General features: G+C 54.0%; 76 protein-coding genes, 6 tRNA genes and 1 rRNA gene. 21 read left to right on the forward strand and 62 right to left on the reverse strand.

Translation table 11 applies throughout. The annotated features are described in order from the left end of the window. Positions 1 to 163: 163 nt before the first annotated feature. Genes hemG through pepQ form a run of 4 tightly spaced genes read right to left on the reverse strand, consistent with a single transcriptional unit; the run spans position 164 to position 4,154 of the window. Entirely contained in the window at positions 164 to 706 is a 543-nt protein-coding gene (gene hemG / locus ABGA49_RS14850) for a menaquinone-dependent protoporphyrinogen IX dehydrogenase (protein WP_134319211.1), read from the reverse strand. A 10-nt stretch (positions 707 to 716) separates the two neighbouring features. Further along, a complete protein-coding gene (gene trkH / locus ABGA49_RS14855) occupies positions 717 to 2,168 on the reverse strand; it encodes a Trk system potassium transporter TrkH (RefSeq protein WP_061499037.1) in 1,452 nt (483 codons plus the stop codon). A gap of 40 nt (positions 2,169 to 2,208) precedes the next feature. Further along, positions 2,209 to 2,823 (reverse strand): IMPACT family protein, encoded by a 615-nt coding sequence (locus ABGA49_RS14860; protein WP_347665748.1) that lies wholly within the window; start codon positions 2,821 to 2,823, stop codon positions 2,209 to 2,211. Further along, positions 2,823 to 4,154 carry a Xaa-Pro dipeptidase gene (gene pepQ, locus ABGA49_RS14865; protein ID WP_061499043.1) on the reverse strand — a complete coding sequence of 444 codons (1,332 nt, stop codon included), beginning with the start codon at positions 4,152 to 4,154 and terminating at the stop codon, positions 2,823 to 2,825. The genes ABGA49_RS14860 and pepQ overlap by 1 nt, the downstream gene beginning before the upstream one ends. 190 nt (positions 4,155 to 4,344) lie before the next feature. On the opposite strand from pepQ, the gene fadB reads away from it, so the two are divergent. Next, complete coding sequence (gene fadB, locus ABGA49_RS14870; protein WP_088237738.1) at positions 4,345 to 6,534, forward strand: fatty acid oxidation complex subunit alpha FadB; 2,190 nt, start codon at positions 4,345 to 4,347, stop codon at positions 6,532 to 6,534. A gap of 9 nt (positions 6,535 to 6,543) precedes the next feature. Beyond that, positions 6,544 to 7,707 carry an acetyl-CoA C-acyltransferase FadA gene (gene fadA, locus ABGA49_RS14875; RefSeq protein WP_088237737.1) on the forward strand — a complete coding sequence of 388 codons (1,164 nt, stop codon included), beginning with the start codon at positions 6,544 to 6,546 and terminating at the stop codon, positions 7,705 to 7,707. Positions 7,708 to 7,884: 177 nt separating this feature from the next. Here fadA and fre read toward each other — a convergent pair whose 3' ends face one another. Further along, a complete protein-coding gene (gene fre, locus ABGA49_RS14880; RefSeq protein ID WP_061499051.1) occupies positions 7,885 to 8,586 on the reverse strand; it encodes an NAD(P)H-flavin reductase in 702 nt (233 codons plus the stop codon). 18 nt (positions 8,587 to 8,604) lie between these two features. Beyond that, on the reverse strand, positions 8,605 to 10,095 hold the full coding sequence (ubiD, locus tag ABGA49_RS14885; RefSeq protein WP_061499055.1) for a 4-hydroxy-3-polyprenylbenzoate decarboxylase: 1,491 nt from the start codon (positions 10,093 to 10,095) through the stop codon (positions 8,605 to 8,607). 167 nt (positions 10,096 to 10,262) lie between these two features. Between ubiD and rfaH the strand changes: the two genes are divergently transcribed. Beyond that, positions 10,263 to 10,751, forward strand: coding sequence for a transcription/translation regulatory transformer protein RfaH (gene rfaH / locus ABGA49_RS14890; RefSeq protein WP_061499058.1), 489 nt, complete (start codon positions 10,263 to 10,265; stop codon positions 10,749 to 10,751). Positions 10,752 to 10,758: 7 nt separating this feature from the next. On the opposite strand, the gene tatD is transcribed toward rfaH, so the two are convergent. The 9 genes from tatD to udp all read right to left on the reverse strand — a co-directional run bounded on the left by tatD (position 10,759) and on the right by udp (position 18,669). After that, positions 10,759 to 11,541, reverse strand: coding sequence for a 3'-5' ssDNA/RNA exonuclease TatD (tatD, locus tag ABGA49_RS14895; RefSeq protein ID WP_170933841.1), 783 nt, complete (start codon positions 11,539 to 11,541; stop codon positions 10,759 to 10,761). A gap of 42 nt (positions 11,542 to 11,583) precedes the next feature. Next, complete coding sequence (gene tatC, locus ABGA49_RS14900; protein WP_061499066.1) at positions 11,584 to 12,348, reverse strand: Sec-independent protein translocase subunit TatC; 765 nt, start codon at positions 12,346 to 12,348, stop codon at positions 11,584 to 11,586. A 2-nt stretch (positions 12,349 to 12,350) separates the two neighbouring features. After that, positions 12,351 to 12,875, reverse strand: coding sequence for a Sec-independent protein translocase protein TatB (tatB, locus tag ABGA49_RS14905; protein ID WP_347665749.1), 525 nt, complete (start codon positions 12,873 to 12,875; stop codon positions 12,351 to 12,353). A gap of 3 nt (positions 12,876 to 12,878) precedes the next feature. Next, complete coding sequence (tatA, locus tag ABGA49_RS14910) at positions 12,879 to 13,136, reverse strand: Sec-independent protein translocase subunit TatA (RefSeq protein ID WP_061499075.1); 258 nt, start codon at positions 13,134 to 13,136, stop codon at positions 12,879 to 12,881. A 102-nt stretch (positions 13,137 to 13,238) separates the two neighbouring features. Next, a complete protein-coding gene (gene ubiB / locus ABGA49_RS14915) occupies positions 13,239 to 14,879 on the reverse strand; it encodes a ubiquinone biosynthesis regulatory protein kinase UbiB (protein ID WP_134319218.1) in 1,641 nt (546 codons plus the stop codon). Beyond that, positions 14,876 to 15,481, reverse strand: a complete 606-nt coding sequence (locus tag ABGA49_RS14920; protein ID WP_347665750.1) for an SCP2 domain-containing protein — start codon at positions 15,479 to 15,481, stop codon at positions 14,876 to 14,878. Before ABGA49_RS14920 ends, ubiB begins: the two co-directional genes overlap by 4 nt. A gap of 11 nt (positions 15,482 to 15,492) precedes the next feature. Beyond that, on the reverse strand, positions 15,493 to 16,248 hold the full coding sequence (gene ubiE / locus ABGA49_RS14925; protein WP_061499084.1) for a bifunctional demethylmenaquinone methyltransferase/2-methoxy-6-polyprenyl-1,4-benzoquinol methylase UbiE: 756 nt from the start codon (positions 16,246 to 16,248) through the stop codon (positions 15,493 to 15,495). Between the two features lie 66 nt (positions 16,249 to 16,314). Beyond that, positions 16,315 to 17,772, reverse strand: coding sequence for a DNA recombination protein RmuC (rmuC, locus tag ABGA49_RS14930; RefSeq protein WP_347665751.1), 1,458 nt, complete (start codon positions 17,770 to 17,772; stop codon positions 16,315 to 16,317). Between the two features lie 135 nt (positions 17,773 to 17,907). Beyond that, positions 17,908 to 18,669, reverse strand: coding sequence for a uridine phosphorylase (gene udp / locus ABGA49_RS14935; RefSeq protein ID WP_088237734.1), 762 nt, complete (start codon positions 18,667 to 18,669; stop codon positions 17,908 to 17,910). Between the two features lie 260 nt (positions 18,670 to 18,929). Here udp and ABGA49_RS14940 point away from each other — a divergent pair, with 260 nt between their 5' ends. After that, positions 18,930 to 19,736 carry a dienelactone hydrolase family protein gene (locus ABGA49_RS14940; protein ID WP_088237733.1) on the forward strand — a complete coding sequence of 269 codons (807 nt, stop codon included), beginning with the start codon at positions 18,930 to 18,932 and terminating at the stop codon, positions 19,734 to 19,736. A 24-nt stretch (positions 19,737 to 19,760) separates the two neighbouring features. Here the strand turns inward: ABGA49_RS14940 and ABGA49_RS14945 are convergent, their stop codons facing one another. The 4 genes from ABGA49_RS14945 to metE form a co-directional block, all read right to left on the reverse strand. Continuing rightward, a complete protein-coding gene (locus ABGA49_RS14945; RefSeq protein WP_061499096.1) occupies positions 19,761 to 20,780 on the reverse strand; it encodes an ABC transporter ATP-binding protein in 1,020 nt (339 codons plus the stop codon). Further along, entirely contained in the window at positions 20,768 to 22,471 is a 1,704-nt protein-coding gene (locus tag ABGA49_RS14950; RefSeq protein WP_347665752.1) for an iron ABC transporter permease, read from the reverse strand. The genes ABGA49_RS14945 and ABGA49_RS14950 overlap by 13 nt, the downstream gene beginning before the upstream one ends. Before the next feature lie 12 nt (positions 22,472 to 22,483). After that, on the reverse strand, positions 22,484 to 23,461 hold the full coding sequence (locus ABGA49_RS14955) for an ABC transporter substrate-binding protein (protein WP_347665753.1): 978 nt from the start codon (positions 23,459 to 23,461) through the stop codon (positions 22,484 to 22,486). A gap of 128 nt (positions 23,462 to 23,589) precedes the next feature. Beyond that, the gene (gene metE / locus ABGA49_RS14960; RefSeq protein WP_347665754.1) at positions 23,590 to 25,851 is read right to left on the reverse strand and encodes a 5-methyltetrahydropteroyltriglutamate--homocysteine S-methyltransferase; all 2,262 of its coding nucleotides are present in this window, start codon (positions 25,849 to 25,851) and stop codon (positions 23,590 to 23,592) included. Positions 25,852 to 26,084: 233 nt separating this feature from the next. Between metE and metR the strand changes: the two genes are divergently transcribed. Next, the gene (gene metR / locus ABGA49_RS14965; RefSeq protein WP_071890644.1) at positions 26,085 to 27,038 is read left to right on the forward strand and encodes an HTH-type transcriptional regulator MetR; all 954 of its coding nucleotides are present in this window, start codon (positions 26,085 to 26,087) and stop codon (positions 27,036 to 27,038) included. Here metR and ABGA49_RS14970 read toward each other — a convergent pair. From ABGA49_RS14970 to pldB, 3 genes are all read right to left on the reverse strand, one after another. Further along, entirely contained in the window at positions 26,926 to 27,825 is a 900-nt protein-coding gene (locus ABGA49_RS14970; protein ID WP_061499111.1) for a carboxylate/amino acid/amine transporter, read from the reverse strand. The two genes, metR and ABGA49_RS14970, sit on opposite strands and share 113 nt — an antisense overlap. 108 nt (positions 27,826 to 27,933) lie before the next feature. Further along, positions 27,934 to 28,734 carry a sugar/pyridoxal phosphate phosphatase YigL gene (gene yigL, locus ABGA49_RS14975; protein WP_061499114.1) on the reverse strand — a complete coding sequence of 267 codons (801 nt, stop codon included), beginning with the start codon at positions 28,732 to 28,734 and terminating at the stop codon, positions 27,934 to 27,936. A gap of 25 nt (positions 28,735 to 28,759) precedes the next feature. Continuing rightward, positions 28,760 to 29,752 carry a lysophospholipase L2 gene (pldB, locus tag ABGA49_RS14980; protein ID WP_061499118.1) on the reverse strand — a complete coding sequence of 331 codons (993 nt, stop codon included), beginning with the start codon at positions 29,750 to 29,752 and terminating at the stop codon, positions 28,760 to 28,762. A 109-nt stretch (positions 29,753 to 29,861) separates the two neighbouring features. Between pldB and rhtB the strand changes: the two genes are divergently transcribed. After that, positions 29,862 to 30,482 carry a homoserine/homoserine lactone efflux protein gene (gene rhtB / locus ABGA49_RS14985; protein WP_061499120.1) on the forward strand — a complete coding sequence of 207 codons (621 nt, stop codon included), beginning with the start codon at positions 29,862 to 29,864 and terminating at the stop codon, positions 30,480 to 30,482. Positions 30,483 to 30,524: 42 nt separating this feature from the next. On the opposite strand, the gene rhtC is transcribed toward rhtB, so the two are convergent. The 3 genes from rhtC to pldA form a co-directional block, all read right to left on the reverse strand. Next, positions 30,525 to 31,145: a threonine export protein RhtC gene (gene rhtC, locus ABGA49_RS14990; RefSeq protein ID WP_088237727.1), complete on the reverse strand. Its 621-nt coding sequence runs from the start codon at positions 31,143 to 31,145 to the stop codon at positions 30,525 to 30,527. 61 nt (positions 31,146 to 31,206) lie between these two features. Beyond that, the gene (gene recQ / locus ABGA49_RS14995; protein WP_347665755.1) at positions 31,207 to 33,033 is read right to left on the reverse strand and encodes an ATP-dependent DNA helicase RecQ; all 1,827 of its coding nucleotides are present in this window, start codon (positions 33,031 to 33,033) and stop codon (positions 31,207 to 31,209) included. A 68-nt stretch (positions 33,034 to 33,101) separates the two neighbouring features. Then, the gene (gene pldA / locus ABGA49_RS15000) at positions 33,102 to 33,971 is read right to left on the reverse strand and encodes a phospholipase A (RefSeq protein WP_088237725.1); all 870 of its coding nucleotides are present in this window, start codon (positions 33,969 to 33,971) and stop codon (positions 33,102 to 33,104) included. A 160-nt stretch (positions 33,972 to 34,131) separates the two neighbouring features. On the opposite strand from pldA, the gene yigI reads away from it, so the two are divergent. The 4 genes from yigI (at position 34,132) to ABGA49_RS15020 (ending at position 36,503) form a co-directional block, all read left to right on the forward strand. After that, complete coding sequence (yigI, locus tag ABGA49_RS15005) at positions 34,132 to 34,599, forward strand: acyl-CoA thioesterase YigI (RefSeq protein ID WP_061499135.1); 468 nt, start codon at positions 34,132 to 34,134, stop codon at positions 34,597 to 34,599. 51 nt (positions 34,600 to 34,650) lie between these two features. Then, positions 34,651 to 35,547, forward strand: a complete 897-nt coding sequence (gene rarD / locus ABGA49_RS15010; protein ID WP_061499139.1) for an EamA family transporter RarD — start codon at positions 34,651 to 34,653, stop codon at positions 35,545 to 35,547. Between the two features lie 143 nt (positions 35,548 to 35,690). Continuing rightward, positions 35,691 to 36,101: a hypothetical protein gene (locus tag ABGA49_RS15015; protein WP_061499142.1), complete on the forward strand. Its 411-nt coding sequence runs from the start codon at positions 35,691 to 35,693 to the stop codon at positions 36,099 to 36,101. A 9-nt stretch (positions 36,102 to 36,110) separates the two neighbouring features. Beyond that, complete coding sequence (locus tag ABGA49_RS15020) at positions 36,111 to 36,503, forward strand: DUF2628 domain-containing protein (RefSeq protein WP_061499145.1); 393 nt, start codon at positions 36,111 to 36,113, stop codon at positions 36,501 to 36,503. Between the two features lie 39 nt (positions 36,504 to 36,542). Here ABGA49_RS15020 and corA read toward each other — a convergent pair whose 3' ends face one another. From corA to ABGA49_RS15055, 7 genes are all read right to left on the reverse strand, one after another. Continuing rightward, complete coding sequence (gene corA / locus ABGA49_RS15025; RefSeq protein WP_039055048.1) at positions 36,543 to 37,493, reverse strand: magnesium/cobalt transporter CorA; 951 nt, start codon at positions 37,491 to 37,493, stop codon at positions 36,543 to 36,545. Between the two features lie 356 nt (positions 37,494 to 37,849). Further along, on the reverse strand, positions 37,850 to 40,012 hold the full coding sequence (gene uvrD, locus ABGA49_RS15030; RefSeq protein WP_134319223.1) for a DNA helicase II: 2,163 nt from the start codon (positions 40,010 to 40,012) through the stop codon (positions 37,850 to 37,852). A 48-nt stretch (positions 40,013 to 40,060) separates the two neighbouring features. Continuing rightward, positions 40,061 to 40,777: a 5-amino-6-(5-phospho-D-ribitylamino)uracil phosphatase YigB gene (yigB, locus tag ABGA49_RS15035; RefSeq protein ID WP_347665756.1), complete on the reverse strand. Its 717-nt coding sequence runs from the start codon at positions 40,775 to 40,777 to the stop codon at positions 40,061 to 40,063. Further along, on the reverse strand, positions 40,777 to 41,679 hold the full coding sequence (gene xerC, locus ABGA49_RS15040) for a tyrosine recombinase XerC (RefSeq protein WP_061499152.1): 903 nt from the start codon (positions 41,677 to 41,679) through the stop codon (positions 40,777 to 40,779). Before xerC ends, yigB begins: the two co-directional genes overlap by 1 nt. Next, complete coding sequence (locus ABGA49_RS15045; protein WP_088237718.1) at positions 41,676 to 42,383, reverse strand: DUF484 domain-containing protein; 708 nt, start codon at positions 42,381 to 42,383, stop codon at positions 41,676 to 41,678. Before ABGA49_RS15045 ends, xerC begins: the two co-directional genes overlap by 4 nt. Continuing rightward, positions 42,380 to 43,204 carry a diaminopimelate epimerase gene (gene dapF / locus ABGA49_RS15050; protein WP_088237717.1) on the reverse strand — a complete coding sequence of 275 codons (825 nt, stop codon included), beginning with the start codon at positions 43,202 to 43,204 and terminating at the stop codon, positions 42,380 to 42,382. The genes ABGA49_RS15045 and dapF overlap by 4 nt, the downstream gene beginning before the upstream one ends. A 36-nt stretch (positions 43,205 to 43,240) precedes the next feature. Continuing rightward, a complete protein-coding gene (locus ABGA49_RS15055) occupies positions 43,241 to 43,444 on the reverse strand; it encodes a lipoprotein (protein ID WP_061499162.1) in 204 nt (67 codons plus the stop codon). A 137-nt stretch (positions 43,445 to 43,581) separates the two neighbouring features. On the opposite strand from ABGA49_RS15055, the gene cyaY reads away from it, so the two are divergent. Beyond that, on the forward strand, positions 43,582 to 43,902 hold the full coding sequence (gene cyaY / locus ABGA49_RS15060) for an iron donor protein CyaY (protein WP_017459730.1): 321 nt from the start codon (positions 43,582 to 43,584) through the stop codon (positions 43,900 to 43,902). 32 nt (positions 43,903 to 43,934) lie between these two features. Here the strand turns inward: cyaY and cyaA are convergent, their stop codons facing one another. Continuing rightward, positions 43,935 to 46,478, reverse strand: coding sequence for a class I adenylate cyclase (cyaA, locus tag ABGA49_RS15065; RefSeq protein WP_061499165.1), 2,544 nt, complete (start codon positions 46,476 to 46,478; stop codon positions 43,935 to 43,937). 311 nt (positions 46,479 to 46,789) lie between these two features. Between cyaA and hemC the strand changes: the two genes are divergently transcribed. Genes hemC through hemY form a run of 4 tightly spaced genes read left to right on the forward strand, consistent with a single transcriptional unit; the run spans position 46,790 to position 50,846 of the window. Beyond that, on the forward strand, positions 46,790 to 47,731 hold the full coding sequence (hemC, locus tag ABGA49_RS15070; RefSeq protein WP_061499168.1) for a hydroxymethylbilane synthase: 942 nt from the start codon (positions 46,790 to 46,792) through the stop codon (positions 47,729 to 47,731). Then, the gene (gene hemD, locus ABGA49_RS15075) at positions 47,728 to 48,468 is read left to right on the forward strand and encodes a uroporphyrinogen-III synthase (RefSeq protein ID WP_347665757.1); all 741 of its coding nucleotides are present in this window, start codon (positions 47,728 to 47,730) and stop codon (positions 48,466 to 48,468) included. The genes hemC and hemD overlap by 4 nt, the downstream gene beginning before the upstream one ends. A 21-nt stretch (positions 48,469 to 48,489) precedes the next feature. Next, positions 48,490 to 49,644, forward strand: coding sequence for a uroporphyrinogen-III C-methyltransferase (gene hemX / locus ABGA49_RS15080; RefSeq protein ID WP_061500253.1), 1,155 nt, complete (start codon positions 48,490 to 48,492; stop codon positions 49,642 to 49,644). A 2-nt stretch (positions 49,645 to 49,646) separates the two neighbouring features. Next, positions 49,647 to 50,846 carry a protoheme IX biogenesis protein HemY gene (hemY, locus tag ABGA49_RS15085; protein WP_347665758.1) on the forward strand — a complete coding sequence of 400 codons (1,200 nt, stop codon included), beginning with the start codon at positions 49,647 to 49,649 and terminating at the stop codon, positions 50,844 to 50,846. Between the two features lie 601 nt (positions 50,847 to 51,447). On the opposite strand, the gene ABGA49_RS15090 is transcribed toward hemY, so the two are convergent. The 17 genes from ABGA49_RS15090 to trxA form a co-directional block, all read right to left on the reverse strand. Further along, a tRNA-Pro gene (locus tag ABGA49_RS15090) sits at positions 51,448 to 51,524 on the reverse strand. A 38-nt stretch (positions 51,525 to 51,562) separates the two neighbouring features. After that, positions 51,563 to 51,649: transfer RNA gene (locus ABGA49_RS15095), tRNA-Leu, on the reverse strand. Positions 51,650 to 51,677: 28 nt separating this feature from the next. Further along, positions 51,678 to 51,753, reverse strand: a tRNA-His gene (locus tag ABGA49_RS15100). Positions 51,754 to 51,822: 69 nt separating this feature from the next. Continuing rightward, positions 51,823 to 51,899, reverse strand: a tRNA-Arg gene (locus ABGA49_RS15105). 102 nt (positions 51,900 to 52,001) lie between these two features. Then, the gene (locus ABGA49_RS15110) at positions 52,002 to 53,387 is read right to left on the reverse strand and encodes an amino acid permease (protein WP_061499178.1); all 1,386 of its coding nucleotides are present in this window, start codon (positions 53,385 to 53,387) and stop codon (positions 52,002 to 52,004) included. A gap of 256 nt (positions 53,388 to 53,643) precedes the next feature. Then, positions 53,644 to 54,384, reverse strand: coding sequence for a lipopolysaccharide N-acetylmannosaminouronosyltransferase (gene wecG / locus ABGA49_RS15115; RefSeq protein ID WP_061499182.1), 741 nt, complete (start codon positions 54,382 to 54,384; stop codon positions 53,644 to 53,646). Between the two features lie 9 nt (positions 54,385 to 54,393). Next, positions 54,394 to 55,746, reverse strand: a complete 1,353-nt coding sequence (gene wzyE, locus ABGA49_RS15120; protein ID WP_347665759.1) for an ECA oligosaccharide polymerase — start codon at positions 55,744 to 55,746, stop codon at positions 54,394 to 54,396. Next, positions 55,743 to 56,822 (reverse strand): TDP-N-acetylfucosamine:lipid II N-acetylfucosaminyltransferase, encoded by a 1,080-nt coding sequence (locus ABGA49_RS15125; RefSeq protein ID WP_347665760.1) that lies wholly within the window; start codon positions 56,820 to 56,822, stop codon positions 55,743 to 55,745. Before ABGA49_RS15125 ends, wzyE begins: the two co-directional genes overlap by 4 nt. Continuing rightward, positions 56,819 to 58,069, reverse strand: coding sequence for a lipid III flippase WzxE (gene wzxE / locus ABGA49_RS15130; protein WP_061499189.1), 1,251 nt, complete (start codon positions 58,067 to 58,069; stop codon positions 56,819 to 56,821). Before wzxE ends, ABGA49_RS15125 begins: the two co-directional genes overlap by 4 nt. A 1-nt stretch (position 58,070) precedes the next feature. Then, entirely contained in the window at positions 58,071 to 59,201 is a 1,131-nt protein-coding gene (rffA, locus tag ABGA49_RS15135; RefSeq protein ID WP_061499192.1) for a dTDP-4-amino-4,6-dideoxygalactose transaminase, read from the reverse strand. A gap of 4 nt (positions 59,202 to 59,205) precedes the next feature. Then, positions 59,206 to 59,883 carry a dTDP-4-amino-4,6-dideoxy-D-galactose acyltransferase gene (gene rffC / locus ABGA49_RS15140; protein WP_061499194.1) on the reverse strand — a complete coding sequence of 226 codons (678 nt, stop codon included), beginning with the start codon at positions 59,881 to 59,883 and terminating at the stop codon, positions 59,206 to 59,208. Positions 59,884 to 59,900: 17 nt separating this feature from the next. After that, positions 59,901 to 61,163 (reverse strand): UDP-N-acetyl-D-mannosamine dehydrogenase, encoded by a 1,263-nt coding sequence (gene wecC / locus ABGA49_RS15145; protein ID WP_134319229.1) that lies wholly within the window; start codon positions 61,161 to 61,163, stop codon positions 59,901 to 59,903. Further along, positions 61,160 to 62,290 (reverse strand): UDP-N-acetylglucosamine 2-epimerase (non-hydrolyzing), encoded by a 1,131-nt coding sequence (wecB, locus tag ABGA49_RS15150; RefSeq protein ID WP_061499201.1) that lies wholly within the window; start codon positions 62,288 to 62,290, stop codon positions 61,160 to 61,162. The genes wecC and wecB overlap by 4 nt, the downstream gene beginning before the upstream one ends. Positions 62,291 to 62,347: 57 nt before the next feature. Then, on the reverse strand, positions 62,348 to 63,394 hold the full coding sequence (gene wzzE / locus ABGA49_RS15155) for an ECA polysaccharide chain length modulation protein (protein WP_088237711.1): 1,047 nt from the start codon (positions 63,392 to 63,394) through the stop codon (positions 62,348 to 62,350). Between the two features lie 13 nt (positions 63,395 to 63,407). After that, a complete protein-coding gene (wecA, locus tag ABGA49_RS15160) occupies positions 63,408 to 64,511 on the reverse strand; it encodes a UDP-N-acetylglucosamine--undecaprenyl-phosphate N-acetylglucosaminephosphotransferase (protein ID WP_061499206.1) in 1,104 nt (367 codons plus the stop codon). A 244-nt stretch (positions 64,512 to 64,755) separates the two neighbouring features. Next, a complete protein-coding gene (rho, locus tag ABGA49_RS15165; RefSeq protein WP_004386383.1) occupies positions 64,756 to 66,015 on the reverse strand; it encodes a transcription termination factor Rho in 1,260 nt (419 codons plus the stop codon). A gap of 342 nt (positions 66,016 to 66,357) precedes the next feature. After that, positions 66,358 to 66,687, reverse strand: a complete 330-nt coding sequence (trxA, locus tag ABGA49_RS15170; RefSeq protein ID WP_061499209.1) for a thioredoxin TrxA — start codon at positions 66,685 to 66,687, stop codon at positions 66,358 to 66,360. A 144-nt stretch (positions 66,688 to 66,831) separates the two neighbouring features. On the opposite strand from trxA, the gene rhlB reads away from it, so the two are divergent. Further along, positions 66,832 to 68,100 carry an ATP-dependent RNA helicase RhlB gene (gene rhlB / locus ABGA49_RS15175; protein WP_061499212.1) on the forward strand — a complete coding sequence of 423 codons (1,269 nt, stop codon included), beginning with the start codon at positions 66,832 to 66,834 and terminating at the stop codon, positions 68,098 to 68,100. Between the two features lie 6 nt (positions 68,101 to 68,106). Continuing rightward, a complete protein-coding gene (gppA, locus tag ABGA49_RS15180; RefSeq protein ID WP_134319232.1) occupies positions 68,107 to 69,591 on the forward strand; it encodes a guanosine-5'-triphosphate,3'-diphosphate diphosphatase in 1,485 nt (494 codons plus the stop codon). 39 nt (positions 69,592 to 69,630) lie between these two features. On the opposite strand, the gene rep is transcribed toward gppA, so the two are convergent. Next, positions 69,631 to 71,652 (reverse strand): DNA helicase Rep, encoded by a 2,022-nt coding sequence (gene rep, locus ABGA49_RS15185; RefSeq protein WP_347665761.1) that lies wholly within the window; start codon positions 71,650 to 71,652, stop codon positions 69,631 to 69,633. Between the two features lie 86 nt (positions 71,653 to 71,738). On the opposite strand from rep, the gene ppiC reads away from it, so the two are divergent. Then, on the forward strand, positions 71,739 to 72,020 hold the full coding sequence (ppiC, locus tag ABGA49_RS15190) for a peptidylprolyl isomerase PpiC (protein ID WP_001140255.1): 282 nt from the start codon (positions 71,739 to 71,741) through the stop codon (positions 72,018 to 72,020). An 81-nt stretch (positions 72,021 to 72,101) separates the two neighbouring features. On the opposite strand, the gene ilvC is transcribed toward ppiC, so the two are convergent. Further along, complete coding sequence (gene ilvC / locus ABGA49_RS15195; protein ID WP_061499223.1) at positions 72,102 to 73,577, reverse strand: ketol-acid reductoisomerase; 1,476 nt, start codon at positions 73,575 to 73,577, stop codon at positions 72,102 to 72,104. 156 nt (positions 73,578 to 73,733) lie between these two features. On the opposite strand from ilvC, the gene ilvY reads away from it, so the two are divergent. Continuing rightward, positions 73,734 to 74,624 carry an HTH-type transcriptional activator IlvY gene (gene ilvY, locus ABGA49_RS15200; protein WP_061499226.1) on the forward strand — a complete coding sequence of 297 codons (891 nt, stop codon included), beginning with the start codon at positions 73,734 to 73,736 and terminating at the stop codon, positions 74,622 to 74,624. Positions 74,625 to 74,628: 4 nt separating this feature from the next. On the opposite strand, the gene ilvA is transcribed toward ilvY, so the two are convergent. The 6 genes from ilvA to ilvL form a co-directional block, all read right to left on the reverse strand. Further along, the gene (ilvA, locus tag ABGA49_RS15205; protein ID WP_088237739.1) at positions 74,629 to 76,173 is read right to left on the reverse strand and encodes a threonine ammonia-lyase, biosynthetic; all 1,545 of its coding nucleotides are present in this window, start codon (positions 76,171 to 76,173) and stop codon (positions 74,629 to 74,631) included. A 2-nt stretch (positions 76,174 to 76,175) separates the two neighbouring features. Continuing rightward, positions 76,176 to 78,026, reverse strand: a complete 1,851-nt coding sequence (ilvD, locus tag ABGA49_RS15210) for a dihydroxy-acid dehydratase (RefSeq protein ID WP_061499234.1) — start codon at positions 78,024 to 78,026, stop codon at positions 76,176 to 76,178. A gap of 185 nt (positions 78,027 to 78,211) precedes the next feature. Then, positions 78,212 to 79,141, reverse strand: a complete 930-nt coding sequence (ilvE, locus tag ABGA49_RS15215) for a branched-chain-amino-acid transaminase (RefSeq protein WP_061499237.1) — start codon at positions 79,139 to 79,141, stop codon at positions 78,212 to 78,214. A 17-nt stretch (positions 79,142 to 79,158) separates the two neighbouring features. Further along, the gene (gene ilvM, locus ABGA49_RS15220; protein WP_017459702.1) at positions 79,159 to 79,428 is read right to left on the reverse strand and encodes an acetolactate synthase 2 small subunit; all 270 of its coding nucleotides are present in this window, start codon (positions 79,426 to 79,428) and stop codon (positions 79,159 to 79,161) included. Then, the gene (gene ilvG / locus ABGA49_RS15225; protein WP_061499240.1) at positions 79,425 to 81,071 is read right to left on the reverse strand and encodes an acetolactate synthase 2 catalytic subunit; all 1,647 of its coding nucleotides are present in this window, start codon (positions 81,069 to 81,071) and stop codon (positions 79,425 to 79,427) included. Before ilvG ends, ilvM begins: the two co-directional genes overlap by 4 nt. A gap of 139 nt (positions 81,072 to 81,210) precedes the next feature. Then, entirely contained in the window at positions 81,211 to 81,309 is a 99-nt protein-coding gene (gene ilvL, locus ABGA49_RS15230) for an ilv operon leader peptide (protein WP_001311244.1), read from the reverse strand. A 341-nt stretch (positions 81,310 to 81,650) separates the two neighbouring features. Here ilvL and ABGA49_RS15235 point away from each other — a divergent pair, with 341 nt between their 5' ends. After that, positions 81,651 to 83,171, forward strand: coding sequence for a YifB family Mg chelatase-like AAA ATPase (locus ABGA49_RS15235; protein ID WP_347665762.1), 1,521 nt, complete (start codon positions 81,651 to 81,653; stop codon positions 83,169 to 83,171). A 25-nt stretch (positions 83,172 to 83,196) separates the two neighbouring features. On the opposite strand, the gene ABGA49_RS15240 is transcribed toward ABGA49_RS15235, so the two are convergent. Continuing rightward, entirely contained in the window at positions 83,197 to 83,535 is a 339-nt protein-coding gene (locus ABGA49_RS15240) for a DUF413 domain-containing protein (RefSeq protein WP_061499247.1), read from the reverse strand. Positions 83,536 to 83,641: 106 nt separating this feature from the next. Here ABGA49_RS15240 and hdfR point away from each other — a divergent pair, with 106 nt between their 5' ends. After that, the gene (gene hdfR, locus ABGA49_RS15245) at positions 83,642 to 84,475 is read left to right on the forward strand and encodes an HTH-type transcriptional regulator HdfR (protein ID WP_088237706.1); all 834 of its coding nucleotides are present in this window, start codon (positions 83,642 to 83,644) and stop codon (positions 84,473 to 84,475) included. A 94-nt stretch (positions 84,476 to 84,569) separates the two neighbouring features. On the opposite strand, the gene ABGA49_RS15250 is transcribed toward hdfR, so the two are convergent. From ABGA49_RS15250 to rrf, 3 genes are all read right to left on the reverse strand, one after another. Continuing rightward, positions 84,570 to 84,645: transfer RNA gene (locus ABGA49_RS15250), tRNA-Trp, on the reverse strand. 8 nt (positions 84,646 to 84,653) lie between these two features. Continuing rightward, positions 84,654 to 84,730 (reverse strand) — tRNA-Asp (locus ABGA49_RS15255). Positions 84,731 to 84,782: 52 nt separating this feature from the next. Then, positions 84,783 to 84,879 (reverse strand): 5S ribosomal RNA (gene rrf, locus ABGA49_RS15260); the annotation flags it as partial.

Genomic DNA, 84,879 nt, shown 5'->3' on the forward strand with positions numbered 1-84,879 from the left:
GCTGCGAAGTCAACTGAATATTTTCAGAATTCTTCACCTGACAGGCCGGTGTGTTTGCCGTTGTGCCGTGTCAGTGGTGGCGCATTATAGGGAGTTAATTCCGGCTGACAAGCATAAATTTCAAAAAAGTTTTCGTTCGCTTATTTTTCCGCCGCAACGCCGGTTAAACAGACGATTTGCGGCTTAAGTGAGCGATTTCGCGGGCAAAACTCGCGACTTGCTGCCAGTCCGTATACACCACTTCTTTCGTTGGATTAGTTTCGCCGCCTGTCATCTTCATAATTAACTGAATCATCAGACGGTCATACCAACGATAACGTGGATAACGTAGCGCACCGGCAAACACGGCGCACTCATCCGGTTGCCATGGCGACGCGAGTAAAAACTTGCGGGCGTAGCTATTGGTCTGCGGCGAGCTCTTTTCGGGTTTGCGGGCGACCAGGTTAACGGAATAGAACGCGCTCGGCAGTGAGTTCAGTCTCTGCAGGTGTTTTTTCACGAAACGTTCCAGCGCCGGATGATAACGTCCATAGCGAATCGATGCGCCAATCACTACCCGCTCATACTGGTCCCAGTCTATCTCTTCCGCGCGATTCAAATTCACTACATCGGTATCGGTACCAATCTCTTGCAACTCAGAAGCAATATAAGAGGCGATTTCCCGGGTTTGCCCATCCCGGGTGGAAAAGAGAATCAATGTTTTCACGTAAGGCTCCTTACTCACGCCAGAAAGTGGGGGTAAACAGCACTAACAGCGTGAAGACCTCCAGACGACCAAATAGCATATTCGCAATCAGGATCCACTTCGCCACCGGATTCATACTGGCAAAGTTATCCGCGACAACCCCCAGCCCTGGCCCAAGGTTATTCAGTGTTGCGACGACCGAAGCGAAAGCAGAGAAATCATCCACCCCGGTGGCAATGATCGCCAGCATGCTGACAATAAACACCAGCGCATAGGCAGAGAAAAACCCCCACACGGCTTCCAGAATACGCTCCGGCAACGCGCGATTGCCGAGCTTAATGCTGTAAACCGCATTCGGGTGCACCAGACGCTTCAACTCACGGTTCCCCTGTTTAAACAGCAACAGGATACGGATCACCTTCAACCCGCCCCCCGTCGAACCGGCACAACCGCCGATAAATGCCGAGCACAGCAATAACACCGGCAAAAATAATGGCCAACGCGCAATGCTGTCGGTGGTAAATCCTGCGGTGGTCGCCATTGAAACGACCTGGAAAAAGGCCTGATTAAGGGTGGTCACCGCCGAGTTATAAACATCGTGGAACCACAGCACTACCGTGCAAATCACCACCAACGTCAACTGTACGCCGATAAACATCCTGAATTCGGGATCGCGCCAGTAAACTTTCAGGCTGCGCCCACTGAGCAAAGAGAAATGCAGGCCGTAGTTACAACCAGAGATCAGTAAGAAAATGGCAATGATGGTGTTGATGGTGGGACTGTTAAAATAGCCAACGCTGGCATCGTGTGTGGAGAAACCGCCAATGGCAATCGTTGCAAAGCTATGCCCGATAGCATCGAAGGCCGGCATCCCGGCAAACCACAGCGCCACTGCGCAGGCGATCGTTAGCAAGACATAGATAAGCCACAGGGTCTTAGCCGTTTCGGCAATACGCGGGCGCATTTTATTGTCTTTCAATGGCCCGGGCATTTCCGCGCGATAGAGCTGCATTCCGCCAACGCCAAGGATCGGCAGTATCGCAACGGCTAACACGATGATCCCCATCCCACCAAACCACTGCAACATCTGGCGATAAAAGAGGATGGCATGCGGCAGCGAATCCAGCCCGATCAGCGTTGTTGCTCCTGTGGTCGTCAGGCCAGAGAAGGACTCAAAAAACGCATCTGTTACCGTCAAACTGGGGCTTTCTGAAAAGATAAACGGCAACGCCCCCACGCTGCCCAACACCGTCCAGAACAGCACGACGATAAGGAAGCCTTCACGGGATTTCAGTTCCCCTTTCTGGCGACGATTGGGCCACCACAGTATGGAACCAATCATCAACGCGACAAAAAAGGTCTGGGTAAATGCTCGCCCCGCACCGTCGCGGTAAATAAGGGCTACCAGTCCAGGTAAGATCATCGTTCCGGAAAAGAGGATGACCAGCAGTCCAACGATTCGGGTTATGGCGCGAAAATGCATCTCTGCCGCTTCCTTAGGTGTTCAGAAAATCAGGAGGGGATTATTCTTCAGTTTTTAACAATTGCAATGCGCCACGGCTAAAATCAGCAAGCCTTGCCGAAAACGCCTCCAGTCTGCTGTGAGGAAGCGCCACCCGCAGATGCACGGAAGCCTGATACTCGCTTGCGACAATTTTCCCCTCAAATTGCCCAAGCAGCGTTTCGACGCCGGCCAGCTGTGCGTAATCACACCACAAAGTATATTCGGTTAACGGCATCTTGCGGAGAGTCGTAAGCTGGTTCAGTGCCTGTTGCACACCACCACCATACGCTTTTACCAGACCACCGGTCCCCAGCAAAACACCGCCATAATAACGTACCACCACCGCAGTGATTTCACCGACGCCGCTCCCCATTAACTGGGCGAGCATCGGTTTACCAGCCGTACCCGCCGGTTCACCATCGTCAGAAAAACCTAACTGCTGTGAATCATCCGGCGGCCCCGCAACCCATGCCACACAGTGGTGACGCGCGTCCGGGTGCTGCGCCCGGACAGCATCGACAAACGCCTTCGCCGCCTCAACACCATCGGTATGCGCCAACAGCGTAATAAAACGGCTTTTTTTGATCTCCTCGCTAAAGGTGACCGGCGCAGCCGGTATCAGCCAGCTATCCATTACGCCAGCTTCAGATCCCGCGTCATGTTTTCGATGTTATTTTCGTGGATAACCACATTATCTTCGATACGAATACCGCCAAACGGCTTCAGCGCATCGATTTTTTGCCAGTTAAAGTGTTTGCTAAGCGGGCCTTCACGCCATGGCGCCAGCAGAGATTCAATAAAGTAGAGACCCGGTTCAATCGTCACCACCATACGTGGCTGCATCACGCGGGTGCAGCGCAGATAGGGATACTTCGACGGCGCAGCCAAATGCGTGCCGGTGTCATCCTGCATAAAGCCTGCGACATCATGCACCTGTAAACCAAGCGGATGGCCGATACCATGAGGCATAAACGGCCCGGTGATGTCCTGCTCCACCATCGCTTCTTCGCTGATATCCACGATAATTTGATGACGGCGCAGCAATTTGGCGATGCGCTGATGGAACTGAACATGGTAGTCGGCGTAATTAACGCCCGCTTTCATGGTGGCAATCAGTGCCAGTTGCTCGTCGTTAACGTCTTTGACCAGTTGTGCATACTCCGTGTCGCTGTTCGCCGCCCAGGTACGCGTTAAATCAGCAGCATAGCCGTTGTACTCTGCGCCGGCATCCAGCAGGAAGCTGCGCATTTCCGCCGGCGCGCGGTGGTCGAGCCTTGTGTAATGCAGCACGGCGGCGTGTTCGTTCAGCGCCACAATATTGCTGTACGGCACATCAGTGTCGCGATGACCGGTAGCGGTCAGATACGCGAGGTTGATATCGAACTCGCTCATCCCGGACTGGAAGGCTTCATGCGCAGCACGGTGACCAATAACAGCCGTCTTCTGCGCTTCACGCATACATGCCAGCTCATAATCGGTTTTGTAGGCGCGGTAATAATGCAGGTAATCAATCACCCCTTTCGGGTTGATGTTGCTGGCTGCGATATCCAGACCCAGTGCACGCTCCGCCACAGGCCCGATGTAAGCAATGTTGCCGCGGGCCGCAGGCAGCAAGCTACCGATGCCATCGGCTTTCGGCAGCGCAATCACATCGACTTCTTCGGTCCAGAAGGAGGTCGGCAAGGGTTCCACGTTATGCCAGTAATCCACCGGCAGATAGAACCACAGCTTCGGTTTATTCACGCCATCGACCAATAGCCAGCAGTTCGGCACCTGTGTTACCGGCACCCAGGCCTTGAACTGGGGATTCACTTTAAACGGATAAGGATGGTCGTCGAGAAAGACGTTAAACAGCTCGCCGGAGTGAATAAGCAACGCATCAAGCTTGAAGCGCGCCAGTACATCACGGGTGCGTTCCTGTAGCGTAACAATATGATTTTTATAAAGTGCCGCCAGTGAGTCCATCGTTATTCCTTCTGTTTTTTATGACCTCAAGTGTTCGCATCTTAGCACACCTGCTTCCGGCTGGGTGATTTCCACCGAGCGTGATCACGCCAGCAATTATTTAATGAGTCATTTGCATTTCATTAACATAAAAACCACACTCCGTTTCATCTGGTATGACCAGATCCCTTGCTGGATTCAGGAGACTGACATGCTCTACAAAGGCAATAACCTGTACCTCAACTGGCTGGAAGATGGCATCGCCGAACTGGTGTTCGATGCTCCCGGTTCAGTGAATAAGCTTGATACTGCTACCGTCGCCAGCCTCGGTGAGGCGCTGGACGTACTGGAAAAGCAATCAGATTTAAAAGGGCTGCTGCTGCGTTCCGAAAAAGCGGCCTTTATCGTTGGCGCGGATATCACCGAATTCCTTTCGCTGTTTCTGGTGCCGGCAGAGCAATTGAGCCAGTGGCTACATTTTGCAAACAGCGTCTTTAACCGACTGGAAGATTTGCCGGTACCCACGCTTTCTGCCGTCAATGGCTATGCGTTGGGCGGCGGCTGCGAATGCGTGCTGGCGACTGACTATCGCCTGGCGACGCCGGACCTGCGCATCGGGCTGCCGGAAACCAAACTGGGTATCATGCCGGGCTTTGGCGGTTCCGTGCGTATGCCGCGCCTGCTTGGTGCAGATAGCGCATTAGAAATTATTGCTGCCGGGAAAGATGTCGGTGCCGAAGAGGCACTGAAAATTGGCCTGGTAGATGGCATTGTGAAGCCGGAAAAACTGCGTGATGGTGCAGTAGCCATCCTGCGCCAGGCGATGAAGGGCGATCTCGACTGGCGAGCCAAACGTCAGCCGAAGCTGGAACCGCTGAAACTCAGCAAAATTGAAGCCGCCATGAGCTTTACCATTGCCAAAGGCATGGTGATGCAAACCGCTGGCAAACACTATCCGGCACCCATTACGGCGGTAAAAACCATTGAAGCCGCTGCAAAATTCGGTCGTGATGAGGCTCTGAAGCTGGAAAATCAGAGCTTCGTTCCGCTGGCCCATACCAACGAAGCCCGTGCACTGGTCGGTATTTTCCTTAATGACCAATACGTTAAAGGGCAGGCGAAGAAACTGACCAAAAATGTAGAAACGCCCAAACAGGCTGCGGTACTTGGTGCAGGCATCATGGGCGGCGGCATTGCCTATCAGTCCGCGTGGAAAGGCGTGCCGGTGTTGATGAAAGATATCAATGAGAAGTCGCTCGCGCTCGGCATGAGCGAGGCGGGTAAATTGCTGAATAAACAGCTTGAGCGCGGCAAGATCGACGGTCTGAAGCTGGCCGGTGTGATTTCCACCATCCAGCCCACGCTGGCCTATGCTGGTTTTGAGCGTGCCGATGTGGTGGTGGAAGCGGTTGTTGAAAACCCGAAAGTGAAAAAAGCGGTATTAGCAGAAACTGAAGACCAGGTGCGCCCGGATACCGTGCTGGCGTCAAACACCTCCACTATTCCCATCAGTGAACTGGCAAGTGTGCTAAAACGCCCGGAAAACTTCTGCGGTATGCACTTCTTTAACCCGGTGCACCGCATGCCGCTGGTCGAGGTGATCCGCGGTGAAAAAACCTCCGATGAGACCATCGCAAAAGTGGTGGCATGGGCCAGTAAAATGGGCAAAACCCCGATTGTGGTCAATGACTGCCCCGGTTTCTTTGTTAACCGTGTGCTGTTCCCCTATTTCGCCGGTTTTAGCCAGTTGCTGCGCGACGGCGCGGACTTCCGCAAAGTCGACAAAGTGATGGAAAAACAGTTCGGCTGGCCGATGGGCCCGGCCTATCTGCTGGACGTTGTGGGTATTGATACCGCGCATCACGCCCAGGCGGTGATGGCGGCCGGTTTCCCGCAGCGTATGCAGAAAGATTACCGCGATGCGATCGATGCGCTGTTTGACGCCAACCGCTACGGGCAGAAAAACGGCATCGGCTTCTGGCGCTATAAAGAAGACAGCAAAGGCAAGCCGAAGAAAGAAGAAGATGCCGCAGTGGATAACCTGCTGGCGGAGATCAGCAAAGGCCGACAGGATTTCAGCGACGACGACATTATCGCCCGCATGATGATCCCGATGGTGAATGAAGTGGTGCGCTGCCTCGAAGAGGGCATTATCGCCAGCCCTGCCGAAGCCGACATGGCGCTGGTGTATGGGCTTGGTTTCCCGCCGTTCCATGGTGGCGCGTTCCGCTGGCTGGATACGATCGGCAGCGCAAAATATCTCGACATGGCGCAGCAGTATCAGCACCTCGGGCCGTTGTATGAGGTCCCGGCAGGGCTGCGTGAAAAAGCACGCCATAACGAGCCTTATTACCCCGAAGTTGAACCTGCGCGCCCGGTGGGCGAGCTGAAGACGGCTTAAGGAGTCACAATGGAACAGGTTGTCATTGTCGATGCGATTCGTACCCCAATGGGCCGTTCAAAAGGCGGCGCATTCCGCAATGTACGCGCAGAAGATCTCTCCGCCCACTTGATGCGTAGCCTGCTGGCGCGTAACCCGGCGCTGGATGCCACAGCTATTGACGATATTTACTGGGGCTGCGTGCAACAAACGTTGGAGCAGGGTTTCAATATTGCCCGTAATGCCGCGCTGCTGGCGGAAATCCCGCATTCGGTTCCGGCCGTCACCGTTAACCGGCTCTGTGGATCATCGATGCAGGCGTTACATGATGCCGCACGCATGATCATGACGGGCGATGCGCAGGTGTGCCTGGTTGGCGGTGTCGAACATATGGGTCACGTCCCGATGAGCCACGGTGTGGATTTCCATCCGGGCATGAGCCGTAACGTGGCGAAAGCCGCAGGCATGATGGGGCTGACCGCCGAAATGCTGTCTCGTATGCACGGTATCAGCCGTGAAATGCAGGATGCGTTCGCCGCCCGTTCCCATGCCCGCGCCTGGGCTGCCACGCAATCCGGGGCGTTCAAAACGGAGATCATCCCGACCGGAGGCCATGATGCAGATGGCGTGCTGAAGCAGTTTAACTATGACGAAGTGATCCGACCGGAAACCACCGTTGAAGCCCTTTCTACATTACGCCCGGCCTTTGATCCGGTGAGCGGTACGGTAACCGCCGGTACCTCTTCTGCGCTATCGGATGGGGCCTCGGCGATGCTGGTAATGAGCGAAAGCCGCGCCCGTGAACTGGGGCTGGCTCCACGCGCCCGCATACGCTCAATGGCGGTGGTTGGCTGCGATCCATCGATTATGGGTTATGGCCCGGTTCCGGCTTCAAAACTGGCGTTGAAAAAGGCAGGGCTGGCAACCAGCGATATCGACCTGTTTGAAATGAACGAAGCCTTTGCTGCGCAGATCCTGCCGTGCATTAAAGATCTGGGACTCATGGAACAGATCGACGAGAAGATTAACCTCAACGGCGGTGCTATCGCACTCGGACACCCGCTGGGCTGCTCGGGTACACGCATCAGCACAACATTGCTGAACCTGATGGAACGCAAAGACGCCCAATTTGGTCTGGCAACGATGTGCATCGGTCTGGGTCAGGGGATCGCGACTGTGTTTGAACGCGTATAACAGCAGATTGTCGTCATCGCGACCATGCCGGAAGGCGGCGCAAGCCTCTTATCCGGCATGGTGAATGCAAAGAAAGAAAATTTAGTTGCCGTTCTTCCCGCCTGTCAGGGGCGGGTTTTTTATTACCGTTACCCGCAAAACAGCCAACGCCGTTCCGGCGACAACGACGAATACAGATCAGATAAAGGCAAATGCATCGCCAAACAGGCGATCTTCACGCGCACCGCGCTCATTGCAGAACAGATCACGGGCGATTTTCGCCATCTCAAAACGTCCGGCAATGTAGATATCGTGCTCTGCAAGCGAGCCAAAATCCTGCAGTACTGCCGCCAGTACCGTTCCGGAACGGCCGCGCCATGCCTCAGGCGGTTGTTCAACGACCGGCACCACGCGCAGATTCGGATGTGTCACGGTTAACGCTTCCAGCTCAGCCAAATCGTAGAGGTGTTTTTCTTCGCGGCCCCCCCAGTAAATGGTGATGTCGCGGTTCGGGTTTTTCGCCAGTGACGTCAGTAAAATAGAACGGACATAAGAGAACCCGGTGCCGCCTGCGATCAGAACCATCGGACGATCTTCGTCATCACGCAGCCAGGCATCGCCGTGCGGAATATCGATCACGATTTGGCGGTCCTTCAGGATGCGATCCATTACCGCCATGGCATAAAGATTTAACTCAGACGCGCCAATATGCAGTTCGATAAAATCATGCTGATCCGGTGTGGAGGCCATCGAGAAGGGGCGCTTATCTCGCTCATCCATCACTACCATCAAGTACTGGCCAGCGCGGAAAGAAAACGCCGCTTCCGGCACTAAACGGACGCGATATACGGTATCAGTGATGGCATCTACCGAGGTCACTTTACAGCTTAAGGTTGTCATGCGCTCTCTCTGTCGGGTCTATTTTTCGGCATTTAGTATGGCTAGTTCATCCCAAATGGCGTCGATTCTCGCCGTCACGTCGGGGTCCTTCTTGATAGGATGTCCCCATTCGCGTTGGGTTTCTCCGGGCCATTTATTGGTGGCATCCAGTCCCATTTTTGAGCCAAGGCCGGAAACCGGCGAGGCAAAATCCAGGTAGTCGATTGGCGTGTTTTCAACCAGCACAGTATCCCGTGCGGGATCCATACGGGTGGTAATCGCCCAGATAACATCATTCCAGTCGCGCGCGTTAACATCGTCATCGCACACAATCACAAACTTGGTGTACATAAACTGGCGCAAGAATGACCAGACACCCATCATGACGCGTTTCGCATGGCCCGCGTACTGCTTCTTCATGGTGACCACCGCCAGGCGGTATGAACACCCTTCCGGCGGCAGATAAAAATCAACGATTTCCGGGAACTGTTTTTGCAGGATCGGCACGAACACTTCGTTCAGCGCCACGCCCAGTACGGCAGGCTCATCCGGTGGCCGCCCGGTATAAGTAGAGTGATAAATCGCATCTTCGCGGCGGGTAATATGCGTAACCGTAAATACCGGGAAGTTATCCACTTCATTGTAATAACCGGTGTGATCGCCATAGGGGCCTTCCGCCGCCATCTCACCAGGCTCAATATACCCTTCCAGCACAATTTCCGCACTGGCGGGCACTTCAAGCTCGTTCGAGATGCATTTTACAACTTCGGTCTTTGTACCGCGCAACAACCCGGCAAAAGCATATTCAGACAGCGTATCCGGCACGGGCGTTACCGCGCCGAGAATGGTTGCCGGATCGGCGCCCAGCGCCACAGCAACCGGGAAACGCTCACCCGGGTGCGCAGCTTGCCACTCCTGAAAATCAAGCGCGCCACCGCGGTGGGAGAGCCAGCGCATGATCAGTTTGTTTTTACCGATTAACTGCTGACGATAAATGCCCAGGTTTTGCCGATCTTTGTGCGGCCCGCGCGTCACCGTCAGCCCCCAGGTAATCAGCGGTGCGGCATCTTCCGGCCAGCACTGCATAATCGGGATTTTTGTCAGGTCGACTTCGTCACCCTGCAATACTTTTTGCTGACAGGGCGCGCCACGCAGGCGCTTAGTGGGCATATTCAGGACTTGTTTGAACTGGGGAAGCTTATCGAAGAGATCGCGGAAACCTTTTGGCGGCTCAGGCTCTTTCAGAAACGCCAGCAGTTTGCCAACTTCCCGCAGCGCGCTGACCTCCTCCTGTCCCATACCCAACGCAACACGACGCGGTGTACCAAACAGGTTGCATAACACCGGCATCGTATAACCTTTCGGGTTTTCGAACAGCAATGCAGGCCCACCGGCACGCAGCGTGCGATCGGCAATTTCGGTCATTTCAAGGTAAGGATCAACCGGAAGCGTAATGCGCTTCAGTTCGCCCTGCTGTTCGAGCAGTGTCAGAAAGTCGCGTAGGTCGTGGTATTTCATGCGGTGTATTATCGCCTCCAGATCAGCGCTCCATTATACGGTGTTCGCCAGGTGGTTGCTGTATTTTTGTTAAATCGGCGTGAATTATAACGACGTTTTATGCCACACGTTATAATCACCTTAGCCATCAGGCCGCTGTTTTGGTATTCTTGCGCCCGAACTTAAGGAAAAGAATCATTATGCGATCCTGGTATTTACTGTATTGCAAACGAGGCCAGCTTCAGCGCGCCCAGGAACATCTTGAACGTCAGGCGGTGGGTTGCCTGACGCCAATGATCGCGCTGGAAAAAATCGTTCGCGGCAAGCGGACGATGGTCAATGAACCCCTGTTCCCCAACTATTTGTTTGTGGAATTTGATCCAGAAGTGATCCATACCACAACCATCAACGCCACACGCGGCGTCAGCCACTTTGTCCGCTTCGGTATGAACCCGGCAAAAGTGCCTTCGTCGGTGATCCATCAGCTTTCCGTCTATCAGCCTGAAGGGGTAACTGACCCGGATACGCCGTACCCCGGCGATGATGTGGTCATCACCGAAGGCGCACTCGAAGGTTTACAGGCAATCTTTAAAGAGCCGGACGGCGAGGCCCGTTCGATGCTGCTACTGCATCTGCTCAACAAGCAGGTGCTGCAAAGCGTTAAAAACACAGACTTTCGCAAAGCCTGACACCGGCCTAAAAATCAACGCCAAAAAGCCGCTTCACATTGTTATCCGTCACCGCCTCCAGCCAGTGAATATCTTCACCGCGCAGCCCGGCCACGGTGGAAAGAATATGCCCCAGCATAGCGGGTTCATTACGCCGTGACGCCGGTTTCGGTTTGAGGTCCCGCGGCAGCAAATACGGTGCATCGGTTTCAATAAACAGTCGATCGGCGGGGATCAACGGCAATACATCGCGCAACTCAAGCCCACGACGCTCATCACACACCCAGCCGGTAATGCCCAGGTACATCCCACGCGCCAGACAATCCTGCGCTTCCAGTGCCGTACCAGTAAAACAGTGCAACACCGCGCCAGGCAGCTTGTCGAGCCACGGTTCCAGCAGCGTCAGGAAGCGTTGATGTGCATCGCGACAATGCAAAAACACCGGCATCGCCAGTTCGGCGGCCAGTGCAAGCTGCGCAGTAAAAGCGAGTTCCTGCTCCTGCTGCGTGGAAAAATTGCGGTTAAAATCCAGCCCACATTCGCCAATAGCAACCACCTCAGGTAATGCCGCAAGCTGACGAATGGCATCGGCCGTTTCCGCTGTCCAGCCACTGCTGTCATGCGGATGCACTCCGGCAGTGGACCAGCAGTGACGGTAACGCTGCGCCAGTTGTTGCGCCTGCTGACTTTCATGCAGGTTGGTGCCGGTGATCAGCATTCCCGCCAGCCCAGCCGCCTGCGCGCGCGCTACGGTCTCATCCCGGTCTTTGGCAAATTGTGAACTGGTCAGGTTCACTCCAATGTCGAACATGCATTTCCCCATACAACAACCGCCCTGATGGGCGGCTGGTAATTACTCTTCACTGGTTTCTGTTTCGCTTTCTTCATCAGGTATGCGTCGCTTACCGACATAGAAGCGAGCAAAAAAGACCCCCACTTCAAACAGACAGTACATCGGTATCGCCAGCAGTGTTTGCGAGAAAACGTCCGGTGGAGTCAGCAGCATCCCCACGACAAACGCGCCGACCAGCACGTACGGGCGTTTTTGCCGTAGATCGGCCGGGGTCGTGACTCCCATCCAGCACAGCAACACAATGGCAACCGGCACTTCAAACGACACGCCGAACGCCATAAACAGCGCCATGACGAAATTGAGGTAACTTGCAATGTCAGTCGAAACTAATACGCCTTCCGGTGCCGTGTGCGTGAGGAAGCCAAACGCCAGTGGAAAAACCACGAAATAGGCGAATGCCATGCCAATGTAAAACAGCAGCGAGCTGGAGATCAGCAACGGCACGATCAGCCGGCGTTCATGCTTATACAGTGCAGGCGCAACAAACGCCCAGACCTGATACAGAATCACCGGTGCAGAAAGGATCAAAGAGACCATAAACGTCAGTTTGATCGGCGTAAAAAAAGGCGATGCCACATCGGTGGCGATCATGGTCGCGCCCATCGGCATCTGTTTGATCAGCGGCGCAGAAACCAGTTGATAGATATCATTCGCGAAGTAAACCAGCGCGAGAAAAATCACAATAACGGCAATAATGCAGTTCAACAGGCGCTTACGCAGCTCAATAAGATGGGCGATCAGCGGTTGGGTATCATCTACAGCCATGTTCAGGTTTTATCACTTGAAGAAGAAGGAGAGTCAGAAACCGGCGCAACCTCTTTCACCGCCGTTTTCGCCACCGGCGTTTTTTGCACGTCCTGCTCGTCGGGCGCTTGCTGCGGAGAACTGGCCTGATGTTCAGCGACGGCAGGCGTTACGCCTTCATGCTGCGCAGCATTATCTTTCACAACCGGATTATGAATAGTATGCGCTTCGTCACTTGCTTTTTCAGGATCGTTGACGCTATAAGAGCGCTTCATCGATTCTGCCGCCTGACGCAGTTCATCCATGGATTCTTTTAACTCAGGCGTCAGGTTTTCCAGGCTCGCTTTCTCCACCTTTTTCAGGCTTTCCTGGAATTCCTGCAGCTTCAGTTCTTGCGTCAGTTCGTTCTGCACGGTAGTCGCCAACGAGCGTAATGTGCGGATCCAGCTTGCTACCGTACGCACCGCCACAGGCAATCTCTGCGGTCCCAGCACCACCAGGCCGACTATAAATACGAGTAACAGTTCGCCAAAACCTATATCGAACACGGGTTACACCTGCTCTTTGTCGTGACGTTTTTCGTCTTTTTTGGCGTCCTCTGGCTTTTCAGAGAGGGACTTCGCCGTGAAATCAGCATCCTGTGCGGATGGATCCTGCTTATCGTCTTTGTCATCGTCGCTCATGGCTTTTTTAAAGCCTTTAATCGATTTGCCAAGATCAGAACCGATGGAACCGAGCTTTTTCGTACCAAACAGCAGTACAACGATGACTGCAATAATCAATAACTGCCCAATACTGATACCACCCATACACAGTCCTCTGTAAGAGATGATGTTAAAAACAGGCCCCAGTATACACATTATCCCCTGGGCTGCATGTGTATACCCTGCCTCTCGCGAGCGCCGTCACCGTCAGCGCGTTTTGCGCCAGCCCAACAGCCAGGCGGCTACACCGCCCGCCATTAACCATAAAGGATGAAGTCCCCAGTCTGGTCGATTAATCAGCAACAGCGTTCCACTTAACAGCAGTGTCGCGCCAATCGCGAACAGATAGCGTGACTGCCCCTGCCTGATATGGTTTGTTTGCAGTTCGCTGGCGATCTTATCAACGCTGCGCTGCAAATGCTTACCATGCTGCAAACCGTTGTAGATCAGTTCAGGCAGTTCCGGCATTTTCTCGATCCAGAACGGTCCTTTTTCTTTAAAGGCTCTGATCAACGCAGGAATGCCTACCTGATCTTTGATCCATGATTCGAGGAAAGGTTTCGCTGTCTTCCACAGATCCAGCTGCGGGTAGAGTTGACGCCCTACACCTTCCACATAAAGCAGCGTCTTCTGCAGCAGCACCAGTTGCGGCTGCACTTCCATATTAAAACGCCGGGCAGTATTAAACAGATTAAGCAACACGTGACCGAACGAGATTTCCGCCAGCGGCTTTTCGAAGATAGGTTCACAAACAGTACGAATCGCAAACTCGAACTCTTCAACGTTGGTTTCTGGCGGCACCCAACCGGAATCCACATGCAATTCGGCGACTTTGCGGTAATCACGATTGAAGAAGGCGATAAAGTTCTCCGCCAGATAGCGCTTATCTTCTTTATTCAGCGAACCCACAATACCGCAGTCAATACCAATGTATTGCGGATCTTCCGGGTGCGCGTAGCTGACGAAAATATTGCCGGGGTGCATGTCTGCATGGAAGAAGCTGTCACGGAACACCTGGGTGAAAAACACCTGAACACCACGCTCCGCCAGCAATTTGAGATTAGTGCCATTCTTTTCCAGCGCCGCAATATCGGACACCGGTATACCGTAGATGCGCTCCATCACCAGCATATTCTGGCTGCAATAATCAGAATAAATTTCCGGCACATAGAGCATCGGGCTGTTTTCAAAATTACGCCGCAACTGGATAGTGTTCGCCGCTTCACGCAGCAGATCCAGCTCATCGATCAACGTCTTTTCGTACTCACGCACCACTTCGCGCGGGCGCAGACGACGACCATCCGGCAATAAACGAGGAACCCAACCCGCCAGGCGATAGATCAGTTTCAGATCGGCTTTGATCACCGGCAGGATATCCGGGCGGATAACTTTGATCACCACCTCTTTACCGCTCGCTTTCAGGCGCGCGGTGTGCACTTGCGCAATCGACGCAGATGCCAGCGGCGTGATCTCAAAATCGTCAAACCAGGTTTCAATCGGCACACCGCCCATTGACTGCTCTATCTGGCGTTTTGCGAGATGACCATCAAAAGGCGCAACGCGATCCTGCAACATCGCCAGTTGGTCGGCAATCAGCGGAGGAAATAAATCGCGGCGGGTAGATAACATTTGCCCGAATTTAATCCATACCGGACCCAACTCCTGCAAAGCCAGACGCAGGCGTTCCCCAAGGGCTTTCTCTTTGTGCCGGTTCGGCATCCAGAACAGCATTCGTCGCCAGAGTCGCAGCGGCAGGGTAATGCGCATTTTGGGGATAAGCTCATCAAGCCCGTAACTTAAAAAGGTCTGGATGATGAAATAGAGGCGCCGTAGTTCTCCTGGCGTCATTTGCCCTCCAGTTTATCCAGGCGTTTCGTCAACGCATCCACCGCACGTTCGGTGGCCGACGTCTCTTCCGCAAACCAGGCGACTTCCAGCGCACCTGGCGCGACACGCCACTCTTCCGTAAGCACTTCTGAGACATAGCGCTGCTGGCGCTGAAAACCCTGACGAAGGAAACGCGCAGCGCCGCGCAGAATTTTACCGATACCCTCTGCGGCAATATCACCTGTCCACGGTGCCAGCACTTCAGCAGGATCAAATTCGGCAAGATCCAGCAGCGACACCAGGTTTTGCACGACCTGGATATCGCCCTGCACTTCCAGCTCGCCGCTGCGGATAAGCGCAGTCAGTTGCTGGCGGTTACGCAACTTTGGCAGAACACGCAGTTGCGTGATAACAGCGCAGTCAGCTTCGCCTTCCCACTCGCCCAGGACATCCACCTGCCGTTCGCTGAACACCAGCACAAACGGCGAGGAGAACTCCTGCACCACAATACGCAATACTTTGCCGTGCAAACGCTGACGCGCTGGTTTCAGCGCGCCTTCACGGTAGAGAAACGTATTCAGCGCACGCTCAATGCCTGCGTTCACCATGGGCTTAAAGGGCATACGCGCTCCTGTCAGAATTTGTAGCCACGGTGCAAAGCAACGATACCGGCGGTCATATTGTAATAATCAACGTTCTCGAACCCTGCATCCTGCATCATCGCTTTCAGGGTCTCCTGATCGGGATGCATACGGATAGATTCAGCAAGGTAGCGGTAACTATCAGCGTCGCTGGCAACAAGCTGGCCAATACGCGGCAGCACATGGAAGGAGTAGGCATCGTAGGCTTTGCTCAGCGGCTCAATAATCGGTTTGGAAAACTCCAGCACCAGCAGACGCCCGCCTGGCTTAAGCACGCGAAACATAGAGCGCAGCGCTTTTTCTTTTTCGGTCACGTTACGCAGACCGAAAGAGATGGTGATGCAGTCAAAGGTGTTATCCGGGAACGGCAGCGCTTCGGCATTCGCCTGCACATAGTCAACGTTACCGATCACACCGATGTTGCGCAGTTTTTCGCGCCCCATTTTCAGCATTGAGTCGTTGATATCCGCCAGGATAACCTGCCCCGTTTCCCCCACCAGACGGGAGAATTTAGCAGTCAGGTCGCCCGTACCACCAGCCAGGTCGAGGACTTTTTGCCCACGGCGAACGCCGCTGCAATCAATCGTGAAACGCTTCCATAAACGGTGAATGCCCATCGACATCAAATCGTTCATTACGTCATATTTTGACGCCACCGAATGGAAAACATGCGCCACCATCTCGGCTTTATTCTCTTTGGCGACGGTCTGAAAACCAAAGTGCGTCGTCTCTTTTGAATCTTCCACCATCTCAGTGCCTGCTATTAAAGAATTTGTTCGTGAAGTGTAACAGATTGGGCGCGATTGCCCTACGATTCAACCACCCGACGATGCGCTGCTGGCTGGTGCGTCGCCCGCTATCGCCGCCTCTAATGTGTTGTCTTCATTATGATCGTTTAACACGTCCTGGCCCGCTCGCAGCCGGGATTCCTCATCCTGCGCTTGCGCTTCTGCCGCTAATTCCGGATTAATCTCGCGTTTGATCTCCACCCCCAGGCCACGAAAAGCTTCAGCCTGAGCCAACAGATTGCCGCGCCCACCGCTGAGTTTTTTCATCGCCTGACGGTAGTTATCCTGCGCTTTATCCAGGCTCTGACCAATCGAGGACATGTCATCAACGAACAGACGCATTTTGTCATACAGACGGCTCGCCCGCTCGGCAATCTGTTGCGCATTGCGGCTCTGATGCTCATAACGCCACAGATTGGCGACAGTGCGCAGCGCCACCAGCAGCGTGGTCGGGCTAACCAGCATAATGTTATTTTTCAACGCCTCGGTAATCAGTTCGGGCTGTCTGTCGAGCGCAATCAGAAATGCGGGCTCAACCGGAATAAACATCAGCACATAGTCAAGGCTGCGCAGGCCGGGTAGCTGCTGATAATCTTTACGCCCCAGCAAGCGAATATGATTACGCACCGACGCAATATGCTCCTGCAGTGCGCCTTCGCGGGTAAATTCATCGTCAGCATTGAAATAACGCTCATAGGCCACCAGCGTCATTTTGGCGTCTATCACCACATCTTTACCCTGCGGTAAACGGACAATCACATCCGGTTGCATACGCGCCCGGCTGTCATTTTCAATGCTGACCTGCGTTTGGTATTCATAACCCTCCCGCAGACCGGAAGCCTCCAGCACCCGCGTCAACACCACTTCGCCCCAGTTTCCCTGCGTTTTGTTATCGCCTTTTAAGGCCCGGGTCAGGTTGATGGCTTCCTGCGCCATTTGCGCGTTGAGTTGCTGAAGATTGCGAATTTCGTGGGCCAGCGTGTGGCGTTCCCGCGCTTCCTGGCCAAAGCTCTCCTGCACCTGGCGACGAAAACCGTCAAGCTGCTCCCGCAGCGGTGTCAGCAGGCCGTTGAGACTCTGCCGGTTCTGTTCATCCACGCGGCGGTTGCTCTGCTCAAAAATACGGTTGGCGAGGTTTTCAAACTGTTCAGTCAGGCGCTGCTCGCTGCTGTGCATCTGACGCAGTTTCTCTTCCGCATGCAGTTGGGTCGATTCCAATCGGGTGGTGACTTCGCGCAGGTCAGCCTCCAGCGAACTGTTGATGTGTTGCAGGCTACGTAGCTCGTTATTCAGCAGTTCACACTCGTTGCGCCAGTGCTCGCTTTGAGCGACCTGCTGCCGCGCGGCGCTGAGTTCGCCAAAGAGATCGCGCTGCCCGGCGAGGAGCTCCGCCTGCTGTTGCGCTCCGCGCCAGCTCGCCGCCAGCCAGCCGACCACCAGGCCCACCAGCGCCAACGCCACCATCACGATGATTGAAGTCTCCACCACGCCCCCTGATTACGCATCAATACAATCGGGGATTGTGCTGTATAAACGTCCAGTTTGGAAGGTCTTTTCCTGCGAGGAGGTACACAAAAAGAAAAGGCCGAACGCGTCGGCCTGTCAAATCACAAGGGAGAGTTACAGAAGACGGCGTGCCGCTTCGACAACGATTTTCACCGCGTGGCTTTCCGTTTGCTTCATGGTTTCAGCATTCGGGATCTCCTGCTGGGTGCGGTTAACGATCACCCCGGCAACCATCCCGGCGCGCAGTCCCTGGCTGGAGCACATGGTCAGCAGCGTGGCGGATTCCATTTCATAGTTCATCACGCCCATTGACTGCCACTCTTCCATCGAACCTTTAAAACGGCTCACTACGCGACCAGAGAACGTGTCATAACGCTCCTGGCCGGGGTAGAACGTGTCGGAAGAGGCGGTCACACCGATGTGTTTGGTCGCGCCAATAGCCTCTGCCGCAGCTACCAGTGCGGTAGTACAGGCGAAGTCAGCAACTGCCGGGTACTCCATTGGCGCAAAGTGCAGGCTGGCGCCATCAAGACGCACGGAAGCGGTGGTAATCAGCACATCGCCCACGTTGATATGCGGCTGAATAGCGCCCGTTGTGCCCACACGTAAGAAAGTACGGATACCAAGCTGCGCCAGTTCTTCCACGGCGATAGAGGTTGACGGACCGCCAATACCGGTAGAGCACACGATAACCGGCTTGCCGTCGAGCTCAGCGCGCCAGCTGGTAAATTCGCGATGCGATGCCAGTTTGACCGGCTTTTCCATCAGCGCGGCGATCTTTTCCACACGCTCCGGATCGCCAGGGACGATAGCCAGCGTAGCCCCTTGTAAATCGTTTTTGGTGAGGCCGAGATGAAAAACATCAGACTTGGACATAACAGACTCCTCTGTGGTCGGTTTTATCGGAAGAGGTAAAAAGATACTTTACAGAAGGCATACGCCTGATTTCGTGACTGGCATCACCGTGAATGAAAATGTTTGCACATGTTTTCCATGAAAAAGTGATGTTAATCACATTAACATGTTACATCTGACAACTCAGCAGCAAAGATAGTCTATAGCGGGGTGATTTGCGCGCGCGACAGGCCTTCCCGACTATAGTTATTGAAGCGCTAATAAAGGGTATGGAGAATGCCATGACAACGGATAAACAGCCGGGCTTTGCACCTGCAGCTTCACCTCACGCTTCAACTATTGTACATACGCCGGAAGATGCCTTAATCGCAGGCGAAACGTCAATTCCGTCCCAGGGCGAAAATATGCCCGCTTTTCACGCACGTCCAAAACATGCCGACGCGCCCTTGCCCATCGTGATTGTGGTGCAGGAGATCTTTGGCGTGCATGAACATATTCGTGATATCTGCCGCCGGCTCGCGCTGGAAGGCTACCTCGCCATTGCGCCGGAACTCTATTTCCGCCAGGGTGACGCCAATGATTTTCCCGATGTGCCGACGCTGCTCAGCGGTCTGGTCAGTAAAGTGCCGGATGCGCAGGTACTGGCCGATCTCGATCATGTCGCCAGTTGGGCCGCGCGCAACGGCGGGAATGCTCACCAGTTGATGGTCACTGGCTTTTGCTGGGGCGGGCGCATTGCCTGGCTGTACGCGGCGCATAACCCGCAACTGAAAGCGGCTGTCGCCTGGTATGGCAAACTGGTGGGGGAGAAATCGCTGAACTCGCCGAACCATCCGGTGGATATCGCGACCGAGCTCAGCGCACCCGTACTGGGTCTGTATGGTGCGCAGGATACCGGGATCCCTGTCGACACCGTGGAAACCATGCGCCAGGCCCTGCGCGCTGCCAACGCCAATGCGGAAATCGTGGTTTACCCCGAGGCGGGGCATGCCTTTAATGCCGATTACCGCCCGAGTTATCACGAAGAGTCAGCAAAAGATGGCTGGCAGCGGATGCTGGCGTGGTTCGCGCAATACGGAAAAAAATAAGGTTATCGCGCTGGAGGTGACACATTACGCCGCCTCCAGACGCCAGCCTTGGGTCAGACGAACGGATACCGTCTGTTGCAACGGCAGTGGCGAATGATGAAACGCACTCAGTGTTTGCCCATCGTGCAAGCGCAAATCCAGCATGTACCGCTCTCCCTGGTAGACACAACTCTCCACCTCCGCGCGCAACCCGTTATCAGCCACCTGCACATGCTCCGGACGGATCAGGACTTGCTGCCGCTCGCCCACGCCAAAGCCCTCATGTAACAGTGCGCTATCCAGTTGCCTGACGCCCGCAGGCGTGGCGAGTGAGAGTACACTGCCCTTGCCGATAAAGCGGGCAACCCAGGCATTGTGAGGATGCTGATACAGCGCCTGCGGCGCGCCCCACTGCTTAAGTTCACCCTGATGCATCACCGCGATATGGCTGGCTAACGCCATGGCTTCTGCCTGATCGTGCGTGACATAGACAAAGGTCGCGCCGGTACGACGATGAAACTCACGGAACGTCTGTTCCATGGTGGCTCGCAAATGGCGATCGAGGTTAGCCAATGGCTCATCCAGCAACACTATCTGTGGTTCAGAAACGAGGCAACGCGCCAGCGCCACCCGTTGCCGTTGGCCGCCGCTCAGTTCCTGCGGCGAACGCGCGGCATACGCGCCAAGCTCAACCACCTCCAGCGCCGCCATGACCTGTTTCTGCCGCGCAGCGCCTTGTACTTTACGCAGCTTCAACGGATAGCCAACATTCTCCGCCACTGTCATATGAGGCCACAGGGCATAGGACTGAAACACCATCGCCATGTCGCGCTGCTCCGGGGGCACATGGGTACGGGTATCCGCTAACAAGCGCTCCCCTAACAGCAAACGCCCTGCACTGAGTTGCTCCAGCCCGGCGAGAATGCGCAACGTAGTGGTTTTGCCGCAACCGCTCGGTCCCAGTAGCGCAGTAAACGCCCCTTGAGGAAGGGTAAGCGTTAATTCCCGCACCACGGTTTGCCCGCCGAAGACTTTACTTAAGCGCTCCAGTCTCAGTTCTGCCATGGGATCACTCCTTTGGGGAAGTAGCGACCAAGCGCGCTCAACAACAGCATCACTATGGCGATCAGCGCCACGACCAATACAGAAATCGCGGAGGCCAGCACCTTATTGCCGCTTTCATCAAGGTTAAAAATCACCACGCCGAGCGTCTCTTTCCCGGCACTCCATAACAACGCCGACACGGTCAGTTCATTTACGGCGGTCAAAAAGACCAGCAACGCCCCGGCAAACGCCGCAGGTGCCAGCAACGGCAGCACAATATGGCGTAGCCGTTGAGAGAAGTTCGCCCCCGCCAGACTGGCGGCCTCTTCCATGGCCGGATCCAGTTGCAACATACTGCTGTGCACAGGTTTCAGGCATACCGTCAGAAAACGTGCAAGATACGCAAACAGGATAATCGTCAGCGTCCCGCTCAGGCTGATATCCAGCAGCGGTAATGGGCGGGTGAACAGTAAAATGCAGGCAATCGCCAGTACCACACCAGGAAGCGTATAGGGAATGTCGATCAGACTGTGCAGCCAGCGCAGCGCACGGTTGGGATAGCGCACCAGCAGCCATGCCAGCGGCAAGCTCAGCAGCATCAACATAACGGCGGCGGAAACAGACAAAAAAAGACTGTTGGTCAGTGCCCGCCAGGTGGCACTCTGCACATCGAAAATACCGCGCCAGGCCGCGAAGGTGATCGTATCGCTATTCAGCGGCACGCCCAGCGTGGGGACCAACGACGTGACGATCAACGCCAACAGCGGCGCGAGCAGAATGGCGCACAATACTCCCGCCAGCAGAGCTTCCGTGGCCAGCCGCCATTTACCCAGCGTAAAACCGAGCGCCCGTCCGGCCATGCCGATCAGCGGCAAGGCATAACGCCGCTGCATATGCCCTTGCAGGGTGACAATCCCTATTGCTACACCCCCCATTAGCACCGACAGCGCGGCGACATCATTGAGCATGGAGGGGCCAAAACTGGAAAGCGTCTGGTAGATATGCACAGGCAGCACAAAATACGAGATGGGGATCCCCAGCATCGCCGGAATGCCAAAATTCCCAAGCGCAGAGACAAATGCAATCGCCGCACCGGCCCACAGCGCAGTGCGGCACAAGGGCAATACCATATCGAAAAAGACCCGCCACAGCGACGCGCCGTGTAAGCGTGCAGCTTCAATATGCTCTTTCGGCAGCGACTGTAACTGCGTGCGCAGCGCCAGAAATACCAGCGGCGCGTGCTGAATACCAAGCAGGAGCGCAATCCCTTCAGCCGAGTAGAGCGGATTGGCACTGCCAAAACCAGGCGCCAGCCCGAGGCTATTGAGCAAAATGCTCCCCGGCCCAAACAGTTGTAGCCAGCTCAGGGCGGTGACCTGCGGGGGGATCATCATCGGCAGCATAAACAGAAATACCCACAACTGTTTAATACGGATGTCGGTCAACGCCAGGCAAAAGGCGAACAGGCCGCCCAGCAGCAGAGAAAGCAGCGTACCCAGCCCGCTGGTATAGACGCTGTGCCAGAGCGCAACCCAGGTTGCCGGGTTGCTTAGCACGCGCCATAAACTGCTGTCGCTGCCCTGTCGCCAGTCAAGCAGCGCAGAGAGCAACAAGCGCAGACTCGGCAATACGCTGAGCAAGGCGACAAGGCATAATAATAGCCATATCAGCCCCTTACCCGGGCCGCTACCCGCGTTCTGGCGCAGCGTCATACTGGTCATCCGTTAGCGATTTCCAAACAAGTCGGCAAAGCGTTTTTTGTTGGCTTCTGTATTCGCCAGCGCTTTTGCCGCATCGAAAGGCATTAATTTGATGCTGTCTCGTGGCGGGAAACCGGCGGGTACCGGCAGTGCGGCATCAGCAGGTAGATATCCCTGTTGCAGCACCAGTTTTTGCCCCTCGTCAGAGAGCACAAAGTCGATAAACGCTTTTGCTCCCTCCGGGTTTTTCGCGCCTTTCAGCATCGCTACTGGCTCAGTGACGATACTGACGCCCTCTTTCGGGAACACAAACTCAATTGGCGCACCTTTGGCTTTTTCGCGGATTGCCATGTAATCCACCAGTACGCCATACGCTTTGCTGCCGGAAGTGATGGCGCTCATCACTGCGCCGTTACCGTTCTGCGGCATAGCGCCATTTTCTTTCAGCTTTTCGTAGTAGCCCCAACCCAACGCAGGATCCGTCATCAGCGTCGCCTGATGAATTTGCGCCGCGCCGGAGTAAAGCGGGCTGGGCAAGGTGGTCATGTTTTTTAGTTCAGGTTTGAGCAAATCCTGCCAGGAGGTCGGTTTGACCGGGGCTTTACTGTGATACGCAATGCCGGTGGTGATCAGTTTTGTGCCGTAGTAATAACCTTCTTTATCATAGAGTTGCGCAGCGAATCGCGCAGCCTGCGGCGAAGAATAAGGGGCCAGCAAGTGTTGTTGTTTCAGGGACTCCATGGTGACGCTGTCGGCAATCAACAGCACATCCGGCGCAGCGCCTCCGGCAGCGAATTCTGCTTGCAGGCGGGCAATGAGTTTGCTGGTTCCATCGCGGATCCATTTCACTTCCATGTCCGGGTGCGCTTTTTCGAAAGCGCTGACGGTAACCTGCGCATCTTCCGTCGGTTGGCTGGTGTAGAGGGTCAACGTGGATTTCGCAAAAGCCGATGTGCTCATGATCGCCAACAACAGTGCCGTTAACGCCTTTTTTTTACTCATGGTTCATCCCCTTTGTTTTCGTTGCGACGATTAAAACAAGGGAATTTGACAGAAATGTTACTGACGGGATGTTAATGCACGACGGAAATAACGCGTCGCCGGTTTTACAACAGGCGACGCGGGAAGGCTTAGGCCTGGCGCAGGTTCTGCGCCGCTTTCACCATGTTTGCCAGCGCACTGCGCGTTTCCGGCCAGCCACGGGTTTTCAGACCGCAATCCGGGTTCACCCACAGACGCTCCGCCGGAATGCGCTGCGCCGCTTTCTGCAACAGCGCTTCAATCCACTCTACACTTGGCACATTTGGCGAGTGAATGTCATACACGCCCGGTCCGATTTCGTTCGGGTATTCGAACTCTTCGAACGACTCCAGCAACTCCATATCAGAACGCGAGGTTTCAATGGTGATTACATCCGCATCCAGCGCCGCGATAGAATCCATGATGTCATTAAACTCGCAGTAACACATGTGGGTGTGGATCTGCGTGTCATCTTTCGCCACTGCGGCGTTGATACGAAACGCTTCTACGCCCCATGCCAGATACGCATCCCAGTCGCTGCGGCGCAACGGCAAACCTTCACGCAGTGCCGGTTCGTCGATTTGAATGATGCCGATGCCCGCCGCTTCCAGATCCGCCACTTCATCACGTAACGCCAGGGCAATCTGTTTGGCGATGGTTTCGCGGCTCACATCTTCACGCGGGAACGACCAGCAGAGGATGGTAACCGGACCGGTCAGCATGCCTTTTACCGGTTTGTCAGTCAGTGACTGCGCATACTTCGCCCACTCCACCGTGATCGCTTCCGGGCGGCTCACATCGCCGATCACGACAGGGGGTTTGACGCAGCGGGAGCCGTAGCTCTGTACCCAGCCGTTTTGTGTGAAGACAAAACCGTCCAGATGCTCGCCAAAGTACTCCACCATGTCATTACGCTCGGCTTCACCGTGTACCAGTACATCCAGACCAAGACGCTCCTGTTCCACAATGGCCTGTTTGATATGTTCGGCAATGCCGGTGCGGTAGTTGCCCGCATCCAAACGTCCCTGTTTGAAATCCAGACGCAGACCGCGGATCTCGGTCGTCTGCGGGAATGACCCGATAGTCGTGGTCGGCCATGCGGGCAGGTTAAAGCGCTGGCGCTGCGCCTGCGCACGCCTGGCGTACGGGTTGCCGCGCTGGCTGTCCTGCGCGGTGATCGCCGCCAGACGCCTGGCCACCGCCGGGTTATGCACACGGGTGGAGTGGCGACGCGCCTGGATCGGGGCGCTCCATTCATCCAATTGTTCTGTGTTGCCGCTGTTCAGCGCATCACGCAGCAGCGCCAGCTCCTGGCATTTTTGCAGCGCAAAGGCAAACCAGCTCTTCACTTCCGCATCAAGTCGCGTCTCTACGCTCAGATCGATCGGGCTGTGCAGCAACGAGCAAGAGGACGCTACCCACAGCGCACGCTGGCCGACAATGTCTTTAATTTGCGCGTATTTTTCCGTCAGATCGGCGCGCCAGACGTTACGACCATTCACCAAACCGGCGGAGAGCAACCAGTCGGTCGGCAAACGTGTGTGCAGTTCAGCAACATTGTCGTTGCCGTGCACCAGATCGACATGCAGCCCCTGCACCGGCAGCGCGGTGATGACGTCAAGGTTCGGGGTCACGCCTTCAAAGTAGGTAGTCAGCAGCAATTTCACCTGACCTGCCAGCACGTCGTAAGCCGGTTTGAAGGCGTCCAGCCACGCCTGTGGCAACTCCAGCACCAGTGCGGGCTCATCAATCTGTACCCACTCAATACCGCGTTTCGCCAGTTCCGCGAGTACCTGTTTGTAAACCGGCAGAATGTCTGCCAGCAGGCTCAGACGGTCAAACTGTTCACCTTTGACTTTGCCCAGCCACAGATACGTGACCGGCCCCAGTAGTACAGGTTTGATCTTGTGGCCCAGCGCCAGCGCTTCATCGACTTCATCCAGTAACTGAGTCCAGGTCAGTTTAAACTGCTGGCCTTTACTGAATTCCGGCACCATGTAGTGGTAGTTGGTGTTAAACCATTTGGTCATTTCGGCGGCCGCAGCTGGCTCGCCAGTGGGTGCGCGACCGCGGCCAATGCGGAACAGGGTGTCGATATCAACAGAGCCGTCGTTGTTCTGATGACGAGCCGGCACGTTGCCTAACAGCAGGCTGGTGGTCAGAACATGGTCGTACCAGGCAAAGTCGCCTACCGGCAGCAGATCGATGCCTGTGGCTTTTTGCTGCTCCCAGTGACGGGCGCGCAGTTCGCGACCTACCGCCAGCAGTTCTTCACGGGTGGCGTTACCCGCCCAGTAGCTTTCTTGCGCTTTTTTCAACTCGCGACGCAGGCCAACGCGAGGGAAACCGAGGGTGTGATTAAGAATTGTCATTTTTAGCCTCTTCAATAGGTTAATCCAAAGGATTTCGGATTAAGGGAAGGCGGCAAACTCAGGGAGCCCCAGGAGCTTACTCAAGTAAGTGACTGGGGGACGTGAGTGAAGCCAACGCACCATTAATTCGAAAGACGAAGGATTTTGGACGTCCAGATGTTTACACATCTATAATTCGCAAGTACTGTATATTCCTCAAGCGCAAATTGTTCATGCCGGAGTGAAGGACTTTCATGATCGAGATTAAACACCTGAAAACGCTACAGGCGTTACGGAACAGCGGGTCGCTTGCGGCGGCGGCGGCGACGCTGCACCAGACGCAATCCGCCCTTTCCCACCAGTTCAGCGATCTGGAACAACGCCTTGGCTTCCGGCTCTTTGTCCGTAAAAGCCAGCCATTACGCTTTACGCCGCAGGGCGAGATCCTGCTGCAACTGGCCAATCAGGTGCTGCCGCAAATCAGTCGCGCGCTGCAATCCTGCAATGAACCGCAGCAAACCACGCTGCGTATCGCGATTGAATGCCATAGCTGTATCCAGTGGCTTACGCCAGCGCTTGAGAACTTCCGCCAGCACTGGCCGCAGGTTGAGATGGATTTCAAATCCGGTGTGACGTTTGATCCGCAGCCTGCGCTGCAACAGGGCGAATTGGATCTGGTGATGACGTCAGACATCCTGCCGCGCAGCGGTCTACACTATTCGCCGATGTTTGATTTTGAGGTGCGATTGGTAGTGGCACCGGATCATCCACTGGCGGCGAAAGCGCGCATCACGCCGGATGATATCGCTGGCGAAACGCTGTTGATCTACCCGGTGCAGCGCAGCCGCCTTGATATCTGGCGTCATTTTCTGCAACCGGCTGGCATCAGTCCGTCGCTCAAAAGCGTGGATAACACATTACTGCTGATTCAGATGGTGGCCGCCCGCATGGGGATAGCAGCGTTGCCGCACTGGGTCGTGGAGAGTTTTGAACGCCAGGGTCTGGTGGTGACCAAAACCCTGGGTGAAGGATTGTGGAGCCGGTTGTACGCTGCCGTACGCGATGGCGAGCAGCGTCAGCCGATTACGGAAGCATTTATTCGCTCAGCGCGGAACCACGCTTGCGATCATCTGCCGTTTGTGCGGAGCGCGGAGCGACCCAACGCCGATGCACCCACAGCGAGGCCATTATCACCGCACCACCCATAATAAAACTCGGCCAGTGCGGTTGTTCCTGCCAGATAGCCAGATTCACTAATAACCCGGCGGGAACGTGCACATTGTTCATAATGCCGAGCGTACCGGCGTCTACCTGGGTGGCGCCGTAGTTCCACATAAAGTAACCCAGCCCGGACGCCACAACGCCCAGCCAGACCAGTACGCTCCACTGCAACGTCGTCGTCGGTAATTTCTGCGGGTTGCCCAGCACAAACCACGCGATAATCGCCACCACAAACGCACCGAGATAGAACCAGGCAAAGGCGTTATGCTGCGGCATCGGGCGTGTCTCCATCAGGCGTTTATAACCTACCATGCCGATGGCGAAGCTGATGTTCGCCAGTTGCACCAGAATCAGTCCCACCCAGAAGTGATCGCTCACTTTGTCGTAGCGGATGATCGCCGCACCAATCACCGCCAGCCCGGCGCTCAGTGCGTAGCTCCAGCGCAGCCCGCGCTTGCTCAACAGATCGTAAATCAGGGTGATATACAGCGGCGTAAAGACCGTAAACAGCAGGAATTCAGACACGGTCAGATAGAGATACGCCTGGAAGCTGAACAGATACATAATGCCCAGTTGCAACGCCCCCACCAGCATATACAGCCCGAGGGTTTTCAGGCTGTGCCCACGCGCGCGCAGGAACGGTAAAAATACCAGTGCCGCCAGTCCCACACGCATCAGCACGGAGAAGTAGCTGTCGACATGGCCGGCCAGGTATTCGCCAATCAGGCTAAAGGAAAAGGCCCACAGGATCGTGGTGATAATCAGTAACGCCACAATGAATATCTCGCAGAAGAGTGAACACACATTGTAGCGAACTCAGTTGTGCAAAGTTTGAGTTTTTAGTTGACGTGTGGTTAATAAGCAACCACACGTCAATATTAATCAATCAAGGAACAACTTGCGCAGATAATTCGGGACGGCGTTGTCGGCATTGGTGCCGATCACTTCAAGCTCCGGATGCAACTCTTTCAGGCGCTGATGAGCATTGCCCATAATGCAGCCTTTGCCCGCCATGGACAGCATCTCGGCATCGTTCATGCCGTCGCCAAACGCGATGCACTCTTTCAGGCTGTAACCCAGCGCACCAGCCACCGCTTCCAGGGCATGCCCCTTCGAAACGCCGCCCGCCATCACTTCCAGACAGGTCAGGGTAGAGAAACTGACGTTCACGCGATCGCCCCAGCGTGCGTTAATCGCCTGCTCCAGCGGCAGCAATTTTTCATGGCTTTCGCAGGTGAAAAAGACTTTGCTGATACCGTCTGTCTCCAGCATTCCGGGTTCATACAGGGAGTACTGGAACACCGCCTCTTTGAAAAAGCGCATCTCGTCAGGGCGGTGACGGTTCATAAACCACTCATCATCGCGATAGACGTTAGTCACAATATCCGGTTCGTTATGCACCACACCAAACAGATCGGCGGCAATATCGCGATCCAGATTGTGGGTAAAGACCAGATGGCCGTCGGTATCGTGCACGCGCGCGCCGTTAGAGGTAATCATATAGGCTTTGATGCCCAGATTATCGCGGATTTGCCCGACATCCACATGATGGCGGCCGGTAGCAAAAACAAAATTGACGCCACGCGCGGTCAGCAGTTTTAACGTTTCTTTGGCGAAAGGCGACAGTGTGTGGTCGGGGGAGAGCAAGGTACCATCTAAATCAGACGCAACAACCTGGTACATAAGAAAATTTAACCTCAATAAGTCATCAGTTATGCCGGTCGAAAAATTCGACGATGGCGTTGAGCGCGACCGAGCGCATAGCGTCCTTTTCAAAAAGGATCTCATGGTACGCGCCTTGAATGACAAGCGGTTTGCCTCCTTCACAGGGGTGGCCTGCCGCGGCGCGAATGTCGCAGAAGCGTTGCAACATGCGGTTATCCACCACATGCTCCTCTTCTGCCTGAACGATCAGTGTTGGGGTGGTATCTTTTTCCGCACCCGCCAGCGCCTGTTCACCCGCCTGAATGCCTTCCCGCACCCAGTGCCAGGTCGGCCCGCCCACGCGGAGCTTCGGCTCATCGGCATAAAAACGCAGGTTACGCCGGTAGCGCTCACGACTGTGCGTCAGCACGTTAATGGCGAAGGGCAACGCGCGCCAGCTCCCGGTACCGATGGCATAGCCCTCGCGGATACTGCGGTAACTCTCCGCCCAGTCGAGCAAGGGGCGCACCATCCAGTCAGGAAGATGAATGATAATGCCGAACATGGGCGCACACAGCGCAATGGCGTCACACGCCTGTGGATAGCGCTGTAAAAAGAGTTCAGCAATCGCGCCGCCCATGGAGTGCGCCAGAATATAGCGTTTACGCCACGACCCGCTGGCGACTTCCTGATCCCAGAAGGCCGCCAAATCATCGACATAATCGCTAAAATTAACCACATGGCCACGGTGCGTATCCGCCAGCATTCGCCCGGAACGCCCCTGACCGCGATGATCGAGAATCAGCACATCAAAACCGAGGTGGAACAGGTCGTACGCCAGTTCCGCATACTTCACATAACTTTCTATACGGCCAGGGCAAACGACAATCAAACGATCGTTGCCCTGCGCGCGAAACCGGACAAAACGCACCGGCACATCATCCACACCGGTAAACTCCGCCTCTTCACGCGAGCGCCAGAAGTCCATCAGTGGCCCCATGGTAAAAGCCGCGAACGCTTTTTCTCTGGTTTCCCATGCTGTTTTTTGCCGAAACATTGGGATTTCGCCCCTGTTAGCCATGTAAAATCGTTTTTTTGTGACCAATAGCAAATTCCGCTGACAATAGCGTATTGTGGCATAAAAACAGACATCCAGGGAGTTTCTCATGACCTTCGAATGGTGGTTTGCCTACCTGCTGACATCTTTAATCCTGAGCCTGTCCCCCGGTTCTGGCGCAATCAATACCATGACCACCTCCATCAACCATGGCTATCGCGGCGCGGCAGCATCCATTGCCGGGTTGCAAACCGGTTTAGGCATTCATATTGTGCTGGTTGGCGTGGGGCTGGGAACACTGTTCTCCCGTTCAGTGCTGGCGTTCGAGGTGTTGAAATGGGCGGGCGCAGCGTACCTGATTTGGCTGGGGATCCAGCAATGGCGTGCCGCAGGCGCTATCGACCTCAATACGCTGGCGCAAACCCAGTCGCGCGGGCGTCTGTTTAAGCGGGCGGTGTTTGTGAACCTGACCAACCCGAAAAGCATCGTATTTCTTGCCGCGCTGTTCCCACAGTTTATTGTGCCAAACCAGCCACAGGTGATGCAGTATGTGGTACTCGGCGTCACAACCATTGTGGTGGATATTATCGTGATGATTGGTTATGCCACGCTGGCGCAGCGCATTGCGGTATGGATCAAAGGTCCGCATCAAATGAAAGCGCTGAACAAGGTATTTGGTTCGCTGTTTATGCTGGTCGGCGCGCTGCTGGCCTCCGCAAGGCACGCCTGAACATCATGCCCGGTGGCGCAACGCTAACCGGGCAAAACGGGCTTAACGAGAGATGATCAGATGAATGCCGAAACCGGCGAACAGCGCACCGGCGAAACCGTCGATCCACTTCGCCAGACGCTGATAACCACGACGGATCTTCGGTAAGGCGAACAGACTGGCCACCACAGTAAACCAGGCGAATGTTTCCAGCGCAATCAGCACAAAGATGCCCCAACGCGCGCCCGCGCCTACGCTGTCACCGACAAACAGCGAAAACACCGAACCAAAATAGATGATCGCTTTCGGGTTAGCGAGGTTAGTGAGTAAGCCTTTCATAAAGCTGCGACCGCTGGCCGCCAGCTCAACCTGCGGCGCATCGCCGCTTTTCTGTTCTTTTTTCAGCGCCCCACGCAGCATCTGATAACCCATCCAGCACAGGTACAAGCCGCCGCCCACCATAATGATGTTATGCAGCCAGGCCATTTTTTCGAGGATCAGGTTCAGCCCGAGCAGCGCCACGCCAGCCCAGACCATGACACCGGTGGTAATACCGAGTACGCCCATCATCGCTTCTTTACGCGAGCGGCTCACGGCAGTTTGAGAGACGAAGAAGAAATCCGGACCGGGGCTCATCAGTGCAACAATGTGCACAAGCGCAACGGTGAGAAATAGCATCAACATAGATAACTCGCGGGGAAAGAGTTCAGTGAGTCATTATCCTCGCACTTTTCCTGCGGGCTGACTACTCCTCTTCACCGTCGACATGGGCACGGATTAGCGCCATAAATTCCTGCCCGAAACGTTCGAGCTTACGCGTTCCCACGCCGTTCACGCTGAGCATTTCCCCGGGCGAGAGCGGCATCTGCTCAGCCATTTCAATCAGCGTAGCATCGTTAAATACGACATACGGTGGAATATTCTCTTCGTCGGCAATGGCCTTACGCAGTTTACGTAATTTGGCAAACAGCTTGCGATCATAGTTACCCACGGCCGCTTTTTGCATGACTTTTGACTTCAGCGCCGCCATACGCGGCACGGCCAGCATCAGCGGTACATCCGCGCGCAATATCGGTCGCGCGGCCTCGGTGAGTTGCAGCGCGGAGTGCTGGGCGATGTTCTGCGTGGCGAAGCCTAAATGGATCAACTGGCGGATCACGCTGACCCAATGCTCATGGCTATGATCGCGCCCGATCCCGTAAACCGGTAATTTGTCGTGCCCCATTTCGCGGATCCGCTGATTATTGGCGCCGCGCAGCACTTCCACCACGTACCCCATCCCAAAGCGCTGGTTCACGCGATAAATCGCCGACAGCGCTTTTTGCGCGTCCTGCAAACCGTCGTACTGCCGTGGTGGGTCGAGACAAATATCACAGTTGCCGCACGGCTCCTGTCGCCCTTCGCCAAAGTAATTCAGCAACACCAAACGGCGGCAGGTTTGCGCTTCAGCAAACGCGCCCATCGCATTAAGTTTATGCCGTTCAATATCCTGTAACGGCCCGGCGGGTTTCTCCTCCAGGCAGCGACGCAGCCATGCCATATCCGCCGGATCGTAAAACAGCATCGCTTCCGCTGGCAGGCCGTCTCGCCCGGCGCGGCCTGTTTCCTGATAATAGGATTCGATATTTCGCGGAATGTCGAAATGCACCACAAAACGGACGTTGGGTTTATTGATGCCCATCCCGAACGCCACCGTCGCCACAACGATTTGCAGATCGTCGCGCTGGAACTGCTCCTGCACGCGTGCACGCACATCGTTCTCCAGACCCGCATGGTAGGCTGCGGCGCTAAAACCGCGGCTTTGCAGACGCGCGGCGGTGTCTTCCACTTTCGCGCGACTGTTGCAGTAAATAATGCCGGATTTGCCGCGTTGCTCCTGCACATAGCGCAGGAGTTGATCAAGCGGCTTGAATTTTTCCATCAGCATGTAGCGGATGTTAGGACGATCGAAGCTGCTAACCTGAATAAGCGGGTCGTTAAGCCCCAGAAGGTTAACAATATCGCGGCGGGTCGTGTCGTCTGCGGTGGCGGTCAGTGCCATAAACGGCACGGCGGGGAGCATCTGGCGCAACTGACCCAGCGCAGCGTATTCCGGGCGGAAATCGTGCCCCCATTGGGAAATACAGTGTGCTTCATCCACCGCCAGCAATACCGGGTTCCACTGGCGAAGCTGATCCAGGAAGTTGTCGAGCATCAGCCGTTCGGGGGCGATATACAACAACCGGATATGCCCGTTGCGACACCCTGCGAGTACCTCAAGCTGCTGCTCGCGGCTTTGCGTTGAATTCAGGCACGCCGCCGCCACGCCATTGGCAAGCAGTTGATCGACCTGGTCTTTCATCAATGAGATCAGCGGCGATACCACCACCGTCAGACCATCCAATACCAGCGCCGGGATCTGATAGCACAGCGATTTCCCGCCGCCTGTCGGCATCACCACCAGGCAGTCGCGACCGCCAAGCACCGTATCGATGATGTCCTGTTGGCCCGGGCGGAACTGCTGGTAGCCAAAGGTTTCCTGCAAAACCTGTTTAGCCAGCGATTCCTGATTCAATACTTCCGCCTGCGCCACAATGACCCCATCTGCCTGAAATAAAAACAGGCGCTATTTTCAGCGCCTGCGCCGGAAACTGCAATGCTTTAAAACAGATCGTTAAGCATCACGCCTACGCCAACACGGGTTTGATTAAAGTTATAGTCAATCAGCGATTCGCCGTAGCCGCTATACACTTGGGTATAAAGGCGCACGTGTTTGGTGACGGGATAGCTTAAACCAATTTCTGCGCCGCCATAGCCGGTGTTCCAGTTATATTGGCCTTTTGCACTGAGGATCGCATCACCCAATTGGTAGCCGATTTTCAGCTGGTAGTAGCCCATATATTTGGTGATGTCCGGGTTATCATCCGTTGAACCCACCACATACCACGGCTTCACTTCGACCAGCCAGTTGCCCTGTTGCGCCATCAGACGCGTATAAAGGCGGTTCCAGCTACGGGACGTTGGGTCAGAGCGGCCATTCGAGTCATGGTTAAAACCGAACTCCACGTCACGCAGTGTCCAACCAGCCAGTTCGTAATCGGTCGCAAACCCCAGGAACAACTGCGGCTCATAGTTTGTCTCGCGAAACGGCGAAGACTCAGAGCTGTTCGAAAGCTGCCACCAGGATTTTTGCGTATAGGAGCCGCCGAACACGGAGTTTGGCCCAAGGATCCCGCGCCATAACGGGAATGCGAGGCTCAGCTGAAATTTGACCTCATCTTTGCGCGCATTATCTGACCAGTTATACGATCGGATCGCTTCTTTGTTCAGATCGCTGGTATCCGTGTAGATAACGTAGTTGGATTCATACGGATAGAGCGTGAAGGGATTATCATGCTCCTGCAATAAATTGGCGATGATGCTGCCGCGCACGGCGGGCGCATCATGAACTTCTTTTACCGTTGCTTCCTGTGCGTATACCGTAAATGGCAGCGCAAGCACTGCGAAAAGCCAACCCAGAGAGGTCCGCATTGGTGTGGTGCTCCCAAAACATATTGTTGACGTGAATTTCTTCCCAGAAAGTATTCTACATATTTATTGAGTAACTGCTCATGTATCGGTTCTGAAAGTGGAAATCAACAAACGATAAGCATATTATCAACATTTTCTTAACTCATCGGATCAGATAATTATGTCAGGTGTTCTCACAGCGGAAGAAGTTCTGAAAACGGTAGGTGAGATTTTTGTTTACCACATGCCTTTTAACCGCGCGTTAGGGCTGGAGCTGGAGCGTTATGAAAAAGAGTACGCACAGCTGAGTTTCACCAATCAGCCTATGATGGTGGGTAACTGGGCACAGAGCATTTTACATGGCGGCGTTATCGCTTCGGCGCTGGATGTCGCTGCCGGTCTGGTGTGCGTCGGCAGCACGTTGACGCGTCATGAAACCATCAGCGAAGAGGAGCTGCGCCAGCGTTTATCGCGAATGGGCACCATTGATTTGCGCGTCGATTACCTGCGCCCGGGGCGCGGTAACCGCTTCACCGCCAGCAGTAGTTTGCTGCGCGCAGGCAACAAAGTGGCGGTTGCTCGCGTGGAGCTGCATAACGAAGAGCAGCTCTATATCGCCAGCGCTACCGCCACTTATATGGTGGGGTGAGACGGTAAAATCGGGTAACATTAGGGTTCATTTCAGCCAAGAGTTTTCCTGATGGATGCAAAACAGACGCGGCTGGGCGTGTTACTCGCCCTGGCCGCCTATTTTATTTGGGGTGTCGCCCCGGCCTATTTCAAAGTGATTTGGTACGTCCCGGCCGACGAAATCCTGACGCACCGCGTTATCTGGTCTTTCTTCTTTATGCTGGCGTTAATCAGCGTTAGCCGACAGTGGAACAGTGTTAAAGCTCTGCTGCATACCCCGAAAAAGATCCTGTTGCTGGCGCTTTCCGCCGTGCTGATCGGCGGTAACTGGCTGCTGTTTATTTGGGCGGTGAACCACAACCATATGCTGGAAGCCAGCCTGGGTTACTTTATTAACCCGCTGGTGAATATCCTGCTGGGAATGCTGTTTTTGGGTGAGCGTTTTCGCCCTATGCAATGGTTAGCGGTGTTACTGGCCGGTATCGGTGTGCTGGTGCAACTGTGGACCTTCGGTTCGTTACCCATCATCGCGCTGGGTCTGGCGTTTAGCTTCGCGTTCTATGGCTTGCTGCGCAAAAAAATCGCCGTCGACGCGCAAACCGGCATGCTGGTAGAGACGCTGTGGCTACTGCCTGTGGCAGCAATATGGCTGTTCGGCATTACGGACAGCCCGACCAGTCACATGGGACAAAACAGCCTGTCGCTTAATCTGCTGCTGATCGCCGCAGGCGTCGTCACTACCGTACCGCTGCTCTGCTTTACCGGCGCGGCAACACGTCTGCGTTTGTCGACGCTCGGCTTTTTCCAGTATATCGGGCCGACGTTAATGTTCCTGCTGGCAGTATTGTTCTATGGCGAGCATCCGGGCACAGATAAAATGGTGACTTTTGGCTTTATCTGGGTTGCGCTGGCTATCTTTGTCATCGATGCCATTTATACCCAACGCGGTTTTCGCAAAAAGGTATAATCAATTAAACGGGCGGAATAGAGCCGCCCGTTATCTATAAATACGCAAAATATTCATAGTTAAGATTTATCTTAATCGCATGTAAATGACGAAATGCTATATTCCCGGCCTTTGTCATATGCGCCATTCAGGATGAATTGGAAATGATCCGCAGGATTTTTTTGCCTTCAGGCAAAACGTGCCTTATGCGTGGGCCGTATATCCTTATCTTTTTGCTTCTGCATATTATCTTTTTACTGGCGTTCTTCAGCCTGGTTGGCATACCCGTTGTGCCGCTACTCTGCATCCTGATTTATACCTGGGTGAAGATCAACATCAATGCGCAACGGTGTCGTGATAGCGGCGGAAAAGCCCGTTATATCGTTATTTCGTCCATCCTCGTTTATTTCGCTTCATTGGTTGTCGCCGGCCTCGGATACGTTGGCGATGACGACTGCATGCTGCTGGGCGTGAGAATTTACTTCGCCTACGACGGCCTGGTGTTCTTTTTCTTAATGTTGGCGCCTACCCAGATAAAAAAACAAACTAATTCAATAGACAGGATTTCTATTTAGGAGAGGAAAATGAGTACTATCAGCAATTATGATTATCAGAATGACGCATCGCTGAATGACAAGTGGAAGTTTCGCTTCGCATTCTTTGAAAAGCACGGTTATCCCGCATTCTGGGGGCTTTCCCCGGCGTGGAAAGAAGCCTTTAAAGGGATGACTTTCGGTCAGAAGAGAAAAGTGTCCATGAACTACTTCGCCTTTTTCTTTCCGTTTATTTATCTCTTTATTCTTGGCTTATGGAAAAAGGCACTGCTGGTCATCGTGCTTAACGTTGTGGTCTTCGTGCTCGCGGTTATTTCCGGTGTCGGCTTTCTGGGCTATCTGGTAAACGCCATTGTCGCTATGCGAACAAACATCTGGTATTACGATTATAAAACGAAGGGTATCCAGGACTGGAGCATCTGAATAAAAAAGGTTCAGCGCAGGCTGAACCTTTTTTGATCGTTAAAGCCAGTTACGGCGTTTAAAGTAGAGATACGGCGCAAGCCCGGCGAGGATCATAAAGATAATCGCCCCTGGGTAACCAAAGCTCCAGTGCAGTTCCGGCATAAATTCGAAGTTCATCCCGTAACTCGAGGCCACCAGCGTTGGCGGCAGGAATACGACGGAAACCACCGAGAAAATCTTAATGATGCGGTTCTGCTCAATATTGATGAACCCCATTGCCGCCTGCATCAGAAAGTTCACTTTCTGGAACAGCGATTCGTTGTGCGGCAGCAGGGATTCGATATCGCGCAGGATCTCGCGCGCTTGTTCCAGTTGACCCGCCGGCAAACGCGCTTTGCGCACCAGGAAGTTCAGCGCGCGCTGGGTATCCATCAAACAGAGGCGAACCTTCCAGCCAATATCTTCCTGCTCCGCCAGCGTTGAAAGCGCCTCGTCATACTCGTCGCCCTGCTGACCTTCCATAATCACCCGGCTCAGCTTTTCCAGATCGCTGTAAATATTTTCGATTTCATCCGCCAGCTGTTCGATTTTCGTTTCGAACAGATCCAGCAACAGTTCGTAAGCGTTGCCGTCCACCATTTCCTGGCTGCGGGCGCGCATACGATAGAGGCGAAATGCCGGCAGTTCCCGCTCACGCAGTGTGAACAGGCGACCTTCGCGAATGGTAAATGCTACCGTTGAGTTACCTGCATGATCTTCGGCATCTTCAAAAAAGAAGAAGGAGTGGATGTGCAGACCGTCTTCGTCTTCAAAAAAACGCGCCGACGCCTCGATGTCTTCCAGTTCAGGTCGGGTGGCCAGGTTCTGGCCCAATTCCGTTTGCACGCGGGTACGTTCTTCATCGTCCGGCTCGACTAAATCAACCCAAACAGAGCTGGCGAGGTGTTTGATTTCGTCAGCCTCAAGGCGGGTTAAACGATTGTTTTCCAGTTGAAATGCGCTCAGCATGGCCGGGACTCCCAATGCAAAAAATATCGGACAGTTCGGAGGGCACACAGAAACGACAGGGGTTTCAGACCATTAAACAGCCTGACTCAGCGCGACGGGGACAAAGCGGGTCGCTGACAACCTCTAAGGCTATCAGCATGAGGAGATAGCCTTAGGAGTTGTTCCTGAAGAACAGGAAATTGAGCCAGTATCTACTGGGTGTGTCCAAGGCGAATGTCCTCTTAGCGTGATCGTGCGCGCATGTTACGCCAGCAAAAATGCAGCGTCAACACGCAACGAAACGCGAAAGAGCAATATTTGCCCTTCAGCGTATAAGGCTAGCAGATTATTGCAAAATAATGATATTTTTCTGAAAGTTACACGGTTTCGAGCTTCGCATAAGCGGCGACCAGCCATTTAATGCCCTGCCCCTGGAAAGCCACCTGCAAACGGCTGTGCTCGCCGCTGCCTTCCATGTTCACCACCGTGCCTTCCCCAAACTTGGCGTGGCGCACGCGCTGGCCTAGTTTGTAACCCGTGTCGCTCTGCGCAACCGGCGTCCCCATACGCTGATGGCTGACCGGACGGCTGATGCTGGCGCGCAGACGCACCTCTTCCACACACTCTTCCGGCAGTTCACCAATAAAGCGCGACGGACGATGGTACACCTCTTTGCCGTACAGACGACGGGTTTCCGCGTAGGTTAAAGTCAGCTTTTGCATCGCCCGGGTCACACCCACGTAAGCAAGCCGACGTTCCTCCTCCAGACGCCCACCTTCATCCAGCGACATCTGGCTCGGGAACATACCCTCTTCCATCCCAACGATAAACACCTGTGGGAACTCCAGACCTTTTGCTGAATGCAGCGTCATCAATTGCACAGCATCCTGCCAGGTATCCGCCTGCCCTTCGCCCGCTTCCAGTGCAGCGTGGGAGAGAAAAGCCTGCAGCGGCATTAAATCTTCGTCTTCTTCGTTGTAGCTGAACTGACGTGTTGCCGTGACCAGTTCCTCTAAGTTCTCGATGCGCGTCTGGCCTTTCTCGCCTTTTTCCTGTTCGTACATCATGCGCAAACCGGAGTCTTTCACCACGCGGTCAGTTTGCACATGTAGTGGCAGATCCGCCGTCTCTTGTGCCAGTGCATCAATCAATTCGAGGAAACGTTGCAAGGCGCTGGCAGCACGCCCGGCCAGCGCTTTTTCCTGTAACAGCTCACGAGTTGCCTGCCACAGCGTCAACTGACGGTCACGGGAGGTCTGGCGCACCACATCCAGCGTGCGGTCGCCAATACCGCGTGTTGGGGTATTCACTACGCGCTCAAAAGCCGCATCGTCATTACGGTTGGCGATCAGGCGCAGATAGGAGAGCGCATCTTTGATCTCCTGGCGTTCGAAGAAGCGCATACCGCCATAAATGCGATATGGCATACTCGCCTGCAACAGCGCCTCTTCCAGAACACGCGATTGGGCGTTACTGCGATAGAGAATGGCGCATTTTTCCAGTGCCCCGCCGTTGTCCTGCCAGGTTTTGATACGGTTAACCACAAACCGGGCTTCATCCAGCTCGTTGAACGCGCAGTAGAGGGAAATCGGCTCGCCGTCGACGCCATCGGTCCACAGTTTTTTCCCCAGCCGCCCATTGTTATTTTCAATCAGGGCGTTAGCTGCACTGAGTATATTGCTGGTGGAACGGTAGTTTTGCTCCAGACGGATGGTTTCCGCACCGGGGAAATCTTTCAGGAAACGCTGGATGTTTTCCACCTGCGCGCCACGCCAGCCGTAAATGGACTGGTCATCATCACCGACGATCATCACCTTACCGGTATCACCCGCCAGCAGACGGATCCACGCATATTGAATGTTGTTGGTATCCTGGAATTCGTCCACCAGGATGTTGGTAAAGCGCTCGCGATAGTGCTGCAAAATGTGTGGCTTGTTCAGCCACAACTCGTGGGCGCGCAGTAACAGCTCGGCAAAATCCACCAGCCCGGCGCGATCGCAGGCTTCCTGGTAGGCCTGGTACACTTTCTGCCAGGTTTGCTCCACCGGATTGCCGAAACTTTGAATATGATGCGGGCGGATGCCTTCATCTTTCTGCCCGTTGATGTACCACATGGCCTGGCGCGGCGGCCACTGCTTCTCATCAAGGTTCATAGCCTTAATCAGACGCTTAAGCAACCTGAGCTGGTCTTCGCTATCGAGGATCTGAAAGTCCTGCGGCAGATTGGCGTCCATATGGTGCGCGCGCAACAGGCGGTGCGCCAGCCCGTGGAATGTGCCAACCCACATTCCACCCTGAGAGGTGCCCATCAGTTGACCGATACGGTGGCGCATTTCCGCCGCCGCTTTGTTGGTAAACGTGACCGCCATAATCGAATACGGCGAGCAATTTTCTACGGTCATCAACCAGGCGATACGGTGTACCAGCACACGCGTCTTACCGCTCCCTGCGCCCGCCAGCACCAGCATATTGCTGCGCGTCGCGGCTACGGCGTCGCGTTGTTTGTCATTGAGGCTGTCGAGCAGATAAGAAACGTCCATGGGCACCGTCGCGAAAATTACTGGAAATTTATACAGAGCTGTTGGTGATTATATCAGCGTAGTGAGGGATGCCAACCGTGAAATTTCCACGTGGGGTAACAAACGGCTATAAGGAGCCTGCAATAAATCGGTACCTTCCGGTTTGATCCAGCATGCCTGCATACCACAACGGATCGCACCCGCCACATCAGTTATCAGGTCATCACCCACATGTAAAATGTCGCCAGGCGCCACATTGAGACGTCTGGCGGCCAGGCGATGCATATCGCTGAACGGTTTGGAGCGCCCATCCGGTCCGGCGCGCAAAACAAACTCAAAGTACTCGCTTAACCCGAACAGCTCAGGCTGCGCATTCCCGTTGGTAATGGCCACCAGCGGCCACTTTTCGGCCAGCTTTGCCAGTGTGTCGTGGGTTTCCTGTGGCACATCAATGCGGCTGCGCCATTTCGCAAAGTTCACCATTGATGCCTCCGCGCCAAGAGCGGCTTCTTCTGGCGTCAGACCGGCGTTCAACATTGCACGTTCAACGGCACGTCGCCGCCACTCGGTCACATCGTGGTAAATGTCCGGCTCGGTTTCCCGTAACGACTGGCGTAAACGCTGAAACTCTTTATTTTCCAGGCTGTTCAGCGCCGGATGGTAATTCTGCACAAAAGCCAGCGCTTCCTGCTCCGTTCGTTGGATCACCAGGCGGTTGTCATAAAGGGTGTCATCCAGGTCGAAGGTGATCGCGGAGATCTGACCTAATGGGCGGTAAAAACGCATTATTTCCCCCGTTTGGCGCGCGGATGCGCAGCGTCGTACACCGATGCAAGGTGTTGAAAATCAAGATGGGTATAGATTTGTGTGGTGGATAAATTGGCGTGACCGAGCAACTCCTGCACACCGCGTAAGTCACCACTCGACTCCAGCATATGGGTCGCGAAGGAGTGACGCAATTTATGGGGGTGCACATGGCTGTTCAGGCCCTGTTTAATCCCCCATTCAGCAAACCGTTTTTGCACATTTCGCGCAGAGATACGTTTACCGAGCTTTGAGAGGAACAGCGCCTCGTCTTCCGCACCAAACAACCCGCGTAAATCAAGCCAGTGTTCGATCCAGATAACCGCATTGCGGCCAATGGGTAAACGGCGCTCTTTGCTACCTTTACCCAGCACCCACACTTCGCCGCTTTCCAGATCCAGATGCTTAATATCCAGATTCACCAGTTCAGAAAGACGCAGACCCGCGCCATACATCACTTCCAGCATCGCCCGGTCACGCACCGCCAGCGGATCGTTAAGATCGATATCCAGCAGCCGGTTCATATCATCCACGTCGATATTTTTCGGCAGATGTCGTGGCGCTTTCGGCGCAGAGATACCTTTCGCCGGATTGGCCGCCAGCTGGCCCTGGCTCACCATCCAGTCAAAGAAACTGCGCAACGCAGAGAGACGCAACGCCAGGCTGGCTGCGCCCAGCCCTTTGCGCCGGCTGCGCACCGCAATGGCGCGCACCATGGCAGCATCACATTGTTGCCAGCTTTTCAGACCGATCTCACCGGTCAAAGCGATAATGGCATCAAGCTGACGCTGATAATTAAGCAGAGTGATGGGACTGAGTTGGCGCTCAACGCCAAGATAGCGCAAAAATTTCGCCACGGCCGGAAAGAGCGGAGAATCTGTCATATGCGCTCGATCCAGCGCTCCAGGAGATCCGGCAGCATCTGCGCGATTTCCTGTAACAGCTGCGTACCTTGCCCTTGCTGGTAATGATGAACATCGCGGCTGCTAAACAGCACCACGCCGAGATCGCCGTCTGGTCCCATCAGCGATAACGCCACTGAACCAATCGCTTTCGCCTCCGGCAACAGCAGCAGTAACTCCGGCCCGTTTAAGGAGCCGAGATAATGGTGTTGATGACCCAGACGCTGGATGCGTAACGGTTCGAAAGCCTGGCGAGAAAGTGCAAGATGAGTAAAGCCAGAAGGCGCACCAAGCCGCCAGCGATCGGGAAACAGGCGGATCGTTGCCCCCGCCAACCCTAAATCACGCGCCCAACGGTGAAAGCGATTGAGCATCTCTTCCAGACTGTGAGCAGAGGCCAGCCGCCCCTGCAAGCGCAGGAGACGATAGAACAAACCTTCATTCGCACTGGCCTGTTCCATCAACAGCGTCATGTTCTCTTCCAGCACATTGATGTGATTGCGCGAGCGCGCCATGTGCCATTCTACCAGCGAAACGGTATCGCGTACGGCATGCGGCACGCGCATCTGTTCCACCAGTCGTGCATTGCGGATAAAGAAATCAGGATGACGCAGCAAATAATCAACAACGGCCTGATCTTCCAGTTCCGTCAGCGTTTCCTGTAATTCTTCCCCTGGTTGCTTCATAGATGAATAAACCCGTCATAGACATGTGCCGCCGGGCCAGTCATAAACAACGGTTGGCCCGGACCTTTCCATGCGATATCAAGTCGACCGCCTGGTAACTCCACGCGCACCTCTTCTGCCAGCAAATCCTGTGCAATGCCAACAGCCACGGCTGCACACGCACCGCTGCCACAGGCCTGCGTTTCACCGGCACCGCGTTCATAGACGCGCAAGCGGATGTGATCGCGTTTTACCACCTGCATAAAACCGATATTGGCGCGTTCCGGAAAGCGCTCATGGCTTTCCATCACCGGCCCTAACGTCTCTACCGGTGCGGTATCCACGTCATCCACTTGAATCACGCAGTGTGGGTTGCCCATCGATACGACGCCGCACAACACGGTTTGTTCCGCCGCACGCATAATATAGGTCTTTTCCGCTTTGTTAGCGCGAAACGGCACCTGGGATGGTTCAAAGTTGGGTTCGCCCATATTGACGCGCACCAGGTCGTCGTCCGTTACGCTCAATAACATACGTCCGTTTGCCGTACTGACGCGGATGTCACGTTTATTGGTCAAGCCTTTCAGGCGAACAAAACGCGCGAAACAGCGAGCGCCATTGCCGCACTGCGACACTTCGCTGCCATCAGCGTTAAAAATACGGTAGTGGAAATCAAGCTCAGGATCGTAGGGCGGTTCAACCACCAGCAATTGATCAAACCCCACGCCCAGATGGCGATCCGCCAGGCGACGGATCAGCTCAGGGGAGAAAAAGACATTCTGCGTCACCGCGTCGACGACCATAAAATCGTTGCCAAGGCCATGCATTTTTGAGAACTGCATCATCTACTCCATTTACGCGGATACAGAACGGTGACGTCAGTAATTCACCTGAGTCGGCGAGCCGTTATCACCGCGATCGTTACGATCCGGCGTGGTCGACTGGATGGTACTGGTCTGGTTTTTTGTCGGCGGTGGCGCGGTTTTATCTGCGGGCGGGAAATAGAGTGGCCCCTTCAGACCACAGCCCGTCAGGCTGAACAGTGTCAGCAATACGGCCAGCGTGCGAAATACATCTTTCATTATAGGTTGCCTGTAAGTTCGTTCTTTCTGCGTTCTATCATCGCAGGAGAAGACACAAAAGCAAGAGTTTGCGCGTTTAGGGCAACGGGAAATGTTTCGCGTTATACTGCTGCCATCATAAAAAACGGGAAAACAGAATGAACGACAGTGAATTTCATCGCCTCGCCGACGGCCTCTGGCTGACCATTGAAGAACGTCTTGACGATTGGGACGGCGATAGCGATATCGACTGTGAAATTAATGGCGGCGTGTTAACCATCAGCTTTGAAAACGGCAGCAAAATTATCATTAACCGTCAGGAGCCGCTGCATCAGGTCTGGCTGGCCACCAAACAGGGTGGCTACCATTTCGACCTGAAAGGCGACGAATGGGTCTGCGATCGCAGTGGCGAAACATTCTGGGATCTGCTTGAGCAGGCGGCAAGCCAGCAGGCGGGTGAGACGGTCAGTTTCCGCTAATCCAGGTTGCCCGGGCTATCCGGGCGCTTCCTTTAAGAAAAATACTGCTGCAACAACGGTGCGTCGTTGTCCTGATTTGCCGGCGTGGCGGCGGTGATCGCCTGGTTGCGGAACGGTATCACTTGCGCACGCCCTTCAACATTCACAATCTGGTAGAACTGCGGCAGGTTGAAGTTGATAAAGCTGGAGCCGTAGGTAAAGCGATCGTGAGATGACGAATAGAAGCGGCTCACATCGCGCACCAGCTCCTCTTTGCTGCCTTCGCAGTGGTGGTAGACTTCCGCGCGATTGCTCTCATCCAGGATATAGATGTTAAAGCCCTCTTCGCCCGTCTCCTCAAAGAAGAACTGAATAATGCCCTCACTGGCGAAACCATCCACCACGGCCGGTAACTGGACGTGATTGGTTTCAACCTGCACTGACAGCCCGTGCAGTTTGTTGTGGGAAATAGCCCCGTAAAACTCAATCGCGTTTTCCAGTTTCTGCACCGACACATTGAGACGTTCAAAGAACAGCCCCCAGGTCTGGCCAGCAACGCGCAGCGCTTTGAAACGCCCGGTCTCCTGGCGGGTGCTGGAAAGACGCAACTCAATGCATTCGGATACCAGTTGCTGCACACGCGTGCGAATCAGGCCGCGCAAATGCTGGCTGTAGCAGAACACTTCCACGCTGTCCGGCGGCGCGGCATCCTGATGCATTTTGCCAAGGATGGTTTTCAGCGCTTCGATCATCGCCTGCTCGCCGTTGAAATGCAGGGTACGCACTTCATTCCACGAGTTGCGGTACAGCAGGTCGACACTGCCGACCAGGCAGTTTTGCTGCTCGCCAAAACTGAACACATCAAGCTTACGGAAATCGAAATGCACCACCTGGTTACGAAACGCCGCAGTCGGGTCATATTCCAGGTTGACGATGATCGCCAGATGACGGATTTCGCAAGGACTGTAGAGCGCTTTCGGCGTTGGCGCGGGCAGGCGCAGCGGGAAGTGATGCGACACATCGGCCACCATCTCCTGCAATTTTGCCAAATCGACAATGCCGTTGCCTTTAATAAACAGATGCGTACGCGACGTCAGCAAACCGTTGAACCAGGCCCATGCCACCAGCTTATTCAGATAGCGGTTATATTCCAGCGGTTGATGGCTGACGATGGAATCCATATTCGGCGCGCGGTTGTACAGATACCACCCCGAACGGTTGGCCCGGCCCGGCGGCACATGGATAAAGGTTAAATTCGGTTCAGAGAGATCCGGCGAAATTTGCGGGTTTACCAGCGTTACTTTGCCCGGCAACGCTTCAAACGCGGCGTACAGTTTACGGGTTAATACACCGATATCCTGCGGGCTGGCGGAAACGCTCAGATTATTACGGCGGGCAAAGCGGATCAGGTTACGGTAGCTCTGCATCATGGCATCAAGCAATTCGTTATGCGCCTCGCGCACCTGATCGATTTTCCAGTTAGCGCGGTTATCCAACATCGCCACGCGTGCATCGTCCCAGCCCCACTCTTTTACCAGTTGCGTGATCACTTCGCGACGCCAGCCAACACAGGCGCGTTCGCGGCTCAGTTTCTCGCACACTTTTAAGTAAAAACATCGACGAGCCAGATCGAGGCGAGCGGTGTCGTCAATAGCGACCAGATACTGCGTTACGCGCTCGAGCATCATGCAGTAATGATCGAGGCCAAACGATACAATTTCACCGTCATGCAGGCGCTGTTTAATATCTTTCGCCAGCAAACGCGTGTTGGGATATTCCCAGGAATAGGCTTCCAGCAACAGCGTTTTCAATACGGCTTTATAAGGAGAGTCGATACTTTTATAGAGTTGCCAAAGGCTGGCACCGAAATACTCTTCTGCGGAAAGCGTGCTTAAGCCGCCAAGATCCAGCCATTCGTTCGGGGTCAACACGCCCTGAGCATAGAGCGTCATCACATAATCGTCGTAATGCTCTTCTTCATCGCCCGGCACCATATTCCACAGAATACGTTTACCGGCAAGGCGCACAGCAGTACGGTAAAACTCATCCAGCAACAAAATATGCTGCGTGGAGCCGCAGTCCTCGCCGCCGAGGCTACCGCTTTCGTTATGACGGAAGCGGTTCTCATCAATCAGGAAGAAACTCACTTCCACGCCCAACGACGCCGCCCAGCTTTCCAGCAGGCTGCATTTACGCTGCAGCAATTGACGCTCTTCGTTATCGAGCCAGGATTGATGGCAGACCCAGATATCCAGGTCAGAGGAGCAGCTTTGTCCGACCGAAGAAGTACTGCCCATGGAGTAAACCCCGGTGATCGGCAGCTCGCCTTTCGGCGACTCCTGCGGCGGAAGACCACGATGCAGTTCAAGTTCGTTCAGGTAATGAAGTTGGTTTTCATCAGGCGTGTAAAGGCAAATGCCCTGGGGAACGTTACCATCGAGGTAACCCGGCATCAGCGGATGATGATAATGCAGCAATGTCGGCAGCAGACTGTAAACCTGCTGAAAAGCAGGGCCCATGGCAGCAAGCGCGCGATCCACACGCAGTTGATTAATGGCATCCAGTCTCTGTTTCAGAGTCTCAATATAGAGGTACAAGACATATCGCCTGATGTTTACAGAAAATCCAAAATAGCCGTTACCGGTTTTTCGACCTTGCCTTCAGGGAGGCAGACGAAAAAATGGTCTAAAACGTGATCAATTTAACACCTTGCTCATTGACCGTAAAGAAAGATGCGCTACATACCAGTGTAGCAGTAAACGCTGTCTGTAAATTCCTAATTACGGTCCTGGCTGCGCCTGTATTGCGGCGCGACGCCTTTCTCTCCCTCCAGCGATCTTCTGTGGACACTGACACCCTAAAGCAACAATGTTAGGATGGTCGACGGACGATAATGACGGTAACAAGCATGTTAGACAATGTTTTAAGAATTGCCACACGGCAGAGCCCTCTTGCGCTTTGGCAGGCACACTACGTTAAGGAACGCCTCGAGGCGAACCACCCCGGACTCACGGTTGAACTGGTGCCTATGGTCACGCGCGGCGACGTGATCCTGGATACGCCACTGGCGAAAGTCGGTGGTAAGGGTCTGTTTGTAAAAGAACTTGAGCTGGCACTGCTTGAAAACCGCGCCGATATCGCCGTGCATTCAATGAAAGATGTTCCGGTCGATTTCCCTGAAGGGCTCGGCCTGGTGACCATTTGCGAGCGTGACGATCCCCGCGATGCGTTTGTGTCAAACCGCTATAACTCGCTCGATGAATTACCTGCCGGCAGCATCGTTGGTACGTCAAGTTTACGCCGTCAATGCCAGTTGGCAGCGCAACGTCCGGACCTGGTTATTCGCTCTTTACGAGGTAACGTCGGTACACGCCTGAGCAAACTGGATAACGGCGAATATGACGCCATCATTCTTGCCGTCGCCGGTCTTAAACGTCTTGGCCTTGGTGAGCGTGTGCGCGTTGCGCTATCGCCGGAAACCTCGCTGCCAGCCGTGGGCCAGGGCGCAGTCGGCATTGAGTGCCGCCTGGACGACGCGCATACCCGCGCGCTATTGCAACCGCTGAATCATGCAGAAACTGCCGTGCGCGTTAAAGCCGAGCGCGCAATGAATACGCGCCTTGAAGGTGGGTGTCAGGTACCGATTGGCAGCTATGCTGAATGGGTGGACGGAGAAATCTGGCTGCGCGCGTTAGTGGGCGCGCCAGACGGCTCCACCATGGTGCGCGGTGAGCGCCGCGGTAACCCAGCGGACGCCGAGCAGTTAGGTATCTCGTTGGCCGAGGAGTTACTGAATAATGGCGCCCGCGCCATTCTGGCCGATGTCTACAACGGAGAAGCCCCTGAATGAGTATTCTGGTCACTCGCCCATCCCCGGCCGGGGAAGAATTAGTGAGCCGCTTGCGCACACTGGGGCTAGTGGCCTGGAGCTTCCCACTTATCGAGTTTACGCCGGGTCGTGAACTCACCTCGTTACCCGGGCGACTCGCCGCATTAACCGCCGAAGACCTGGTTTTTGTCCTGTCGCAGCAGGCGGTAACATTTGCCCATGCACATTTACAACAGGCAGGCCTACGTTTTCCCGAAGAGCCGCATTATTTCGCGATTGGCCGTAGCACTGCGCTGGCATTACATACGGTGACCGGCATAGATGTGCGTTATCCGTTGGATCGGGAAATCAGTGAAGTGTTGCTACAATTACCTGAATTACAAAATGTTCGGGGTAAGCATGCGCTAATCTTACGTGGTAACGGTGGTCGTGAAGTGCTGGCGGAAACGCTGGCGGCGCGCGGTGCGGAAGTGGAATTTTGCGAATGTTATCAACGTAGCGCGAAGTTCTACAATGGCGCCGAAGAGGCCATGCGCTGGCATACGCGTGGGGTGACGACGCTGGTTGTCACCAGCGGCGAAATGATACAACAGTTGTTTTCGCTTATTCCTCCCTGGTATCGGGAAAACTGGTTACTTCGCTGCCGCATACTGGTGGTTAGCGAACGTCTGGCGCACCTCGCCCGGGAACTGGGCTGGCAGGATATTCAGGTCGCTGACACTGCAGACAACGATGCGCTGCTTCGCGCATTACAATAACTCTCATAATGGGAAGCCATGATGACGGAACAACAACACTCCCCCGCCGAGGTTGAAGAAACCAAAACGGCTGACGGTGCAACGCCGCCGGGCAAAACAGAGAAGGCCCGTCGCGCGAACAGGACCAGCCTTGCGCTAAGCGCGATCGCCATCGCTATTGCGCTGGCCTCGGGCGTCGGGCTTTATGGCTGGGTTAAACAGCAGGTTTCCACCCTGAACACCAATAACGGCGAAATCGCCAATCAGGTTATTGCGTTGCAGCAAGCGCAGGATAAACAACGCGCCGAGCTGGAAGGCATTATCAAACAGCAGGCCGGGCAGCTTGACGAGGCCAAACGTCATCAGGATGCGCTGACCAAACAGCTTGATGAAGTGCAGCAGAAAGTGGCGACTATCTCCGGTTCCGATGCCAAAACCTGGCAACTGGCGCAGGCGGATTTTCTCGTTAAACTGGCCGGACGCAAACTCTGGAGCGACCAGGACGTCACCACCGCAGCGGCGCTGCTGAAAAGTGCGGACGCCAGTCTGGCGGATATGAACGATCCGAGCCTGATCACCGCTCGCCGTGCAATTACTGACGATATCGCCAGCCTCGCCGCCATTACGCAGGTGGATTATGACGGTGCGATCCTCAAACTGAACCAGCTGTCCAACCAGATTGATAACCTGCGCCTTGCAGATAACAACGATGATGACTCACCGATGGATACCGACAGTAATGAGTTGTCCGGCTCGATCAGTGAATGGCGTGTGAACCTGCAGAAAAGCTGGCAAAACTTTATGGACAGCTTTATCACTATTCGTCGTCGTGATGAAACCGCCGTGCCGCTGTTAGCACCAAATCAGGATATCTATCTGCGTGAAAATATCCGCTCGCGTCTGCTGGTTGCAGCTCAGGCCGTTCCCCGTCATCAGGAAGAAACCTACAAACAGGCGCTGGACAATGTTTCCACCTGGGTGCGCGCTTACTACGATACCGACGATGCAGCCACGAAAGCCTTCCTTGAAGAGGTCGATAAACTAAGCCAGCAGACCATTGCAATGACGCTACCCGCATCGCTGCAAAGCCAGCCAATCCTGGAAAAACTGATGCAAACCCGGGTGCGAAATCTACTGGCGCAACCTGCCGTTGCCTCTGAGCAAGCGCCCGCTGCCAACGCAGTGCAAGGAGAATAAACATGCTGAAAGTACTGTTACTCTTTGCACTGTTAATTGCCGGGATCGTTCTTGGCCCTATGCTCGCGGGGCATCAGGGCTATGTCCTCATCCAGACGGATAATTACAACATCGAGACGAGTGTCACGGGGTTAGTGATTATTCTGGTGCTGGCGCTGGTGGTGATGTTTGCGCTTGAATGGCTGTTGCGTCGTCTTTTCCGTACCAGCGCGCATACGCGCGGCTGGTTTGTGGGACGTAAGCGCCGCCGCGCCCGTAAACAGACTGAGCAAGCGTTGCTAAAACTGGCGGAAGGCGATTATCAGCAGGTAGAGAAGCTGATGTCGAAAAACGCCGACCATGCCGAACACCCGATGGTCAACTACCTGCTGGCGGCGGAAGCAGCGCAGCAGCGCGGTGATGAAACCCGTGCGAACCAGCATCTGGAGCGCGCTGCGGAGCTGTCTGAAAAAGATCCTATCCCGGTAGAAATCACGCGCGTTCGCCTGCAACTGGCGCGCAATGAGAACCATGCTGCGCGCCATGGCGTGGATAAATTGCTGGAAATCACGCCGCGTCATCCGGAAGTGTTGCGTCTGGCAGAGCAGGCATATATTCGCACCGGCGCATGGGCATCGCTGCTGGATATCATTCCGTCGATGGCAAAAGCCAATGTCGGTGACGATGAGCACCGCGACGCGCTGCAACAACAAGCCTGGATTGGCATCATGGACCAGGCACGTGCCGACCTGGGCAGCGAAGGCCTGAAGAGTTGGTGGAAAAACCAGAGCCGCAAAACCCGTCAGCAGGTGGTATTGCAAGTGGCAATGGCCGAGCATTTGATCGAATGTGACGATCACGATACTGCGCAGGACATTATCCTTGAAGGTCTTAAACGTCAGTATGATGATCGTCTGGTGCTGGTGATCCCACGGCTGAAAACCAATAATCCGCAACAGATCGAGAAAGTGTTGCGCCAGCAGATCAAAACCCAGGGCGATCGTCCGCTGTTATGGAGCACGCTTGGTCAGTCGTTGATGAAACATGGTGAATGGCAGGAGGCCACGTTGGCATTCCGCGCGGCGCTGAAGCAGCGCCCGGAAGCGTTCGATTATGCATGGCTCGCTGATTGCCTCGATCGCCTGCACCAGCCGGAAGAAGCCGCGACCATGCGTCGTGACGGCCTGTTGCTGACTCTGCAAAACAACCCGTCAGGTAATTGATTCAGCGTCATTCGGGAGCAGGAAGGTAATAACGCCACCTGCATCCCTATCCCTCCACCCATAAAAAAACGCCTGCCGGAAGACTCAGGCAGGCGTTAAAACAGGTCTGTTGACAACTAAATGGGTGCTTCACTCAACGTTATGTCCATGGTGTTTGATGAGGCCGAAGCGACATCTGTCAGTGGACGATAAGCACCGTAAACGGCTCTGCATCATTCCTGAGTTTATGAAGCCAGAAGGCGAACATAAGAGATGGAATGAGCATCTACAGTGATATTATTGCACATAGCGTGCCAGGTTTGCATTAACTAATGTTAACCCGCGCAACCTTTTAAGAAGTCAGTCAATTCAGGCCTTCTCCCCTTTTTCCCCTATGATAATTAGCCGCTTATCATGCATAACTGTCGCCGCATAACGACACTTCCCTGAGCAATCAACTTACACCATAAATATCAATGCGTTAAATGTCGCCATCGGGCGACAAGAAAAGGCGTAATTGTCGCCTTTAAGCAACAACGGTGAAAAAGAGAGAAAATACAATGAAATGGAAAAAAGAGGGGGATCAGAAAACAAAAAACCCCGCTAAAGCGGGGTTCAAAATTGGTCGGCGAGAGAGGATTCGAACCTCCGACCCACTGGTCCCAAACCAGTTGCGCTACCAAGCTGCGCTACTCGCCGATATACTGCTTTTTGAATTTTTTGTTCAATCTAAGTTGTGGTGCGAGGGGGGGGACTTGAACCCCCACGTCCGTAAGGACACTAACACCTGAAGCTAGCGCGTCTACCAATTCCGCCACCTTCGCATTCCACGAAACTTTTACTGCTAAATAATGGGGTGGCTAATGGGACTCGAACCCACGACAACTGGAATCACAATCCAGGGCTCTACCAACTGAGCTATAGCCACCACTGTAAATCTTTTCACGCGGTATCGTCATACTTCACGAACCACCGCAGCTCAAGCGCCGGGTTTAAATGGCGCGCCCGACAGGATTCGAACCTGAGACCTCTGCCTCCGGAGGGCAGCGCTCTATCCAGCTGAGCTACGGGCGCGTAGCGCCGTTGCGGGGGTGGATAGTACGGACTTCGGGCGCGGCTGTCTAGTGCTTTTTTGAAGAAAATGCGCGTTTGGTTATGCTTTGCGCATTTTGCCTCTTATTCACTCACCCGTTGCGTAACAGCGTGTCGGTTAAGACCAAATACTTTATACGCCACTGTTACCGCAGCAAGGAAGATAACACCGACAAACAGCGACATACGCGTATCGTCGTTGAATCCCATACCAATCAGCACGCAAATCAAAAACGCCATCGTTAGCCAGTTCGCCCACGGGAACAACATTGAGCGGAAGGGATGGCTGGCAATAGCTTCTTTATGCGCCTTACGGAAACGCAGCTGGCTAATCAGGATCACAAACCACGGCACCATGCCTGGCAATACGCTGGCACTATAGACGTAAACAAACACGCGTTGCGGGTTCGGAATAATGTAATTCAGACAGGAACCAATCAGCAGGATAATGATGGAAATTGTCACACCCGCCGCCGGAACGCCGCTTTTAGACACTTTCGCCACCGCAGCAGGCAGTTGGCGGTTCTTCGCCAGCGCATACAACATACGACCACAGCTATACATGCCGCTGTTACAGCCGGACAGCGCCGCCGTCAGCACCACAAAGTTAATAATTCCTGCTGCCGCCGTAATGCCAATCTTCGCAAAGGTCAGCACAAACGGGCTGCCGTTCGTACCGATTTCGTTCCACGGGAAAATCGTCACAATAACGAAAATCGCGCCCACATAGAAAATCAGGATACGCCACAGTACCTTACTTACTGCACTGCGCAGCGTAACCTGTGGGTTTTTCGCTTCACCGGCGGTAATACCAATCAGTTCAACACCCTGATAGGACGCCACAACGATACAGAGCGCAGTCAGAAAGCCTTTCCAGCCGCCGGCAAAGAAACCGCCATGTTCGGTCAGATTACCAAAACCAATCGAATGCCCGCCGTTGCCGATACCAAAGAAGATAACGCCCAGGCCAACCACGATCATCACAATGATGGTGGTCACCTTGATCATCGCGAACCAGAATTCGATTTCACCGTACAGGCGCACTGCCGCGAGGTTCGCCAGCGCCACCAGCCCCACCGCAATCAGCGCGGGTATCCACTGGGCAAGATCGGGGAACCAGAACTGGACGTACACCCCAATCGCGGTAATTTCAGAAATCCCCACCGCCATCCACATAAACCAGTAAGACCAGGCGGTGAGATAACCGAAGAAAGGACTCATATAGCGGTGCGCGTAAACAGCAAAAGACCCCGCTACCGGCTCAAGGAACAGCATCTCGCCCATTGAGCGCATAATAAAGAAGACGAAGAGACCCGCAATAATGTATGCCAGCAGTACCGACGGGCCGGCCCATTTCAGGGTACTGGCGGCGCCCATAAAGAGCCCCACGCCAATGGTACCGCCCAGGGCGATTAATTCGATGTGTCGAGACTCCAGTCCACGCTGAAGCTCTGGTTTGTTTTCAGCCATAAATCCTCTGTTGTGTTTGCTTCTTTCTTTGCCCGATCTGCGGGTTATTGTTATGAGTTTCCCTCATCTCATAACAGGCCATTCGGCGCTAACCCGGAAAAGGTTGTCGCCAAAAACACCACGGCACTGCAATGAGTGAGCGAATGGTTTCTTAAAACAGAAGAAATGGCAAATGATGTATAAAAAAAATCGGTGTATTGCACAATAAAACAGCAGAAGGAGAAAAAAAGGCAGCACGCTGCGCCGCCAACGTTGTTCAGAGTTTTCCGCTGTAGTGCCAACGCAGATAACGCAGCAAACGCAATTGACGCTTTAAACGGCTCGGTTGTGACAGCAGCCGATAAAGCCACTCCATCCCCAGATGCTGCCAGAGTTTAGGCGCACGCTTTACATGGCCCGTAAAGACGTCGTACGTTCCGCCAACCCCCATGTATAACGCATCAGGATAGACAGTGCGGCAGTCGCGCATCAGGATCTCCTGCTTTGGCGATCCCATTGCCACAGTGATGATTTTCGCCCCGCTATCGCGGATGCGCTCAAACAGTGCTTGCTGCTGCTCCGGATTAAAATACCCATCCTGGCTGCCCACAATATTCACCTGCCATTGTGCACGCAGTTTCTGCTCCGTCTGCGCCAGCACATCGGGCTTGCCACCCACCAGAAATACCGGCGTCGCATTTTCGCCTGCCCGCGCCATCAGTTTTTCCCACAGATCGGCACCGGCAACACGGGATACTTGCGCGCGCGGGAACTTCTTCCGCAAGGAGCGCACGACGCTGATGCCGTCGGCGTATTTAAACTCAGCCGCTTCGATCAACGCTCGCACCTGAGCATCATCTTCCAGCGTCAGCATCTTTTCCGCATTAATGGCGACCAGCGTACCTTGCCTGATCTCGCCATTCGCATACAGATAATCCAGCGCGTGTTGCATATCGCGCCAGCCAATCAATTTCAGACCACGCAGGTCATACAGCGGCGCTGCAGTCTTGTCCGTCATGTTTATCCTTTACATCTGGGAAAGAGGTTTTGCCGCGCGTTCACCGCGTTTGTGTATCAGGCCCGCGTTATCAAACAGCCAGTACAGCAGCTTCGCCAGCAACAAGCAGAAGCCGAAGATGACGAGGAAAAACACCACGCGAGACACGAAAGCATCCAGCCCTTCACGAGCCAGCACAATCATGTTGAAAATCGCGCCAAAGCAGAAACTGTGCAGGATTGCGGCCTTATAGCGGTTCGTTTCCCGGTTGCCCAGAGTATACAACCAGTCAAACCATTTAATGATGAGCCCCACCGTCACCGCACCGAGCGGGATAAAGGCAACACCGCCCATCACCACCAGAGAGCCGATCAACGTTGGCGAGATAGCAAGGCCAGAGTGGTTGTTCAGAACTTCCCAGGTAAAGTAATTGGCCGTATTCAACACAATATTCGGACGCGTTGGCCACAGCCAGGACGGAATAAAGACATAGAAGTCGCGCACGATGGGCGCCAACCCCTGAAACGCAATTTTGTCGTAGTTTTGCAGCAGCAGCGACAAGTTTTCCCAAGGTGAAAAGGTGTCACGGGTCAGGTACAGGAACGTATAAAACGCTTCATCGCCACTGACATTCAGTCCGTAACGCTTGATCGCCAACCAGAACATACCAACGATGCCAAACACACCTGCAGCGGCCAGCATCCACAACGAGATCCACCCACGAATAATGCCGATAAACAAAAAGATCGCGAACGCGATAATGATATTGGCGCGGGTTCCGCCAACAATCATATAGGTCAGCAAACCAAAAGCGACCGTGCTGACGAGGAAGAAGAGCCATGCCTGCGCACTCTGCCGCAAAAAGTAGACCACCAGCATTGCGGGAATAAAGAAATAAAAGAAGCGCTTAAGTGCCACACCGGACACTTCACTGGAGAAGATCTGGCTATAGGATTGCAGGCGGAACAGCAAAAAGCCGTTATGCATAAAGAAGATGCCGACGCTGACCAGAGCGATGACCATTAACATCACCCATGTCAGATTCGCCTCAACCCGGTTAATGGTGAACAGCGGTCGACGCGATACCGGCGCAGTATGTTTGCGCAGCCGCGTTTTATACGTCACATAGTAAATTCCGTAGAAACAGGTTGCCGCAAGTAACGACTGCATCATCACGCCAGGCGGCGCAACCCCCACGTTAAAGCGGAACACCAGCACGCTGGTCAGCGGAAAGCCGAAGAAGAACGTGAGCAAAAAGAGCAGTGAAAAAAAGACGTTAAAGTTAAAACGCACGCGACGGAATTCAAACCAGGTTAACGTGGCGATAAACAGCGATGCCAGTAACCAGAGGATAAACAGTCCGCAGAATTCAAGTGGGCTCATCCGGCACTCCCCGCAGCTATGCGCAGTGCTTTATGCCACGGCGCGATAAAATTCGGGCTGAAAAAGGTAATGGCGTTTTTATCCACCGCCATCAATTGCCGCCGGGCTTCACGGACTACCGCCTCATTCAGGTTATCCGTGGTAAATAGCACGGGAATATCTTCCGCCACCATATCGCGCCAGAACGGGTTTTCCCTGTTCAGCACGCAGGGTACACCCGCCTGAATCAGCAGGCAGAGCGTACCGATCCCTTGCTGACGGGCAAAAATAAAGTATCCGAGATCGCACGTCCCCAGCAGAGCCAGATAGTCATCAAAGGCCATCTTCTCATTGAGGACGCGCAGATTATCCGCGCTAAATAAGGCCAGCCCCGCGCGCCGCACCGTCTCAATATAAGCGTCGTTATTGTCCGGATACCCCATTGGCACGATGATTTTCACCGTATCGCCAAACTGGCGATGAATGGCATGCAGCGCTGCCACATGTTCATTGCTTGGATCACCGGAATTGCCCACCAGAATCGTCAGTGGACCTTCATGCTGCAGTTCATGCGCCATGGCATTGAGCGCCGGATCCATGCGCGTCGGGAAATAAAGCAACTCTCCGCGCACGCCGGGATTACGCTGAGCAAACCACGCCAGATCGCCACGGGTCGCAAAAATAGTCCCAACACGGCGCTGCGCCAGCCGGCGCAGCGGATAAAAAAGGCGGAACTTAAGGCTGTGCGAAACTTCGTAAAGATCGGCACCCCAGGCATGCCAGTAGAACTGCTCACGCTTTATTGCGCTGGTTAATAAAGCCAGCCATATGTCGAAATTAAACTGCCCATGAAAAAAGAAACGCTGCTGACGTTGGGCTTTCGCTTTCGCGATCACCGCCCGCGCCAGCGCCTTCTTTCCGGGATAAAAATGCAATGTCAGGGCGGGATATTCCGTACCCTGACCTTCGTCCCGCCCGACGATCATAAATTCACGGGCATATGCACCCGACGCCGCGAGCACATCATTAAAGAATCGCAGCACAGTCTGATTATGGTGTGGGATATCCGATCCCAGTACGTGAATGAGTGTAGTCATGACTTCTTACGCCAAATCAAAAACACGCCGCAACAGAGGGCGAAATAAATAACATACGTGGCCATATAGGCCTGCGCCGCACCAGCGGCACCGTGCGCGGGAATTAACCAGCGGGAAAACAGTGTCAGCAGGGTGAACTGACTTATTTCTGCCAGAATATAAAAACGTAACGAGGCTTTGGCGACCACCAGATAACCAAAGACGTAAGCGCCCACTTTCAATACATCGCCGATCAATTGCCAGGCAAAGAGGTCGCGCATGGCGGTAAACTTACTGGAAAACAGCAACCAGATAGCCACATCGCGTAGCAACCAGACGGCCAGGCTGACAGCCGCCACCGCAGGTAAAACGAAACGTAGCGACTTTACGATTTCGCGGGAGATCGCCTGCTTTGTCGCCAGGCGCGATAATGTCGGCAGCAAATAAACCGTAAACGACGCGGTAATGAATTGCAGGTAAGCATCGGAAATACTGCTTACCCCCTGCCAGATCCCCACTTCGTCCCAGCTATAATGCGCAGCCAGCTGGTTTCGCATCATTACGTAAGCCAACGGCATGGTAAATGACGTGATCAACGCCATCAGCGTAAATTTGCTTAACTGTCCCGCCAGCGCCGTATCCCACTGAGGTTTGAAAAAACCCAGCGGAACCGCACCGCGCCGAATGAGCAACGCTAACGCCGGGATCACCACCAACGCAGGCACCAATGCCAGCCCCAGCAATGCGCCCTGGTACCCTCCCAATTTGAAGCAGAGATACCATGCCAGCACACCAATGACGCTGCCGATAATTAACGACAGTGCATTACTCACCGCATCGCGGAACCCTTTCATTACCGCCAGTAGCAGGTTCGCCCATGCGATACCCAATTGCACTAGCGCCACCAGACGCACCAATCCCTGGTAATGAGTATGACCAAACAACCCCTGACTGACAGGCGCAGCGGCAAACAAAAAGATCAGCGCCAACAATGTAGAGAAACCGAGCACCATCGCCGATGATGTCCCGACCACCACGCGCAGACGCGCCGGGTCATCATGGTGCTGAGCCACCCATTTCGTCACCCCATTAAAAATCCCGGCGCCCGCGAGAACGCCGAGCACCGTGATGAGTTGACGAAAATTACCTGCCTGCCCAACACCGGATGGCCCAAAAGCCACCGCAAGAAGTTTGATCACCAGCAAGCCCGCGCCAATTTTCACCAGCGTACTGGCCGCCGTCCATACCGATGCTTTTGCCAGTGACATATCAGCTGAAATAGCTCAGAAGTGTGCTAATGACCGTGCGCTGGTTAACAGGCGACAGATTGTAGAACAGCGGCAGGCGAAGCAAACGCTCACTTTCTTGCGTGGTATAGCGATCTTCGCCGTGGAATTCGCCAAACTTTTCTCCTGCCGGAGAAGCATGGAGCGGGATGTAGTGAAATACGGCGAGGATCTCCGCTTCTTTCAGGAAAGCGATCAGCTTGCTGCGGTCAGCCTCATCGCGCAGTTTGATATAGAACATATGCGCATTGTGACCACAGTCTGCCGGAACCGAGGGCAACGCAATACGTCCGGCTCGCGCCAGCGGCGCCAATGCATCGTAATAGTTCTGCCACAGCGCCAGGCGCTGCTGATTGATGCGGTCAGCCGCTTCAAGTTGCGCCCACAAGTACGCGGCTTGTAGATCCGCCATCAGATAACTCGAACCAATATCCCGCCAGGTGTATTTATCCACCTGCCCACGGAAGAACTGGCTGCGGTTGGTGCCTTTTTCGCGAATGACCTCTGCACGTTCAACCAGCGCGCGGTCGTTAATCAGCGTTGCTCCGCCTTCACCGCCTGCCGTGTAGTTTTTCGTTTCGTGAAAACTAAAACAGCCAATATGCCCGATCGTACCCAGCGCCCGACCTTTGTAGGTCGACATCACGCCCTGAGCAGCATCTTCCACCACAAACAGATTATGGCGTTTCGCAATCGCCATAATGGTGTCCATTTCGCAGGCCACCCCGGCATAGTGCACCGGCACAATCACGCGGGTTTTGTCAGTAATCGCCGCTTCAATACAGGTTTCATCAATATTCAGGGTATCCGGGCGGATATCCACAAAGACAATTTTCGCCCCACGCAGCACAAAGGCGTTGGCAGTGGAGACGAAGGTATAACTCGGCATGATCACTTCATCGCCAGGCTGAATATTCAGCAACAGTGCCGCCATTTCCAGCGAGGCGGTGCAGGAAGGCGTCAGCAGCACTTTGGCACTGTGAAAACGCTGCTCCATCCACTGCTGGCAGCGGCGGGTAAAGCCGCCATCACCGCATAATTTACCGCTGCCCATCGCCGACTGCATGTAGTCGAGTTCCGTCCCCACGACCGGGGGTGCATTGAAGGGGATCATAACGTCACCTGTATAACCACAGAGCAGTGCTTTCCACATTCGCTCCGCTTTGAATATAGCGTTTAAGTGCGACGGTATTCCCAAGCTGGGTTGCCACTCGCACCTGCGTTAATTGCCGCTGCCGTGCCCAGTGGCTGGCAGCCTGCATTAATTTTTCGCCCATCCCACGACCAGCCAGTAAGCCAATCCGCGCCTCATGCTCGTTTAACTGCCGCAAAGAGACAAAGCCCGCGATTTCACCGCCCTCGCGGCGAAACAGCAGACATTGATGGTCAAACACACCTTTTACTGCGTTTTCAATCCACTGTGCGTAGAAACGCCCGCTGGCATCGGCCGGGTACCACGGGGCGCGAAAACGGCTCTGCACAAACGTCTCCGACGCCATTTGCCGCAGCACGGGGATATCGTCCACATTCGCCACTTCTGCATGGGGATCGCATCCCTGAACAGACACAGCTAATGACAGGTCGATTTCCCCTTCCACCAGTTGAAAACCGAATTGTTGCAGCGCATCGAGGGTATGCGTGTGCGACGCTGGCAATTTGACCTGCAGACGCGACCAGCCAGTGAAATCCGCGACGTTCAGCGCAGGCGCTTCAGGATGCAGACGCACGATAGCGCTGCGGATACCAAAAAATGCGCTTTCCCATGCCAGTTCTTCTACAGTGCCGTGAAGAGCCATCTCGTCTCCTTAGCGCATCAGCGCCAGACGCCTTTGGTGTCCACAATGTGACGCTGCGTGATGCAGCGGCCATCCAGCGCTTTAAATTCTTTGTGATCGACCAGCATGATCAGCACATCCGCCTGTGCCAGTGCCTCCTGCATGCTGACCAGTTTACTGATACCGGTCAGCGAGGCAGGAAGCTGATGGATATTCGGTTCAACCACCAGAGTTTCGCCACCGTGCCACTGCGCTACACTGCGTGTAATTTCCATCGCCGGACTTTCGCGCAGATCGTCAATGTTGGGTTTAAAGGCCAGCCCAAAACAGGCGATTTTCAGTTCGCTCGCGCGCTTATCGCTTGTGGTCAGACAGTCGGCAACGGTGGCTTTTACCTGATCCAATACCCAATGCGGCTTATGATCGTTCACCTCACGTGCAGTACGAATGAGTCTCGCCTGTTGCGGGTTCTGCGCCACAATAAACCACGGATCGACAGCGATGCAGTGACCGCCCACGCCAGGGCCTGGTTGCAGAATATTCACGCGCGGATGACGATTTGCCAGACGGATCAATTCCCAGACGTTAATGTTCTGGTCGGCACAGATCAGCGACAGCTCGTTGGCAAAAGCGATGTTGACGTCGCGAAAACTGTTTTCGGTGAGTTTGCACATTTCTGCGGTGCGGGAGTTGGTCACCACACATTCACCTTCAAGGAAAATGTTGTACAGCTCGCTTGCGCGCGCCGAGCACACCGGTGTCATGCCGCCAATTACTCGATCATTTTTAATCAGTTCAACCATAACTTGTCCCGGCAGCACACGCTCAGGGCAATAGGCGATATTGATGTCGGCCTTTTCCCCGACCTGCTGTGGGAAGGTAAGGTCCGGGCGGGCGGCCGCAAGCCAGGCGGCCATTTGCTCAGTCGCCCCGACCGGCGAGGTGGACTCAAGAATCACCAGTGCGCCTTTTTTTAACACCGGTGCAATGGATTTTGCCGCCGCTTCGACATAAACCATATCCGGCTCATGTTCACCTTTAAAGGGCGTGGGTACGGCAATCAGGTAGGCATCTGCTGTGACCGGCGTGGTGCTGGCGCGCAGATATCCGCCCTCTACCGCGGCTTTTACGACGTTATCCAGTTCCGGCTCGACAATATGGATCTCTCCGCGATTAATGGTTTCCACGGCGCGTGCGTTGATATCAACCCCGATGACCTGCTTTTTCCGGGAAGCAAACGCCGCTGCGGTAGGAAGGCCAATGTATCCGAGGCCAATGACGGAAATGGTTGTAAAGCTCATAGTGTTACCCGATTGTTTTTTAGTGCGTGCAAAATGCGACGACAAGCCTGCCCGTCGCCATACGGATTATGCGCACGACTCATGGTCTGCCAGGCATCGTTATCGTGAAGCAGGCGCGTAACCTCTTCGACAATGCGCTGGCGGTCCGTGCCGACCAGTTTCACCGTTCCGGCTTCGACCGCTTCGGGTCGTTCCGTGGTATCCCTCATCACCAGCACCGGTTTCCCCAGCGATGGCGCTTCTTCCTGAATCCCCCCCGAATCGGTGAGGATCAGCCATGCATGATTCATCAACCACAAGAACGGTAAATAGTCCTGCGGTTCGATCAGCGTGACGTTCTCAACCTGGCTGAGGATACGATTTACCGGCTCGCTGACATTCGGGTTCAGGTGTACCGGATAGACGATCTGCACATCGTTATGTTGTGCTGCAATATCTGCCAGCGCGTGGCAAATCTGCTCAAATCCGCGACCAAAACTCTCGCGACGATGACCCGTAACCAAAATGAGTTTTTTATTCTCGTCGAGAAACGGGTAGCGTGCCGCCAGCTCACCATGTAACGAAAGGTCTTTCAGTACGCTATCGCGCACCCAGAAAAGCGCGTCGATAACCGTATTACCGGTGACGAAAATACGGTTATCGGCAATATTTTCTTGCAGCAGGTTGTGGCGAGAATTCTCCGTCGGCGCAAAGTGATACATCGCCAGATGACCAGTCAACGTACGATTGGCTTCTTCCGGCCAGGGGGATGAAAGATCACCGGTACGCAGCCCGGCTTCCACGTGCCCAACCGGGATACGTTGGTAAAATGCAGCAAGGCTCGCCGAGATAGTGGTCGTGGTGTCGCCATGCACCAGCACCACATCCGGACGGAAAGACTCAAGAATAGGTTTCAGTCCTTCGAGGATACCGCAGGTGATTTCGGTTAGCCCCTGCCCAGGGCGCATAATATTCAGGTCGTAATCCGGGACAATTGAGAAGAGGTTCAACACCTGATCGAGCATCTCCCGATGCTGCGCAGTGACGCAAACTCTCGCCTCAAAGTCAGGATCCCTTGCCAGCGCATGTACCAGCGGAGCCATTTTGATGGCTTCTGGTCGCGTGCCAAATACGGTAAGTACTTTCACAACGATTCTCTTCGAGTAGATGATGAAGGCGCAAGGTGCCTTCATCGCAGACGGCGTTTAATCCGAACGGCGTCGCGTTAATGCAACCCCGGCTCCTGTTAACGCGCCAACAATTCCCCACATGATCATCATGAAGGCACGACGCGGGCTGTCGCGTTTTACCGGTTCTTCCGGCGTGCGCAAATAACGATAAGTCTGAAAACGAGGATCAAGTGTGGGGCCGACATTCAGCGTATTCAGCATGGCCCGGTTTTGATCATAGTCCAGATCGAATTGCGGCCCCACTGCTTGCAGGTTTTCCAGACGTGCCTTCAGCATTGGGCGGCCCAACATAAACAGTTCCGAATCAGGTAACTCATCCGGCGGAACCTCGGTTTCATTGCGAGAGATATTATTCTGCTCAGCCACTTTCAGCGCCTGTTCAACGTTATGCAGGCGCCGGTTAAAAATCGCTTTTGCCACCTCTTCCTGGCGTTTAACCTGCGCTTTCATCTGGATAGTCCGGGCCGCCCACGCACCTTTCAGCTCATCGTTTAAATGGCTGGCAGCACGCTGGCTGGCGAAAGCGACATACTGACGTAGCAAGTTATTCGCATCCGGCGCAGTTTCAGCAATAAGCTTCACATTGTCATTCAGGTTACGCGCCGCATCGCCAGGGGCGAACTGGATATTGTTTATCAGCTCATCCAGAAGCGCTGCATCTTCTTTGCTATTCCCTACCTGGCGCTGCCTGAAATAATCTGTTTGTGACCAAAAATCGCGGCGTGTATCCCAGGAAGCAAGTTGCATAATGAACTCTTTATACGCCTCATCCATGACAGACGGTTGATCCGCTGATGCCAGGTTGGCCTTGACATCCAGATTGCGCAAAAACTGCTGCTGAGAGTAATACCCGCCGAGCATATTGACCGTCGGCCTGTCGGTGATTGCATTGGCGCTCCACTCCTGGGGCGCGAAAAATGTCCAGGCTAACGCGAACAATGCAAACAGCAGCGCTCCCCCTCCAATCCACAATTTCCCCGCCCAAAGGGTACGAAACAAGCCCCGGATATCCAGTTCATTTTCCGTTTCTGTTGAAGTTGCTTCCGACGCTGGTTGAATCATCGCTTTCCCGGTTTTATTTGGTTAGTGTTGATTTTTGGTGTTTGTTACGGCGTATCCTGCGTTTTACCCGCTTGATAAAACGCGCCACTTTCCAGGCTCGCTTAATACAGTAGCCATACAATAAGAATGCCAGCAAAAATAATGCCAACATTACCCATTCTGGAATGAAATGAAGGTACTCCGTCACCACGCCAATGGCCGCCAACAGCGCAGCCGCAAGAGTGATAAGCACAAACGCCTGACGGGAAGTGAAACCTGCCCGCATGATCAAATGGTGGATATGTTGACGGTCCGGTGAAAAAGGGCTCATGCCTTTACGCAGCCGACGATAGGTAATCGCCACCATATCCATCAGCGGAATGGCGATGATCCATAACGCAGTAACCGGGCTGATGGGGTGCGTCTTACCCTGGGTGGTTTCCAGTAAAATCCAAATGACAGTAAAACCGATCAACGTACTGCCAGCATCACCCATAAAAACTTTGTAGCGGCGGCCAAGGACACCGAGATTTAATAGAATATAAGGCACAATCGCCGCAATCATTGCGAAGCACCAAATCGCCAGGCTGAATTGTCCATCAAACCATAAAATGATGCCGATGGCGGCGAAGGAAACACACGATAACCCACCCAGCAGGCCATCAATGCCGTCCACCATATTAAAGGCGTTGATCGCGGCCCATACTGCAAACAAGGTAAGCAGATAACCAAATGGCCCTAGCACCATCTCCCAGGAACCGAAGATGAAACCAAGGCTGCTCAGATAGAGTTTGCCCACCATCATCATTACAACTGCGATCCCGGCCTGGATAGCCGCACGGATTTTAACGCTAATATCAAAGCGATCGTCCAGCGCGCCGACAAAGACCAGCACCCCTGCACAACTCAGGTAGAGCGCAGCGTGAGGGATATAATCGTTTGTAATAGCAAAAGTAAAGCAGATACCAGCGTAGACTGAAATTCCCCCTACCAGCGGAATCAGTCCCTGATGCCGTTTTCGGTAGTTAGGTTTGTCCACCAACCCCACATACTTCGCCATTTTCCTGGCGAAGAACAAGAAGGCGGTAGTGAACAAGAAGATACTGAATAATTCAGTAAACGCAGTGAGTAAATTCACAATGCATGCTCTCAGCGAATGTTGATCCCGGCAGTATAACGACGATGCCACGCTCCATAAAAGGAGAAAGCAGGTCATTCACAGACGTTATTGTTTGTTTTTCAGTCAAATGAGGAATTCATACGAAGAATATATCCTTTTGACGAGGTCTGTGTCGGACAATGCCTGTCCCAGTGCATATAGCGTATAGCCCATAAATGAAAAACGCCACGTAAAAACGTGGCGCATCTGGGGTTTATTTGTTCTAAGAGCGCTTCATCATGTCGAAGAACTCATCATTCGTCTTCGTCATCGCCAGCTTGTTAATGAGGAACTCCATCGCATCGATCTCACCCATCGGGTGAATGATTTTGCGCAGGATCCACATTTTCTGTAGCTCTTCCTGAGTGGTGAGCAGCTCTTCTTTACGCGTACCGGAACGGTTGTAATCAATGGCCGGGAAGACGCGTTTTTCAGCAATTTTACGGGAGAGATGCAGCTCCATGTTACCGGTGCCTTTAAACTCTTCGTAAATCACTTCGTCCATCTTCGAACCGGTATCGATCAGCGCCGTTGCGATGATGGTCAGGCTACCGCCCTCTTCCACGTTACGCGCTGCACCGAAGAAACGCTTCGGACGATGCAGGGCGTTTGCATCCACACCACCGGTTAACACTTTGCCGGATGCCGGCACCACGGTGTTGTAAGCGCGCGCCAGACGGGTGATGGAGTCCAGCAGAATGATCACGTCTTTCTTATGCTCAACCAGGCGCTTGGCTTTTTCGATAACCATCTCAGCAACCTGCACATGGCGGGAAGCTGGTTCGTCAAAGGTGGAAGCAACCACTTCACCTTTCACCAGACGCTGCATCTCGGTCACTTCTTCCGGACGTTCGTCAATCAGTAACACCATCAACACACAGTCTGGATGGTTGTACGCGATGCTCTGCGCGATATTCTGCAGCAGCATGGTTTTACCGGCTTTCGGCGGTGCAACAATCAGACCACGCTGACCGCGACCGATGGGTGACGCCAGGTCCAAAACGCGGGCGGTTAAGTCTTCGGTTGAGCCATTACCGCGTTCCATACGCAGACGCGAATTCGCATGCAGCGGCGTCAGGTTCTCGAACAGAATCTTGTTGCGCGCATTCTCCGGCTTATCGAAGTTCACCTCGTTGACTTTCAGCAGTGCAAAGTAACGTTCACCTTCTTTAGGTGGGCGAATCTTACCTGAAATGGTGTCACCGGTGCGGAGGTTGAAGCGGCGGATTTGGCTGGGAGAAACGTAGATGTCGTCAGGACCGGCGAGGTAGGAGCTGTCTGCGGAGCGGAGGAAACCAAATCCATCCTGCAGAATCTCCAGCACACCGTCGCCAAAGATATCTTCGCCACTCTTCGCGTGCTGCTTCAGGATGGCAAAAATGATGTCCTGTTTGCGCATACGGGCCAGGTTTTCCAGCCCCATATTTTCGCCGAGAGTGATCAGCTCAGAAACCGGCGTATTCTTTAATTCGGTAAGATTCATAATGGTGTGGGTTCTTAAACTCGGGGTAAATCTCGAACTTAATGTTGTGAATGGTATGGCAGGGTCATCCATGCCTGTTAACGGCCATCAACTCATGTCCGATCGGCGTCTGGTCACAGGAATGGACGCAGAACTGAAACGATAAGACGGAATGAGTGACAAGCCCGGAATCTGTCTACTTCTCTCGCGGCAATGCAGCTCTACGGGAAGTATCGGGGTAATGCAAGATTCAAACTACTAAGGTATGTTCAAAACGAAGTCAAAACAAAGTTAGCACGGCTGAAGCCGGGCGTCCAGCGATCCACATAAAATAGGAGTGCTGGCGCGCCGGCTGAGCCCGGATTATGCCAGGTTGGCGTCCAGGAACTCTTTCAGTTGGCCTTTAGACAAAGCACCGACTTTGGTTGCCGCCACTTCGCCGTTTTTGAACAGCAGAAGGGTTGGAATCCCGCGAATACCGTACTTCGGTGCGGTACCTGGATTCTGGTCAATGTTCAGCTTGGCAACGGTCAGTTTGCCTTCGTACTCAGTAGCGACTTCATCCAGAATCGGGGCGATCATTTTACACGGACCACACCACTCTGCCCAGAAATCGACGAGAACAAGCCCGTTTGCTTTGAGTACATCCGTGTCAAAACTATCGTCAGTCAGGTGAATAATTTTATCGCTCATATATAACTCCACAGGAATAAGCCTGGCGTGTTGGTGTAGCATAAAACAGCAACGTGTTGATGCCACAATAACCAACTAAAGGTTGACTTTATTTCACCGGATACGCTTTCGTAAAGCAATAGTAAGCTGATATTCTACCACACTATGAGCAAAACACATTTAACAGAACAGAAGTTTTCCGACTTCGCCCTGCACCCAAAAGTGATTGAGGCCCTTGAAAATAAAGGGTTTCATAATTGCACGCCTATTCAGGCACTGGCCCTTCCGCTGACGCTGGCGGGCCGGGATGTTGCAGGTCAGGCGCAAACCGGTACCGGCAAAACGATGGCGTTTTTAACGTCAACGTTCCACTATCTCCTTTCTCACCCGGCGATCGAAGACCGCAAAGTGAACCAGCCGCGCGCAATTATTATGGCGCCGACCCGTGAACTTGCGGTGCAAATCCACGCCGATGCGGAGCCCCTGGCGCAGGCGACAGGTCTGAAACTGGGCCTGGCTTACGGCGGTGATGGCTACGACAAGCAGCTGAAAGTACTGGAAAGCGGCGTCGATATTCTGATCGGCACCACTGGCCGCCTTATTGATTACACCAAACAGAACCATATTAACCTGGGCGCGATCCAGGTCGTGGTGCTGGACGAAGCCGATCGTATGTACGATCTGGGCTTTATAAAAGATATCCGTTGGTTGTTCCGCCGTATGCCGGCAACCGACCAGCGTCTTAATATGCTGTTCTCCGCGACCCTCTCTTACCGGGTGCGTGAACTGGCGTTCGAGCAAATGAACAACGCTGAATACGTGGAAGTCGAACCGGAACAGAAAACCGGCCACCGTATCAAAGAAGAGCTGTTCTATCCGTCCAATGATGAAAAAATGCGTTTACTGCAAACGCTGATTGAAGAAGAGTGGCCGGATCGTGCAATCATCTTCGCCAACACTAAACACCGTTGTGAAGATATCTGGGGCCACCTGGCCGCAGATGGTCACCGTGTTGGTTTATTGACGGGCGATGTGGCGCAGAAAAAACGCCTGCGCATTCTTGATGAATTCACACGTGGCGATCTCGATATTCTGGTAGCAACAGATGTGGCGGCTCGTGGTCTGCATATTCCTGCCGTAACACATGTTTTTAACTACGATCTGCCGGACGATTGCGAAGATTACGTGCACCGTATCGGTCGTACCGGTCGCGCTGGCGCAAGCGGCAATTCCATCAGCCTGGCCTGTGAAGAATACGCGCTGAACCTGCCCGCTATTGAAACCTATATTGGCCACTCCATTCCGGTCAGTAAATACAACCCGGATGCCCTGCTCAGCGAACTGCCGCCGCCAAAACGCCTGACGCGCCCCCGCTCTGGCAACGGCCCGCGTCGCAGTGGTGGCGCACCACGTAATCGTCGTCGTTCAGGTTAAAAAAATATGCTCGGTTCCGCCTCGCTCTATGCAGCTATTGATCTCGGTTCCAACAGTTTTCATATGCTGGTTGTACGCGAGGTGGCGGGCAGTATCCAGACGCTGTCCCGCATTAAACGCAAGGTTCGCCTGGCCGCCGGCCTGAGCAGCGAAAATCATCTTTCTCAGGAAGCCATGGAGCGCGGTTGGCAATGTCTGCGGCTGTTCTCTGAACGACTACAGGATATCCCGCAAGAACAAATCCGCGTCGTGGCAACCGCCACGCTGCGTCTGGCAGTTAACGCCCGGACTTTCCTCGATAAGGCGCAAGAGATCCTCGGCTGCCCGGTGCAAGTTATCAGCGGTGAAGAAGAGGCGCGCCTGATATATCAAGGCGTTGCCCACACAACAGGCGGCGCCGATCAGCGTCTTGTCGTGGATATTGGCGGCGCAAGTACCGAACTGGTGACTGGCACCGGCGCACAAACCACATCGCTGTTCAGCCTTTCGATGGGCTGTGTCACCTGGCTAGAACGTTTTTTTACCGATCGCAATCTCGGGCAGGAGAATTTCCAGGCGGCAGAGCTTGCGGCTCGCGAGGTATTGCGTCCGGTCGCCGGTGAGCTTCGTCGCCACGGCTGGAAAGTCTGCGTCGGCGCATCCGGCACGGTTCAGGCGTTGCAAGAGATCATGATGGCGCAAGGGATGGATGAACGCATCACCCTCGCCAAACTGCAGCAGTTGAAGCAGCGCGCGATTCAGTGCGGGCGTCTTGAAGAACTGGAGATTGAAGGCCTGACGCTTGAGCGTGCGCTGGTTTTCCCAAGCGGCCTGGCGATCTTGATCGCCATTTTCACTGAGATGAATATTGAAAGCATGACGCTCGCCGGTGGCGCATTGCGGGAAGGTCTGGTCTACGGCATGTTGCATCTGGCAGTCGATCAGGATATTCGCAGCCGCACGCTGCGCAATATTCAGCGCCGTTTTATCATCGACACCGATCAGTCAAGACGTGTCTCCACGCTGGCGGGACGCTTTGCGCAGGGCGTTGAAAAAGCATGGGATCTTGATGCTTACAGCACCGATATCCTGAAAGTTGCCTGCGAACTTCACGAAATCGGCCTCAGCATAGAGTTCAAACAGGCACCGCTACATGCCGCCTGGCTGGTACGAAATCTCGACCTGCCTGGCTTTACACCAGCGCAGAAAAAACTGCTTGCCACACTGCTGTTGAACCAGACCAACGCGGTTGATCTCTCGTCATTGCATCAGCAAAACGCCGTACCGCCACGCGTTGCGGAACATCTGTGCCGTTTACTGCGTCTGGCGATTATCTTTGCCAACCGTCGTCGTGACGACCTGTTGCCGGACATTGCCGTTAGCGCACAGGGTGAAAAACTCACACTGACACTTCCTGAGGGTTGGCTGGCTGGCCATCCGCTGGGTGCGGAGTTGATCGAGCAGGAAAGCCAGTGGCAGAGCTATGTACACTGGGCGCTGGAAATCCGGTAACCAATAAGCGTTGATAAGGCCCGGTAGTACCGGGCTTTTTTATTTTCCTTTCGCTTTTGCCAGCATCGCCCGGATATTCGCCACATTGGCCTGGCCTTTGTGCATGCGCTCTTCCGGGCTGACTACCTTGCGCTCTTGCTCCCAGATCAGATCATCTTGCGGTAACTCCAGCAGAAAACGGCTTGGCTCCGGGCGCACCAGTTCACCGTACTGACGACGCTCTTTGCACAACGTGAAAATCAGCTCTTTCTGCGCACGCGTTATGCCAACGTAAGCCAGACGGCGTTCCTCATCAACGTTATCTTCATCAATGCTGCTTTGATGCGGCAGTAAGCCTTCTTCCATGCCGACCAGAAAGACATAAGGGAACTCCAGGCCTTTAGACGCATGCAGTGTCATCAGTTGTACCTGGTCGGACTCATCGTCGCTTTCACCCCGCTCCATCATATCGCGCAGGGTGAAACGCGTGACTACCTGATCCAGCGTCATCGGCTCATCCAGTTCATTACCTTCGAGCATCTCGGTCATCCAGCCAAACAACGTATTGACGTTTTTCATACGCATTTCCGCCGCCTTCGGGCTGGGCGAGGTTTCGAATAACCAGGATTCATAATCAATGCCGTGAATGAGATCACGCACGGCAGCAATGGGCTCACGCTCCGACAGGCGCTGTATATCGCCAAGCCACTGGGTAAAGCGTGTTAAAGACTCATAACCGCGCCCGGTAAGCGTCTGGTTTAGCCCAACGTCAAAGCTGGCGGCAAACAGGCTCTTATTGCGCACCATTGCCCATTCCCCCAGTTTTTGCAGCGTGGCGGAACCAATTTCACGCTTCGGCGTGTTCACAATGCGCAAAAACGCGCTGTCATCATCCGTATTGGTTAGCACCCGCAGATAAGCCAACAGATCTTTAATTTCCGGGCGCGAGAAAAAGGAGGTGCCGCCAGAAATCTTGTACGGAATGCGGTTCTGCATGAGGAATTTTTCAAACACCCGCGACTGATGGTTGCCGCGATAGAGGATGGCATAATCCTTATACTGCGTTTTATTCACAAAGTGATGGGCAATCAACTCACCGGTCACGCGCTCAGCTTCATGCTCCTCATGGTTGGCGCTCAGGACTTTCAGCTCCGTACCGTAGCCGAGCTCCGAAAACAGACGTTTTTCAAACACGTGTGGGTTATTGGCGATCAGGATGTTTGCCGCTTTCAGGATACGCCCGGAAGAACGGTAGTTCTGCTCCAGCTTAATGACCTGCAACGCCGGGAAATCCTGACTCAGTAACACCAGGTTTTGCGGCCTCGCGCCGCGCCAGGAGTAAATTGACTGGTCATCGTCGCCTACCACCGTAAACCGTGCGCGCTTGCCCACCAGCAGTTTTACCAGTTCGTACTGGCTGGTGTTGGTATCCTGATATTCATCCACCAGCAGATAGCGGATCTTGTTCTGCCAGCGCTCGCGCACCTCTTCATTGCGCTGCAATAGTAGCGTGGGTAGCAGGATCAAATCGTCAAAATCGAGAACGTTGCACGCCTTCATATGGGCGGTATAAAGACCGTAGCAATGGGCGAACATACGATCCCGTTCGCCGATCGCGCGAGCGGCCGCCTGCTGCGGGGTAAGCAGATCGTTTTTCCAGTTTGAGATCGTCGAGATCAGTTGTTGCAGGACGACTTTGTCATCTTCGATCAGCCCATCAGTCAGATCTTTGAGGAGGGCGACCTGATCGGTATCGTCGAACAACGAAAAGTTAGATTTCATACCCAGCGCAGCATATTCACGCTTGATGATATCCAGCCCCAACGTATGGAACGTGGAGATCATCAACCCCCGAGCCTCTTTCCGGCCCAGCGTTTGCGCGACACGCTCCTTCATTTCGCGTGCGGCTTTGTTGGTAAAGGTGACCGCTGCAATATGTCGCGCCTGATAGCCGCAACCCCGAATAAGGTGAGCGATTTTATTGGTGATCACGCGCGTTTTACCGGATCCTGCGCCCGCCAGCACCAGGCAGGGGCCGGTGACGAATTCGACGGCTTGTTGTTGTCCGGGATTTAAACGCATAGAAAAAATCACTCAATGAAAGTCAGGAAGGAAATAAACAGCGTGGTAGTATAGCCAGCCCAAACTCCTCCACTCAAGGCACGATCATGGCAAAAACAGCAGCAGCACTGCACATCCTTGTTAAAGAAGAGAAACTGGCGCTGGATCTTCTGGAACAAATCAAAAACGGCGGCGACTTCGAGAAACTGGCGAAAAAACACTCTATTTGCCCGTCAGGCAAAAAGGGAGGCCATTTAGGGGAATTCCGTCAGGGTCAGATGGTACCGGCTTTCGATAAAGTGGTGTTTTCCTGCCCGGTGCTGGAGCCGACCGGCCCGCTGCACACCCAGTTCGGTTATCACATTATCAAAGTGCTGTATCGCAACTAATATAAAGCCCGGTAGCGCTCACGCTTACCGGGCTTACGTTACTGCAGGTCGGGCTGGCGAAACGCTTACCCGACCTCTTTTTTAGCCTGCGACAGCAATACGCTTCATATCGGTCATATAGCCACGCAGTTTCTGACCCACTTTTTCAATCGCATGACTGCGGATCGCTTCGTTCACATCACGCAGTTGCGCGTTATCAACAGCGCCTTCGGCAATCGCCTGGCCCAGATCGCCCGTCTGCAGCGTGGTCATAAACTCTTTCAGCAGCGGAACACAGGCATAAGAGAACAGGTAGTTACCGTACTCAGCGGTATCAGAGATAACCACGTTCATTTCATACAGGCGTTTACGCGCGATGGTGTTGGCAATCAGCGGCAGCTCGTGCAGTGATTCATAGTAAGCTGACTCTTCGATGATGCCGGAGGAAACCATGGTTTCAAACGCCAGTTCAACACCCGCTTTCACCATCGCGATCATCAGTACGCCTTTATCGAAGTACTCTTGTTCGCTGATTTTGCCTTCAAACTGCGGTGCGGTCTCGAATGCGGTTTTACCGGTCTCTTCACGCCAGGTCAGCAGTTTTTTATCATCGTTCGCCCAATCAGCCATCATGCCGGAGGAGAATTCGCCGGAGATGATGTCATCCATATGTTTCTGGAACAGCGGCGCCATAATGCCTTTCAGTTGTTCTGACAGCGCGTAAGCTCGCAGTTTTGCCGGGTTAGAAAGACGGTCCATCATCAGAGTGATGCCGCCCTGTTTCAGCGCTTCGGTGATGGTTTCCCAGCCGAACTGAATCAGTTTTTCCGCGTAAGCGGCATCAGTACCTTCTGCCACCAGCTTGTCGAAGCACAGCAGAGAACCAGCCTGCAACATACCGCAGAGAATGGTCTGTTCGCCCATCAGGTCAGATTTCACCTCCGCAACGAAAGAGGACTCCAGAACCCCGGCGCGATGACCGCCCGTTGCTGCAGCCCAGGCTTTAGCGATCGCCATACCTTCACCTTTCGGATCGTTCTCCGGGTGCACAGCAATCAGGGTCGGGACGCCAAAACCGCGTTTGTACTCTTCACGCACTTCGGTACCCGGGCATTTCGGCGCAACCATCACCACGGTGATGTCTTTACGGATCTGCTCGCCCACTTCGACGATATTGAAACCATGGGAGTAACCCAGCGCCGCGCCATCTTTCATCAGCGGCTGTACGGAACGCACTACGTCAGAGTGTTGCTTGTCCGGCGTCAGGTTAACCACCAGATCCGCCTGCGGGATCAGCTCTTCATAGGTGCCAACGTTAAAACCGTTTTCGGTCGCTTTGCGCCAGGATGCACGTTTTTCAGCGATCGCTTCCTTACGCAGCGCGTAGGAGATATCCAGGCCAGAGTCGCGCATATTCAGACCCTGATTCAGGCCTTGGGCGCCGCAGCCGACAATGACCACTTTTTTACCCTGAAGGTAGCTTGCGCCATCGGCAAATTCTTCACGCGCCATAAAGCGACATTTGCCCAGCTGCGCCAGCTGCTGGCGCAGGTTCAGTGTATTAAAGTAGTTAGCCATGGTGAGACCTCATGATGTTGTGTTGTCGTGCTTATTGTTCGGTTCGCTGTTTCGCGAGATTGAATCCACTATATGACAGGAAATGCGTTGCTTAAATTGATATATTAACAATGTGACATTGCAATTTTTGCAATACAAATTTGTGGAGCCTGTCTCATGGATTTACGCGACCTGAAAACTTTTCTGCATTTGGCGGAAAGCCGCCATTTTGGCCGCAGCGCGCGGGCCATGCACGTCAGCCCTTCCACGCTCTCGCGCCAGATTCAGCGACTGGAAGAGGATCTCGGCCAGCCGCTTTTTGTGCGGGATAACCGCACCGTCACACTGACCGAAGCGGGAGAAGAACTGCGCGTTTTCGCTCAACAAACTTTATTGCAGTATCAGCAACTCCGCCACACGATAGACCAGCAAGGCCCCTCCCTTTCCGGCGAGTTGCATCTGTTTTGTTCCGTTACTGCGGCGTACAGCCATTTGCCGCCGATCCTCGATCGCTTCCGTGCTGAACATCCGTCGGTGGAAATCAAACTCACCACCGGCGATGCCGCCGACGCGATGGAAAAAGTGGTCACTGGCGAAGCAGATCTGGCGATAGCCGGGAAACCGGAAACCTTGCCCGGCGCAGTGGCTTTTTCCATGCTGGAAAATCTTGCTGTTGTGCTGATAGCCCCGGCGTTACCCTGCCCGGTACGCAACCAGGTTTCGCAGCCAGATCCCGACTGGTCGACGGTGCCGTTTATTATGGCGGATCAAGGGCCAGTGCGCCGCCGCATTGAGCTGTGGTTTCGTCGTCATAAAATCAGTAACCCGTCGATTTACGCCACCGTTGGCGGCCACGAAGCAATGGTATCAATGGTCGCATTAGGCTGTGGCGTAGCGCTGATTCCGGAAGTGGTGCTGGAAAACAGCCCGGAACCGGTGCGCAATCGGGTGATGATCCTTGAGCGCAGCGACGAGAAAACCCCGTTCGAGCTGGGCGTATGCGCACAAAAAAAGCGGCTGCATGAGCCGCTTGTCAGTGCATTCTGGCAAATCCTGCCCAACCATTAACCGACTAACCGGCGAGGAAAAACCGGAACGCCGGGTTATGCGTCTCATCATGGCAATCATAACCGAGCTCATTGAGCCGGGTTTCGAAGTCCGGCTCATGATCCGCCAGCTCAAACGCCGCCAGCACACGACCATAATCAGTACCGTGGCTGCGATAATGGAACAGCGAGATATTCCAGTGAGTGCCGAGCGTGTGCAAAAACTTCAGCAGCGCGCCGGGGGATTCCGGGAATTCAAAACTGTATAAGCGCTCTTGCAACGGCTTAGATGGCCGACCGCCGACCATGTAACGCACGTGCAGTTTCGCCATCTCATCGTCGGAGAGATCCACCACGTCATAGCCGCCTTTATGCAGCAGTTCGAGTATCTCTTTACGTTCTTCTACCCCACGGCTTAAGCGCACGCCGACAAAAATGCAGGCGTCCTTCGCATCCGCAAAGCGATAGTTAAACTCGGTAACAGAACGCCCGCCAAGCAACTGGCAGAACTTCAGAAAGCTGCCTTTCTCTTCCGGAATTGTGACCGCCAACAGTGCTTCGCGCTGTTCGCCCAGTTCGCAACGCTCGGAGACATAGCGCAGACCGTGGAAATTGACATTAGCGCCGGAAAGCACATGCGCCAGTCGTTCGCCGCGAATATTATGCATAGCGATGTATTTTTTCATGCCCGCCAGCGCCAACGCACCGGAAGGTTCAGCCACAGCGCGAACGTCTTCGAACAGATCTTTCATCGCCGCACAAATCGCATCGCTATCCACGGTGACGATGTCGTCGAGATAAGCCTGACACAGCCGGAACGTTTCGTTGCCGATACGTTTTACCGCCACCCCTTCCGCAAACAGCCCGACACGGGGTAAATCAACCGGATGGCCCGCATCCAAGGCGGCTTTCAGACAGGCCGACTCTTCCGCTTCGACGGCAATAACCTTGATTTGCGGCATCAGTTGCTTAATCAACACCGCTACGCCCGCCGCCAGACCACCGCCGCCCACCGGTACAAAAACGCGATCGATATGCGCATCCTGCTGTAAAAGCTCCAACGCCAGTGTCCCCTGCCCGGCAATCACCATCGGGTGATCGAATGGCGGTACAAAGGTGAAACCCTGCTGTTGCGACAGCTCAATGGCTTTAGCTTTGGCTTCATCAAAGTTAGCGCCGTGCAGCAGTACCTCGCCGCCGAAGCCTCGTACCGCATCAACTTTGATATCCGCAGTCGCGACCGGCATAACGATAAGCGATTTAATACCAAGCCGGGTGGAAGACATTGCCACACCTTGCGCATGGTTGCCTGCCGAAGCCGTGATTACGCCGCTTGCTTTCTGCTCTTCCGTCAGCCCGGCGATCATCGCGTACGCCCCACGCAGCTTAAAGCTGTGCACTGGCTGCCTGTCTTCGCGTTTCACCAGAATGACGTTATCAAGACGCGAAGAGAGCTTTTCCATTTTTTGCAGCGGCGTTACCTGCGCCGCTTCATAAACCGGTGCGCGAAGCACCGCCCTCAGATATTCCGCCCCTTCGGGGGCGGCGGAGAGGGGTTGGGATTCGGCCATCATTAACCCCCGAGTTTAGATTTATCGCGTACTGCGCCTTTGTCTGCACTGGTCGCGAGGCTGGCATAGGCGCGCAGCGCAAAGGATACCTGACGTTCGCGATCGACAGGCGTCCAAGCTTTATCGCCGCGGGCTTCCTGGGCTTCACGACGCGCAGCCAGTTCCTGATCGCTCAGTTGCAGTTGAATGCTACGACTCGGAATGTCGATAGCAATGATGTCGCCATTTTCAATCAGGCCGATGTTGCCACCGCTGGCCGCTTCGGGTGAAACGTGACCGATAGAAAGACCGGAGGTACCGCCGGAGAAACGACCGTCGGTGATCAGTGCGCAGGCCTTACCTAAACCCATTGATTTCAGGAAGCTGGTTGGATAAAGCATCTCTTGCATACCCGGGCCACCTTTTGGACCTTCGTAGCGAATCACCACGACATCGCCGGCTACCACTTTGCCGCCGAGGATAGCCTCAACAGCCGCGTCCTGGCTTTCGTACACTTTCGCCGGGCCGGTAAATTTCAGGTTGCTGTCATCAACACCCGCTGTTTTCACGATACAACCGTTCTCCGCAAAGTTGCCGTACAGCACCGCCAGACCGCCATCTTTACTGTAAGCATGATCCAGCGAGCGGATACAGCCTTCAGCGCGATCGTCATCCAGCGTGTCCCAGCGGCAATTCTGCGAAAATGCTTGCGTGGTTCGGATGCCTGCCGGACCTGCGCGGAACATGGTTTTCACCGCCTCGTCTTTGGTCAGCATCACATCGTATTGTTCAAGGGTTTGCGGCAACGACAGGCCCAGCACGTTTTTCACGTCGCGGTTCAGCAGGCCTGCACGATCCAGCTCTCCGAGGATACCCAACACGCCACCGGCGCGATGCACATCTTCCATATGGTATTTCTGCGTACTTGGTGCGACCTTACACAACTGCGGCACCTTGCGGGAAAGCTTGTCAATGTCGCTCATGGTGAAGTCAATTTCCGCTTCCTGCGCGGCGGCCAGCAGGTGCAGAACAGTATTGGTCGAACCGCCCATGGCGATATCCAGCGTCATGGCATTTTCAAACGCCGCTTTGCTGGCGATATTACGCGGCAACGCACTGGCATCATCCTGCTCGTAATAACGTTTGGTCAGTTCAACAATGCGTTTGCCGGCATTGATAAACAGGTCTTTGCGATCGGCATGGGTGGCGAGAAGTGAGCCATTACCCGGCTGAGAAAGGCCCAACGCTTCGGTCAGGCAGTTCATTGAGTTGGCGGTAAACATACCGGAACAGGAGCCGCAGGTAGGGCAAGCGGAACGCTCAACCTGTTCACTCTGATCGTCAGAGACTTTCGGGTCTGCGCCCTGGATCATTGCATCCACCAGATCGAGTTTGATGATCTGGTTAGAGAGTTTGGTTTTCCCGGCTTCCATGGGGCCGCCGGAAACAAAAATGACCGGAATGTTCAGACGCAGGGAGGCCATCAGCATCCCCGGGGTGATTTTGTCGCAGTTGGAAATACACACCATGGCATCGGCGCAGTGGGCATTCACCATATATTCAACGGAATCAGCAATCAGCTCGCGGGAGGGCAGTGAGTAAAGCATACCGCCGTGCCCCATCGCGATGCCATCATCGACAGCAATAGTATTGAACTCTTTCGCGACGCCGCCTGCGGCTTCAATTTGCTCCGCAACCAGTTTACCAAGATCGCGCAAATGGACGTGGCCCGGCACGAACTGGGTAAACGAGTTTACGACGGCAATAATCGGTTTGCCAAAATCGGCATCGGTCATCCCGGTTGCGCGCCACAGCGCGCGGGCACCCGCCATATTGCGCCCGTGGGTGGTGGTGGCGGAACGGTACTTAGGCATGCTTAAACTCCCAGTCTATCCTGTAGATGGGATGGTGCGTGCCACCCCATGTTTCTCTGTATACCCTAAATCATTCTGGTTGCAGGAAGGCGGCAAGCAAGTGAATCCTCAGGAGCTTACATAAGTAAGTGACTGGGGTGAACGCGTGCAGCCAACACACTTACAACCTGAAGTATGATGGGTATTTATTGGTTAACTTGATCCAACCAGCCCCATTTATCCTCGGTTTCACCGGTGAAGAGGCCAAAGAATGCTTGCTGAATGCGTTTGGTAACCGGGCCACAACGGCCTTCACCAACCTGGATACCATCGACGCTGCGTACCGGCGTGATTTCTGCGGCGGTACCGGACATGAACACCTCATCCGCCAGGTACAGAGATTCGCGGGACAGTACCTGCTCGCGTACTTCAATATTCAGCTCTTTCGCCAGCTTAATGATGGCATCACGCGTGATACCCGGCAGTGCGGAAGAAGTAAACGGTGGGGTAAACAGGATACCGTCTTTCACTTCAAACAGGTTTTCGCCTGCGCCTTCAGAGATATAGCCGTTCACATCCAGCGCGATACCTTCCTGATAACCATGGCGGCGCGCTTCGCTACCAACCAGCAGGGATGAAAGGTAGTTACCACCGGCTTTTGCAGCTGTCGGAATGGTGTTTGGCGCAACGCGGTTCCAGGAAGACACCATGGCGTCGATCCCCTGATCCAGCGCTTCAGCGCCGAGATAAGCTCCCCACGGGAACGCAGCGATGATCACGTCAGTGGAGTAACCTGCAGGCGGGTTCACGCCCATACCCACGTCGCCCACAAATACCAATGGGCGGATATAAGCGCTGGTCAGGTTATTTTTGCGGATCACGGCACGGCATGCTTCCATCAGTTCGTCAGTGCTCTGAGAAACCGGGAAACGGTAAATTTTTGCAGAGTCTTGCAGGCGCTGCATATGTTCACGATGGCGGAAGACCACAGGACCTTTGTGAGAGTCGTAGCAACGGATGCCTTCAAATACAGACGTACCGTAATGCAGCGCGTGGGACATCACGTGGACTTTTGCGTCTTCCCACCGAACCATCTCGCCATTGAACCAAATGTAGTCTGCTTTTTTCGTCGTCATTGTTCTTCCTATTGCGCTTATGCGCGGATTTGTTGTGATTGTGATGATGTGGCGCGCTGTCGGATATCAACCCTGGCAACGTCGACAAGTTTGCTCAACTGGCTAAACAGTAATTCGACAGGCCGCGGACTGGCAACGGTCAATTCAATATTTATATTCCGCGCATCACTGGCGGTTTCCATGTTCATCGCGCACACCTGAAAGCCACGGTGGCGTACCACACGCAATACGCGTTCTAACGTTTCCGGGTTGAAACGAGCCTCAACGGCGACTTGATGTTGCATCATGATAATTTCTCCAGCATTTGTGCGTTACTGGCGCCGGGCGGCACCAACGGCCAGACATTCTCAAGTTCGTCGATTGAGACATGAAGCAAATATGGCCCCTGGCACGAAAGCAGGGTGTCGAGTGCCGCTTCAACCTGGTCTTTACGGGTGATGTGCTGGCCGGGGATGCCAAAGGCGCTGGCCAGCGTAAGGAAATCGGGGTTATCGGTCAGGGTGGTTTCGCTATAACGTTCATTGAAGAATAACTGCTGCCATTGACGAACCATCCCTAAGCGCTGGTTATCCAATAAAATGATCTTCAGCGGTAATTGTTTGCGTTTTACGGTGCCCAGCTCCTGAACATTCATCATGAAAGAGCCGTCACCGGAGATACAGATAACCGTATCGTCCGGGCGGGCAACCTGCGCCCCCACCGCAGCAGGCAAACCAAATCCCATGGTGCCTAATCCGCTGGAAGTAATGAAGTTTTCCGGGCGATTGAAACTCAGATGCTGGGCCGCCCACATTTGGTGCTGTCCCACATCGGTGGTCACTACGCTATTTTCCGGTTTACGCTCAGAAAGCTGCTTTAACAGCAGAGGGGCATAGATAGCCTCACCGGGATGGTCATAACGCCAGGCATGCTCGCGGCGCAGGTCGGCGTTGAACTGACGCCATTCGTCAATCATCAGCGGTTGCTGCAACGCAGGCAGCAAGGCATTTAAATCACCCTGTAGCGCAACGTGCGCCTGGCGCAATTTGCTCATTTCCGCAGGATCGATATCCATATGGATGACTTTGGCGTGCGGCGCGAATGTGTTCAGTTTGCCGGTGACGCGATCATCAAAACGCGCGCCAACGGCAACCAGCAAATCACACTCCTGCACCGCAAAGTTTGCCGCTTTCGTCCCGTGCATACCCAACATGCCAAGGTAGTAAGCGTACTCCGCCTCAACTGCGCCTAACCCCTTCAGTGTGCAGGTAACCGGCATTTTTGTGACCGCAAGGAAGTCACGCAATGCCGGAACAGCCTGAGCCATTCCCACGCCGCCGCCGACATACAGCATCGGTTTTTTAGCCTGAGAGAGCATCTGATACGCGTCAGCAACCTGCTCTTGCGGAAAGGAAACATCGTCTTCAACGGTGGAGAAATAGGGCTCCAGATTACCGACTGCCAGCTGGATATCTTTTGGGATATCAACCAGTACCGGACCAGGACGGCCCGAATTGGCAATGTGAAAAGCCTCGGCCATCACGCGGGGTAAATCTTCCAGCGACTCAACCAAAAAGCTGTGTTTCGTACAGGCCAGGGATAAACCCAGCACGTCTACTTCCTGAAATGCATCGGTACCGATAAACGGCGCTGCAACCTGCCCTGTGATAGCGACGACCGGAACGGAATCTAACAGTGCATCGGCAAGACCTGTGATCAGGTTGGTGGCACCAGGACCAGAGGTGGCGATACACACACCAGTCTTACCCGTAGAGCGGGCATACCCGATGGCTGCCATCGCCGCGCCTTGCTCATGCCGACACAGTAGGTGTTCCACGCCGCCGTCATACAATGCATCGTAAACCGGCATAATTGCGCCACCCGGATACCCGAATACGGTATCGACTTTCTGTGCCCGCAACGCATGTACTACCCACTGTGCCCCATTCATAGTTAGTTCCCCGCCGGATATCGGGAGAAACAGAATTTTGTGCTACAACTCATTCTCTGCTCCTCGTTAATGTTTTTAGGTCATAAAAAAACCCCCGGACCTTTCGGTGCGGGGGTCTTAGTTCGTTAAGGCTTGTTTTTCAAGCCTTTCCTCGTCCAAGTGCAGCCCCGCACGGTGGGATAATAATCACCACCACGCTAATCACGACCAGGCTAATCACTCGTAGAAGGGCTGTCATTTGTGTTCGTTCTTGCTTCATGTTCGAAGGAATGCCTAAAGAGTTATCACAGATTTGAGACAAGACACAAGAAATATTTATGACTTATTTTGCGAGGCAGTCGACAGGTTGCTAAAAAACCTTTGTTTTATATAGCAAAAAAGAAGGGTGAAAATATTTCACTTTTTCATGTCACTGTTCAGAGATTGAACATCCCTATAACTGATCATGCGAACGCGCTTCCAACAGTGTGAAAAGTGTTTAGGCTTGCGATGAAAGAACGGGAAACATCACGCAAATAGAAAAAAACAGCAGAGAAATGACAAAACTGAGAACCGATAATGCCCCGAAAAGGAGGTGTTATGGCGTTGTCAGTAATTTACACACGGGCAGTTCTGGGGGTCGCCGCACCGCTGGTGACGGTAGAAGTCCATATCAGCAATGGGCTGCCCGGTCTGACTATCGTTGGACTGCCAGAAACGACTGTCAGGGAAGCGCGAGACAGAGTACGTAGCGCACTTATCAACAGCGGCTATGAGTTTCCCGCTAAACGGATCACCATCAACCTGGCACCGGCGGATCTACCTAAAGAAGGAGGTAGATACGATTTACCTATTGCCATCGCGCTTCTCGCTGCCTCTGAGCAGCTTACAACCGGAAAGTTAAGCCATTACGAGTTTGTCGGCGAACTCGCGCTTACAGGGGCATTACGCTGGGTTCCTGGTGCTATCTCCTGTGTGATGGAAGCCTTAAAAGCCCACAGAAACATCATCCTTGCGCAGGGGAACGAAGCAGAAGCCAGCCTGGCACAAACGCAGGCATGCCTTGTTGCTGGACATTTACAAGAGGTCTGCGCCTTTCTGGAAGACAAACATCAATTGTTACCACCGAAGCCTTTTCACCTCCCTCAGGAAGTGCACAGTGAAGATTTAAGTGATGTTATCGGACAAGAACAGGGAAAACGGGCACTGGAAATCACCGCTGCCGGCGGACATAATCTCTTGCTCATCGGACCACCCGGCACAGGAAAAACAATGCTGGCAAGTCGGTTAGGTGGATTACTTCCACCACTGAGCAATCAGGAAGCGCTGGAAAGCGCTGCGGTGATGAGTGTGTTAAACGCCGCCAACCTCACCCAGCATTGGCGACGGCGACCGTTCCGTTCGCCTCACCACAGCGCCTCACTCGCAGCTATGGTTGGGGGAGGTTCAATACCCGGTCCGGGTGAAATTTCGCTGGCACATAACGGCGTATTATTTCTCGACGAGTTGCCAGAATTTGAGAGGCGGGTACTGGATGCGTTACGCGAGCCGATTGAGTCAGGGAAAATTGATATTTCCAGAACACGAGCGAAAGTCACTTACCCGGCACGGTTCCAATTGATCGCCGCCATGAACCCTAGCCCTACAGGGCACTATCAGGGGAAACATAACCGCTGTACGCCGGAACAAACGTTACGCTATTTGGCAAAATTATCAGGCCCGTTTCTCGATCGTTTTGATCTCTCACTGGAGATACCGCTTCCTGTCGCCGGGCTAATGAGTCAGACGCAAGTCAAAGGTGAATGCAGTGAAACGGTTCGTGCCCGCGTTGTGAGCGCGCAAGCGCGCCAGTTGGCTCGTCAGGATAAACTCAACGCGCGGCTTGAGAGTAGCGAAACCAGGCTGTTCTGTTCACTCTCCGGGGAGGATAGCGACTGGCTGGAAGAGACATTAATACGTTTGGGTCTGTCTGTGCGGGCCTGGCAGCGTCTGCTGAAGGTAGCAAGGACCATTGCCGATCTGGAGCAGCAAGAACGGATTCAGCGTTGCCACCTGCAGGAAGCGCTAAGTTACCGTGCTATCGACAGGCTATTTGTTCATCTGCAAAAAATGCTGAGATAAAAAAAGGGGCCGCAGCCCCTTTGTCTTAATCGTCGGAATCTGTGTAGTCTTCCGTGCCCTCTGTCTGCGGCTTACCGCCGGACAGGGTATGAAAACGCTTCGGACGCTTAATGCGCGCCATATACTTAATCCAGACACGTTCTGCTTCAGTGCTGGGTTCACGTTCTCCACGGCAAACGGCAATAAACTGCATCTCTTCTTCGGTCATCGGTTCGCGCTTGCCGAGCTCCAGCTCGTTAAAGGCATAACCATGACGCTCAAGCAGTTGAGCCTCTTTGATGGTGAAATCACCGTGGCGAGAGAACCCGCGTGGATAATTTTTATTGTCGAAAAAACGATTCGTCGTCGTAAAGCTTTCCGCCATCCTGCACGCTCCTAATTCTTTGGCCGAGCTATTTATGGCGCGGAGTATTAGTTACGCTTGACAGAGTGTAAAACAAAACATTTAAATCATTACGACAAATATTTTTGTGGAGAAAGCTGTGGATACGGAATTATTAAAAACTTTCCTGGAAGTGAGCAGGACTCGTCACTTTGGTCGGGCGGCTGAAGCTCTCTATTTGACGCAATCTGCGGTGAGTTTTCGTATTCGCCAACTGGAAAACCAGCTTGGAGTCAATCTTTTCACTCGTCATCGTAATAACATCCGTCTGACAGCTGCAGGAGAAAAACTTCTGCCTTACGCAGAAACGTTAATGAACACATGGCAGGCAGCAAGGAAGGAAGTCGCGCACACTTCACGTCATCACCAATTTTCTATCGGTGCCAGCGCTTCACTGTGGGAATGCATGCTAAGCGATTGGCTGACCAGGCTTTATGATCTTGGCGGTAATCTGCAGTTTGAAGCGCGTATTGCACAGCGGCAATCGCTTGTTAAGCAGTTGCATGAGCGTCAGTTAGATCTGCTGATCACCACCGAGACGCCCAAAATGGATGAGTTCAGCAGTCAGCTACTGGGACATTTCACGCTGGCGCTGTATTGCTCAGCACCTGAAAAAACAAAATCAGAGCTAAATTACCTTCGTCTGGAATGGGGGCCTGATTTCCAGCAGCATGAGGTGGAATTGATTGCCAGCGATGATGTGCCCACATTGACGACGAGCTCGGCAGAAGTTGCGCATCGCCAGTTAACTCAATTGAATGGCTGTACATGGTTACCTGTCTTATGGGCAGATAAAAAAGAATGCTTACACCAGGTGACGGATACTGTGGCGCTTTCCCGTCCGCTTTATGCCATCTGGTTGCAGAACAGTGACAAACAAAACCAGATCAAAGATCTCTTGAAGATCAAAGTGATTGATTGAACCGTGAGGCAAGGATGCTGAATGGTATTCCACAGAAATGAGATAAAAAAACGCAAAAAAAAATCCTTAGCAAATAAATGCTAAGGATTGTTTCTGGCAGGGGCGGAGAGACTCGAACTCCCAACACCCGGTTTTGGAGACCGGTGCTCTACCAATTGAACTACGCCCCTAAATAGGGTGGCGGAACGGACGGGACTCGAACCCGCGACCCCCTGCGTGACAGGCAGGTATTCTAACCGACTGAACTACCGCTCCACCGAATTTGTCACTTTACCGGTTTTTACACCGGTTTACTGCTTTATTTGATGCCTGGCAGTTCCCTACTCTCGCATGGGGAGACCCCACACTACCATCGGCGCTACGGCGTTTCACTTCTGAGTTCGGCATGGGGTCAGGTGGGACCA

It is taken from the genome of Kosakonia sp. WA-90, assembly GCF_039871955.1.
Lineage (GTDB): Bacteria > Pseudomonadota > Gammaproteobacteria > Enterobacterales > Enterobacteriaceae > Kosakonia > Kosakonia oryzendophytica.

Excerpts from the sequence above, each read along its gene's own strand:
- trkH (WP_061499037.1), bottom strand. The coding sequence starts at position 2,168 with ATGCATTTTCGCGCCATAACCCGAATCGTTGGACTGCTGGTCATCCTC.
- ABGA49_RS14860 (WP_347665748.1), bottom strand. The coding sequence starts at position 2,823 with ATGGATAGCTGGCTGATACCGGCTGCGCCGGTCACCTTTAGCGAGGAG.
- pepQ (WP_061499043.1), bottom strand. The coding sequence starts at position 4,154 with ATGGACTCACTGGCGGCACTTTATAAAAATCATATTGTTACGCTACAG.
- fadB (WP_088237738.1), top strand. The coding sequence starts at position 4,345 with ATGCTCTACAAAGGCAATAACCTGTACCTCAACTGGCTGGAAGATGGC.
- fadA (WP_088237737.1), top strand. The coding sequence starts at position 6,544 with ATGGAACAGGTTGTCATTGTCGATGCGATTCGTACCCCAATGGGCCGT.
- fre (WP_061499051.1), bottom strand. The coding sequence starts at position 8,586 with ATGACAACCTTAAGCTGTAAAGTGACCTCGGTAGATGCCATCACTGAT.
- rfaH (WP_061499058.1), top strand. The coding sequence starts at position 10,263 with ATGCGATCCTGGTATTTACTGTATTGCAAACGAGGCCAGCTTCAGCGC.
- tatD (WP_170933841.1), bottom strand. The coding sequence starts at position 11,541 with ATGTTCGACATTGGAGTGAACCTGACCAGTTCACAATTTGCCAAAGAC.
- tatC (WP_061499066.1), bottom strand. The coding sequence starts at position 12,348 with ATGGCTGTAGATGATACCCAACCGCTGATCGCCCATCTTATTGAGCTG.
- tatA (WP_061499075.1), bottom strand. The coding sequence starts at position 13,136 with ATGGGTGGTATCAGTATTGGGCAGTTATTGATTATTGCAGTCATCGTT.
- ubiB (WP_134319218.1), bottom strand. The coding sequence starts at position 14,879 with ATGACGCCAGGAGAACTACGGCGCCTCTATTTCATCATCCAGACCTTT.
- ABGA49_RS14920 (WP_347665750.1), bottom strand. The coding sequence starts at position 15,481 with ATGCCCTTTAAGCCCATGGTGAACGCAGGCATTGAGCGTGCGCTGAAT.
- ubiE (WP_061499084.1), bottom strand. The coding sequence starts at position 16,248 with ATGGTGGAAGATTCAAAAGAGACGACGCACTTTGGTTTTCAGACCGTC.
- udp (WP_088237734.1), bottom strand. The coding sequence starts at position 18,669 with ATGTCCAAGTCTGATGTTTTTCATCTCGGCCTCACCAAAAACGATTTA.
- ABGA49_RS14940 (WP_088237733.1), top strand. The coding sequence starts at position 18,930 with ATGACAACGGATAAACAGCCGGGCTTTGCACCTGCAGCTTCACCTCAC.
- ABGA49_RS14945 (WP_061499096.1), bottom strand. The coding sequence starts at position 20,780 with ATGGCAGAACTGAGACTGGAGCGCTTAAGTAAAGTCTTCGGCGGGCAA.
- ABGA49_RS14950 (WP_347665752.1), bottom strand. The coding sequence starts at position 22,471 with ATGACGCTGCGCCAGAACGCGGGTAGCGGCCCGGGTAAGGGGCTGATA.
- ABGA49_RS14955 (WP_347665753.1), bottom strand. The coding sequence starts at position 23,461 with ATGAGTAAAAAAAAGGCGTTAACGGCACTGTTGTTGGCGATCATGAGC.
- metE (WP_347665754.1), bottom strand. The coding sequence starts at position 25,851 with ATGACAATTCTTAATCACACCCTCGGTTTCCCTCGCGTTGGCCTGCGT.
- metR (WP_071890644.1), top strand. The coding sequence starts at position 26,085 with ATGATCGAGATTAAACACCTGAAAACGCTACAGGCGTTACGGAACAGC.
- yigL (WP_061499114.1), bottom strand. The coding sequence starts at position 28,734 with ATGTACCAGGTTGTTGCGTCTGATTTAGATGGTACCTTGCTCTCCCCC.
- pldB (WP_061499118.1), bottom strand. The coding sequence starts at position 29,752 with ATGTTTCGGCAAAAAACAGCATGGGAAACCAGAGAAAAAGCGTTCGCG.
- rhtB (WP_061499120.1), top strand. The coding sequence starts at position 29,862 with ATGACCTTCGAATGGTGGTTTGCCTACCTGCTGACATCTTTAATCCTG.
- rhtC (WP_088237727.1), bottom strand. The coding sequence starts at position 31,145 with ATGTTGATGCTATTTCTCACCGTTGCGCTTGTGCACATTGTTGCACTG.
- pldA (WP_088237725.1), bottom strand. The coding sequence starts at position 33,971 with ATGCGGACCTCTCTGGGTTGGCTTTTCGCAGTGCTTGCGCTGCCATTT.
- yigI (WP_061499135.1), top strand. The coding sequence starts at position 34,132 with ATGTCAGGTGTTCTCACAGCGGAAGAAGTTCTGAAAACGGTAGGTGAG.
- rarD (WP_061499139.1), top strand. The coding sequence starts at position 34,651 with ATGGATGCAAAACAGACGCGGCTGGGCGTGTTACTCGCCCTGGCCGCC.
- ABGA49_RS15015 (WP_061499142.1), top strand. The coding sequence starts at position 35,691 with ATGATCCGCAGGATTTTTTTGCCTTCAGGCAAAACGTGCCTTATGCGT.
- ABGA49_RS15020 (WP_061499145.1), top strand. The coding sequence starts at position 36,111 with ATGAGTACTATCAGCAATTATGATTATCAGAATGACGCATCGCTGAAT.
- corA (WP_039055048.1), bottom strand. The coding sequence starts at position 37,493 with ATGCTGAGCGCATTTCAACTGGAAAACAATCGTTTAACCCGCCTTGAG.
- uvrD (WP_134319223.1), bottom strand. The coding sequence starts at position 40,012 with ATGGACGTTTCTTATCTGCTCGACAGCCTCAATGACAAACAACGCGAC.
- yigB (WP_347665756.1), bottom strand. The coding sequence starts at position 40,777 with ATGCGTTTTTACCGCCCATTAGGTCAGATCTCCGCGATCACCTTCGAC.
- xerC (WP_061499152.1), bottom strand. The coding sequence starts at position 41,679 with ATGACAGATTCTCCGCTCTTTCCGGCCGTGGCGAAATTTTTGCGCTAT.
- ABGA49_RS15045 (WP_088237718.1), bottom strand. The coding sequence starts at position 42,383 with ATGAAGCAACCAGGGGAAGAATTACAGGAAACGCTGACGGAACTGGAA.
- dapF (WP_088237717.1), bottom strand. The coding sequence starts at position 43,204 with ATGCAGTTCTCAAAAATGCATGGCCTTGGCAACGATTTTATGGTCGTC.
- ABGA49_RS15055 (WP_061499162.1), bottom strand. The coding sequence starts at position 43,444 with ATGAAAGATGTATTTCGCACGCTGGCCGTATTGCTGACACTGTTCAGC.
- cyaY (WP_017459730.1), top strand. The coding sequence starts at position 43,582 with ATGAACGACAGTGAATTTCATCGCCTCGCCGACGGCCTCTGGCTGACC.
- hemC (WP_061499168.1), top strand. The coding sequence starts at position 46,790 with ATGTTAGACAATGTTTTAAGAATTGCCACACGGCAGAGCCCTCTTGCG.
- hemD (WP_347665757.1), top strand. The coding sequence starts at position 47,728 with ATGAGTATTCTGGTCACTCGCCCATCCCCGGCCGGGGAAGAATTAGTG.
- hemX (WP_061500253.1), top strand. The coding sequence starts at position 48,490 with ATGACGGAACAACAACACTCCCCCGCCGAGGTTGAAGAAACCAAAACG.
- hemY (WP_347665758.1), top strand. The coding sequence starts at position 49,647 with ATGCTGAAAGTACTGTTACTCTTTGCACTGTTAATTGCCGGGATCGTT.
- ABGA49_RS15110 (WP_061499178.1), bottom strand. The coding sequence starts at position 53,387 with ATGGCTGAAAACAAACCAGAGCTTCAGCGTGGACTGGAGTCTCGACAC.
- wecG (WP_061499182.1), bottom strand. The coding sequence starts at position 54,384 with ATGACGGACAAGACTGCAGCGCCGCTGTATGACCTGCGTGGTCTGAAA.
- wzyE (WP_347665759.1), bottom strand. The coding sequence starts at position 55,746 with ATGAGCCCACTTGAATTCTGCGGACTGTTTATCCTCTGGTTACTGGCA.
- ABGA49_RS15125 (WP_347665760.1), bottom strand. The coding sequence starts at position 56,822 with ATGACTACACTCATTCACGTACTGGGATCGGATATCCCACACCATAAT.
- wzxE (WP_061499189.1), bottom strand. The coding sequence starts at position 58,069 with ATGTCACTGGCAAAAGCATCGGTATGGACGGCGGCCAGTACGCTGGTG.
- rffA (WP_061499192.1), bottom strand. The coding sequence starts at position 59,201 with ATGATCCCCTTCAATGCACCCCCGGTCGTGGGGACGGAACTCGACTAC.
- rffC (WP_061499194.1), bottom strand. The coding sequence starts at position 59,883 with ATGGCTCTTCACGGCACTGTAGAAGAACTGGCATGGGAAAGCGCATTT.
- wecC (WP_134319229.1), bottom strand. The coding sequence starts at position 61,163 with ATGAGCTTTACAACCATTTCCGTCATTGGCCTCGGATACATTGGCCTT.
- wzzE (WP_088237711.1), bottom strand. The coding sequence starts at position 63,394 with ATGATTCAACCAGCGTCGGAAGCAACTTCAACAGAAACGGAAAATGAA.
- rho (WP_004386383.1), bottom strand. The coding sequence starts at position 66,015 with ATGAATCTTACCGAATTAAAGAATACGCCGGTTTCTGAGCTGATCACT.
- trxA (WP_061499209.1), bottom strand. The coding sequence starts at position 66,687 with ATGAGCGATAAAATTATTCACCTGACTGACGATAGTTTTGACACGGAT.
- rhlB (WP_061499212.1), top strand. The coding sequence starts at position 66,832 with ATGAGCAAAACACATTTAACAGAACAGAAGTTTTCCGACTTCGCCCTG.
- gppA (WP_134319232.1), top strand. The coding sequence starts at position 68,107 with ATGCTCGGTTCCGCCTCGCTCTATGCAGCTATTGATCTCGGTTCCAAC.
- rep (WP_347665761.1), bottom strand. The coding sequence starts at position 71,652 with ATGCGTTTAAATCCCGGACAACAACAAGCCGTCGAATTCGTCACCGGC.
- ppiC (WP_001140255.1), top strand. The coding sequence starts at position 71,739 with ATGGCAAAAACAGCAGCAGCACTGCACATCCTTGTTAAAGAAGAGAAA.
- ilvC (WP_061499223.1), bottom strand. The coding sequence starts at position 73,577 with ATGGCTAACTACTTTAATACACTGAACCTGCGCCAGCAGCTGGCGCAG.
- ilvY (WP_061499226.1), top strand. The coding sequence starts at position 73,734 with ATGGATTTACGCGACCTGAAAACTTTTCTGCATTTGGCGGAAAGCCGC.
- ilvA (WP_088237739.1), bottom strand. The coding sequence starts at position 76,173 with ATGGCCGAATCCCAACCCCTCTCCGCCGCCCCCGAAGGGGCGGAATAT.
- ilvD (WP_061499234.1), bottom strand. The coding sequence starts at position 78,026 with ATGCCTAAGTACCGTTCCGCCACCACCACCCACGGGCGCAATATGGCG.
- ilvE (WP_061499237.1), bottom strand. The coding sequence starts at position 79,141 with ATGACGACGAAAAAAGCAGACTACATTTGGTTCAATGGCGAGATGGTT.
- ilvM (WP_017459702.1), bottom strand. The coding sequence starts at position 79,428 with ATGATGCAACATCAAGTCGCCGTTGAGGCTCGTTTCAACCCGGAAACG.
- ilvG (WP_061499240.1), bottom strand. The coding sequence starts at position 81,071 with ATGAATGGGGCACAGTGGGTAGTACATGCGTTGCGGGCACAGAAAGTC.
- ilvL (WP_001311244.1), bottom strand. The coding sequence starts at position 81,309 with ATGACAGCCCTTCTACGAGTGATTAGCCTGGTCGTGATTAGCGTGGTG.
- ABGA49_RS15235 (WP_347665762.1), top strand. The coding sequence starts at position 81,651 with ATGGCGTTGTCAGTAATTTACACACGGGCAGTTCTGGGGGTCGCCGCA.
- ABGA49_RS15240 (WP_061499247.1), bottom strand. The coding sequence starts at position 83,535 with ATGGCGGAAAGCTTTACGACGACGAATCGTTTTTTCGACAATAAAAAT.